The sequence below is a fragment of the Clostridium saccharobutylicum DSM 13864 genome (assembly GCF_000473995.1).
In the GTDB taxonomy this organism is placed as follows: domain Bacteria; phylum Bacillota; class Clostridia; order Clostridiales; family Clostridiaceae; genus Clostridium; species Clostridium saccharobutylicum.
The window spans coordinates 3,937,987-4,053,329 of the sequence record NC_022571.1 but is presented as its reverse complement, the minus strand read 5'-3'; the positions used below and the strand labels follow the sequence as shown (position 1 = coordinate 4,053,329).

Here is a 115,343-nt window from a genome sequence, read left to right as displayed (position 1 = left end):
AACTGATGAAAATAGTATTGTAGCAAGATTAGGTGGAGATGAATTTGTAATTGTAATTGAAGGAGATTTGAGTGAGGATGAAGTTGAAAAATTTGCTCAAAAGATAACTACAAGTTGCAATGAAAGTATTTATATAGAGAATTATGAGTTTAATATAACTATAAGCATAGGAATTGCATCATTTCCGACTGATGCAACATCTAGAAATGTTGTTATGAAAAATGCAGATATGGCAATGTATTATGCAAAATCAAAAGGACAAAATAAATATGAAATTTTTAATTCTAATATAAGTAATTTAATTTTAGAAAAAAATGAGATTGAATTATTGCTTAAAAATGCAGATTATAATAATGAATTTCAACTTTATTATCAACCACAAATTGATATAAATACTAATGAATTAGTTGGAATGGAAGCACTAATAAGATGGAACTCACCTATAAAAGGAAATATTTCACCTAATAAATTCATAAAGATTGCTGAAGAAACTGGAAGTATAGAAAAAATAAGTGATTGGGTTATGAATACTGCTGCAAAGCAAATAGGAATATGGAATAAAAAGTTTGGATTAAATATGAAAATGGGAATTAATATTTCACCTAATCAACTTGACAGCATAAAGTTTGCACATAAATTAGAAAAAATTTTAGAAGAGTATGATTTGAATTCAGATTGGATTGATATAGAGATTACAGAAAATATTGCAATGAAGGGTGAAGCGACTTTAGGGAAAATATTTTCAATGCTTAGCAGTATGGGAATATCAACTTCAATAGATGATTTTGGAACAGGATATTCTTCATTAAGTTATATTCAGCAGTTTTCTTTTGACCGTTTAAAAATTGCAAAAGAGTTAATTGATAATATAGTAACAGACTTAAGTAAGAGACATATTGTAAAGGCTATAGTAATGTTAGCTGAGGCATTAAATGTTTTAACAATCGCAGAAGGCATTGAAACAAAAGAGCAACTTGAAGTGATAAAAGAGATCGGATGCAATCAAGTTCAAGGTTATATATTTAGCAAGCCTCTTACAGCAGATATGTTTGAAGAAAACTTTTTGGCTGTTGAAAAAGTGGAAATTCAATGATTTTCATATAGATAAACAATTTTTAACTTAGAATTATGTGGTGATTAGCCGAAAGTAGGGGTACTCTGTTGTTCGATTGCTATAGAATATGGCTATGGATTTCTAACAGTAAGAGTTGCTCAATTCCTGCATGTTCCTCAGACAAGCTGGGTATAAGCAAGAATTGAACAACTTTACTGAAGAAAGACCTATAGCCATATTCTAAATGCAATGCTTACAAAAGAGTACCTTTACTTTCTGGTATGGAAACACATTCTAATTATAAGTCTTAAATAATATCTAGCCGAAATAGAGGTTGTGCATTTGTTTCGGTTACTGAAAATTTTGATAGATGTTTCTAAGACTGCAAGTTGTACCCGCAATGAGAATAGAGCATATGTGAATCGCAGCCGAAATTAGATACATATTTGTAATAAGGAAGTGTATAATTCAAGTCTTAGTAATATTTTGCAATATAATCCTAATAAAATATTTTATTTTTCCAATGTAAATTCTTCTAATACTTGCATAGCAAATCTTGCATTAGGGTAAGTTATAGAACCACCGCCAATAACTCCAATCTTTATTGCTTCCATAATTTCGTCTATGTTAGCTTTAGCATTTAAACAACCCTCTATATGATAACAAATACACTCATTACAACGGCTAACTACTGAAATGGCTAATCCCATAAGTTCTTTATGCTTTTTATCAATAGCGCCAGCAGAATATGTACTATCATCCAATGCTCCAAAGTCTTTAAAGAAATCATCAGTCTCTGTAAGTTTCAAATTATATTTCTTTCGATATTCTCGCATTTCTTTACTGTTCATAGTTATTCCCACTAGTATATTATTATTTTATTTCACAAAAATTTACAATTGTTTATGCAGTTAATTATATACTACATAACTATAAACATTCAAATATTTAACATAAATAATAAAGTTCTTTAATTTTGAAATAAGATTATAAAAAATTTGTGTTATAATGGAATATTAGTAAGTAATAAGCAAGAGAAAGTTTTTGAAAGAATAAAAAATTATTAAATAAAACAAATAGGGACAATGTATACTTTAAATGATAATTTGTGCTTTGGATGTTTAGAAATAAAACTTGATGAAAATCATAGAATCATAAAAATATGTGATTATAATAAAAATGTTAGTGAATTAATTAAAATCAATATATAGGTGCATTGATTGATTTATATAGTCGATTTAATACTAAATTTTCATGCTTGCCAGAGAGAACTATAGCAATAGAAGATAATAAATTTTAAATTTCAAGGTCAATAACACCAATTTCAAATAAATGAAACATAGATTGGTAATAATGGGAGGAAACTTATGTTAGAATTGAGAAATGTAAAAAAAAAATTTAAGAGTAAAATTGTTTTAGACGGTGTATCTTTTAAAGTTGATAACGGACAGTGTGTAGCACTTATGGGACCTAATGGTTCAGGTAAGACAACTACAATTCGAGCTATATTGGGTTTGATAAGTATTGATGAAGGAGAAATAAAGCGTGACTTCTCTGTAAAAAGAGAGGTAGGAGTAATGCATCAGAATGATTATTTTCCAGATAATTTAAGAGTGGCGGAAACTATAGAATTGCATAAAAGTTATTATAAATCAAAAGTAGATACAAATTATTTATTAAAGATTATTGATTTAGAAAATGAAAAAAAGGTCTTAGTTGCAAATTTATCAGGTGGTCAAAAAAGAAGATTATCATTTGCTATTTCAATAGCATCTGATCCTAAAATACTTTTTCTTGATGAGCCAACAGTAGGAATGGATGTGCAAGCATGCAAAGCTTTTTGGACAAATATAAAGAAGATTAAAGAAAAGCAGAAAACAGTTTTTGTAACACTACATCATTTAGATGAGCTAAATGATTATTGTAACAGATTTATATTTTTAAAGGATGGAAAAATTATAAAAGATGTTAATAAATCAGAACTTGTTAGTACAAAAATAATTATTATATCTGGTAATGAAGAAGAAGTTTCAAATGTTCAGCAGGTATTAGGTGGAAACATTGAAGATGATAAATTATATATATGTGATATGAAGAAGCGAGATTCTATAATTGATTATTTAAATAAGAATAATTATAGATTTGAGGAGAGATTCAAAAAAGTTAAAGATATATATCGTGAATTATATATGTAAAGAGGAGATGATGGTATGAGGAAAATTATAAGTTATGAGTTTTTGAAAATAATACGTAATAAGAGATTTATTTCTTTTTCATTAATTGTTCCATTGATTTTCTATGTTATATTAGTTACTATTACAAAGGCTGAAAGTGGAAATAATCAATTAATTACTATATTTGCAGTTTTATGTTCTGTTTTTGCTACTATAGGTGGTGGGATAAATACATTAAGTAGCCGTGTCGCTAGAGAGAAGATGTATATAGGCAATGTATTAGTTACAACACCGTATACGCCAGCAAAATTTATAATTACTACTACTTTAGTACAGACTTTATTAGGGTTTTTAATTGAAGTAGTAATTGTTCTATTTGGTGCGGTAATATACAGACTTAACTTAAACATACAGTTATTAAATCTTGAATTAATTGTTTTATGTTTGAGTATATTTTATGTTTTAATTGGTTTATGCCTTGGAATCTTATGTGATTCAGTTACATTACAAACTTTATCTTTCCCTATATATATATTAGCGATGGCAACCAATGCAAACAAGGTAATATGGCCTCAGGCGCCAGATCTTTTAATTACTTTAGAAAAGATATTGCCAGGATATTATGCAACTCAGGCAATTATAGATGTTTTTAATTATACATCATATATTAGTGATCTTTTAAAAGTATTTATTTATATTTTTATAATGATGATAGTTGCTATAGTTATATATAATATAAAGAAAGATAGCATTGTTGCAAGATAAATGAGGAAAGAATTTTTAAAATATAATATTCAAATTAAAGAGTATATTTGAATGTAATTTTAAATTATATGTTGTTGGAGATGTTGTGTCATATATTTCTTAATTAAAAAACATAAAATAATAAAAGTAAGATAGAAAATTAATTTATCTTACTTTTTTGTATTAAAAATAGTTAAAAGAATTATATTATCAAACAAATTCTAAAGTTATTAAAATTTAACATAGATTACTGCTAATATACGAAAATGTTTAGTGAATTTTAATTTGCTAAATATTATTAATTCAATATATTTAGTATTGCGTGGAATGAAATATTTATGTTTCTAGACTCTAAATCAATTAATTATATCAATTCAAAAGTCTTTAAAATTTTGTTTAATTACATCCGCCTATAGATATCCAATTTAAGAACTAAACTTATTTGTAGTTAATATCGTCACTAGAAATCATATATATATTTGTGAAAGAGGCATTTGAAATTGAGCTGTTGAAGATTCTTAATGGGAGCTTGTTACATTTACTGCTTGTCAAAATGAATATTTAGAACATGCAGAAATGGATACAAGCTCCCATTTAGAATCTTCCAGCGAAAATTTCATAAGTCCAATGGAACAAATATATATATGATTTCGGTGAGTTACCACATAAGTTTAGGTTATAAGTTATCTGTTTATAGCTATTCAATATAATTAACTTCTAAAGGATTTCTATCAACTATCTTCTTATATTTATATTTTGGATATCCAACCATGACCGCTCCTGTTATTACTTTATCTTTAGGAATATTGAATAGTTCTAATAGTGGTGAGTATCCTGAAAATGCACACATTTCAAATAATCCAGCAAAGCAGGAACCGAGTCCAATTGTAGGTGCGTATAATTCAAGATAAGAGAATGAAAATAGTGTATTTTCTCTTCCATTTCTAAAGTTCTTTGGAGCTGTGGCTAGAATAATATGTGGTGCACTACGCAAAATTGAATCTATTCCAGTATCTCTATAATTTTTGACATGTCTTGGAAAGGACCAATGGTAAGGCTTATCAAGCTGTTGTTCCATCCATTCAATTATAACTTCAGTTGCTTTCTTTAATATTTCTTTATTATCCACAATTACATAAGAAATTCCTTGGCTGTTGCTAGCAGTAGGAGCATAGTGTGCAATGTTTACTAATTCTAGTAGTTTTTCCTTAGGTACAGGGGTATCCTTATAGCAGCGTACTGAACGACGAGATCTAAGAAAATATTGTGCAGTTTTTGAATCCATAACTGGAAGGTTGTCCGAATTTGCTTGACTACTTGAAGGAGATTTGACATTATCAAGTGCTCCATTAGGACATGCAGCAACGCAATGACCACAACCAATGCAGTTACTTTCACTAGTTACTGCAGTAGGACCATTTTGGGTCATGGACAAAACTGCACATGGGCATACCTTTGAACAAATCCCGCATTTAATACATTTAGATTGATTTACATTTATTAATTCCATTAATATCACTCCTAATTATTTGGAAATTATAGATTATATTTGAAGTTGTTATGATAAAATATAATTTATACCATTATGCTATCAGTATCAAGTACGCACTTTTTAGGAACATGGTTACTTATTGTATACTTAAAGTAGAATGTGATAAAGTAAGTTTACATAAAAAAGGAGTTAAAATGATAGAATTTAAAGGAGTAAAATACAATTGTTCTATGGAATTAACATTAGATGTCATAGGGGGAAAGTGGAAGCCGATTATAATTTGGCACCTTGGTAAAAAAACTATGAGATTTAATGAACTTAAAAGGACTTTGTCAAGCATAACTCAAAAGATGCTTACACAGCAACTTAGATCATTAGAAGAAGGTGGATTAGTTAATAGAAAGGTTTATACGGAAATTCCTCTTAAAGTAGAATATTCTCTTACTGATCGTGGGAGAAGTCTGTTGCCAATATTATCAACGTTATGTGATTGGGCTATTGATTATGCTAAATTATATGAGAATGATAAGGCACGTGAAAATAAATAACAAGTCCAATTCATCATGGATATTTTTTATCAGGCAAGGAGGTGAATTGTCCTCATAGCGAGCCTATTAGGTCAATTTACTTACGCAGCATGATGGAAATATTAGATTATTTTTAGAATAAAAAGAGATAGCGTGGGTGATTGAAAAAACGCTATCTCTATTTCTATGTTTAGGTTATCATGCTTTCATCAACATTATTGACTATAATTTAAAACAATATACAATAATGGGGAAAAGTATTTAATTAAATTTTAAAATATATATATGATTTCGATGAGTTACCACATAAGTCTAAGTCTTGATTTGGATATCTATAATTTATCCAATAACACGTGTATATATTATTTCTGCTGTTTCTTTTGCAGAAATATTGCTTACGTCAATTTTTTGTGTATCCATTTCAAAATAATTTTTTAATCTTGGAACACTTCTTTCAATAACATCTTTATTTCTTATTTTTTGTTTAATATCTTTTGTAATTCGTGCAATTAATGATTGTTCTGAACATACGAGAGAAAATTTATATAATATACAATTATGTTTGTTTAATCTGGACAATACATCATCAAGAATACTTTGTTCATGCATTACCCAACAGAAAATAATATTTTTATATTCTGAACAAGAAATAAAATTATTTAGAATATAACTAATATTATCAATAACAATCTTTTTTGTTTCATCGGTCACAATAAAAGGGGACATATCCCAACACCAATCACCGTCAAGAAAAACACAATTAGGTAACATTTTTTGCAATTCTTTGCTTGTTGCTGTTTTTCCTACTCCCATAGTTCCATTTATGAAAACAAGATTTTTCATGATTTTATCTCCTAACATTTAAGTTAGGCACATGAAAGAAAATAACAAGTCCAAAATGCCATGATTATTTTGTGCCAGGCAAGGAAGTGGATTTGTCTAATAGCGGGCTATTAGAGGAATTCGCTGACGTAGCATGATGCAAAATAGGCTTGGCAGATGGACTTGCTATTTTTTTCATGTGCCTTAATCTTAGTTTATTTCAATATAACAAAATTTATTTTCATGATATTTAATAAACTTTTCAAAATCTATAGATGATATACCAATTGTTGCTGTATTAACATTTGGATGAAAGTTTAATAATTTTTCATTTTTTAAATCATTATCGATTAAAATTATTACTTCCTTGTTAATATCATTTATTATACCAAATGGAGTAACAGAGCCACGTGTAAGCTTTAGGTATTTATATAATCTATCTTCAGACGCAAATGATAAGCGTGTAGATCCTATTTGTTTAGCCAACAATTTTAAATCTATGCTTTTATTTTCATCTAAAATTACAAGGTAATGAATATCGCCTTTTCCATTTCTAAGAAAAAGATTCTTGCATTTTCCTCCAGGAATCAATATATCTAAATCTTTGGCTTCATCGATTGTATATATTGGTTTATGTTCATATCTAACATATTGAATTTCTAATAAATTTAAAATATCATATACATTTTGTTCGTTTCTCTCTATCATATTTATCTCAACTCCAGTTTGTGAAAATTTTATATAATTACTTGTTGTTTAAAAAATGGCTATGTTAATGAATAGTGTTAATAATCTAGTATATATTGAACGAACTTACATTTAGAGCCTAAACAGCTTATTTTCAAAGGCCTATTACACAAACATGTATCTAATTTCTATGTTTGTGATATATTAAATTCTCAATGAGTGGAACCATGTAATTCAAGCTTTATTAAAATTGTGTGTATTAATCATTAAATGAAATGATAAATGTTAAACCAAAAGCAATTGAAAATTCTCTAAATAAATCTATATTTGAATGTCTGAATGTATAATCGAAAACATAGTTTAGAATGCTAAATAAAATAAACAAAGCAATAAATTTAAACAGCCTTTCTTTTAGTTGAACCGATTTTAACTTTCTTAAATTCAAAATAGTAATTAATGGTATGCATGTAACCACTAAAAGCACTAAATAAAAATAGAACATCCCAAATGTTGAAATAATATTATTTTCTATATTGTTGTAGATAATAAAAAGCATAATTATAGTACATATAATAAATAACCATGCAAGAAATTTTGAGAAGGACAATAATATATTTCTATTCACTACATATTCCTCCTAAGTATAAATTTTACATTATTTTTACATAATAATTTACAATTATTCATTTAGTTAATTATATATTACATAACACAAGTATTGCAATGCTTGACATAACTATATAAAGTTCTTTAATTTTGTGTCAAAATGACATGCTAAAGTTGATACAACCAGATATTTAGAACATTTCAGCGATATTTTCATAGTCCTACGTAACCGAAACAAATGCATAACCTTTATTTCGGTAAGTTACTATATAAATTTAAATCTTGATTTGGATATCTATAATTCTATCCTATTGAGTAGTAACATCTTTATTTCAATATGTATTTATTGATAAACGATAAATATATATTGCTATTTAATAATTGAGATGGTATATTAATAATAGGAAATTTTACAAGGAGATGTTTATTTATGAAAAATCATTTAACAATAAATATTAGCAAAGTAATTCTTAATTTAATGTCGGTTGTATTATCATTTTTTTAGTTTGCTCTTTATTTGATATATTAAGTGGAAAATTTACACAAAATATATTGAGTACATTTATAATCTGCTTAATATATTTATTAATAATTTTAGATTTACGTAAAATTATATATAGCACAAATCTAACACCTTTTTGCTCTAGTAATGTTAAGCGATTTAAGAATATAGGATATAAAATATTTTTAATGGCTATTATAGATGGAGTTACAAATTTGCATGTTAAAAGCTACTTTACATTTTTGGAATCAGAAAATGCGTCTCTTAAAGCAAGTTTTTTTATGTATTTATTATTAGCGTGTGTAGCTTTTGTTCTGGCGGAAATATTTGAAAAAGCAGTTGAAATAAAAAATGAAAATGACCTTACTGTTTAAAGCTATATTAGTATATTATTGAAATTGGAGGTTGGCTATGAATGCTAAATTAAGAGAGAGTTTAAAAAGTATTAACACAAGATTAAGTTATTTATTAAAAGACAGTTTAAAAAGTATTAATACAAAATTAAGTTCTTTATTGAAAATCAACGATAAGAAATTAAATATTTTTCTAGAGGTTATTTATTATATAGGTTTGATTGGACTTATAGGTGCTATATTTGTGTACTTAATGTTTTATAATTTTGTTTCTATTAAACCATTAGTGTCTATGTTACTTTTCTCTATTGTTGCTTATTGTTGTGTTCTTGGAATATGTAGAGAACTAATTAAAATAAATAGTACTTTAATTAGTAAAGCTCCATTTGTGATAGAGAATGTAAAGAGGATGCAGAAGATATCAGTATATTTATTTATAATTTCAGCTTATGTTTTTACTAAAGATTGGTTAAAGTTTAAAGCACATATTTTTGCTTATAACTTTGATAAAACTGGTTTAAATACTGATGCAGAAGGATTGATTTTTGTTTTAGTTGGATTATTTGTATTAATTCTTGCGAAGATATTTGAAAATGCAATTAAAATTAAAGATGAGAATGATTTAACTATATGATGGAGGAGAATATGGGAATTATAGTGAACTTGGATGTAATGATGGCAAAAAGAAAAATTTCCCTTTCAGAGTTAGCAGAAAAGGTTGGAATTACAAATGCAAACTTATCTATCTTAAAAAACAATAAAGCGAAAGCAATAAGATTTTCTACACTTGAAGCTATTTGTCGCGAATTGCAGTGTCAACCTGGTGATATATTAGAATATGAGGAATGATATTAATTGGGGCTGTATTGTATAAACTATTATTCAATAATTAAAGGTATCATAACCATATTTAAAAGAATTAAAATTATTTTTATAAGAGTAAATAATAAGATCGAGTTAAAAAAAGAAAATAAAAACTTAATTTCGTTTCATAATTTAAATATAGATTTATATAAATATGAAGTTATTATACTTGAATTGCTAAAAGTAATTTGATTTAATTTTATTAGAATATGTGGTGCTTTACGTGTAAATCTGGTTTACATGCAAAGTACCACATGTTTTTTTATTCTTTATGAAATTATAATGCAATCAAATTTTTGGATAACTTTTAGAAGTAGACGAAACTCACAGTCTGCGAAGCAGATTATTTATCAAAGAAAATATTAACGTATTTAATATTTTGAAACAATGATTATATTTTAAAGGAGATAAAGTTAGTGGTTACGTATTTGAGAATAGTTCTAAAAAATTCTTTCCGGCAGATGAAAGATAACCAGTTTTAGACCATATTATAGTTATCTGAGTTGATAATTCTTCATTGTTAATTTCTTTATAAATTATATCTGAAGATCCTATTAATTTTATTGCGGATTTTGGAACTATAGCGATTCCAAGTCCTGAGTTTGCCCAAAGCAAAGAAGTTCGTGCATCATCATTTTTACAAAATACATTTGGATTAAAGTTTAAATCGTGGCAAGCTTTAAATATTAATCTTTCGAATCTTCTGTAAAATATTAATGGTTTATTTTCTAATTCTTTAATGTCAATAACTTTACTATCAGTCCAATTAAGATCTTTTACCATCGCTGCAGTCATAGGTTCTTTTTCTAAGAAAATTGAATTTATTCCAGAATTATTGAATGGAGTTCTAACAATAGCAATTTCAATTATGCCCTTATTTAATAATTCCAATAGTTCATACGTGTTTCCTTCATGAATTTCAAAATTTATAAATGGGTATTTATCGTGAAATATACTTAACCTGCTATCTAAAAGTGATGCTCCAGATGAAGAGACAGTACCTATAGATAAAGTTCCAGAGATTCCTTGTTTAAAGTCTTTTAATTCATCAACAGTAGATTTAGTTAGAGATAATATTTGTTTAGCACGTTTATAAAGTATAACTCCTGCATCAGTTAGTGTAATGCTGCGGCTTCCCCTTTCAACAAGTTTTACACCTAACTCATCTTCTAAATTTTTGAGTTGGTAACTTAAAGGTGGCTGGGCAATATGTAGCTTTTTAGCAGCACTTGTTATTTGCCCTTCTTCTGCAATTACATAGAAATATTTCAATTGTTTAATATCCATTATATTCACCTTTTGATATATAAAAAATATATGGCAAGCATATATATTATGTATTTTTTATATAGATTTCTTTTTGATATAATAATAAATGAAATTTTATAAATATACAATATAGATATCCAACAAATATTTTAGACTTATGTAATAGCTAACCGAAGTATAGAACAACTTCTGCTGTTAGAAATCCACTATCCTTTTCTCTAGTAACCATAGCAACAGAGCACCCTTTCTTTCGGTTAGTTACCACATAAGTCTAAATTACGGTTTGGATATCTATATTAAGATTGGAGGATAAACTTTGAATAATATATTAAAATTAGTAAAGCCCTATAAGAAACAAGTTATATTAGGGCCGATATTTAAATTGCTTGAGGCAATATTTGAAATATCAATACCTACAATAATGATTCTTATAACGGATAAAGGTATAGGAACTGGAAATATTAATTACATATTTGAGATAGGATTAATAATGCTTGTAATGGCAATTTTAGGGGTGTTATCATCTTTTACCTGTCAATATTTTTCTTCAATTGCTTCACAGGGATTTGGAACAGCCCTTAGAAATGAGATGTTTAAGAAGATAGGAACTTTTTCATATAATGAGATTGATGATTTTGGAACACCATCTCTTATTAATCGTGTAACAAATGATGTAAATCAACTTCAATTAGGCCTTGCAATGCTGATAAGACTTGCAATAAGAGTTCCTTTTCTATGCATTGGCGGAATTATAATGGCTATGTATCTTGATATTAAATTATCTTTAATAATGTACTTATCAATTCCATTTTTTGCTTTTGCAATATATCTTATTATGAATAAATCTCTTCCTCTTTATAAAGTAGTTCAGAAAAAACTTGATAAATTAGCACTTATATTAAGAGAAAATCTATCTGGAATAAGAGTTATAAGAGCATTTGCCAGAGTGGAAGGCGAAAAGGTAAGATTTAAAGAATCAAATGAAGAACTTGCAGGTACTGCAATTAAAGTAGGAAAAATATCTGCACTTATGAATCCTGTTACAAGTATAATAATGAATTTTGCACTTATGGCAGTAATTTGGTTTGGTGGAATAAGAGTAAACGTGGGTGCAATGACAACAGGAAAGGTTATAGCTTATATTAACTATATAAATATGGTTTTATCAGCTCTTATAGTACTTGCTAATCTTATAGTTACCTTTACTAAAGCAGCAGCTAGTGCAGCTCGTGTAAATGAAGTATTTAATACAGAACCAAGTATTAAGTATAGTGGAAATAGTGTATTTGGTAAAAATAGTGATAAAGATGTTCCAATACTTAAATTTGATAATGTATCTTTTTCTTATAAGGATTCCAAGGAAGATGCTATAAGTGATATATCTTTTGAAATAAAAAGGGGACAAATGGTTGGAATAATAGGTGGTACAGGTTCAGGAAAAACCACTTTAATTAATTTAATACCTAGATTATATGATACTACTAAAGGTGATATTTTAATAAATGGAACGAATGTAAGAGAGTATAGTAAAAAAGAACTTGATGATAATATAGGATTAGTTCCTCAAAAAGCTGTTTTATTCTCTGGTACTGTATCAGAAAATATAAGATGGGGAGCTCAAAATGCAACTATGAATGAAGTTAAAAAGGCAGCTGAAATTGGAATGGCAGCAGACTTTGTGGAAAGAATGCCTGAAAAGTATGATACATATATTTCTCAAGGTGGTGTTAATTTTTCAGGAGGTCAAAAGCAAAGACTTACCATAGCAAGAGCTTTAGTAAAAAAACCAGAAATATTAATTATGGATGATAGCTTAAGTGCACTTGATTATGCTACAGATGCAGCGCTTAGACAAGCTCTTAAAGAAAATTCAGAAGGCACAACTGTAATTATGGTTACTCAAAGAATAAGCACTATAAAAGATGCAGATTTAATAATTGTCTTAGATGATGGAAATCTAGCAGGAGTTGGAACTCATGAAGAATTGACTAAAGAATGCGGTGTTTATAAAGAGATATGTAGTTCTCAAATTACAAAGGAGGCTATGTAAATGAAAAAAAGTACATTTTCTAGATTAATAGGTTATGTTTCAAAATACAAAGGTTATATGTTTGCGTCTTTGATATTTGCACTAATAAGTAATGTGCTCATTGCATTTATGCCATTAATAGTCGGAAAGGCGATTGATAAAATAATTGCTGAGGGGAAAGTTGATTTTGATGGTTTAATTAAGACTATTATAATACTTGGAGTAATTTATGTAATAAGTGCCTTATTTACATGGCTCTTTACTGTAGTTGCTAATATTGTGGCTTATAATACAGTAAAGGATCTTAGAAATGAAGCATTAGATAAGATAAGTACTCTGCCTTTAAAGTATTTTGATATAAATCCTCATGGAGATATTATAAGCAGACTTACAAATGATATGGATAACATTTCTGATGGATTGTTTCAAGGTATAACACAATTTTACCCAGGTATTATTACTATATTAAGTTCACTTATTTTAATGGCAAGTTTAAGTTTTAAATTAACTGCTGTAATAGTGTTAATGACACCTTTATGTTTTCTGATTGCTTCTTTTATTACAAAAAGATCTAATAAGATGTTTAAAGAACAACAAAAAACTTTAGGAGAATTAAACGGATATATAGAAGAAATCATAGGAAATCAAAAAGTAGTAAGACTTTTTGGATATGAAAAAAGGGCTGAGGGAAGTTTTGGAGAAATTAATAAGAGACTTTATAAATGTGGACAACTTGCTCAGTTTTATTCATCACTTACAAATCCAGCAACAAGGCTTGTAAATAATGTTACATATATTTTAGTTGGCTTGGTTGGAGGAATCCTTTCAGTTATAAGTGGATTAAGTGTAGGTGTAATTTCAAGTTTTTTAACTTATTCAACTCAGTTTTCACAACCAATAAACAATATAACAAGTGTGGCTACTCAGCTTCAAGCAGCACTTGCATCTTGTGAAAGAATATTTTCTGTTATAGATGAAGAACCAGAAAAAGCAGATTCTAAAGATGCAGAAAATATAACTGGATGTGAAGGAAATGTTAAGTTTGAAAATGTATCTTTTGCTTATGATAAGAAAGTACCACTTATAGAAGACTTTAGCGTAGATATAAAAAAAGGAAGTACTATAGCTATTGTAGGACCAACAGGTGCTGGAAAAACAACAATGGTAAATCTGCTTATGAGATTCTATGACTTGGACAAAGGAAAGATTATTATAGATGGTAAAGAAATAAATCACCTTACTAGAGATAGTCTTAGAAATCAATTTGGTATGGTACTTCAAGATACATGGCTTTTTGAGGGAACTATAAGGGAAAATATATCTTATGGTAAACCAGATGCCACTTTAGAAGAAGTTAAGAATGCAGCTAAAGCAGCGTATATTCATAGCTTTATAAAAAGACTTCCTGATGGTTATGATACTATGATTACTGAATCTGGGGGAAATCTTTCAGAAGGTCAGAAGCAGCTTTTAACTATAGCCAGAGTAATGCTTATAGATCCACCAATGCTTATTTTAGATGAGGCAACAAGTAGCGTAGATACAAGAACTGAACTAAAAATACAAAATGCTTTTCTTTCAATGATGAAGGGACGAACAAGTTTTGTTATAGCTCATAGACTTTCAACAATACGCGATGCAGATATAATACTTGTTATGAAAAGTGGTAAAATAGTAGAAAGAGGAAATCATGACGAGCTTGTAACTAAAGGTGGAATTTATACAGATCTTTATAATAGTCAGTTTAAACATCAATTACAATAATAAAATTGATGAGGTAAAACCAATAGTTTATGAATATAATTAATATAGGTTCTGGTCTTAGCTATAGGGTTCCGCAATGAGAAACCCTATATAAATCAGCTAAATAGGTAGCAATTGTAGTATAAAACATAAATTAAATTCTTAAATATATAAGAGGTAGAAAAATGAAACGTAATTATGCTGACAATAAAAATAAGAGCAAAAACATTAAGAGAAAAAGAATTATTATATCTAGTATTATAGTTGGATTATTTGTAATTATAGGAGGAGCAGTTATTGCTCAAAAGTTCTCATCAAGCAAGCAAGCTGTACAAGCTGCTGATAATAATTCAGTGCAAAATCAAGATAAAGATTCTTCACAAAACAGCAATGATAATTCTGTAGATAAAGAAAGTGATAATAGTGTAGAAAATGTTGCATATTTAGAAAAGTATATTGATCAACAAATTAAAGGGCAAAAACCCGATGGAGTTGATGGTAAAAAAGTTGCATATTTGACTTTTGATGATGGTCCATCGGAAACTGTAACTCCACAAATTTTAGATATTCTTAAATCTAAAAATGTAAATGCAACTTTCTTTCTTATAGGAAAATACGTTGATAAAGATGAAGCAAGTAAGGATTTAGTAAAGAGAGAAATATCAGAAGGTAATGCAATAGGAATTCATTCTTATTCGCATGATTATAGCTACTTATTTCCAAATGGAAAGATAAACTTGGGAAATTGTATGTCTGATTTTGATAAGACAGATAAAGCTTTAAAAGGTGTTTTGGGACAAGACTTTTCAACACGTGCAATTAGATTTCCTGGAGGGCAAGAGACATGGAGTAAAAAGGACCCACAAGGAGCTGAAGCCGTGGACAAGGCTTTACATGAAAAAGACTGGCATCAAATTGATTGGAATGCATTATCAGGTGATGCAGAAAGTGGTCATAAAGATGCAGCACAGCTAACTCAGGAAGCTATTAAAACTATAGGTAATAGAGAAAAGGCATTAATATTAATGCATGATACTTATGGAAAAGAAGAAACAGCAAAGGCTTTACCAGGAATAATAGACTATTTAAAACAGCAAGGATATGAATTTAAAACTATAAAATAATTAAATGTTAAACTATAAATCATACTTATGTGGTGAATAACCGAAATTGAATACATTTTTGTTCCACAGGACCATGAAATTTTCACTGAAAGGTTCTAAGTACAAGGTAGTACCATTTTTGCATGTTCCTAATATAAAAGCTCACAGAGAAAGTTCGAATAACGAAATGTAAAATTTCGATTCTCACTTTTAGGACAAGCGAGAAATGGTACTACCTTGTACAAGAACCTTCACAGTTTAATTTCAATGGCTGTTTCACAAAAATGTATGCAATTTCTAGTATGGAAGCATATTCTAATTATAAGTTTAATTCTTAAATTGAGTATCTATATTTTGTAACATTGAGAGCAGAAATGCTCTCTTTTATTGTTTAAATATAGAATATAACTAAAGAAGATTATTTTGAAGATATGTTTTTAAGATTTCATATGGTATCTTAAAATTATCAATGATTTCTACAAGTTTAACATTAGATAGATAATAATTATATAGAAATTACTTAATCTTAAAGTGGTATAATAAATCAAGAACTTATATAATATAGTTTATAATAAACAAAAGCTAAATGAAATCAGTTTAAAGCACAACCAAAAAATAATAAGGTAATAGATTGTTTATTTTGGGGCATACTGCGTTATCAAGTTTAGAGTGTGACTACTATGAGCAAGACTTTGTTAATTAGTTAACACAAAATACACGTTGCCTCTTTTAGAACTATTATTTCTTCTTATGTGCTAACAGGTAATTAAATAAGGATAGAAGGAGAGTTTTTCATGACAATAGAAAAGAATACGATATTATATTTTTCAGGGACAGGCAACAGTTTTCAGGTGGCTAGAGATATAGATGCTGAAATAGGAGACTTTGATTTGTGTCAAATATCTTCACTTATAACAGAAGAAAAAATAAAAGTTGAATCAAAGATACTTGGAATAGTATTCCCTGTGTATTATGCACGTTTGCCGCTGATAGTAGAAAAACTTGTTAACAAACTTGAAATTAGTTCAGATACTTATATTTTTGCAGTAGCAACTCATGGGGGAGGACCTGCTAGTGTGTTGGTTAAGTTGAAGAAAATGCTACAAAATAATGGTGCAGTTCTTAATTCAGGTTTCTTAATTCATATGCCAGGAAATAATATTTGTGCATATGCTCCTAGTTCTATTGAGAAACAAAATAAGCTTTTTGAAAAAGAATCAGAGAAAGTTAAAAAGATAGCAGATATAATTAAAGAAAGAAAAGATTCTAAGTGTGAATGTAGTAAATTAATAGTCGATACAGTAATTGATAAACTTTTTATTAAGGTTACCGATAAGATAATGGACAATTTACATTCAAGAGATGAGAAGTTTTGGGTTAATGATAATTGTACTAGCTGTAAATTATGTGAGAAAATTTGCCCAGTTAATAATATAGAATTTAATTCAGACAAACCAACATGGAAACACAATTGTGAAATGTGCATGGCTTGTATTCAACATTGCCCTAAGGAAGCAATTCAATGGGGAGATAAAACCGAGGCAAGAAAGAGATATAGAAATCCTAATTTATCATCTAAGAAAATAGCAGAAAATTAATTTTTATATAGATAAGCAGCTTATAACTTAAATTTATGTGGTAATTCACCGAAATCATATATATATTTGTTCCATCGGACTTATGAAATTTTAGCTGGAAGATTCTAAATGGGAGCTTGTGCACATTTCTGCATGTTCCAAATATTCATTTTGACAAGCAGTAAATGTAACAAGCGCCAATTAAGAATATTCAACAGCTCAATTTCAAATGCTTCTTTCACAAATATATATATGATTTCTAGTGTAGATATTAACCACAAATAAGTTGAGTTCTTAAATTTATGTGGTAATTAACCGAAAGTAAGGATACTCTGTTGCTCGATTGCTATAGAATATGGCTATGGATTTCTAACAGTAAGATTTGCTCAATTCCCGCATGTTCCCCAGACAAGCTACACAAGCAATAATTGAACAACTTTTACTGAAGAAATACCTATAGACTAAGCACTTTTTTTCACGTGTCTAGTCTATAGGTATAATTTTAATTCATGGTACCTTTTAATCTATTTAACTGTTTCTTCAGCTTTACTTACCATATCTGAGAGTTGTTGAGTAGGTGGATTATATGGGTTAATCCAACCTTTATTTACTGTTAACTCAGTAAGTGCTGAATGACCACCAACCACCTGATTAAGACTAGATGAATAAAGTGCTCTTAATTCTGGTGTTGTACTTGTTATTGTTGCATTTAGATAAGCATCTGCAGCACTTTTACCAGATGCAAGCATATTTCCTGCTATAATTTCATCACTTATATCAGTAGTGTTTTGAACTATGTTGCTTAAAATAGTTGACATAGCATCTTACCTCCTTTATGATCTTGTAACGTTATTCTCATTAATAAATTGTTGTAGACCTTTTATTCTACCTTCGGCTGCCAATATACCTGATTCTGTTTGCTTTTTTAATTCATCATCTTTTATAAGGGCGTCCATTGTCCTTAAAACTGCTAAGCCATCGCTCTCAAACTTTAATAATCCTGTTAATGAAATTACTTCACCTTCAGCAAGTTTTCTCATATTCAACCCTCCATTCTATATTTATTGATTTCCGTATTAGTATATGTAATTTACATTATATTAAACTTGTGACTTATATTATGTGCAAGGAAAAACAAATAAAAAATTCCAATGCCATATTATAAGTGGAATTATAATATGGCATTGGAGTTTTTTGTCTTATTATTATTGATTGTCATTTGTCTCAATAGTACCTTCAATGGCATTCCCACCAGTAAACATGTTTCTATAAAAATATTTGGTTTGAGGAAGACGAATTGAAACTTGTGTATAGTCGAATATGTATTTTGTGCCTTCAATGGGATTTTTTCCAGAAATCATATTCATTCCAGTTAAATACAAAGCTTCTGCATAAGCCCTGGCGTCTTGATAAACTGAACCTAACATTTGTCCTTTTTGTATTAATTCTTTAGCTGGTGGAGTAGCATCAACTCCAACAACTGGAATTGTTTTTGAAATATCTCCATTATTATAACCGTATTCTTGTAAAGCTTTAATAGCACCAAGAGCCATTGTATCGTCATTTGCAATTATTACTTCAATTTGATCTTTATATCTTTCATATAGTTGCTTGGTAGCATTATAAGCTAAATCCTCACGCCAGTCAGCAATTAATGCTACTTGTTGTGCTGAAATTCCAGATTTATCAATAGTTGAAACAGCTGATTTTGTTCTTTGCAGTGCTTCTGAATTATCAGCTTCGCCTTGTAACATAACATATTGCATTATTTTATCGTTATTTTTATCAATATATTGACTGCTAGCATTCCATGCATCAATAACCATCTTTGCTTCAAGAGCGCCAGCTTGAGCTCCATCTGTACCTATATATATAGCCTTACCATAAGATTTTATAGGTACTGGTGAAACAGGTTCTCTATTGAATAATATTACTGGAACATTGTGTTCCTTGATTCTATTCATAACATTTTGAGCATTTGCTCTGTCAACTATATTTAATAATACAAGGTCAACACCTTCATCTAATGCTTTTTCAATTTGTGCATTTTGAACTGATTGATCTGATTTTCCATCATAAAAAGTATATTCAACTTTGCCAGAGTTTTCATTTTGAACAGCTTTTAAATTGTCAGCGATTTCTGCTATAAAATCATCATTAAAATCTAATAAAAATACAGCTACTTTAGCAGGCGCGGTCTCTGCTGATACAATTTTAATATTTTTTTTATTAAGGTTTATTAACAAGCCACTCATTAAAAATAAGATTGTAATAAACGATAATGCCCTCGTTAGTGTTTTCATTCTTACCTCCATTGTATAATACATTTGATAGAATAAGTGTATTTAATTAATTACTTGTATATATATCCCAAAATAGAGGGGGAGAAATAAACTATAATACTTATTAAATTAAAAAATATGAGTTTTTCAATTATTAGTTAGGATCTTCACTGGTACCTTCAATTGCATTCTCACCAGTAAACATATTTCTATAATAATACTTATTTTGAGGAAGACGAATTGAAACTCGTGTATCATCAAGTGTATATTTGGTATTTTCAACAGGGCTTTTTCCAGCAATCATGTTCATTCCGGTTGCATACAAAGCATCTGCGTAATCTTTTGGTAATTGATAAACTGAACCAAGCATCTCTCCCTTATCTATAAGCTCCTTAGCATCTGGAGTTACATCAACACCAACGATAGGTATTGTTTTTGAGAGGTCTCCTTTATTATAGCCATATTCCTGCAATGCTTTAACAGCACCTATAGCCATTGAATCATCATTTGCTATTATAATTTCAATTTGATCCTTATATTTTTCATATATTGTTTTCATAGCATTATAAGCTAAATCTTCACGCCAGTCAGCAATTGCAAGTGCAACTTGTTGTGTTTTAATACCAACTTTTTCAATTGTTGAAACAGAATATTTTGTTCTTTCTATTGCTTCAGTATTATCACTTTCACCTTCTAACATAACATATTGCATTATATTATCATTATTTTTATCAATATCTTTATTGCTTGCATTCCAAGCATCAATAAGCATTTTTCCTTGGAGAGCACCAGCTTGCTTTCCATCTGTTCCTATATAAAGTGCTTTGCCATAAGATTGTAAAGACACTGGTGTAAGTGGTTCTCTATTGAATAAAATTACAGGAAGGTTGAATTCTTTGATTCTATTTATAACTGTTGCGGCATTACCTCTATTAACTATATTTAATATTATAAGATCAAAGATACCTCCATTTAGAGCTTTTTCGATTTGTGCATTTTGCGTAGATTCATCTGATTTAGCATCATAAAAAGTATATTGAACTTCATCTGGATGTTGCTTTTGAATCTCTTCTAAGTTTTGACGAATCTCTGAAATAAGGTCATCTGTAAAATCTAACAAGAATACAGCTACTTTCGCAGGTTTTGTTTGTGCAAATACAGTTTGTATATTTCTTATATTAAGATTTATTGATAAATTACTTATGAAGAATACGATTGTAATAAGTGATAATATTCTTTTTAGTGCTTTCATCCCTGCCTCCGTAAATATTCATATAAAATGCTTTACAATTAATCTAATTATTAAAATATTTTTTAGATTGTTTTAATTGTAGTATGCGTGTAATTATTAAAAATATTCGAAAGTAAGATTTTGTTAATTATGTATTGGACGATTACTTTTTAATTTGAAGTAGTTATCTAAATATGTTACTATAGTAAATATATTGTAATAATTTGTATTAATGTTAATTATTTATGGCTAATGGAAAAAACTATATATAAATTTAATAGAGAAAGTTAAAGTATGGTATAAAGGAATAGTTTTAGTTTTAGTTGGAGTTTGAGTTGGGGGGAATCATATGAAAAACTATTTAGGGGTAGTTGTTTGTGAAAATTTTGTTAAAGAAATGAAGCTTATAATACAAAATAATAATATAGAAGATGTTATTGTTGTACCATTTGTATCTCAATGTAAGAGAAATAATAAGAACAGTAATGATTTAATTCAAGCTATTATAAAATGTGAAAAGAAATGTGGTAAAATAATTGTTTTAGGTGGTGCTTGCTGCAAAAACTTAGATAAGTTTTTTAAAACAGAGAGATATAAAATAAAAAGATTTAAACATTGTTTTGAAATGATTGTTAATAAAGATATTGTGGAATATTTTATTAACCAGAAATCATATGTTGTTTCATCTGGATGGCTTGAAAATTGGAGAAAAAATGTTGAACAAATGAGAGCGTATAAAGAAAGTGGAAAAATGCTTTTTTTGGATTCAGCGAGGAAAATAACACTTTTAGATACTGGGATATATGAAAATAGCATGGATAAACTTCAGGAATTTGGGGAGTTTGTAAATTTGCCTTATGATTATATTCCTGTTGGGATGGATTTTGCTAGTTCGCTTATATCAAACAATATTTTAGAATGGAAATTAGAAGCGGCTAAGAGGAAAAATATTGATTTATTAGCAAAAAATAATTCCAAGCTTGCAGATCAGGCTATAGTGTTTGAGCTTTTATGTGAGTTAACATATGCAGTGACAGAAAAAGAAGCTATTGAGAATGTAGTGAATTTATTTGATTTATTTTATGAATCAGAACGGTCTGTTTATATTCCATTTAATGATGATAATTCAATAGAATCAAGTAAAGAATTATATGATTTTGATGGAGAATGTGTATGGAATGATACAAAAAATGGATTCATATTGAAAATAGCGTATAAAAATAAAGTATTAGGAATAATGAAAATTTATGGAGTTGAGGACGTAAGCAAAAAAGAATATTATATGAATTTTGCAATGATTATTGGCAGAGTGTGTGGTCTTTCAATTTCAAATTCAAGAAGATATGATAGACAAAAAGAAGTAGAAAAGCTGCTTAATCAGGAAAACGAAAAAACATCATGTATTTTAAGCAGTATTAATGAATGTGTGAGTGTAGTTGATTCTGAATATAAATTTATATACAATAATTGTGCTTCACGTAAAATTTTAAATGTAGATAAAGCAGTAGATAGAAATATATTTGATTTTATTCATCCCAAGCACCATGAAAATGTGTTAAAAACACTAAAAAATTTATTATGCAATAAGGAAGAAGTATGTTTGCGTGAAATGGAGTTAACGCCTCATAATAAAGAAAGTATTTTGGTTGAAACATCGTCTAGAGCGATTAAATATGATGGAAATTGGTGCATACTTAATGTTAGTAGGGATATTACAGAGCGTAAAAGAGCTGAAGAACTTAGAGAGAAGCTTATAGAGCAAAGCAAATTATTAAATGAAACGCTAGAATATGATAGATTGAAAAATGAGTTTTTCGCAAACTTATCACATGAACTTAGAACGCCGTTAAATGTGCTATATAGCACACTGCAATTATTAAATATAACATCCACAGATGAGAATGAGGAAAGAGTTAAGAGATATTATAATATTATGAAGCAGAACTGTTTCAGATTATTAAGACTTATAAACAACCTAATTGATGCAACTAAAATAGATTCTGGTTTTTATAAGATTAATCTTAAAAATCAAGATATTATTTCAATAATAGAGGATATAGTATTATCTGTAGTGGAATATGTTAATAAAAATGAGATAGAAATTATTTTTGATACAGATCTAGAAGAAAGAATAATGGCTTGCGATGCTGATAAGATTGAAAGGATTATTCTTAATCTCTTATCTAATGCCATAAAATTCACTCCAAGTAATGGTAAGATTTTTTTGAATATTAAAAATACTGAAAAAACTATTTTAGTATCCGTAAAAGATACAGGAATTGGAATCCCAATTGAAATGCAAAAAAACATTTTTAATAGATTTGTACAGGTGGATAAATCACTTTCGAGGAATAGAGAGGGAAGTGGTATTGGTCTTTCGCTTGTTAAATCACTTATAGAATTACATGGTGGCTCAATTTGGGTTGAAAGCGAATGTAATATGGGTACTGAATTTATCTTTGAACTTCCAGTTCGAATTTTAGAAAATCAAGAATATGATATTAGAGATGTTAGTATTGCGAATGAAGATAAGATACAGAGAATAAGTATAGAGTTTTCGGATATATATGATTAAATGAAAAGAAGTTAGTATTTTGAAATGCTTGTTATTTTTGTAATTAAAAGTTGGGTTTTGGTTAATGAATGGTGAAACATATCACAAATAAATCCTAACTTTATTAAAATGGGATATATAATTATTAAAGTAACTTACCATATAAAAATCAATATGGTAAGTTTTTTATATTGTGTATATAATATAGTAATGTAAAAAAATTAATAGTAAAGTCAATTATATAGATAGAATAAATTGGAATTATTTTGAAATATAATAAAGTAAGTTTGTATTTACTGTATCAAGATAAATAAGTGAGAACTTAAGATTAAAGGAGAGTGTATTATGGATATAAAAGTTATAAAAGGAAATATGAATTATATAAATGACTGTGAAGATGCATTAGTAAATTCGGAATTAGGGAAAAGATATTTTTCAAAAGAGGGAAGTGCCAGAAAATCATTAGAAGAGGGGATTATTAAAGGCGAAATATATATTGCAATAGATAATAATAATAGCTGTAAAGGATTTATATGGATTATTCTAAATGGAGCATTCCACTCTTTTCCTTATATACATATGATTTTTGTGAAAAGCGAAAGTCGTGGCAATGGTATAGGTAAAAGACTCTTGAATTTTGCAGAGAGTTTTTGCTGTGAAAATTATTCAAAGCTATTTTTAGTAGTAGGTGACTTTAATTCGGATGCAAGGAGATTGTATGAAAGAATAGGATATTTTGAAATAGGTGACATACCTAATTTGTATAGAAATGGCATAACAGAATGTCTGATGATGAAGTCAATAGAGTAACGTAAAGTAATCCCCTTACTTTCTAGTATGGAATGCATTTTTTCAATGTAATCCTCCACAAAAGAGTACCATTTTCTTTTGGATTAGAATATGTTTTAAAAGAATAAATCACACTTATGCTTTAAATATATATCCAAAAGTAGAAACCAATATGTATCCAATTTCTTTGTTTGTCATATATTAAATTCTCAATGAGGAACCTTATAATAAAGGATAACAATAAATTGTTAGAAAAAGCACAACTATTCTTAGTAGGATTGAGTGCTTTTTCTTTTTTTTATTATCTATATTAATGTAAAGAATATTAATCATAATTTTTATAGATACCCAATTTAAGAATTAGACTTATAATTAGAATATGCTTCCATATTAGAAATTGCATACATTTTTGTGAAACAGGCATTGAAATTGAACTGTGAAGGTTCTTAGTGCAATGTTGTACCATTTTCTGCTTGTCCTAATTTTATATTAGGAGCATGCAAAAATGGGCACAACCTTGTACTTAGAACCTTTCAGTGAAAATTTCATGGTCCTGTGGAACAAAAAAGTATGCAATTTCGGTTATTCACCACATAAGTATGATTTATAGTTTGGATATCTATAAAGATATAAAGAAGTATGATTAAACTTCAATATCTACATATTATGACAAATTAAATCAAAATTACAATTTTACAGTATTGAATAAAAATTGAAATGTATTAAAATATAATTTAGAGATTTATATTTTATAAGCAAAGATTTAAAATAATCAGCGATAAATAGTATATAAGTATATATGAATTTAATTTGGGGTGTTCTATGATAAAGAATCTAAGAAAGAAAATAAATTCAAGGCAAGAGGTATTATCTCAGGTTTTGTATAAAACATTAATTTCAGTTAGCTTAGGTTTTATAGGCTTTATTGGAACATTTTTTGCATTAAGATTAAAAGTGGATCAATTTAATTTAGATTTTCTTTGGAGTTTGATTTTTCCTATGCTTGTCACCCAAGCATGGGGAGTAAAATATGGGATTTTAAGTTCAGTTATTGGATTAAGTGCATTTCATTCTTTTTATCTTTGGCAAAATGAAGGCTGGGGTTGTTTTGTTAGTTTTTTAATCATCATTGTTTGGTTTATATTACATGGATATGGAGCAGAGAAAAGAAAACAATCTAAAATGTATCTCTATAATATTTATTTTATTGAGATATTTTGTTTGTTAATAAACTTAATATTGTACTTTTTTTTATTTCCGCTGTCAATAAATTACAATCAGCATTCTTGGTATAATGAGGCTATTACTACTGTTAATATAGGTGACCTTTATATATTTTTTATAAAAAGAATAATTCAAGATTTTTTTATCCTTACTGGATGCGATACGTTACTATTATTACCAAATGTGAAAAGATTATTTTTATTTAATGTAGAAAGTAAATCAAGGTATAATGGGACTATTTTAGCAAGGACGTTGACTATCTGTATAATATTTTGTTTTCTTTCAGTATTTGTAGAATATTTATTATATTTGAGAGATAATCCATTTGAATTATGTCAAATTGTTGATGCAAGAGATGTAATACATTTTATTATTCTTATAATGTTTTGTATGGTTACAGGAAGCGCTACTATCCGTTACCTTGAGAAAAAACAGAAGGCAGAGGAACTTGCTAGACAAAGCGAGAGAAAATATAATGATATTTTTGAAAATATAGTGAACATTTATAGTGAGACGTTAATTAATGGAACAATAGTTGAAATGTCTCCTTCTGTGAAAAAAATTTTAGGATACGAGCAGCATGAAGTTATAGGGAAAAATATAGGAATAATCTATACAGAACTTAAGCTTAGAAAACAAATATTAAAGCGTTTGTTAGAAGAAACAAATATTGAAAACATAGAGCTTGAGGGGAGAAAGAAGGATGGTACGAAATGTATCTTACTAGTAAATTTTAGATTAGTTAATACAGACGATGGATTAAGAAAGATTATTAGTATTGGAAGAGATGTGACTGATTATGTAGAAGCTAAAAGAAAGGAAACTGAGATACAAGAAGAATATAAGATTATTTTCAATAAAATGCTTGAGGGAATGATAGTAAGTGAGTTTATATACGATGAAAATGGTGAACTTGTAGATGCAATAGCAACCAAAGCAAATCAAGCAATTGGGAAACATCTAGGTTTAAAGGTTTCTGATGTTATTGGTAATACATATATAAAATCCTTTGATGGAAATAAATCAACTCTGAAGAAGCTTCATAATATATTAAACACTGATATTCCATTGAAATATGAGGCTTTCACACAAAGATTTAATCGATATTTATTATTAAATGTTTTTAAACTTAATGACAAACAGATAGGTATAATGTTTCATGACATCTCTGATTTAAAGCAGTTAGAGGTAAATCAGAGAGAAATGGCAGAACGTCTAGAAGCAGTTTTTGAAAGTACTGATGATGGGATATATTCAGTAGATAGGAATTATCGCATTTTAAATTTTAATTCATCATTAAAAGAGTATATGAAACGAAGCTATGATGTTGAGATTGAGAAGGGGCAAAGCATATTGGAACTTATACCAGATGAAGTTGCACATGAATGGAAATCTTTTTATGACAATGCAATGAGTAGGGGAAGATATAGTTTCGAATATTATACTAATAATGATAATAGATATATTGAAGTATTCTTTAGTCCTATATATCACGATGGGCAAATCTGCGGAACGGCTGTATTTTCTAAGGATATTACTAAAAGAAAAAAAGCCGAACTGGAGATTATAAGGATTAACAAAGAACTGGAACAGCTTGTAGAAAAACGTACTATGGATCTTAGAAGTACTTTAAAAGAACTAGAAGCTTTCACTTATACAGTTTCACATGATTTGAAATCACCTTTAAGGGCAATTGAAGGATATAGTAGGATAATTCTTGAGGATTACGAAGAAACTCTTGAAAAAGAAGCTGTAAATATGATAACTAATATTGTTAATGTGAGCAGCGATATGATAAAACTCATAGACAGAGTGCTGCAATATTCAATTACTTCTAAAGAAAGTATTAAAAAGGAAAAAGTAGATATAAAGGAAATGTTAATAAATGTATTTAATGAATTAAAGACAATCTGTGTGGAAAGAAATATTAAATTTAGTATAGAAACAGCAATACCAACTGTAAATGCAGATCAAACTCTCATAAGGCAGGTAGTTTATAATATACTTAGCAATGCTGTAAAATTTACAAAAAACAAGGATATTGCAATTATTAGTGTAGGTTGTTTACAAAATTATAATGAACAAATTTTCTATATAGAAGATAATGGAACTGGCTTTGATATGAAATACTCTAAGAAGCTTTTTACTATGTTTCAAAGGCTTCATAATAAAGAAGAATATGATGGGAGTGGAATTGGATTAGCCATCGTACGTAAAATAATCCAAAAACATGGAGGAAGGACTTGGATAGAGAGCAAGTTAAATAAAGGTACTAAAGTTTATTTTACTCTACCTATTGAGGAATGTGATTAAATGTACAAGGTAATGATAGTTGATGATATGGAAATAGCAAGATTACAATTGAAGAGACTGAAAATATGGGGCGAAGTCTCAGGATTTGAAATTACAGATGAAGCTAGAAATGGATATGAGGCTATACAAAAGCTTCAAACTAATTCAGTTGACTTAATTATAACTGATATCCGTATGCCTATAGTAGACGGAGTAGAATTACTTGAGGAGGTAATGAAAAAAAAGCTGGCACTTTGTGTAGTCCTTTTTAGTGGCTATAGCGAATTTGAATATGCTAGAAAAGGATTGGTATTAGGTGCTTTTGATTATCTTATTAAACCAGTAAATGCAGATGATATTAACAAGTTACTTGAGAGAGCTAAATTATTCATCAGTGAAAAAAAGGAAGAGAAAAAACTAAAAGTATATAACCATTCATTAGATGTTACACAAATATTAGAATTGATTGAAAATGGCAGAACGGTAGAAAATTTGGCTTATTCTATTTTTGATAAACTAGTTTTGGGTGATTTTGATAAGATAAGAATGCATCATATAATTATAGAGTTTTTCGAAGAAGTATTGGAAGCGATAAATAATAATATGATTTGGTTTATAAAATTTGCTGATGCAAGTTACATTAAGAGTTTAAATCTGCATGATGTAGCTTCTTTAGAACAATTACGTGATATATACATTTCATGTATTAAAAATTTAGAAGCACAAATAATGTATTTATATTTAGGAAAAAGTTATGGTGTTTTAATAAATAAAGTAAGCATTTTTATTTTGAATAATGTAGAAAATGAAGTTACATTATCTACAATTGCAAGTTATATGGATATGAATAAGAATTATCTATGCGAAATTTTCAAGAAAAAGACGGGTATGTCACTTTTAGATTATATGACAAAAGTTAAAATGGAACGAGCTAAAAAGATGCTTAGAGAATCTGAAGATAGAAGTTATGAAATAGCAGATAAACTGGGTTACATGGATCCGGAGTATTTCAGCAGGCTATTTAAGAAGTATTCAGGTATGTCACCAACAGCGTATAGAAAATTAAAAAAATAAGGAAAAAGTGAAAGCGGTTATGAGATTAACTATAAATTTATAGATTAATTTATTCTTAAAATTGATTTTTTTCTTATAAATTAAATAAAAGCAATGTATATTTCAAGCAATACATTGCTTTTATTTTTTTAAAACTGAATTTTTTCTGGGTAAAATGTTGATTTTTTTCATTAAATTTTGAATTAAAGAAAGGTATAATAAATTTTGTCTTTTTATAATATATTGAGTAGCTGAAATTACTATACGGGAATTTTAACTAATGTCAAGAGGTTACCATTAACACAATTATATTAATAATGTTTGTAACGTTTCAATAAATAAAAAGAGCAAAAGTATTTAAAACTGCACAAGCTCTAATATATAACGGATTGCAGTCAATTTTGTTATGTGAAGTTTGAATGTTTTATAATATTGAAAAAATAATAAAAAGCGGAAACTGTGAAAAATTCTCTTTATCTGGGCACTTTGAGAATTTGGAGTTAGTAGTGCAACCGGCCAATAATTAGTTTATAAGCTAGCTATTGGTCTATATTTTTTTATAAAGAGAAGAGGAGAAGGGATTGGGAATATATGGGAAATTGTTATTTGCTGGTTTGAAAAAGGAATAAACGATATTTTTAATAAAAGTATAAATAACATAATTTATGGAAATTAGTGGAGGAAATATAATGAGAATTTTTAACAACTTAAAAATGTTATATAAGCTATTGATAGCTTTTATAATAATGGTAATATTTATTGGAAGTGTTGGTTTCGTAGGCATATCAAATATGAAAAAGATTAATTCAAATGTTTCAAACTTATATAATATGGATTTAATAGGCGTAAAGGATCTAAATATGATTAAAACAAATCTTATGACGGTTAGAGCAGATGTTTTGAATATTTTAGATCCTAAAAATAGCAGTAAAATTTCTAGTTATATTGATGATATTAACAAACTAGAAGAAGAAGATAAGAAGTTAGCTGAAGAGTATAAAACTACAATTACTACTACAATTGATGAGAAACAGTTTGCTCAGTTTGAAAAACTAATAGTTGATTACAGAACTTCTTATAATCAAATTATAGATAAAGTGAAAATTTCAGATTATGATGGGGCTAACTTTATTTTGCCTGAAGCTTCTAAAATTAGAGTGGATATGTTTGCTGTATTAAATAAAGAAATAGATTTAGCTACAAAAATGGCTGCTGATGATTATAATAGCAGCAATGCGATTTTTAAAAGTAGTACAATTATCTCTATTAGTATTATAGCAATAGCTATCATAGCAGCAATTATTTTGGGAACTGTTATATCTATTGTAATTTCAAAAAGATTAAAAGATATTTTAGAATTTTCGGAAGCTATGGGTGAGGGAAATCTTACAGCAACAATTAATATTGATTCAAAGGATGAAATAGGAAATGTTGCTAAAGCATTAAATAAATCTAAGGAAAATATTAAAATTTTAATAAGTGAAATAATGAATGGTGCTAGTGATATGAGTGCAACTAGTGAAGAATTGTCTGCAACTGTTGAAGAGGTTTCATCTAAAATGGAAGTAGTAAATCAATCAGTAGAACAAATATCTAAGGGAGTTCAAGATTTAAGTGCTACGACTGAGGAAGTAAGTGCATCAACGGAAGAAATAAGTGCTAGTACAAATGAACTTGCAAATAGAGCAAATGATTCGGAAGTATCTGTAAATGAGATAAAAGAGCGTGCTGTTGATATAAAAGTTAAAGCTTCAAAAAATATAGAAGAAGGTACAGTTATATATGACCAGAATCGCTCAAATATTTTAAAAGCAATTGAAAAAGTTAAAGTTGTAGAAGATGTTAAAATCATGGCAGATTCTATTGGTAGTATAGCACAGCAGACAAATTTATTAGCTTTAAATGCTGCAATAGAGGCAGCAAGAGCTGGTGAACAAGGAAGAGGATTTGCAGTAGTTGCAGATGAAGTAAGAAAGCTTTCTGAGCAAGCTTCACAAGCTGTTTTAGATATTCAAAGCATGGTTGGAGAGGTACAAGCAGCAGTTGGGCAGCTTTCACAAAGCGGACAAGATGTACTTAAGTTTATTGAGAATAATGTAAAACCAAGCTATGAATTTCTTCAGAGCACAGGCACTCAATATGAAAAAGATGCAGAATTTATGAATAACATTACAGAAGAGATTTCATCTTCGTCAAAACAAATGAATGGCGTTATTGAGCAAATAAGTGAGGCTATACAGAATGTATCTGCAACAGCAGAAGAATCAGCAACAAGCACTGAAGAAATAACAAATAGCGTTAATGAAGTAACTTTTGCCATTAATGATGTTGCAAAATCTGCACAAAGTCAGGCAGAACTTGCTCAAAAACTAACTGATATGGTACAGAATTTTAAATTGTAATTTCAGTTAGCTATTACATAAATTTAAGTCTGTTTATCTATAAGATTTAGGTGTTTTTCCAGTGAGTCTTAGAAAATTTCTATTAAAAGAACGTATGCTTGAGTAGCCACAGGTATAAGCTATATCTGTAATTGTAGCTTGACTATTTTTTAATAAATATAAAGCATAGTTTATTCTATTTTCATTAATAAAATTAACTAATGATGTACCTAAAATGTTATTTAGATATTTAGAAAGATAAGTATAGCTATAACCGAATTCGGAGGAAATACTTTTTAATGAGATGTTCTTAGTGAAATTTTCTTGGACATAGGTGAGGGTTTTATGTAATAATTCATAATCAGGTTTTATACTATCTAATAATTTAGTATGCTCAATAATTTCTGAGCATAAAAGATATAAGCAGCCTTTCATTTGAAGAAGATTTAAATTATCTTTGAAAATTTTGTCTAGAACTAAAGCTTCAGTATTTGAAGATAAATTAAATACTGGATTTTCTAAAGTTTTACCATCAATCATATTATGAAAGGTCTCTACATATTCAGGTGGAAATACACAAATATTTGCATCTGAATATTTTTTTGTTGTAATGGAATGGACTTCATAGGGTAATATTAATATACAGCTATTTTCGGGTATGTTAAAAGTTCTGTTATTAACAGAAACTTCAATATTGCCATTAGTAACATATATAAACTCAAAGCTACGATGCAAATGCTTTGGATAATTAAGATCATGAGGGTTATAGTAGGAAAAAAGATTATTTTTACCAAAGTGGTAAGACTCATATTTTAGCATGATATTCCTCCAGAAGGATAAATTTTGTCTACAATTATATAAGTAATTTCTTGTTAAGTCAACATAAAATTGGATATTATTAAATCAAGAGGAAAGACATAGATAAGGCACGTGAAAATAAATAACAAGTCTAATTTGAATGTGCCTAAATATAATTTTGGAGGTAGATATTGTGAAGAATAAGAGAATAACTCATGAATATGCATTAGAAAAAGCAAAAGAATTGGTTTCTAAAATGACACTTCAAGAAAGAGCAGAACAATTGACATATAAGGCTCCGGCCATAAAACATTTAAATATACAAAGATATAATTGGTGGAATGAAGGACTTCATGGCGTAGCAAGAGCAGGTACAGCAACCGTGTTTCCACAAGCTATTGGACTAGCTGCTATGTTTGATGATGAATTTTTAAAAGAAATTGCAGGAATTATAGCAACTGAAGGACGTGCAAAATATAATGAAAATTCTAAAAAAGAAGATAGAGATATATATAAAGGATTAACATATTGGTCACCGAATGTAAACATTTTTAGAGATCCTAGATGGGGAAGAGGCCATGAAACATATGGGGAGGATCCATACTTAACTTCTAAATTGGGAGTTGCCTTTGTTAATGGATTGCAAGGAGATGGAAAATATTTAAAGATAGCAGCATGTGCTAAGCATTTTGCAGTACACAGTGGGCCAGAAGCTTTAAGGCATGAATTTAATGCAGTTGTAAGCAAAAAGGATTTATATGAAACTTATTTGCCAGCTTTTGAAGCTTGTGTAAAAGAAGCTGATGTTGAAGCTGTAATGGGGGCTTATAATCGTACAAACGATGAACCTTGTTGTGGAAGTGAACTTTTATTAAAAGATATTTTAAGAGGAAAATGGAAATTTAAAGGTCATGTAGTATCTGATTGCTGGGCTATTGCAGATTTCCATTTACATCATAATGTTACAAGTACTGCTACTGAATCAGCTGCTCTTGCAATAAAAAATGGCTGTGATTTAAATTGTGGAAATGTATATCTTCAAATGTTGTTAGCATATAAGGAAGGGTTAGTAACAGATGATGATATAACAAGAGCAACAGAAAGATTGATGGCAACTAGAATTAGATTAGGCATGTTTGATGAAGAGTGCGAATATAACGAAATACCTTATGAAATGAATGATTGTAAGGAGCACAATGAAGCTTCTTTAATGGCTTCAAGAAAATCTATAGTAATGCTTAAGAATAATGGATTACTTCCATTGGATAAATCTAAATTAAAATCTATTGGAGTTATAGGACCTAATGCAAATAGTGAATTAATGTTAAAAGGAAATTATTTTGGTACAGCATCTAAATACATTACAATTTTAGACGGAATTCATGAAGCAGTAGATTCAGAGAATATAAGAGTATTTTATTCAGAAGGATGCCATTTATACAAAGATAGAGTATCAGATTTAGCACAAGCAGATGATAGAATGGCTGAAGCTGTAACTGTGGCAGAACACAGTGATATTGTTGTTCTTTGTTTAGGATTAGATTCTTCTATTGAAGGTGAACAAGGAGATGCAAGTAATAGTGAGGGTGCTGGAGATAAGTTAAACTTAAATTTACCAGGTAAACAACAAGAATTACTTGAAAATGTACTAGCAGTAGGTAAACCAGTTATAGTTGTCCTTGGAGCTGGAAGTGCATTGACATTACAAGGACAAGAAGAAAAATGTGATTCTATTTTAAATACATGGTATCCAGGCAGCTTTGGAGGTAGAGCAGTATCAGATTTATTATTTGGTAAATGTTCACCAAGTGGGAAATTGCCTGTGACTTTCTATAAAACTACTGAAGAGTTACCAGAATTCACTGATTACTCTATGAAAGGCAGAACTTATCGTTATATGAAAGGGGAAAGTTTATATCCATTTGGTTATGGTTTGACTTATTCAACAGTAAAATTATCAGATTTGACAACATCTAAGGTTTCAAAGGATTTTGAAAATGTTAATGTAAGCATCAAGATTACTAATACAGGAAATTATGATATAGAAGAAGTAGTTCAATGTTATGTAAAAGATCTTGAATCAAAATATGCAGTGGATAATTATAGCTTATCAGGATTTAAGCGTATTGAACTTAAAAAAGGTGAGACTAAGAATGTATTGATGACAATAGATAGAAAATCTTTTGAGGCTGTAAATGATGAAGGAGAAAGAATTCTTGACAGCAATAAATTTAAGTTGTTTGTTGGCATATCACAACCTGATAAAAGAAGTGTTGAGCTTACAGGAATATCTCCATTAGAAGCTAATATTGAATTGGCATAGATATCCGAATTAAGACTTAGACTTATGTGGTAACTCACCGAAACAAAAGCATGCCCCCTATTTCTACTTTTGGATATATATTCAAAGCATAAGTGTTATTTATAAAGAAGCTGCTGCAAAACTAACAGAGTTTAGTTTTGTAGCGACTCATTTTTTAGATATAAAAAAATGTGAATTCCGAAGAACTCACATTGATTGTATAATTAAATTATGCAACTAACTAAATCATACATTAAAAATTATAATGAGTTTAATGATAATTTTCAACTTATATTACCATTAAATTTAGAAAACTTAATACCAGAAGATGATTCTGTCCGTTTGCTAAGCCACGTATTGGAGGGATTAGATTACAGAAAGTTATATAAGGAGTACCCTTCAATTGGAAGAAAACCGGCAGTGGAACCTAAAATCATGTTCAAAATAATATTTTATGCTTATTCTCAAAATATTTATTTAAGCAGAAAAATAGAAAAAGCATGTAAAAGATGATCACATGAAAAATGGTCAATTAAAACCATCATATAATGTACAAATTGCAGTTGAAAGCGAATATGTGACAGGTGTCGGAATATTTGATTATTTTGCTTTATTTTGACTACAACATTAACAAATTACATTCTAAAATACAAAATGAAAGAATTCAGAAGCATCTTCATGAATTAAAGTCTACTGCTTAATTATGGAATAAAGTGACTAGGACTATTTAAGTGCGCTTAAAAGTCAGAAATCTTTAAGTAATTAATGTGGAATTCTAAATATTTGGAAATTCACTAGTTTAAACCGAAAAGGAGCATCGCTCCTGATTAAAGTTTAAAATGATACCTATAGACTGGACACATGAAAAAAAGTGTTTAGTGTGTAGGTATCATTTTATTAATAGATGGCTTTTTTCTTACAAAATTGAAAGATAAATGTAATGATTATCAATATAACATTATTCAAATATAGATTACAATATAAAGTGCAAATTTGATTTAGATTTAGTTGTATTTATTTAGGAGGTTAAAAATGAATGAATTTATATTGCGCACAGAAAAACTTACTAAAGCATTTAAAAAACAATATGCAGTAAGTAACATATCACTTTCTATACCATCAAATTCAATTTACGGTTTACTAGGTCCAAATGGTGCTGGAAAATCTACTTTGCTAAAAATGATATGCGGAATGCTCAAACCAACTTCCGGAAATATTGTATTTAATGATCATAAGTGGAGTAGACAAGATTTAAAATTAATAGGTTCTCTTATAGAATCTGCACCATTATATGAAAATTTAACTGCTAGAGATAATTTAAAAGTTAGAACAAAATTACTTGGACTCCCTGATTCTCGAATAGATGAAGTCTTGAATATAGTAGACCTTAAAGATACTGGCAAAAAACACGCTGGCCAATTTTCAATGGGAATGAAGCAACGTTTAGGAATTGCAATTGCACTTATTAATCATCCAAAATTATTAATTTTAGATGAACCTACAAATGGACTTGATCCATTTGGAATACAAGAACTTAGAAATCTGATAAAATCATTACCACAAAAAGGTATCACAGTTATAATATCAAGCCATATTCTAAGTGAAATAGAACAAATTGCTGATTACATAGGCATTATTTGTGGCGGAGTTTTAGGATATGAAGGCAAATTGAAAAAAGGAGAAGTCTTAGAAAATCTATTCATGGAAGTTGCAAGTAAATATAGAAGGGAGATATAGTAATGATTAAGTATTTTGTATCAGAAAACTTGAAAATAAAGAATACCTTTTTAAATAAATTTATATTTATTATGCCAATACTTACAATTATATTTACTCTTTTATTGGAGCCAACTGCATTGCAAAAAGGGTCTTACAATTTTTGGTATATTTTCATCTATCCTGGAACAGTAACTTTAATTTCTACGCTGTTAAGTAGAGTTGATGGTAAAATAAAAAATAAATCAGTACTATCACTACCTCTAGATCTAAGCAAAGTATGGATATCTAAAATTTTAATAGGTATAAAAAGTATTTTTATATCATGTCTAGTACTTTTCTTCGCAGTACAGATTATTCCAATTATTTATAGTAATTCATTCCAAAATGCTATTTCATTTTTAAATGGATTTATAGCTATTATAATACTTGTTATTACATTTTCTTGGCAAATTCCTTTGTGGATTTATTTAGGCAATAAAATTGGTCTATTTATTACAACAATTATTTCAATAATTGTAAACTTTTTATCATCAGTTATAGCAGTTAAAAATCTTTGGTGGATATGTCCATTCACTTATCCATCTAGACTTATGTGCCCTATCTTAAAAATTTTACCTAACGGATTGCCAGCTACACCAGGCAGTGTAACATTTACTCCTGAATTTCTTAACATTTTAAATATACCTTTAGGTATAGCACTATCTATTATTTTATTTTGTCTTGTAACCTATTTAACTGCTAATTGGTATAAATCACAGGAGGTTTAATGTATATGATACTTGCAATAATCAATAGTCTTAAGGCTGATCTATTAAGATGAAACATACAATTTTTTATTGGATTCATATTTGCATTCCAATTTTAGGAGTATTATTAGTTGTAATAGATTATTTTATCCATAATAGTGATGGAATAAGTAGCATTGGTACGCTCTTAGAAACTATTTCACTGATATTTCCTATTCTTATATCTGTAATATGTTCATTAGTAATAGAACAAGAAGAAAATGCAGGAAACTTCAAAGAAATTCTAGGTAATATTTATGGAAAGTATTTAGGTTTTTTCAGCAAAATATTAATATTGCTTTTTTTCGGGCTCGCTTCTACTATTTTGACTATCAGTGGATATTTTATAGTATCTAAATTTTTCTTACAGCAAGATGTATTTGATTTATCTTTTTATATAGAATTAATTTTTATAACATTCGGAAGTCAAATATTTTTATATTTGTTTCACACATTTTTAAGTTTTACACTAGGATCAGCTGGTTCAATTGGTATTTCTATATTTGAAAGTTTAATTACAGCTTTAATGGAAACAAGTCTTGGTGATGGTGTATGGTTCTTAATCCCCTGTGGATGGTGCATTCGTTTTACTAAGTATTTTATTGCACACCAATCATTAACTTCATTTTTTTACTATGTTTTAAGTATTAAATGTAGCATATTATTTACCATAATATTTTTTATATTTCTTATTATTTGGTTTCACTTCTACGAGGGTAAAAAAATTATTTAATCTTTTTACTGATTCAATGCTTTATTTAAGCCATTTATAAAATATCAAATTTAGAATTTTTGCTTAGTATTTATCTATATTTCTTATCCAGAATTTCGGCAAAAAGCATAAATTTTTATAAAAAATCTATGCTTTTTCTTCTGTAAAAGAGAAAAAATTGACTTTAAAACAACTTGCTGCTAAAGTAAGCTTTTTTTAATTTAATATCTTAAAAATTTATATTTAATCAAAATCACTCTAACCTCTTATAATTAGTGCGTTACAAGCTATTTTTCGAGTGTATCATTAGTAGGAACTGTTACCCTTAGTGAATGCCCCCTAAGTTATCTTATACTTATATTGTAATTCTTTAATAATTCTATAGGCTTGTACCCTTGATATTGGTTGGTTGTCTCCTTCTCTACTCTTAATTAAATATTCATCATTTGGCTTTCCTCACCAGTAAACTTCCAACTCTTTGTATAATTCTTTATGAATAGCAATACTTTTATACTTTTTAGTTTTATCTTCTTTTTTCTTAATTGATATTTTCCCCTTAACATTCTTTAACTCTTAATTCTAAATCATGTATAAATACCAATTAAAATCATTATTAAATTACGCTCCTGGCTACTGCTCTTTAAATCTTTTATTATTGATCTAATCTTTTGATTATCTTTTATTGGATTTACTCTCATTTTAATCAGGAGCGACACTCCCTTTTATTTTATTTGTTTTAGTTATATCATTAAAACAAATAAAGCAATAATTGAAATTATACATCCAATGGACTCTAACAAGTATAATTTATCTTTAATTTTTACATATTTATAGAAAGCCTTAGCAAGTTCACTAATAAAAAATATGCTAAAAAGTTTATATGATATCTGAGCACTCCTAACATATTCCACCACAATTAAAAGTAATATATATATTGTTACACTTGTGATGCTCATGCTATTAGCTACTGCATTAATTTTTTTTCTCTCTTCCGAAAGCAAATAGTTAGAATCTTCATTTAGTATTTTCTTTTTTTTCATAAAGCCTCCTAAAGGAAATTAAATTATAATTTATTTTTCAAAACTATATTTATAACCTATAATTTTATGCAAAACAGTTTTGTTTAATTCCATTAATTCCTGATATTTCAGCAGCTAGATTAACATTTGTATAAACAATAGTTCCTTTATCACCACGTTTTGCTTTTAATCCCTTTGATTCTTCTGGTAAATAAATATCAAAGCTTTTATCTTCATCATATGCTGATTTCAAAACAATTCCTTTAGATGCATTGTGAGGTATTTTAACAATCGAATTTGTTCCATTAGCGTTGCAATATATTCTTTAGTTTCAGTCAAATTGTAAAATTAATCTCGTAATTTACAATTATCATTATATTCAAATAAAGTAAATATTAATGTAATTAAACGCACAAAATAATGCATAAAAATACTTTTTTAAATATTTACTACTAATTAATCGTTTTATTCACCACAATATACTTTTTGTATTAATCGTATTGATTGTGATTATTGTTAATGATAATATCTGAGATTATATATATTTTTTGGAGTTTCTTTTATATATTTCTATGTTGCATTGCTTATTCATAAAAAAATCCCCTAGCGGAGACTGTGAGTTTTGTAACTTTAAAACGGAAAAGGTTCATCTTCACCAATCAAATATGAACCTCCTGCTGTTTTCTTTTCTTAAAAAATAATTAATGTGGAATTCTAAATATTTGAAAATTCACTAGTTTAAACCGAAAAGGACCATTGCTCCTGTGGAACAAAAATGTATGGGATTTCGGTTAACTACCACATAACTATGTTTATATTTTGAATATATACTATATCAGAAAGGATAGGTACTTTTTTGTGAAGTGTTACATTAGAGAATATGTTGCAGGCATTTCTTCATCTTATCCAATAACCGAAGGTAAGGAAGCTATTAAAATTCAAGATATTGTTATTAATCCATAGATTAGAAGGTAAAATTTATATTGTCTATAAATTGAACATACTGTATCTAGAAAAGAAAATTAATTAGTACTGCTGATTAGGCTAATAATACGAAGCTGGGATTGGGGACAGCAAATAAAAATTGTTTTTTAATAATAAATTAGATTATCGCACTATTCTAAGAGTGCGATATTTTTTTATTCAAAATATATGAATACTACAAAATTCAGGAAAGCTATTAAGAATATAAGTATAAATTTTCAAAGATTAATGTAGATAAACATATAAAACATTTCTTTATATTCCTAAAATTGTTCGTTTTATACCAATAAAGTTTAAATTTTAGCGGATAATGTATATAATTGTATGTAAAAATGTAAAAAATTATATATTTTGATAAATATAGTTATGGATAGTGATTATAGTATTTTATTAAAAGAGAAATATGGAGGATGAATGTTTTGGAAAATAACTATGATGGAGAAAAAACTGAACCTATAGATTACAGAGAAATAAAAATATCTACTTTTGATTTAGAAGCGATAAAAAGCTTTAGGATAGAATCTAGTATTAATAATCATAGTACTTTAGAGTTGGTTGGAATATTACCAGAGGACAGAAAGGATCATGACATTAGTACAAGTTATAATACTCCAATTGAAGTATATTGTGAAAATGATCAAGGACATAAAACAATTTATATTGGAATAATAACTGAAATAAAAGTTAAAAATTGTGCAGAGTATTATGAATTACATATTAAGGCTAAAAGTTATACTTATTTAATGGATATTAAAAAGAAAAGTCGTTCTTTTCAAAATACAGATATGAAGATTATTAATCTTATATCTGCAATTACAAGACCATATTATAAAGCTGTTTTTAATTATTATATTGATAATGCTCCAACAAATAGACTATGGGTTCAGTACAACGAAACAGATTGGGAATTCATAAAACGTGTAGCATCTTATTATAATGCGGGACTTTTTCCGAATAATACTTTGGAAGGAGTTCATTATTTTGTGGATACACCAGAATTAGAAAGCAAAAACTTAGAAATAAATGAATATGTAGCGTCTAAATCATTTGAAGATTATGAGGACATGAAGGAAAATGATACACCAGATTTAAGTGAAATAGATTATATAACCTATAGAGTTAAGAGTTATGAACTTTTAGAATTAGGCGACAATATCACATTTAAAGAACAAGTTTTTTATGTATCAAAACTTATTTATGAAATTATAGAGAATAACAGTATATTAGAGAATACGTATATTCTGCAACCTAAAGGTGGACAAAAACAAAAGCGATTATATGGAGATAATTTATCAGGAATATCATTAAAAGGAAGCGTTCTTGAAGTTACAGGCGATAAAATAAAAGTTAAATTGGATATAGATAAGGATCAGGATGCTAGTGAAGCTTATTGGTTTACTTATTCAACATTATCTGCTTCAACTGATGGAAGCGGTTGGTATTTTATGCCTGAAGTTAATGATAGAGTGAGAATATATTTCCCAACTAATGATGAAGATGATGCTTTTGCTATAAGTTGTATACAACAAATAAAGGGTGATCCAGCTGTAAAATATATATCAACTATTTATGGTAATAAAGTTGTATTTGGCAGTGACAGCGTAACAATAACAGCTGATAATAATGCAACAATTGTTCTTGGAAAAAACGGAGGTATTAGTATTAATGGAGGAAGTATAAGCTTAAATGCAAGTGAAGCTATTAATATTAGAGCTGAAGATAGTGTCGTCATATCTGGGAAAAGTAATGTAGAAATAAGCTGTGATAAAGGTGGGAAAACAATATTAGATGGTGGCGGAAATATAGAGCTTAAAGGCACAAAAGTGAGGATTAACTAGGAGGGATAGATTATGGCAATGACATATGTAGTGGATGGAGCAAAAATAAAATGTTCTAAAGCAATAGGGGAAAGTACATTAAAAAAGTCTGATGAATGGAATTTAGAACTTCATGATAAAAAAATGCTTACTGTTGCAGATAATAAACCTGATGAAAATGTTGTACCGTTTAAGATGTGCACAAGCTCAAAAAATCCAAAGGTGAAAGAATCAGGGAATAATCAAGCACCATGTAAACCAGTTATATTAAAAAAATGGGCAAAAGGAAAAACAGATGTTTATTTAAAGGGTGAGTTAGCATTAAACAGTGAATGTATTTTAAGCTGCATGTATGGCGGAATAATAAAAATTATAGATGATGGGCAGAGTGAATAGTAATGGAGGTAGTAAAAAAGTGGTTATTAATTATGAAAATGTACAAATAGAACTACCTTATGAAGTCTTAAATATTGAAAAGCTGCATTTAATTGCGCAAGTAAATGAACATCATACTTTAAGCTTAGAAGCACTTATAAATGAAGAAAATGCAGAAGAATATTTAGAAGAAAGTTTGGAAAGTAAAGATGTAAGACTAACTATAAATGGAAAGGTAATTTATGTTGGTAAAATCATAAAATTAGAAATTCATTATAAGGGACAAGTTGCAAAGTTAAAACTTAATTCCATTTCTTATTCTTATGATTTAGATATAAAAAAGCATAAACAAGCTTTTTATAATTTACAGAGTACCTATGAAGATGTAGTTGCTAAAGTTTTAAGCAAATATTCAAATACAGATTTCAAAGATAATATAACTTATAGAAGTTATATAAAGGATTTGCTTGTGCAATATGAAGAAACAGATTTTGAATTTATAAAACGTTTAGCAAGTTATTTTGAAACAGTAATAGTGGTGGATGCAACTTCTAATAGGAGTAGATTCAATTTTGGAATAGAAATTATTGATAGTCAAGTTGAATTAGAAAAGGACTTTAAGGAATCTAATATTAAGTTTGATGATTTTACTAAAATATTAAGCGTTTCAAAGGATAATTTAATTGAGCAGAACTTTATAGGCTGGAAAGTAGAAGGTAAGGAATATATTTCTTTAGGAAATCAACTTGCATATGAAGGACAAAAGGTTATAGTCTCTAAAGTTGAAATGAAGCAAAAAAAAGGTGAATTCATTTATGTATATGAATTAAAGTTTTTAAATGGAATAAAGAAAATTCATCAATTGAATTCAAAACTTAAAGGAGTGAGCCTTGAAGGGATAGTAAAAAATCGTAGAAACAATGAGATTCAAGTACATTTTTCTATTAATGATGAGTATGAAGATGTAGAAGGAAATAAGTGGTTCTCCTATGGGAGAGAAGTTTCAAATTTTTATTGTATGCCTTTAATTGGAGATAAGGTTCACATAACTTTTTTAAGTAGTGATGAAAAAGATACTATTGTGACAAATGTAGTAAGAAATGGAGATTCAAGTTCATTAGTTCCAAGTAATAAATCATATTCAACAGAAAATGGACAGGAATTATTAATTGCACCAGAAATGCTTCAGATTTCAGCAGATGAAGGAAAAAGCATTCAAATATCATTAAATAATAATGGAAGTGTGAGTATTACTGGAGATAGCATAAACTTGAAATCTAGCTCAAACGTAGAAATTGGAAATAATATATCATCAAATTCTAATAAAAATGTATCTAAGCCAGATAGTATTAACATTTCAGCTAAAAATAAAGTAACAATTACAAGGGCAAGTAAAGGAATAAATACAGCACAGAGCATTCAGCTTGCAGAAGAAAATCATTTAAGAGGAATTATTAAGATGTCTTAATGATTATGTATTTATTTGAATGTACCTTATAAGCTGGATAAACATAAGTGAGAATAAAGGGAGAGAAAAATGAAGTATTTTGAGATACTGAAGGATTCAAGAATTTTTTATAAATATGAAATACAAGAAGTAGAATGGCAGGAAATAGAAGGGCAAAACATTGGGACAGGATATTTTAAAGGAAAAGAAAATGATATGCCTGATTTTATAAACTATAAGAAAGAATTTTTAGTTTCGCTAGAATTAAAAAATGTTCTAGAAATGTATACATATGATGTAAAGTTTAATTTAATAACTTTTAACAATATGGAAGCTAAAATTCAAAAGGAATATTACAGTGTCGAAGCACCACTAGTTGAAGGACTTGGAGAAAGTACAATTTATAATAAGGACAATACAGTAAAAGAAAGAGTATTAAGTCATAAAAAATTACAGAATTATAGTGTATTTAGATTAAAAGAACTTGAGCCTACACAGTTTTCAAGACCACACATTTTTGTGCATCTGGATATTGTAGAAAGTGCATTAAGAAGGGGAGTGTGGGGAATGAACTTTGATGAAATGGTGGTGGAAGATTAACTATGATGTTTTTAGATGAAAAGATTGCCAAGCTTCAAAAGAAGGCTCATATGGCAAAAAAATATAAGGGCGCTGAGAAAACAATGAAAGAGGAAGAAAGTGAAAAAATAAAACTAGAGGGTTTAGATGAATTAACTCAAGAGGAAGTAACCGAAGCAATTAAAAGTGGCTCACTTAAGCAAAATGAAAAAAAATTAGATTTTGAAAATAAAACATTTTTTGAAGAAAAAATAACTATACCAATATTTAAAGACTTTTTTGATGAATATGCAGAAAATGAATCTGCATATTGTTGGAGTAAGAAATATGAATTTAGTGTTTTACTATATAAATCTGAATTTAAAGATGAAATTAGTAATGCTAATGAGTTATTAGAGAAATTTAAAACATTTTTTAAAGAAAATGATGCATACATTGAATTTTTAAGCTTAAATGAAGAAAAAAATGATGACTATAGCAAATATATTATTAATTCAAGAATGCCAACAGCTATAGATTATATATATCAATATATGGTGTGTATTAAATACAAAGATGAAATTATCAGTTTAATATTTACCTGTTTAGAAAAAGAAAAAAATCAATGGGAAAAGATTATGGTTGGAATTTCAGAACTAATGGAAATCAATATAGGAGCTGTGGAAGATAATGAATGAATATGAAGAAAAGTTTTTAAAAGAAATTGCAGAGCCTATTTTTAATGAGTATAAGAAAGCTGTCATGGCAAAGATTTTAAGCAATGAAGAAAGATTAAAAAAGCAAATATCGAAGACTTTAGAAAGTATAGCGGAGAAAGCAAAGGAAATAAAAGATTATAAAGTTAAATATATTGATTTTTCATTACTTCAAATTGAATTCTTAAGGGAAACTTATGAAGTAAGTGCTATAGCTTATGATGAAAATTGGTACGTTGAAGAAGGAATATTTGAAGTTTTTAGTATAGATTACATCTTTGATGAATTTAAAGATATTAAAGATAAATTATATAAAGATATAAAAAAGTATGTTGGAAAAATAAGAGCTTCTTCGATTGAACAATATATTTTAAAGCAATTGCCCATATATAATACTTATTTTTCTTATTTTTTAATAAAATGGTTAAAACAATGGGGTGAAGAAATGAGTTTTAAAGAAATGCCCAAAGATGAAACTTTGCAGGTAATATGGGGAGAATATAAAAATTATTCTCAAAAGGTATTTTATTATGATGCATCTGTAAAAACTGAAGAAATGTTTAAGGAAGAGGTAAAAAAATGCAAAAAAGAAGAAATGGTATTTTCAATGTGGACAGGCTTAAAAGTAAATAAGCTTACAATTGAAAATAAAGATATAAGCTGCATGAACTTAAAAGAAAGTAAGCTTAAAAATGTATTTTTTTCATCTTCTATGGCAGTAGGATTAAATTTTAAAAAAGCAGACTTAAGAAAATGTTATTTTAAAAACTGTGATCTAGGAGCAAGTGATTTTTCTGAAAGCTATTTAGAAGAGGTGGTTTTCGAAAATTGTATTTTAAGAAATATGAATTTTAAGAACTCACAGATTAATAAAGTATATTTAATTAATGGTAAAAAAGTAAAAATAGTACTTAATGAAGAGGATTTTAAATATCAAATATGATAATATAGAGGGGAGATGAGATACAATGCCACCAATAGCACTTGTAATTGGAGCAGCAGTAGCAATTGCCACAATAGGAACAGCCATATTACATATCAGCTCTTCTGAATCTAATAGTAGCAGCACAACAGATATTCCAGAAAAAAGTAATGATACGCTCAAGGATAAAGTAGAGTTTTTTTTGCTTAAGAAGTTATTAAATGGAATTGTAACGATAGAATCTAAAATTTCCAGCAGTGAAGCTAATGAAAAGCAAGAGCAGCAAGAGAGGATAGAATCTATATCTAGTACTTTAGGAAGCAAAGCAACTTCTATAGCAATGAATGCAGCACAAGATATTATAGCGCAATTAAATAATGCAAATACTTTTGATTCGGTAGCTGAAACAATTGCATCTGGAGTTAATGATGTAACAGCAGATTATTCAACTCATGAAGATGCAACGGCAAGTTTTCAAGCAGAACAACAGAATGGAACCTGGATAGAAACTGTACCAGCTTATGAACAAGAACCATGGACAGAGACATATCCAGCTCCAGAAAATACAGAACCACAGATAGAGTCATTCCCAGCAATACAAGATGAAGCTCCTACAATAACAGTATTTCCACATGCAAAACCAGAAATACCAAGTATAGAAACAATTCCAGCGGAAACACCTAAGGAGTTGGGGGATAATATACTTTGGAATAGTGGTAATAAGGGGGTAGCTGATGCTAAATATACAACTAAAATAAAATGGGGAATTAATGATATAGAAGCAAGACCATTTGGTAAGGGATTTTGGGGAAAAAGAATACCTCAGAAAAATACAAGAGTAGATGATTTTGAATTAAAAATAAACCCTAATGATGAAAGTTTTTATTTGCCACATCCTAATGGTGGATATGTGCAATTTGAAAATTTAGCTGGGGATATAGTACAAGACGGCAAGTTAATAATTAAACAGAAATCTTTTTACCATGTAGAAGATTTACCTAAATTTGCACAGAATAAGGTTATTCAAGAAGCAATGAGACAAATTGATTCAGCTAAAGCAGCAGGGTATAAAGTGGAGTGGTTAGTCTCAGAAGAAAAAGCTGTGAATCAATTAACTAGATTGTTTGAAAGAGAGAATATTGATATAACAGTAAAGTATTACCCTGAATAGAGGAGGAGAACAAGGTGAAAGTAATTAAAGAACTTGAATTAGAAAAAATGATTGCATTATCAAAATATCATACAGTTAGAACAATTGATATTAATGATGAAACACTTAAGAAAGTTTTAGTTTATTATGATTTTATAAGTAACAATATTGAAGATTTGATGCTAAAAGAAGATAAAAGTAAAATAATGTATAGTAAATATTATTGGTATACAAAATATAAACAAAGGTATTTTGAAGTGATTGGATATGATGCTGGTATAGAGCAAGAAGGATTTAAGTTATTAGAGGAGATTGAAAATGAGTTAGAATATGGAGTTGATTGGAGTATAATACAGGAAATTGAAGAAGGCGAAAAATAAAGTTGGATGTATGATTATAATTCTGTAGTGAGCAAATGAATTAATATTAAATCAGTGTTAAGATGGTAGTAACAGTAAAATTGATATGCTCCCTTTATAGTAGACAGTTAAAATAATAAAACTGTTTTTATAAAGGGGGTGTTTTTTATGGGCAGAAAAGAAAAAGTTTCTATTGAAGAAAAGCTAAGAGCTATTAAATCTTACCTATCAGGTGAAAAAAGTGCTGCACAAATATGTTCTGATTTTAACATCCATAATCAATCATTTAGGAATTGGATTCGTAAGTATAATATGAATGGTGAAAACGGATTAGTTGTTACTCATAAAAATAAAATTTATTCAGAAGAAATCAAATATATGGCAATTCATGATTATCTTGATGGCAACGGTTCATTGGAAAATATATGCACTAAATATGAAATTCCATCAATTTATAGTCTCCAATATAAATGATAAGATAAGAATGCAAGTAAATGATCATATAAGAATGTACAAATTAGTTTGAATAAACTATAATTACTCAAGATTTATTGGGGGTAATTATGATTATAAAAACTAATATTTATTCAGAACTTAAAATTAATACTTTAGAAGATCTTCATAAATTAAAACCGATTATGGAGGTAAACAATTTGAAGGTAAATAAAAGCCAAATAGCTAGAGAACTTGGGGTTGATCCTCGAACCGTAGGCAAATATTTAAATGGATATGTGAAACCTATCACTAGAAACTGCAAATCTAAGATAGAAGCTTTTGATCCTATTATAAAAGAGCTTCTGGGTAAAGATTCAATTCAAGTATTTTATTATAAGCACATTTTATAGCAATATCTTAAGTAGAATCTATATCCAGTACTTTAGAAGGTACGATAGCATCAGAAACAATTAATATTGCACAAGATATTGTAGAACAATTAAATGATGCAAATATTTTTGATTCGGCAGCTGAAACAATTGCATCAGGAGTTAATGATGTAACAGCAGATTATTCAATTCATGAAGATGCAGCAGCAAGTTTTCAAGTAGAACAACAGAATGGAACCTGGATAGAAACTGTACCAGCTTATGAACAAGAACCATGGACAGAGACATATCCAGCTCCAGAAAATACAGAACCACAGATAGAGTCATTCCCAGCAATACAAGATGAAGTACCTACAATAACGGTATTTCCACATGCAAAACCAGAAATACCAAGTATAGAAACAATTCCAGCGGAAAGACCTAAGGAATTGGGGGATAATATACTTTGGAATAGTGGTAATAAGACCAGCTATGTGAAGTCAATATCAGATTTAAAAAATACTGATAAATTTAGGTCAGGTGCTTTAGAACATATACTTGAAGGTGAGTTAAATGCCAGAAGTAAAGCTGTAGGATTTCATTATGAAGGAATGCCAACAGCAAAAGGTAATATAATACCAGGAACAGAGTCAGTACCTAATAAGTTTGGAGTTTATACTGCAAAGGTTGAAGTTAATGGTGTTCCTAAAACTGCTAATGGTGGGATTTCATCATTTTATCCTAAGACATGGAATGCACAAGATATGGTAGATGAAATAAACCAGGCATATAATAATAGAGCTTTCAAATCAGGAAATGAATTTTATGGATATGCATCAACAGGGTTGAAAATTAAGATGTATATAGATTCAAATACAAACAAGATAATTAGTGCTTTTCCAGATTATTAAAATAAGAGGAGAATAAAAATGAAAATAAAATATAATATTAGAGAAATATATTATCAAGGTGAAAAAGATGATATTGTATTTGACTTTGAGAATGAATATGAATTATTAGCAACATTTTTATCAGCAGATGTTCAGCCATTTAGTAAATATGTGATAGAAGCATTAGATAAGGTTCTAACTGGAGAAAGTGAATATGAAGAATTAAATGGGAACATATGTGGCATAGAAATTCATAAAGATAAAACTCAAGTATATGATAACTTAGCTGATGATGGGATGGGAAATTGGTGTGAAATTGAAACTAAAGAGCTTAGAGAACTAGTAGATATTTGGTGCAATGAGCTTAAAAGGTTTAAAGAGCATACTAAATAAGCTATTAAAGATATAAAATTTTTTAATAGCATCATAAAGAAATATTTAAGCAAGGACTATGACATAGGCTCATAGTCCTTATTGTCTCTCATAATAGCAAAAACAATATGTGTAAGTTTATGAGCAACCGCTCCAACGGCAGTGAGATGATGCTTACCTTCACTTCGTTTTTTGTTATAATAATCATTAAGAGGACTTTCGTGTAAAGTACAAGTCGAGGCAGCTAGGAATAAGGCACGTCGTAGGTATGGAGAGCCACGCTTAGACATCTTATTATTATTGGATAAGAACTGACCAGATTGCTTTACTGTAGGGTCAATACCAGCGTAAGCAACAAGGCTTGATGCATTCTTAAAGCGAGTTACATCACCAATTTCACTAAGAATAATAGCAGCAGTTACAGCTCCGATACCAGGAATTGAAGTTAAGTGGCAATCAAATTGATTATAATAAAATTCAATTTCCTTATCCAAACTCTTAATTTGATTTTCTATAAATAATACTTGATCAATTAATTGTTTAAGTTGAAATTTAAAGGCATTTTGAGCAATTTTAATTCCAAAGGTATTTTGTGCTGCATCTTTAATTTTTTCCGCTTTGACATAGCCAAGTTGGCCGCGACTATGTTCTTTTAAGAAGTCTGCTAATTCAGATGTATCTATTTCCAATATATCTTCAGGTGTTTGATATTTTTCAAGTAGCTTTTTAGAACTAATACCCCAAGTATCAGAAAAGAGTTTTTCATATTCAGGAAAAACTTGATCTAGAACAGTGATAATTCTGCATTTAAGCTCAGAAACACTATCAACTAAAGATAGCCTATATCTGCAAAGCTGTCTTAGGGAAAGTAATTTATCGTTAGCAAGCTGAGTAGTTGTAAATCTGCCGAATCTTATGACTTCAGCAATGATAAATGAATCTACAGTGTCATTTTTAGTTTGGCGAATATATAGGTTTCTAAAGCTGTCAGATTGAATAGGATTTATAACATTAATCGAATAACCTTTTTCAAGCAAGAATGAATATAATGAAAGCCAATAATGTCCAGTAGCTTCCAAGCCAAAGATAACTTCGGAAGAACCAATATTTTTAGATATGTATGTAATTAATTTATTTGCACCGCTATGAGAGTTTGTAAATTTAAGTGATTTACCGATGATAGTGCCAGTATTATCAATAATAGTAGCTTCATGATTATTTTTGCCAATATCAATACCTACAATATACATAAAAACATCTCCTTATTGTTTTAGATAGAATCCTCAGTTCAATGCAAGTTACATCCTGGTTCGATATACGAAGAATTATAATAATATAACCAACATCCAGCTTATACGCAACATCTCGCAGAGATGAGGTGACAGTCTTAGTCACGAGGTCAAAGAAGCCTCAAGGGGGCGAACGTACAATGTCGTCAACTTAGTAAAATAGTAATGAAAAAATTACTACAAATTTCGAATAGCGTATGCTATATTTCTTAAAAAATGGTATAATTAATAAACCTACTGGCAAAAGTAGAATTTTGGAAATATTTAGTTTTTACAAACTTATATGCAAGATTTCCTTTGAGAATGATGCTTTTTCCTTGGGTGCTTGTTTTTTCGCTCACAATTACGGTTTGGACGTATTTGTGAGCGTATTTTTTTAGCTTTTTCTAATATATGTTCTAATATTCTTTTTCCTGAAATAGGCTTTACCATCATAACTATTATCTTCTTCAAAACGTCACATAATATAAAATTTCTATTTGCTTGATATTCTGATTTTAAATTTTTATCTTTATTTTTATTTGCTATTGCAGCGTCGGCATCTTTCTTTATAAGTGCTGCAACCATAGATATATAAATAGATGCATAAAAATCTTGTTCAATTGCAATTGGCTTAGTTCCAGAAAATTCTTCTATTTCAATACTACTTTTAAGTTCTTTATATTTGCATTCAACTCCCCATCTAAGAAAATACAATTCTTTAAATTGATTAGGAGTAATAATTTCATCAAATATATTAGTTACTAATATTTCTGTGGTGTCAGCAGAAAGTTTTATTTTTATAACTCTTACTTTTTTCAATTCTCCTTTTGATTTATATTCAAAAATACAATCTTCAGAAGAAATAGATTGTATTATCTTAAATGAAGATGATATTCTCATTAAGAAAAATAAATTTCTATCGTTTAAATAATCAAACATATCATAAGAAGGATAGCCCCTATCAAAAATTACAATGCTATTATTGAGTAATTTTTCATTATTAAGTGTATTTATATGTTGTTTGGCCATTTCTCTTTCGCTAGTTCTAAATTTAGTTACAGACGCATCAATTATTATATCATTTAATACATCATATAAGGCTGACGCCGACGCAATAGCAGTTTGTACTTTATTTTGATTTTTACTTAATCCAAAATATTCACCACATTCAATTGTATCAGGAACTTGCAAAGAGGTTCCATCGACAGCAAGAACATTAAATCCATTCCACTTTTTTAAATTGTTTGTTGAGCTATAAAAAGAATCAACAAATAATCTGCATAATTCTTTAAATGCTTCAGGGGAAATATTTTGTCTTGCTTTAGAAAATGCTTGTTTTGATATACAAGGAAAATCTAAATATGTATGCTCTTCAATGAAATTACTTATTTCTGTAGCCATAGATTTTCGTAATGCGGAGCAAATAAAATGTACTGCATTAGAAAAAGATAATTTTCTTTTTCTTGAAAATGAATTACCTAAGCTATACGCTTCTTTAAACTCATTGGAAATAATTAATTTATTTGTTTTCTTTAAAATTTGGGATAATAATTTAATATTTTTCATAAAATCAAACCTCGCTATAAATTTAATATCTATAACGAGGCTTCATTTTTTCTAATTATTGTCAAGTGTTTTTTTTATTAATTTTATATATTTCTTTAAGTTGACGACATTGGGCGAACGTAAACCTCTATCTACACGAGAATATTGTCTCAAAATTAGAGTTATTAAACAACAGTTATTTCAAGTAACTTTAGAGTTATAGAAGAAATTATAATTAAAGTTTAGGTAGGAACTGCTGATTAATCTTTACAAGCTTATCATACCAGGGGGTAGGAGAAGCTGATTTAGATGGCGTTAGAATAATCAATAAAGCATATGCAGGACAAACGTACCAATTAAGTGGGGACTTAGCTGAAAAGTATCCAAATGGAGTTGAGTTCACAGAAGAAGGGTTCCCAGATTTCAGTCCATATAGTACTAAGACAGTAACAGTTGACAACCTTGTAGGTGATGCTTACTATGATTTTATCAAAGCAAATGAAGCAGCAGGATATGATTCGACACCAGAAGGATACACATGGCATCATGTTGAAGATGGTAAAACAATGGAATTAGTCCCATCTGATTTGCATGGTGCAGTAAAACATACAGGAGGAGCAGCTCTAATCAGAAAAGGTATAAGGCCATAAAATGAGGAGGATGAATATTAATGTTAATACCAAATATTGAATTAAAAAATGGAATGTGGAATGGAAAGATACATCTAGAATATTGGAATAACTTTTTTCAAAATAAAGAAGATATTGAGTTGAATATTGGTGGTGATTCAAAGACGGAGAAATTGGAAGAAAGTCATAAAAATGGTTATGAATATATATCTTCTAATCAAGAGGAATTACTTAATCTAATTTTAAAAGAATTATTAAAACAATATCCAATTTTGCAAGAAGAATATGGCTATGAAGAAGAAGAACTTGAAGAAATCATGCCTAATGTTGAACAAATCTTAGACTTTAGAAAATTAATCAAACCTAAAAGAATTTATATCTTAAATATTGAAAATGATGGTATTCCATATATAGGGGTTCATTTTCTGTGTTCATGGGATGAGGAACAGGATTTTGGGGTTATGTTGAATAAAGATAGAATTATTAAAATGGGTGGTGCAGATACTGCTTTTCTATCATGGATAGCTAAGAACGATAAAAAAGCTTTGAATTAAGATAGATAGAGTTTAATAATAGTTATTATAAGTAATAGTAACTGCAAGAAGTTAATTGTATTCAAACATACTGCATAATAAGCAATAAAGTAACTACAAAAAAATAATAGTAGCAAGGATATAATGAAATTAATAAAAAGTGTAAAGTAATTGAATGCATAATTCTAATTCTGTAGTAAGTTTGCAGTTTGCTGTGTGAAAAATATACTCTAAAAACAACAAACAGCCATCAAAAAGAAGTTTCAATGCCAGTTACTATAGAAACATAGGGCATTCTGTAAAAACTTCTTTTGATGTCTGATTCAAGCTAATAACAAAATTCCAATGGATGCTGTAAAGGTATCTGTTGGAATTTTTCTTTCTAATGTCTAACTTTGGATACAATAGGACATAGATTGGTACACGGTAATTAAGGATGCCTTGAAACCTTTCAGGGTATACGAATAATAAATAAAATGCCAATAAAAAATATTCTATATATAGCTTCAGCCCCAAGACCAGCGTAGAATCTATATCCAGTACTTTAGGAAGCACAGCAACTTCCATAGCAATGAATACAGCACAAGATATTATAGAGCAATTAAATGATGCAAATACTTTTGATTCGGTAGCTGAAACAATTGCATCAGGAGTTAATGATGTAACAGCAGATTATTCAACTCATGAAGATGCAGCGGCAAGTTTTCAAGCAGAACAACAGAATGGAACCTGGATAGAAACTGTACCAGCTTATGAACAAGAACCATGGGTAGAGACATATCCAGCTCCAGAAAATACAGAACCACAGATAGAATCATTCCCAGCAATACAAGATGAAGCTCCTACAATAACAGTATTTCCACATGCAAAATCACAAATACCAAGTATAGAAACTTTCCCTACCAATAAACCTAAGAGTATTGATGATTTTATATTAAATATTATTAGTAACTATAAACCAGTTAATTATACTGGCACAACTAAAGTTAATGGTAAAGTGATTGATATTAGTCGCAGAGTATACCAGTATGATGATATTGATTGGAATCGTGTTGATATAGAAAGTGGATTGAATAATAAGCAATTGGCACAAAAGGGATTTGCACCATATGCCAATGATGGAACTAAGATAGAATTACATCATCTGCTGCAAATGGAACCTGGAACTATGGTGGAAATTTCAGCAAGTTTGCATGATGAGTACAACAAGATACTACATCAATGGGTAAAGTCTGGAGAAAGTTTTAGAAATGATACAACAAAAGATAAACAATATAATAATTTTAAGAGAAAATATTGGAGATGGAGAGCAAAAAATTTATAGTAATATGAGGAGGATGTAATATATGCACAAAAAAGATATAGAGAAATTTATTAATGAAAATGAAGAAGACGCATTTTTTACTGGTGGAATTGATTATATAAAAATAAATGATATAGAAAAACAGTTATGTATTAATTTTCCGGAAAGTTACAAGTGGTTTCTTGGTAAATATGGATTTGGGGGAATTTTTGGAGTTGAAATATTAGGGTGTGGTAAAGGGGGAGTACCATCAGTAATAAGAGAAACAGAAAGATACAGGAAATTGGGATTGCCTTTAGATTATGTAGTAATAAGTAGTAGCGATGAATGGGTATATTGTTTAGATTTAAAAAATGGAGATAAGCATGATTGTAAAATAATAAGTTGGGATAGGAATATAGGATTTAGAAAAATAGAAGCAGAAAGTTTCTTTCAATTTATTTTAGAAGAATTTAAAGATGGAAAAGATTCATGGGATTAAGAACTCTAAAAAAAATATAAAGAGGTATCTATTATGTATAATATTAGTCACTTTGGATTATTAGATCAAGAAAGTCAATTGGAAATCTTAGAATGTTTTATAAAGAATGATGAAGATTTATTATTTCAACATAATGGAAGAGATCCAATAAAAGAAGAAGATATAACATACGAGTATATAATATCTGAAAGAGATGATTATTTTGAGTATTTTTGCCAAGACGTATGGTTTTATTATGATGACGCATTGAAGGAAGAAATAGAAAATAAAGTGAAGAAAATATTATTTGAAAGTATATATGGTAAAAATAATATTTACGATTTAGAGAAACGAAATGAAATAGAAGAAAGACTCTTTAAAGATTTAAAAGATGATGATTTAGATATAGAGGATGAAGTATTAGAAAAAATTAAAAATATAATATATATAGAAAGTTATAATAATAACTATGATAAAGTGGAAGAAGAATTTGTATCTCAAAGGGAATTATTTATCAACAATTCATATATAGATGAAGAAGGAAAAAAAAGTATTGAAGGAACAATGAAATGGTATAAACCACAAAACAAAGAAGAATATTTACATGCAATGAAACAGGAAGTTTTCTATGTATGTATAGCATTAAAAAGAGGTTCAAGTTTTGAAGAATATTCATATGCTTTAGCTTATTATGAGACATCAGAGGATTATGATTTAGTGATTTTTGAAAATAATGAGGATGATTTTCAAAATGGAGTGCTTAATAAAATAAAATCTAAGAATCCGGAAATAGCAAATAATATCCATAAAGTAGAGTCATAAAAACGATATATGTAATTTGTACAGTAATTAATAAATATTTTTGGTAAGCAATTATGTGTATAATAAAATTATACTTCTTAGAAGTTCAACATATTAATTGAGATTCTAAGGAGCATTTTTCTAATAAATTGTTTTTATATTAAGGTAGTAATAGATATGAAAGTGGCATTTGAAGACGAACAATTTGAGAATGATGTAAGAAAAAGTATAAATAAATTAGAGGGGGATATCACTAAAGAAGATTTAATTAATCTTACTGAACTAAGTATTGAACATTATAGTGATGAGCCATGCATTAGAAGTATAGAAGGGATACAATACTGTGAGAACTTGAAAAAACTAGAGCTGATAGAAATTTACATAAGTGATATTTCACTATTAAAAAATCTCAAGAACTTAGAGTATCTTGACTTAAGAAGTAATTGTATAAAAGATATTGATGATATTAGCAATCTTAAATCAATAGAATATTTAAATTTAACTCATAACCCTATTGAAACAGTGGATGCAGTTGAAAAGCTACCAAATTTAAAATATTTAGAGTTACCTAGAATACCTGCAAAATTTCCTGAATTGATGTATCCGATGAAATTATTGTCTATAGGGATTCCCGATAATTGTATTGATTTAGAATTTTTGAGTGAGTATGAAAATATTAGGGAGATTTTTTTCCCTAAGTGGGTAGAAGATTTTAATATTGTTAAAAGGTTCATTAAGAGACTTGATACAATAGAGAAAATACATTTATATAATAGTAAAATAAAAACTTTAAATTCTTTAGAAGGGTTTGCCAATTTAAAGACATTAGATTTATATGCAAATAGTATTAAGGACATCACAGGACTAAAATATTTAACAAATTTAGTTGAACTTGATTTAAGTATAAATCAAATTAGTGATATTTCGTATATTAGTCAACTGAAAAAACTTGAAAAATTATCATTAGATTCAAATTTAATTCAAGATATTAGTGTTTTAGAAAATCTTAAAAATTTAAAAGAATTAAGCCTAATGGAATGTGGAATAAAAGATATATCACCACTGAAATATCTAGTGAATTTGGAGAAATTATATTTAGACTATAATAAAATTACTGATATAAGTAGTATTGAAAATTTATCTAAATTGAAAGTATTATGGATGGACGGGAATGAAATAAACAATAAAGAGATTCTTAAAAAACTAAATATAGAAGATGTTATTTACTAAAAATATGTGTAGCTTTATGTTAAATTGTATATATAATTAATTAACCGAATTTAGTATTAATTTAAGATTAATATTATAGTAGATTTGAATCAATTTATATTTAGTATTATAAATTGATTCTTTTTATATAGTAATTTTAGAATTATATGAATCATTGGTTTTGTGATTTTTGAAAATAATGAGGATGATTAAAAAAATAGAGTGTTTAAAAAAATAAAAAGTTAAGAATCCGAAAATAGCAAATAATATCCACCAGAAACAGGCCAATCCAACAAAAAAATAATGTAGATTAATAGATTTAATGGAAAAATATTTATATATAATAAATAATTGATTTTGAGGTAAGTTTAGATGAAAAAACAAATAAAAGAATTTATAAAGAATGATATATATTTTATGGAAGTTTTATCAGATAAAATAATTATCAATGATAACTATAATGGTATATTAGTATTTGACAAGAATCTTGAATTGATAAAGAAATTAGAAATATTTGAGGATATAACAATATATTATTCTTTTGTTAATAATATTGGTGGAGAAATCCTATTATTTTGCCCAAATAATGAGTGTATAGTGTATATTAACATTGAAACTTATGAATATGAAGTAATTTATCTTAAGAATGGATTAGAGAATTTAATTTTTTCGAATTTATATGAATGGAATGATAATGGGTTAATTTTGTCAACATACAATGGTGAATTCTATAGTGTTTGTATAGATGAAAAATTAATACAAAAAATTGATTATAAAGAAGTTGAAAGATTATATCCTAAGTTAAATAGGTTTTATCGAGAATCGACTAATCAAAAAATTATAAAAGTGTTGCCAGATGAATATACTGCGATTGTTGAGGCGGAAAAGAATAATATAAATGCAATTAATTATGAAAAGGAAACTAAACAAACACTTAATAATGTTTCGTTTAATTTTATTGATATTGAATTTAGAGAAGGAATATTTATTTTATTTGATGAAAATAGAATAGAAGTGATTGAAGTTCATGGTAAAGAGGTACTGAACCTGGAGGACGATTATATATTTTTGAAGGCAAAGTTTGTTAATAAAATGGACGGTATTTATCTTTTAATATTAAGTAGTAGTAATTCAAATAGTGATTGTTCTAGAATTGATATTATTCAGATATCTACCTTGTAATTTGATAAAGTGCAATTTTAACTTTTAAAGTTTAAATATAGAGGAAGACTTTTATAATACGACAACTATTTATATTATGATTGAATGAATGGTTGTATATTAATAAAACTGGTAAAAAAAGTAAAGATTTCGAATGTAGAAGTAAAGATATTACATATAATTAGTTCAGCCAGTATTGTAAAATAGTTCTTGTAAACGATTAGCAAAGAAGAAAGCTGAGGTGGGTAGGACTTGAGTAATGTATTTTTAGAAATGAAGAACATACATAAGAGATTTCCAGGAGTGTATGCACTTAAAGGAGCACAACTGGAAATAAGAAAAGGTGAAGTACATGCTTTATTAGGAGAAAACGGTGCTGGAAAATCAACTTTAATGAAAATACTTGGAGGAGTCCATAAACAGGATGAAGGTCAAATATTTGTTGAAGGAGTTGATTGTGGAGTTATTAATCCAACTAAGGCTGCAGAATTAGGTATTGGATTTGTTCATCAAGAATTAAATTTAGCAGAAACATTGACGGTTGCAGAAAACGTTTATATGGGAAGGCTTCCATATAAAAATGAAACCTTAGGTATTGTTGACTATAAAAAATTATATGAAGATACAGAGGCTATAATTGAAAGATTAGGAATAGATATAAAAGCTACTGACTTGGTTATGCAGCTGCCAACTGCAAAAAGGCAAATGGTAGAAATAGCGAAAGCTATAAGCTTAAATGCAAAGATTATTATTTTCGATGAACCAACAACATCGTTATCTCAGAAGGATGTTGAAAACCTTTTTGAAGTTATAAAAACTTTAAAGAGAGATGAAGTTGCAGTTATATATATATCACATAGATTAAAGGAAGTTTTTGATATTTGTGATAGAGCTACTGTTTTAAGAGATGGTACTTATATTGAAAGCTGTGATGTTAAAGAGATAACTCAGGAAAGACTTATAAATATGATGGTAGGAAGAGATTTGACAGAGTTATTTCCTAAGGAGGTTTTCGAGCCTAAAGAATATGTTTTAGAAGTAGAAGGTCTTAGTGATTATGCTGGGAGAGTTAAGAATGTCAGCTTAAAAGCAAGAAAAGGCGAAATTTTAGGAATAGCTGGTTTGGTTGGTGCAGGAAGAACGGAACTTATGAGACTTATATTTGGTGCTGATAGAATTAGTGAAGGTAAGATAATAGTAAAGGGAAAAGAAGTTAAGATTAATTCACCTATGGATGCAATAAGTAACGGTATTTGCCTTTTAACAGAGGATAGAAAAAATCAAGGCTTATCATTAGTAATGAGTGTTCTTGATAATATAACTATGACTAACTTGAAAGACTTTGTTTTAAATCATAAGAAGTTAAGAGAAGCAGGAGAAAAATTTAAAGAGGCACTTGAGATTAAAACCGCAAATCTTGATGTTAAGGCAGGAACATTATCAGGTGGAAATCAGCAGAAATTAATATTAGCTAAGTGGCTAAATACAGATTCAGAAATATTTATTTTTGATGAACCAACTAAAGGAATAGATGTTGGTACAAAAGCTGAGATATATCATATAATGAATGATTTGGTTAGAAAAGGTAAAGTAGTTATTATGGTTTCTTCTGAATTGCCAGAGTTATTAGGAATGTCAGATAGATTATATGTTATGTGTGAAGGAAAAATGACAGGAGAACTTAGCAGAGAAGAAGCGACACAAGAAAAGATTATGAAATTAGCTACGCTTGGAGGGATTAATAAAAATGATTAATAGTAAAGTTGCTCAAAAGGGACGTATTAAGGTTAAAATGGAAGGGTTTGATATTAAAAGCTTATTTCTAAAATATTCAATTTACCTAGTGCTTGCAATTCTTGTTTTGGCATTTTCAATTGCAAGTCCTGATTTTTTAGGAGCAGCAAATTTGTCAAATTTCTTAAGACAAATTCCTACAGTGGGAATTTTGACTGTTGCAATTACTATGGTAATAGTAACTGGAGGAGTTGACCTTTCAATAGGTGCAATAGCTGCATTCTCAGGATGTACAGTAACTTATTTGGCGGTAAAGGGAATTAGTATGCCAGTTTGTTTACTTGCTGGATTATTGATAGGTTCACTTTGGGGATTGTTTAATGGAATATTAATTACAAAATTTAAATTAGAATCTTTTATACTTACAATGGGTACATGCTACCTAATAAGAGGGTTGATATTATTCTTTACAAATGGAATTTATATCAAAGGAGTTCCAGATTGGTTTTACGATATTTCTAATACAGAAATAGGTATATCAATAATACACACTAACACAATAGTATTTGTCGTGATAGTTTTAGTTATAGCGTATTTGATGAAAAATACAAGATTCGGAAGATACTGCTATGTGGTTGGATCAAACAAAGAAGCAGGAAGATTATCAGGAATAAATGTAAACAAACATGTTATAAAAGTGTATGTAATAGAAGGATTTTTAGCTGCAATAGCTGGTATTTTATTAATGTCAAGTATAAATGTTGGTGCTCCAAGTGAAATAAATGGTCCAGATTTATTTGCAATGGCAGGTGCAATTATGGGTGGAGTCCAATTTGGTGGAGGAGTAGGAACAATAGGAGGAGCTATGGTTGGAATATTTACAATACAAGTATTCCAAAGTGGACTAGCTATCTTAGGAATTAACTCATTCTTACAACAGGCTGTTACAGGAGCTATTATTGTACTTGCTATAGTTGTGGATTTCTACAGAAAAGGAACTTTATTTAAGAAAAAGGGCTAATTAGTAGGGGGTAATTGAGTTTGGTTTAGTAGATTTTAGGTAATTAATCACATTCAAATAAATAACTTAATAATTTACTGAACAAAGCTTTTTAAAAATATAACAAAATATTTAGAAAAAATCGAGATTACGGAAGGGGAAAATTTTATGAAGAGGAAAATTATTGCTTTATTATCAACAGTATTTATTGTTGGTAGCCTAGTTGGGTGTGGATCAAAAACACAATCACAAGGAACAACAAGTGGAAATGAAAAAAAGGTTATTTACTTTATTCCAATAGTTGATACAGGAGCTTACTGGTCACCTATGAAGAAAGCAGCTGAGGATGAGGCTAAGGCATTAGGATATGAGTTAGTAGTTAAAACTTCACCTCCAAATGAAACACAAAAAAATGAAAAGCATATAGGTTTCCTTGATGAAGCTGTAAAAAATAAAGCAGCAGGAATAGCAATTGCACCAATGGATCCAGATATGTTTGATAAGAAAGTTAAAAAAGCAAACGAGAAAGGCATTCCAGTAGTAACTTTTGATGCAGATATAAAGACAAAAGAAAATAGAACAGCTTATATAGGAACAGATAATAAGCTCGCAGGAGAACAGCTTGGAGAAAATGGTGCTAAAACTTTAAAAGAAAAAGGTATCACAAAAGGCAAAATTGGAATGGCAGCAGTAAACTTAACTCAAACAACTATGACATATAGAGAAGATGGGGTAAAAGCTGGTTTTGAAAAAGTTATGGGAGATGATGCTAAGAACTTCGAATGGTTAGAGCCAATTCAAGATAATGACCAATCAGCAGAATCTAAAAGACAATTAGAAGGTCAAATAACTTCAAATCCAGACATGGCAGCTGTATTCTCATTAGGATCAGAAGGTCCAGATACAGGTGTAATGGAAGCTATAAAATCTCAAGGTAAGGCAGGAAGTATATATCATTTTGGCTTTGACTATACTCCAACTTGGGAAAATGGTGTAAGCAACAATTTAATATCAGGAATTGTTGACCAAGATTCTTATCAAATAGGTAAAACAATAATAGATACTTTAGATAAGAAAATAAAAGGTGAAGATGTTGATGATGTTTACCCAGTTTCAGTTAAATGGGTGACTGCAGATAAAATTGTTGAATATGGAAAAGAAAAGCAAACACAATTTGCAGAAGAAACTAAATAATAATTATATATATAAGTTCTAAAAAATATTGTTCATCAACCCCCAATTGCTACTTTTATAAATATTAAATTAGTATAGATATCCAAATAAAGACTTAGACTTATGTAATAACTAACCGAAATAAGGGGAATTCTTTAGCTCGGTTGCTAGATAATTTGGCTGTGGATTTCTAACAGTAGAAGTTGCCCCATTCCTGCATGCTCCTCAAACAAGTTAAGGACAAGCAAGAATAGAACAACTTCTGCTGAAGAAATTCTACAACTAAATTATCAACGCAACGCTACGCTACGCAAAAGAATTCCCCTTATTTCTAGTATGGAAATACATTTTAATTATAAGTCTAAGTCTTAAATTGGATATCTATAAGATTACTAATTATGAATTTTATTAATTAGAACTTATATAGATAAAATTTAGGCTATATTAAAAATAATGTTGATAATATATCATATAAAAATGGAACCCTTTTCAAGGGTTCCATTTTTATATGTTTTCTGAATATCGTTTTTTATCTTCATTAATTTTATTACGTAAAAATAAGATAATAGCAATTATAAAAACTGCTCCTTGTATAAACATAGTAACTGTACGTGTATTAGAGATTAAATATTTTTCCAAGAAAAGTTCTCTTAATAATTCAAATGCAAAAAAAACGCAAAATAGTAAATTATAAATCTTTCTTTTTTTATAAAATGAGTGAAGATTCCACCCTGATAGTACACAATGACACACCATACTAAGAATAATATTGAGCATAAAATCACTTCCTATTCCCCAAATTAATATCAATAATAACAGTACTCCATAATTATCCATTTGAATAATTATATACTATATAACTATAAATATTCAAATGTTCAGAATAACTATATAAATTGCTTCTCTAAATCTAAAATCCTATAGTTTTGTGTGAGAATGACATGTATGAGATTGTATTAATTAAATTTTTACTTTTGACAGTATCTTTCTGTTCTTATAATATATTAAATTCCAAATGAGAAACCCTCTACCCCAAAATTAAAGATGATATATTAAGGAGGAAAATGGTTACATAAATAGAATATTTAAGTGAACGTATAAATAACTTTGTAATATAAGGCACATTCAAATAAATAACAAATCCATTTGCCAGCCTATTTTTGATTATATGTGAGTACATAACTGTAAGTACTCTCGGGGAGGGATAATTATAAAAAAAATATTTTTATTGCCCATAATGTTAATATTCTTAGTCAATTTAAGTAGCTGCTCTTTAGAAGATAAAAATAATACAGAGAATGAAGAAAAAATAACGCTAACTATGTGGCATATATGGCCACAAACTACAAGTGATGCTAATGGAAAGATTGTGCAGGATACTGTGGAGGAATGGAATAAGGCTAATCCCAATGTTCAAATTAAAGTAGAGGCTGTAGAAAATGAAAGATATAAAGCAAAAATAAAGACAGCTTTCGCTACAAATGAATTACCAGACATATTTTACTCTTGGGGTGGAGGTTTCAGTAAGCCTTTTATAGAATCAGAAAAGGTATTAAATCTAAATGAATACCTAGATAAAGATACAAAGGATAAGATTAATAAAGGAATGCTTAATAATATAACTTATGATAATAATATATATGGTTTACCGATGACATTATCGGTTGGAACCTTTTATTACAATAAAAAGCTTTTTTCAGAAGCCAATATAAAAATACCAGATAATTATGATGAATTTATAGATGCGGTAAAGGAATTTAAGAATAAAGGAATAACACCATTATTAGTGGGAGAAAAGGATAATTGGACAGGAAATCTTTATTATGATATGTTGGCACTGCGAGAAGGGGGAGTTGGTGGAGTTAGTGATCCTAATACTGGCACCAAAAAAAAAGATACTATATTAAAGGCTGCATATAGATTAAAAGAATTAGTGGATCTTAAAGCTTTTAATGAATCAAGCTGGGAACTCACAAGAGATGAGTCTGAAGCTATATTTAAACGTGGAGAAATTCCTATGTATTATACAGGCAACTGGTTTATAGGAGAATTAAGAAATGCAGAACCTTCTGTAAGAGATAACGTAATTATTAAAACGTTTCCTATAATGAGAGAAGGCAAAGGAAATAGTAAAGAATTTTTAGGTGGAGCAGTAGATCATTTAATGATAAGTAACAATTCAAAATATAAAAAAGAGGCTGTTGCTGCTGCGACATTTATAGCTGAAGGAGTATCAAAAAAATATTATGAATCTGGTTCTGGTCTTCCAGCATGGAAGTATACCGATGATACGAGTAACATAAATACGATATCTAAAGAATTAGAGGGGGTAACAGAGAATGCATCATATAGCTTATATGGAGATATTTACTTGGGTGAAGAGAAAGGAAATAAGCAAAAGGAATTAGTGCATAAGTTATTTGAAGGTAAAATAAGTCCTGAAGACTTTACTAAAGAAATGGAGAAATTAGAATTATAAGGATTGATTAAATGTATAATAAGTTTTTCATATTAAGGAATTTAAAAGATAAATATTTGAATTCAAAAATAAGCATAAAGATTATTATATATTTTTCAATAATTTTTGTGCTTTCAACGATTATACTCACGTTTACATATAGGAAATTAAATTCTATATATAATTTGGAAAAGATGAAACAAAGTTCCGTAGAGGTTTTAGAAAGTGCGGAAGCTAACACTAGTATGATAATAGATAATGCAGACAATGTATCAAAGATGATTATATCAAGTGATAATGTTCAAGGTACATTAAAAAAAGTTAATAAACAAGATAAAGAAGGAACTGATTATGATAATATTAGCAAGTATCTAATACAATTCACTAATTTTAATTCTAATATATCTTCTATATATATATTAGATGATTATGGGAATAAGTATTATTCTGAAAATGTTTTTTATAAGGATTTTCAAATTGAAAAGATTAAGGATTCTGAATGGTATAATGAGTTATTAGAGGGTGAAGGCAAGTATATATTGAAGCTGAATGGTGGAGGATTTTTTGATAACAATGGTAATAATTATGTATCTCTTATAAGAGTAATTAATGATATTAATACTGGTAAAAAAATTGGTATATTAATTATAAATATGGACGAGAATGTTTTTCATAATTTAAGTTTGAAGTTAAGTAATCAGTATGGTACAAAAGTAGTTATACAAAATGAGAAGAATGAATTAGTAACAGGTGAAGATGTTGATCACGAAATGTTAAACGCAATAGAAAAAGTTGATTATACTGATTCTAAAATGGGATTTTTAGAAGAAAGGATACATGGAAAAGATTATATTGTATCAAATCTTAAAGCCTCAGATTATAATTGGAAACTAACGACAATAGCTCTGTACAGTGAATCTTTGCAGCAAACTAAGTTTACTAATTATTTTCTTATATGTTTCAGTATTATAAATTTCTTATTAATTATTATTGGCTCTATGATAATATCTAAATTTATTACAAGACCTTTAAAAAAATTAAGTCAGTCCATGAAGGAGATTGAAGGTGGAGAATTTAATATTGTTAATATAAAAACTTATAATGATGAAGTAGGAGAGTTAAAAAAAGGGTATAATATCGCGATTTCTCAAATTAATTTACTTTTAAATAAAATACATGAAGAGGAAAAAATTAAAAGGCAAACTGAATTAAATTTGTTAATGTCACAAATAAAGCCACATTTTCTATACAATACTTTTGATACTATTAATTCTTTAGCACTACTCGGGGAAAATAAAATAATATATAAAATGATAAAAGCTTTAGGTAAATTCTACAGAACAAGTTTGAATAATGGAAAGGATATTATTACTGTAAAAGAAGAACTAAACACAGTAAAAAGCTATCTAATAATTCAGAATATAAGATATCAGGATATGATTGAGACTGAATATGATTTGGATCCACGATGTGATGACTTTAGAATAATAAAGTTAGTATTGCAGCCATTAGTTGAAAATGCTATTTACCATGGTATTAGAAATAGTAAAAATAAAGGAAAGATAAAAATATCAACTTTCCAAGAAGAAGAAAAAGTTTTATTGACTTTAGAAGATAATGGAGCAGGCATGGATGAATCACAAGTTAGAAATATCACCGAAAATAGGACTACTGGTATTGGAGTGAGAGCTACAAAGGAAAGATTAAGAGTATTTTATGGTAATGAACATGAGTTTATTGTTGAAAGTAAAAAAAATGTTGGTACTAAAATAACAATTAAGATTCCTAGAATCAAGAAGTAGACTAAGCTATCTAACGAATATTCTAAAGGGAAGTGAATTAATTTATGGATAACATTATAAAGGTTATGATAATTGATGACGAGTATCTTATAAGAAATCTAATAAAAAATTGCATTGATTGGAATGAACTTGGAATGGATATAATTGCAGAAGCTTCTAATGCAGTTGAGGGTTTAAACTTAATAAATAAAGAGAAACCAGATATTATTTTGACAGACATTAATATGCCTATAACCGATGGATTAGATATGAGTAAATGCATCTTGGAAAGGTATCCAGATATTAAAGTAATGGTAATTACAGGTTACAATGAGTTTGAATATGCTAAAAGAGGTATAAAGATTGGAATAAGTGATTTTATACTTAAACCTATAGATGAAGAGGAGCTGACAAATTCGCTTTTAAAGTTAAAACGTGAAATTCAAGATGAGCATTTGAGGGAAAAAGAATATATAAATATTAAAGAAAAGATGGTTGCGTTTAATAATATAATAGATTTAAATGATGCTAACGAGTGTGATGATAAAAATTTAAATATAGAACAAATCAAAAAATTCATAGTGAAAAACATATCCAATAGGCACTTATCCTTAAAGTTGGTAGCTGAATATTTTTATGTTAATCCAAGTTACCTAAGTAGAATATTTAAAGAGAAAACTGATAAAACTTTTTCAGAATATATTGTGAATACTAAAATAAAAATAGCTACTGAAATGCTGAAAAATCCGAATGCAAAAGCTTATGAAATCTCAAAAAAAATTGGAATAGATGATCCCAATTATTTTAGTAATTGGTTTAAAAAATATACTGGTGTATCAATACGGGAATATAAAAAAATAAATAGTTAACTGAAATAATATAGATATCCAAAATATAAATCATAATTATGTGGTGAATAACCGAAATTGCATACATTTTTGTTCTACAGGACCATGAAATTTTCACTGAAAGGTTCTAAGTACAAGGTTGTGCCCATTTTTGCATGTTCCTAATGTAAAATCAGGACAAGCAGAAAATGGTACAACATTGTACTAAGAACCTTCACAGTTCAATTTCAATGCCTGTTTCACAAAAATGTATACAATTTCTAGTGGGGATATTAACTACAAATAAGTTGAGTTCTTAGATTGGGCATCTATATGGATAGAAACTTAAGATTTAGACTTATGCTATAAATTATCGAAGGTGGGGGAAGTATTTTACTCCGTTGCCAAATTACCAGCGTAACACTACGTAAAGTAATCCCCCTTACTTTCTAGTATGGAATGCATTTTTTCTAATAATAGAACGCCTTTTTTAGAGTTCCATTAATTCATGATTTAAGAAGAATGCGTACTAATAATTATACTTATTAACTTTAGTAATTGCATCTTGACCTCCAAGTAGTTCCAAAGATTAATGGATTCTTCTTTTGGCACCATAGCTGATTATCGGAGTATTATAATCATAAACAATGAGATACTCTTGATTCCTTGGAGGGGTGTCGCTGATATTGCCAACAAAACCCACGCTAAAGTAAAAGGTGGTGAAAAGTAGCTATCTTACCCACTTAAAGCCTTTTTATTGAATTGAGTTCATCAACTCAAAGAAATATTTTGACTCTTGGGTTTTATAAAGATTGTACCAGGAATCTAGGGTTTGCGGTAAGAATACATCTAGAATTTTCAATACATGCAAAGCAAATTCAAGAGGAGCTATTCCGGAGGCAGTAATCAAACTTTCATCAGTTACTACACATTCCTGCTTATAATATTTCTCTCCATCATAACTAGGACAGACCATTTTAAGATACCCCAGGTCATTGCTTGTATGGTCTCGTTGATCCAATACTCCCCCCATAGCAAGTCCTATTGTAGCACCACAAATTGCCCCTACAACAATACCGTTCTCTAAATATTTTTCAGCCATTCTTATAATAGGAGCATGAATTGTTTCTGTCCATGTATTCCCACCAGGTAGAATCAAAGCAGCAGCATCTTTAACACTACACTCCTTAAGTTCAATTTCTGGCAATATTTTCAGACCTCCCATTGTAGTAATAGGGGTCTTGGTAATTCCTACAGTTACTACTTTTAGCGGCATTAATCCCTTTTTGTAGTACCTTCCTGAATTGATTTCAGTGATTAAATAACCTATTTCCCAGTCTGCCATTGTATCAAATACATAAAGATATACTGTATTCTTCATTTTCTATTCCTCCACATTCATTTTATTGTTGCTATTTGTTACAGTATGGACTCAAACTCCATCTCGATCTATTATATATTATCTTCACTGACAAATTCAGTCAGTGAAGATAATGCGTCATCAAATCTCTAAGAATTGTTGCCATAGCATCTTTAAAACTATTTGGTTCAAGCACCTTTATTGATTTACCATATTGAAGTAGAATATGAGGAACATAAGTATGGATTGAGTTTTCATCCATTAAAAAATTAGCTCTGCATTCAGTTCGTTCTATCAGATGATATCCTAAAAACCAATGTGAACAAAGGTCATTCAATGCTTCTGACTTGCCCTCAATTACTAAAGTGCAAAGTCCTACTTTGCTTTCCACATTCGATAATAAGTTTTTTGCAAAAAACTCACGTGCCGAAAAAGCTTCAGGACGCTTAAACGTATTTTTAGTGCTTATAATATTTACTACTCTATCTACCCTAAAGCTGCGGATTTCATTCCTAAGATGGCAAAATGCAATAGCATACCATTTATTGTTCCAGTAAAGCATCCCATAGGGGTCAACAATCCTATGCTGGGGATGACCGTCATAAGCTGCACAGTATTCAATTTTCAAAGAGCATTCATTAGCAACAGCTTGTTCAATCTCCCTTAATATAGGTTTTACAGCTGGATCGCAAATACGACTCACTACTTCAAATCCGACTAAATGACGATTAAGAACCTTTTCTTGTTCTTGATTCGAGAACATCTTTAACTTTGATGTTGCACTATTTAGTGCTTCCATAAAAGGATATCCTGCTTCCATTGCAAAAATGGCAGCATGTAAAAGTGATTTTTTCTCTTCAAGGTCAAAAAACAGGGGTGTTCGGATAAAATTGTTAAGCAAACTATATCCACCGTTATGACCAGGCTCGGATATTATTGGTACGCCACTAACACACAATGCATCCATATAACGATAAACTGACCTTATGTTTATTTCTAACCTTTCGGATATTTGCTTTGCAGTTATTTTTGTACCTGAATTCAGCATCCATAAAATTGCTAGCATATTATCATTTTTTGGCATAATGCGCCTCACTTCCATAGATTTTTAATAGTATCACTTATAAACAAATGTAATGAACCTCATTGCCAAGACATATTTTTCTTATATTTAAGTTAGTATCTTCGACACCCTTTGTTTGTTAAAGGGAATCAATAGGGATAGTTCTTTTTCTTCATAATATATAAACTAATAATAACTATAGTTAAGTCGTCATAACTTACGATTGACTATTTGTTCAATTATATACTACATAGCCACAAATATTCAAATATTTAGCATAAATATATATAAATTGCTTCTCTAAATCTAAAGTCCTTTAATTTTGTGCCGGGATGATACGTGTGAGATTGTATTAATTGTTTGTGATATATTAAATTCTCAATGAGGATCTATATAGGAGGAGGTGATTAAACAAAATTTTATAACAAGCAAATAGTTATAAATTCATATGTGAAGTAGCTATTTTTCATATGAGTCCACAGATATCCAATTTAGGAATTATGATTATTTAGGGTTAATATCTACACTAGAAATGAGAAATATTTTTGTGTAGTAGGTCTTTAAAAATGAGCTGCTTAAGGTTCTTAAGTAGTGAACGTAAATCTATAGATTTGGTGTGAATCACTTACTCAGCGAACGAATATGAGTCGAGTTTCCTTTTTAGTTATCAACTTTAGTTTGTCACACTAAACAGTGTTGATAATATAGCATATAATAATGGAACTCCTTTTTAAGAGTTCCATTAATTCATGATTTCTGAACATTCTGTAGAAAACTTTAATAAGTTTAATTAATAAGCATAGAACTATTTAAACAGTTATTTTATCCTTATACCTGCTAACTTAATTAAATGTATAGCATTTCTAGTAGTTGATACTCCTTCTCGAATTTTGTAGTCAAATTTCAATTTATTATTTAAATAATACTCTTTAAAGTGATAATTTTTAATCTTAGAATAATTGTACTGTAAATCGCACAATTCTAAGTCATGTGTAGAAATAAGTCCTGATGCCCCTTCATCTCCTAATTGCCTTATTAATGCTATAGCCCCATCATGTCTATCAATGGAATTTGTTCCCTTAAATAATTCATCTAAGAGGAAAAATACTTTCTTATTCTCCTGTATCTCTTCAACTATCATTTTTATTCTTAATATTTCAGCGTAAAAAGAGGATATGTTATTTTCTAAGTTATCACTTGTTCTCATACAAGTAAAAACCTGCATTAATGAACATTCAAATTTTTTTGCACAGACAGGTGCTCCAATATAACTCAATATTAAATTTATACCTATAGTTCTTAAAAATGTACTTTTACCAGACATATTCGAACCTGTTATAAGTAAAATGTTTTTTGTTTTATCAATTGCAATATTGTTACACACCATTTTTTCACCTAAAAGTGGATGACCTAAAGTTTCAGCTTTTATTATATAATTATTATCTGAAATCGAAGGCATAACCCACTTTGGATTATCATAAATAATATTTGAAATACTATTTAGTGCTTCAAATTCGCCTATAACATCAAACCACTTTTTTAAGTTTTTGCCTGATTTAATTCTCCATTTTTCAAATAGTATTATGCATTGATAATCCCATAACAGCAATACATTAACTATCATAAAGATTGCATTATTTCTTTCACATATTTTATCATATATATTAGCTAATTTTTCTATTGCCTTTACTGCATCATCTTTTTTAGAAATCACTAAATTATTTTTTAGCTCTTTTAAATAATCACTTTTGAAATCCTTTTCTATAATTAAATTTAACAGTTTATAATATATATTTATACTATTTTTATATCTATAAATAGCATTAAACGTTGCGCTTCTTTTTTTTAAACCAATAAATAAAATTGCTAATTGGGCAAATGACATAAAGCATAGTAATTTGAAGTTTACTAAGGAAGTAAAATAGGCCAATATAATTAATATTAACGTTATACATGGTAATAATCTAACTAATAAAATAAGCCAAGTCTTAGTATATAATTCATTTCTATCTTTTGACCATTTATATAATTCTTCTGGATTAATGCATTCATTAGAACTAATCATGCCTTCTGCCTCAAACATTTGTCTCCATTCTAACTCCGTTGCTAACTCCTGCAAAGATTGCTGTATTTTAGTAATATCCAAAGAAGTTTTTAATGGATTTGTAAGCCTACTTTTTAAATTTTGCCTTCCCATAAATGTTTTACTACTATTAATCCACTGAAACAATGAACCTTTTCCAAATATATCTAAATCATTAGAATAACTATGCTCTTCATTTTTAAATTCACTCCCATCATCCTCAAAGCTTTTCCATTGTCCATCTAGTTTCTTTATGGCTTTTTCATTTATATCTTTTAATGCTATAGAATATTTTCTTTTTTTAATTTCCTTATCATGCTTAATGATTAAATAAATAAAAATAAGTAATTGAAAAATAAAAACTTCTATGCTTATGTAATAACTTTTAATTATAAAAGTATACAATGTAACACTTAATCCAATAATTAAGGTAAGAAGTCTTAAATATGCTATAACCTTTATTGATTTATTTTGGTCATTAATTAAGTTGTTATAAGTTTTTAATCGGTTAACATAATCATTGTATACACTAGTCACTGCTTTTCTCCAATCACATTTTGTTCTATATATATTTAAAGTATAAAATAATTCTTAAACAAACAACCTCAACATGATTTACTCACCGTAAACCACATATATAATAGTGGATAAATATCACATTATTCATATTTATTAATTGTTGCGTCAAAAATTACGATTGCCTATTTGTTCAATTATATACTATATAGCTACAGATATTCAAATATTTAACATGATTATATATAAATCGCTTTTCTAAATCTAAAGTTCTTTTAAATCTACTAATCCTGATAATTAAATTTCAAATAAAATGGGTAATGAAGATAATATAATACCTAAAGAACTTGGAATTAAAGAAAGTGATATTGGAAAAATTAGTGCTTCGGATGCATTAGGATTATTATTTGATGAAGTATATAGAAATGCAGAAGATGATTATAATTAATAAAATTATATTGATCAAAAGACATAGCTATAAATGATATGTCTTTTTTATATTTAAAAAATGTTAAATATGTGATGTAAAGTGGAATACAGTGACTTGTTCACTATGTAAAGAAAGAGAGTAATATGTAAAATGATTATAGAGATAGATAGGGGATAGCCATTTAATTGTGGTGCTTTGGGGATAATGGGTGAAACTGATGGAAATATAGCAGTAGGGAAGTTATTAATACAGAAATTAGAATCGTTGGGACATACTGTTATAAATTGTAAATGTGATACTAATGTGTGCTACTTAACACTCTTAATAATTACTGGCTCAAATCTATATTTCTGTATAACATTAGGATATTTCACTTTATCTACTTCACTTAGAAACATATTAATAGGTCGTGCATATATCCCACACTCTCCATATAACGCTTTGTATATAACCATTTTTTCTCCTGTTTCTGTATGCTCTGCTATATCTATAAACAAATATAAGTCACCCTTAAAATGTCTAAATATTTTTCCTTTTAATTCGGTCAAATTTATATCTTGCACTTAATCACTCCTTTGTTAAAATAGAAAAATGTATGGTATAAATACATCATAAATTACTATTGTCTATTTGTTTAATTATAAACTACATAACCACAAATATTCAAATATTTAGCATAACTATATATAAATCTAAAGTCCTTTAATTTTGTGTCGGAATGACATGTATGACATTGTATTAATTGTTTGTGATATATTAAATTCTCAATGAGAATCATATATAGGAGGGTGTGATTAAACAAAATTTTACAACAAGCAAATCGTTATAAATTCATATGTGAAGTAGCTATTTTTCACATACTTCTATAGATATCCAATTTAAGAATTACACTTATTTATGGTTAATATCTCTACTAGAAATGGGAAAAATTTTTATGTAGTAGGCCTTTAAAAATGAGCTGCTTAAGAATGAATATGAGTCGAGTTTCCTTTTTAGTTATCCACTTTAGCCTATCACACTGAACAGTGTTGATAATATAGCATATAATAATAGAATTCCTTTTTTAGAGTTACATTAATTTATGATTTAAGAATATTGCTAAGCATTAAAGTTTTGCCAAACATATATGTGTAGAATAGGCTTGGCAGATGGACTTGTTATTTTTTTGAATGTGCCTAAGTATTATATTTAATTGAAATGAAAGAGAGTATATAAGATTTTATTAATAATCTTATTACTCTCTTTTTTGTTTACAATCCCAAGAAATCTAATGACTTCTTTCTTTTCTAATCTCATTTACTTTTTCATCAGTCAATCCTGTAAGCTTAATTATAACTTCATTATCCATTCCCATTTCTATAGCATTTATAGCTATTTCTTTTGTCCTGCTTTCTATACCTTTTTCTACGCCTTTTTTCTCTATATTATCTAAGGTTTTTTCTAAATTATGAACCATACTATCTACCTCCATTTGATTAGATTTATCAAGCACTTCGTCAATTTCTCCTTGCCATTCCTCCGTTAATCTAGGTTTTACTATTTTCTTCAACCATTGCTTAAAAACACTAAACTGTTCTGGCGAAATTTTCTTTAGAATATATATTAATTTTCGTAGTCTTCTTATTAATTCTTTCTCATCCATTTCTTGATCTAATAAAAACACTGCTGATACCAAATTAGATATGCTGTATAATTCTTCATCAGAATATCTATTTATATCAAATAGCATATAATTAAAGTTTAATATATTATCTTCAAATAATTCATATCCACTTAATATTTCTTTAAAACTTGTTTTTGCCGTCCATTTCTTTTTTCCGTTATATAACACTATAGGAATAACTGCTGGAAGTTTAAAGGATTTTCTTTTCATTTCATTTTTATCTGTATTTTTAAGAACATCTCGCCAAACTTCTGTCATATAAAATAACAATCTTATAGGCATCTGGAAATCTACTTTAGACTGAAATTCTAAAAGCACATAAAATATTACTTCTTCTCCATTTATATTTACTTTATAAAGAATATCAGATTCTTCTTCCTCAAAATCTGAAAGTATATAAGATTTATCAACTAAAATTAAGTCTTCTTCTTTTATTAAATTAGCCCATTCTTTTTTAGCAAAGCTTCTTAAGAGTTCTAAAAAGGTTCCTTTATGAGAAAATATGTGTTTATATCCAACATCATGCTCATGATGCACATTATTATTTTTCAAATTATCACTCCTCACTTTGCTTATACTCTTTTTTATATTATAACATAAAAGCTCTCATGCATAACACATGGAAGCTTTTGTAACAATCTATATCTATGTTTTGTAATGAATATACATACTCGGGGTATAGCTAAAAATGAACCACATGCTTGATATTGGTTCCAGTACGTAGCTTTAGCTGTTGCACAATAAAAGAAAATTGCGAAGCAATTTAGGTTGACCACAGAAAGTATCTGATAAATTGGAATTTATGACACTTATTTATGAGATGACGCAATACGAACTGCCGCAGCCATCCCACCATCACCATACGATGGATGCTCTATAAAATCATCTGATACTTTGCTTAGAGTATGTTTTATATTTATCGTATGGAGAATTTCACTTTCCCATCCGTAAAGCCTTGATATAGATGTGGATTCAATACCCAGTATCGCTTCAGTTACATGCTCACGGTACGCATTGATATGTTTTTCAATAATAAAGTGCATGAGATTAAGTCGCTTCGACATGCTTTTTACATTTGACGAGGCAGGCGCAGTACGATAGTTTATTAACCGTCTTTCGACAATTCCAATATGTGTATCTGGCATAGTTTCCAACATACTTAAAAAGAAATCCCAGTCCTCAAAACCGCAGCGCATGGATTCATCATAGCCACCACACTGTTTCCATACTTCACGCCGAAGGATATGTGTTGCCGGGCAACAATTACGTGCTAGAAATGCAGCTATGTTACCTCCGCACGGACAAACTGTTGCATCAAGAACTCCGAAAGTATGCATCCAAGATGAGGCTGCAATCATAGATGGATTATCGCGCAATATGTGGCTAACCTGCTCAATATACGAGGGTTCAAGTCTATCATCTCCATCAAGTACCAACACCATTGGTGTTTGTGCCCTACGAATGCCAGTATTTCTTGCAGCAGATACTCCGCCGTTTGGCTGTTGCAGTACTGTTACTGGAACGGGTATGTTGGAATCCAATTTGATATTATTCAATATATTGATGGAGTTCTTATCAGTTGATCCATCATCCACTATGATAATTCTTGCTGGTAGTGTTGTTTGATTGCACAAAGAACGAACTGCTTCAAGAATCATAGAACCCTGATTAAAACTAGTAATAACTGCTTCGATATCTTTGCTAATATAATGCTTATCATTGTTTATGTCCACTATAATATCCTCCCTAAATTACTATTTGTTGGCTTGTTTTCAATCTTTAATATGTCGCACTGATTTACGATTGTCTATTTGTTTAATTATATACTGCATAACTACAAATATTCAAGTATTTAGGATAACTGTATATAAATAACTTTTCCAAATCTAAAGTCCTTTAATTTTATGTCGGAATGACATGTATGAGATTGTATTATGGATGCTAGTATTGCTAATGAATATAAGATACAAAGAATAAGTATAGAGTTTTCGGATATATATGATTAGATGAAAAGAAGTTGGAATTTTGAAATGCTTGTTATGTTTATAATTAGAATGTGATTTAGGAAAATAAATGGGAATGAGCTTATTTAACTTGAGGAAAAGTTAGATGACATTAAATTATAATCAGTAAATAGAGTGATTAATTTTGCAACTATTTTACAATTTCTCTAAAAGTTTTGTTATATAATGGATATATAAATTTTAATTAAGAATTTACTGAAAAATATCAGGTTATTATGCAAGGAGGATTATATTTGAAAATAAATATTTTAATAGTAGAAGATGATGAAGCTATTTCTAATTTAATAAAAATAAACTTGAGTATGGTTGGTTATGAAAGCAATCAGGTATTCGATGGATTAGATGCTTTTAATTTGTTAAAAGAAGAAACTTTTGACCTAATACTTATGGATATTATGCTGCCAGGAATGGATGGTTTTGAATTGATGAAAAAAATAAAAGATTTAAATATTCCTGTAATATTTTTAACAGCAAAAAATGGACTAGCTGATAAGGTAACGGGTTTAACATCAGGTGCAGAGGATTATATTGTAAAACCATTTGAGACAGTTGAACTTTTGGCAAGAATTGAAATAGTTTTAAGGAGATATTCGAAAAATAGTAATTGTATAGAATTTAAGAATCTGAAAATATACGAAGATGAAAGAATTATAAAAAAAGATAGCAAGACAATAGATTTAACTTTAAAGGAATTTGAACTTATACTTATGCTTGTGAAAAATAAAAATATGGCATTATCTAGAGAATATTTATTAGAAAAGATATGGGGATATGAATATATGGGGGAAACTAGGACAATAGATACCCATATTCAAAAGATAAGAAAGAAACTTGAGCTTACACATAACATAAAAACTGTATATAAAATTGGATATAGGTTAGAGGAGTAATAGATATGAAGTTATGGCTGAAAATATATCTTTTTTCTTTAATTTTACTAGTACTTACCTTAAATTTAGCTGGATTTATATTAATACAAAAGCTCCATAATAATTTGCTGGAAAAGGAAGTGGATAAATGTCTTTCAGAACAAAAATCTGTTGCTTCACAACTAAGAATTAATTCCCTATACATGCAAAAAATTTATTCAGATACTAATTATGATATAAATTTATTACTTGGTACTTTAATGGACGAGTATAACAACTCCACTAATCGTGAACCTGGGCAGCATGGAGATACAGAAATTTTAGATTCTAAGGATAACATACTGTTCTCAGATATGAAATTTCCTGTTTCAAATGAAAAGGAGGAATTAGAAAATCTTTCAGTAGGGAAAATTAACTATATTATTCGAACTGTGGATTATAAACAGTATTTATATGTAAGCAGTTTGGTCAATGTGTATAATTCTCAAGTAAAGGTGCATTATGCTAAGGATATTTCAAGTATATATGTTGAAAGAATGAATCAATATACGCTTTTCATGAAATTAGATGTTTTAATTTGTTCTCTTTTTGCTGTTTTTATGTTTTTTATAAGCAGATTAATAACAAAACCAATAAATACCTTAATAGCTTCTACTCAGAAAATATCTCAAGGTCAGTATTCTGAAAGGGTAAAAATTAAATCAAAGGATGAATTTAATATGCTTTCAAACAATTTCAACGTGATGGCACAGACAATAGAAGATAAGATAAATGAGCTGGAAATGTCTAATATTGAGAAGGAAACCTTCATAAATAATCTTACTCATGAGCTTAAAACGCCTTTGACCTCAATAATTGGATACGCTAATCTAATAAGAACCTCAAAATATAATGAAGAATTATTTTTTGAAGCTTCAGATTATATTTATAAAGAAGGAAAAAGACTTGAACAAATAGCTTTTAAAATGATGGATTTAATTTATGCAAAAACACAGGAAATAAAATTAATACCTGAAAGAATAATGCCAATAGTATTGGAAGTTAAAAAGTCTGTATCTGTTAAGCTTAAGGACAAAGATATAGATTTAATTATTGAAGGAGAAGACTGCATATTAAATATGGACAAGGATTTAATTAAAATGGCCTTGTGTAATTTAATAGAAAATGCTATAAAAGCCTCTGAAAATAATTCTAAAATTAACTTAAAAGTATCTAATCTAAATGATAAAACTATTATATTTGTAAGGGATTCAGGTTCAGGCATATCAAAAGAACATTTAGATAAGATCTGGCAGCCATTCTATGTTGTTGATAAAGCAAGGAGCAGAAAAAGCAATGGAGCAGGCATTGGACTTTCTATTTGCAAAAAAATAGCAGAAGTTCATAAGGCAGATATTAAAATAAATAGTGAACTTGGCAAAGGAACTGAAGTTAACATAACTTTCACTAATTAGAATTGTAACTTGAGTGCAGTATCATTTTATAAATAAGTTACATACTGTGCGGAGTATTTTATTTAGAATGCAGATTTTAACTTATTTTAGATAGAAATACAATTGAGTTAAGGTTTACAACTATTTTACATTTGGAATAAACTTCTGGGACATCTTAATTTTATACTTAAATAGTGGTAAGTACTTACGCACAACTAAGATTGAATCAAAATAAAAATAAATATATTACTAAAAATTAATAAAATAAGAATATTGGAGGAATTATTATGTTATCAAAAAAAATAACAGCAGCATTAGTAGCCGTAGGAGTAATAGCATCTACTTCTGCTATACTTGACCAAGTTAATATAAAAGGAGCTTTCGCAGATACAGTAAAGCAAAATGTTGTGTATTCCAAGGATGATACCAAGACAGATTCTCAGGATGATACTAGGATAACTGGAGCTGAAGAGGAAGCTTATAAACAGAAGTCTTTGGATATTTTAAAAAATTATTTTAACATATCAGAAGTTAAGGAAAGTAAAACCAATCAGTTTACCGCAGGTATATTAAATGAAAAAACTTTGGATGAATTAAAGCCAAAAGAACAAAAATTAACTCAAGAGGAATATGATAAGGGGGAAATTTCCAAAGAAAAGTATGATAAACAAATGGCTTACATTGAAGAAAATAATAGCGGACTTAAAGATAGAGTACAAAAATTAAAACATGGAATGGTTCAAACTGGATGGACTGATATAGAGGGGCATAATTGTTATCTTTTTGATTTTAATGAAAATACAAAAGAATTAGATATGGCAATGGTTCATGGGGAGCTTGATAAAGGGACTAAATTAGTACTTAATGACGAACAACTAAAAAATACAGCAGAGGACTTCATTAAAGAGCATAAACTAGGAGATATAGAAAAGCCTAAACTTATCCTTTTAAAAGGACATCGCCTTTTCTATGAAGACGAAAATGATACTTCTAAAAAGGTAGGAGTATCAATTAGCCCATTTACAGGTAAAGTATGGGGCTTTTCAGTAAAGGCGTATGAAGAGTTAGAATATAATATGGCAATTAGTGAAAAATAAATAAAGCTAGGAAGAGCGAAGAAATAGAGGAGAACCAAGTAAGATATACAACTTTTCAGAGGTATTAAGGCATTTTAATGTTAGAGATAAAAGGGAACTATTACACTTAAAAGAACTACAGAATATTAATGGAAACTATAATTTATTATTGGCGGATTTAGAGAGAAAAGGTAGCTAGGGAATAATTAACGGAAGAGCTGTTATTATTGATTATGGTTTTACAAGAGAAGTTGTGAAAGATATTATTATCATTAATTTTAAACACCATATTATTTAGAGTTTGTAAATAATATGGTGTTTTTGATGTACAACATTAGAATATTGAATAGTCTGTATTTATAGAATATGGAAAAATTGATTCAATATAGAAAAATATAACTTTACACAATCATCTTATGTATTATGTGGAATATAGAAAAATGCAAATGTAAAAAATGGATATTCATATTCCCACCACAGAAGTATAAGTTAAAAGTTGCTTATCTATATTACCAGATATTTAATAGATGCTGTACAAAAAGACTAACAAATGCAATGCTTATCCAGCAACAAAGGCCCATAATAATTGGTTTTCCACCAGTTTTGATTAATTTTATAATATTAGTGTTTAGTCCAATTGCGCACATTGCCATTGTAATGAAGAATTTACCTGCTTCAGTTAATGGCTTTGTAGCACTGCTGCCCATGTTAAATACTGTACTTATAATAGCAGCTAGCAAGAAAAATAAAATAAACCATGGAAATATTTTTGATAATTTAACTGCAGTAGTTGAATTTTTTTTAGAACGATATAAAGCAAGTGATAATGTAATTGGAATTATGGCAAGAGTTCTTGTAAGTTTAACAATTGTAGCATAATTTAGAGCTATATCATTTCCATGAGCACTTGTCCATGTTTGCCCTGCACCAACTACAGAAGAAGTATCATTTATAGCAGTTCCAGCCCACATTCCGAAGCCGATATCATTAAAGCCTAATATATTTCCCAAGATTGGAAACAAAAATGCAGCAATTACATTAAATAAGAAGATAACAGAAATTGATTTTGCAATAGCCTCATCATTCGCATCGATAACTGGAGCAGTAGCGGCAATTGCTGATCCACCACATATGGATGATCCTACACCTACTAAAATAGACACATCTGAAGGGATTTTCATTAATTTACTTACTAAATATGAAACAATTAGTGCAGTTGAAATTGTTGAGATTATAATTAATAATGATTGACTGCCTACCTTAAATATCTGAAAAAGATTCATTCCAAATCCAAGTAAGACAATTGCATATTGTAGTATTTTTTTAGATGTAAACTTAATTCCATCTTCAAAAGAGCTTTTACGTGGAAAAAGTGCAATTATCAAACCTAATAAAATACCAAATACCGGCCCTCCTATAATTGAAAATTTTTTTCCAAGAAACCAAGCAATAAAGCCAATTAACAAACAAAGTAATAAACCTTTATAATTCTTTTTTATAAAATTCATAATAATTCCTCTTTTCCTAATATTTGCTTCAAAGGTATCTTATCATAGGTCAATTATAATTAAAAATTATTTATTTTTATATAACGATAAGAATATGTTATGATTAGTTGAGGAGATGATACATATGTTGGATTTTAGAATAAACACATTTTTGACTGTATGTGAATATATGAATTTTACTAAAGCATCAGAAGTATTATGTATTACACAGCCAGCGGTATCACAGCATATTAAATATTTAGAAAAGAGTTATGATACTAAATTTTTTGAATATGAAGGTAAAAAGATAAGACTTACTAAGTCAGGGAAGATATTTTATGAAACAGCTACTACAATGAAACATGATGAACAATATCTAAAAGAAAAAATTACTGAGGAAAAATTGGGCGTGACAAGTCTCAAATTTGGTGCAACTCTTACAATTGGAGAATTTATATTACCACAAAAACTCAGTGATTATTTAAATAGAAATAATAATATGAAGATGACTATGATTTCAGCAAATACCGAAGAACTTCTTCATAAATTAGAGCATGGTGAAATTGATTTTGCATTGGTAGAGGGGTATTTTACAAAAAGTGAATATGATTTTGTTGTATATTCAAGTGAAAATTACATTTGTGTTTCGGGAAAAGATTACTCATTTAAGAAACAACCACATGTATTAGAAGATTTACTTCAAGAGACATTGATCGTAAGAGAAAAAGGATCAGGCACACGAGATATTTTTGAGAAGAACTTAGAAAGACAAAATCTTACTTTAAATGATTTTAGTAAAGTTATAGAAATAGGAAATATTAATGCAATAAAACATTTAGTTAAAAATAATAATGGAATTACATCTTTATATGAAGTTGCAGTAAAAGATGAACTTGAAAATGGAACTTTAAAAAAAATAGAAATTGAAGATTTGCAGAAAACTCATGATTTTTATTTTATATGGAGAAAAAATAGTGCCTTTAAAAGTTTATATCAAAAATTAGTTGAGGAATTTTAAAATGAAAGGGGCAAGAACGCAGAAATTATTCCAGAAATAGTAGTTCAAGGTCAATCGCTTCAGGTGCTACTGATAGCAGCAAAGTTATTTTAAAGGCTATAGAAAATGCATTAGAAAGTGGAGAAAGTAACTGATGAAGGAATTATATTAGTACCAATTCTTGAACTTATGAGTAGATGGGGCAATGAACATATTAAAAAATAGAGTTATGTTTATTTGTGATATGGTGAACTGTATCACAAGTAAAGGCGAATGTCACTAAAATTGAAAAAATAAAAGTTGAAATAACTTACATTATATTTAGTTATGTAAGTTATTTTTTAGTAAATATATAGTAATTAAGGGAGCTATGATATAATTATATAAAAAAAGGAGTTAAGTTATGGAGTATTTAAGAAATATACAAACTATTGTAGCAATTATATCAGGAGTATTAAGCATAGTAATGTTCATTTTATCAAGAAATGAAAAAAAGAAATGTGATGAAATAAGAAATACTATAGAACAAAAAATTGAGATTTTTAATAAGGAATCAAGCATAAAAAGTAATGATCAGTTTAATATTGAAAAAGTGAAAACATTTGATAATAGAAAATCAATAAATTAGGAGTAGTATTTATGGGAGATGAATTTCATATTGATAATATAGAAGAATTTAATTGCGATATACTACCAGTAGAGATATCTGATGTAAGCAAAATAATAAAAGAAATGATTAGTATCAAGAATACTGGAAGGAGCATTTCAGGGAAGAAAAAAAAGTCATATGATATAAATGATAAAATTAAGTTAAATAATATATCAAGTAATATAGCTTCAAAAATTAGAAAATATCATTTAGAATCATATGATATAATTGATGATGCAATTAATTGTCTACAAGAACAAGAATTTTCTATAAGAGAAGATTTATATGATTATTATTGGGACGTATATATAGATATTTTAATAGAATATGATATAGATAATGAGGATGTAGAAAGAGTAAAAGAAACATCTAATAAGATTTATTCAGCTTTGTTAAAGAAAATAAAGAGTGAACTATTTAATGGTAAGAAATCTGATATACCAACAAATAAAGTTGTTACATATATAGGAGCAATAACAGCTTATGTATTCTATAAGTGTAAATTTTTAATACCAATAGAAAATGTTAGTTGTTAAAATTTGAGGAATGGAGATGATGAGGAATGATTGTAGATTTTGATGATGATCCTCGTAATTCAATTCTATATTCTTCTAGTATTATATTAGAGTATTTAAAGCATAATGAAAATTCAAAGAGATTGGATAGTGTATTTAAATATTGTTTAAACAAAAAAATGGAGTATTCAGTATTTTTTTTATCAGTCGATTGGCTATTTTTATTGGGAGTGATAAAGGAGATTAATGATAGAAATGAGTTGGTTTTATGCGATTAGTTAATTTAGTTGTAAAGGAAGGTTTATCAAATCAAATAATTAGAAATATACCATTTAATAAGTCAGGACTTTCTTTAATAGTAGATGAGACTAATAGTAAAGAAAGTGGAAGTAATATTGGAAAAACTACAGCTGTAAAAGTTATAGACTTATGTCTAGGAGCACAATCTGCATCAAGTTTATATAAAGAAAAAGATACAGGAGAAAATCATATAGTAAAAGATTTCCTGGAAAAAAATAAAGTATTTGCTGAATTAACAAGCGTTATAGATGATAAAAAATATACGTTTAAAAGATGCTTATATAAGAATGGTAAAAGTTCTATAAATGGAGAAGAAGTAAAAAATATTACAGAGTATAGGGAAAAACTAAATAATATAATATTTAAAAATGCAAATAATAAGCCTACATTTAGGCAATTAATCGCAAAATTCATTAGATTGGAGAACTCTAATGAAAGTTCATTACTTAAATATTTGGGAACTTATTGTAAGAATTATCAGTACCAAGCTATTTATTCATATCTATATGGAATTGATACTTCTAAGTCTAAAAATGTTGATATTTTATCGTTAAATGAAGCAATAGATAAAGATATTGAAGCTATATTTAGAAAAAATGGAGTAGGTTCATTAAGTGAATTTGAAGCAAAAATAAACTTAATGAAAGAAGAAGTCAATAAGTTTAAAAAGGCTTACTCAGAAGTAACAGTAATAGAAGAATATAAAGATAAGACACAAGAAATAGATGATATTTTAACAAAAATCAATAAGTTAGAAGGAATCTATGCTAAAGGTAAATTAAAGGTTGATCTAATGAAAGAAAAAATAAAGAGGGAACAAGAGAAGATATTTTCAGTAGATCATAAGCTATTAAAAAAGTTATATAATGAAACTAAAATATATATAGATAAACCTTTGATGGATTTCAAGGAATTAGAACAATTTCATAATGGAATGGTAAATAAAAGGATTGGAATGCTTAAAGAATCATTAAAAGAATTAAGTGATGATTTAAAAAAAGTAGAAGGGGAACTAAATAATTTACGCATAGAATATGAAGCAAATTATGTTGAGTTTAATATAGAAATCAAAGATAAATTTGAAGAAAAGTATAATGAATTTTCAATAAACAAAATAAAGTTGGAAAATTTTATGAATGACTATAATTATATAGAACTTAAACAAAAAGAAAAGAAAGATAATTTAAGCAAAAAAGTAGAAGAAAATAGTGATGATGAGGAAAAAGAAGATATCAAGAAAATCTTAAATAAGTACTTTAAAGTATTAACTGATGAGATAATAGGAGAACCATTTGCTATTCTATTAAATGAAAATGATGATGAATTCCCTATAAAAATAATAGGTATGAATGGAAAGCCAGGAACTGGAATAAAGAAAGCGATGATTACTTGTTTTGATTTAGCTCATATAAATTTAATTATAAATAAAGGATATCATATGCCTGTTTTTGAAATACATGATAAGCTAGAGAATATAGACTTAAAAGAATTAAATAATATAATTAGAGAAACTCGTAAGTTTACAGGGCAGTATATCTTTCCTATACTAAATGATAGAATTGATCAATTAGGGATAAAGGATGAAGAAATAGTATTAAGACTCTCAACAACAGATAAGTTTTTTAGAATTTAGAATTAAATAAAGAATTTAAATATATATTATAATAGTAAGGAATATTTGAAGCTGTAAAAGTTTTGAGTATTCCTTTTTCTTTAGTATAAATATAACAACAGAAGGGAGAGAAAGGTGGTAAGCGTAAAAAAATTAACGGATATATAAATGTAAACCTCTAGTGTTAAAATTAGTATAGATTTTAACAATGGAGGTTTATTAGTGTGAAAAATATATCTCAACGTTAAAAAAGCTGCTTAAATTATCTAAAAAAGATCGACCTTAACTAAGGATTTTAGAGAGTAAAGAAAATTATTATTTAGACTCTTGAATAGAAATGTCAGAAGCTTTTATTACATTTGGAGAAATGTAATAAAAATATACTTTTACATATTAGCTTGTTCAACAAATCGTACGCCCATATTAAATGCATTTTGACAGTCCTTAGGAAATTGTTCTTCTTTAACTTTTCTCTTTTTCTTTTCATCAAATAATGATGAAACATATTTTGAATAATCATTAAATTGATATGTGTCATTAACAGCTAAGGATTCAAAAGAACCAAAAGTTTTTTCTATATATACTTGCAGAGATTTAAGATCATTTTCATATTCAGATTTAAATTGTTCATTAGTTACATTCATTGTATAAATGAATCCTGCTGGTATTTTTCTCTGGAATAGGCTTGAATGATCTTTATCATAAACTAAATATTGAAATATAAGTCTTTCTAAAAAAGATCTCATAGCTCCAGTAACTGAGTGCAAATATATTGGAGAACCGAAAATAATTGCATCAGCATTTGAAACTTTTTCAAGAATAGGTGTTAAATCATCTTTTAAAGCACATTTTCCATAACTTTTACCATCTTTTAATTTACAAGCAAAACAACTTACACACCCCTTATAGTTTTGATCATAAAGATGAATAAGCTCTGTTTCAGCACCACGTGAAGCTGCTCCTTCAAGTGCTTTATTGAGAATAGTAACAGTATTTTTATTTTTTCTTGGACTTCCGTTAATTGCTATTACTTTCATTAATTTTACCTCCATTTACATGTATAATTGACTTTAGGGATATTAAAAAAATAACAAGTCTATCTGCCAGTAGATTTTCTTTCTTTGGACTTGTTATTTTCTTTTATGTGGCTTATGCTATGAATTATATATCATAATAAAAAAATAAATAAGTATGCACTTATTTGTTATATACTAACCACAAGGTAAGTAAAGGAGTAGATTTATGAATAGTTTTGAAGATAAATATGGAGCATGTGGTATGCGATATACAATGTCTGTAGTCGAGGGAAAATGGAAGTGGATTATACTATGGAAAATATATAAAGCCAAGGTAATAAGATATAATAAATTGAGATATAGTTTAGAACCTATTTCTCATAAGACATTAAGTGCACAACTAAAGGAACTAGAGATCAGCAATCTGATTCATAGAGAACAATATAATGAAGTTCCACCTAGAGTTGAGTATTCTTTAACTGAAGAAGGAATTACATTAGTACCAATTCTTGAACTTATGAGTAAATGGGGTAATGAACATATTAAAAAATAGATTTATGTTTATTTATGATACGATGAATTGTATCGTAAATAAATTCAAATTTTACTAAAAGTGGATAATTAATTAGAACAAAATAGCTTACCATATAAAAATTAATATGATAAGCTACTTTGTTCTAATTTTATTGTTGCTAGTATTGCGAATACTCAATCTTATTAGTCTACTATATTACTTTTTAAGTTTATACGAAAGCTTTAATAGGTTCTATTATTTTTTGTATAATTCCATTTAAAATCATATTCTTTCAATTATTTTTGAGAGATGCATTTTTCAGGACAAGCAAGTTCACAAGCTCCACAGTCAACACAAGCAGATTCATTGATTGTTCTTTTTCTAGCTTTCTCTTCTGTGATACATCCAATAATACATACCCGCTGACAAGTTCCACAACCCACACAATCTGATTTAATGATTCTTCTAGGCATAATTTCCTCCTTATATCTAGAAAATTATAATGTTTGTTTGCAAGAGGTAACTGTAACTTCTAATGTTCTTGTAAGGAATGGACACTTTTCTTTCATCATCTTAAAGTTATCTCCATCTTTTAGAAATTTAGCGGTTCCTTCAAGTAAAAATCCGGTTCCTGGATATTGGTAACCCATTACTTCCTTACTACCAAGAGTCAATTTAACTTTAGGGTTAACATTAATATTTTCTTCTGTTTTGATCATAGCGGCAGCAGGAATTAAGATTTTATTTCCTTCTACAATAATTAAATAGCTGTTCCATGTATTAACTACATGAGCTTCATTATTTGAGCAAGTTACGATAGAAACTACTCCTTCATGATTTAGTATTTCAAAAAATTTTTCTGTAAACATTATATATTCCTTCTTTCTTTTAATTATAGATTTAAGCTATCGTCGATAGATATTGTCTACAATAAGATTATGATTTTTTTTATCTTTTGTCAATGGAAATATTTTATAAAAGATTATATATTTAATGCTGTATTATTATCTTGAATGAGAATAAATAATAGATTATTATTAATAAAAGAACGATAATATATCAAAGGAGTAAAAAAATGAAATTTTCAGTAGGAGTGGAGTATGCAATACATTGCTTATTATATATGGTAAGCCTAGAAGAAGGTAAATCTGTGGGAATAAGAGATTTAGCCACATTTCAAGGTGTCTCGGAAACTTATTTGTCAAAAGTATATGCAAAGTTAAGTAAGTTAGGAATTATAAAATCCGTACCTGGTGCAAAAGGCGGTTATGCATTAGCTCGTGATGCAGAAAAAATATCATTTTGGGATATTGTTGAAGCAGTAGAAGGAAGTGAATCATTTTTTCAATGTGCAGAAATTAGACAGAACAATATATTATTAGATAAAGATAATTTACCAGATTCGCATACTAAATGCCCATGTCTTATAAAAGTTGTAATGTTAGAGGCAGAAAATGAAATGAGAAAATACTTAAGTAATAAGACATTAGCATGGTTATATGATGAGGTATATAATAAAAAGCTTCCAAAGGATGCTGAAAAAACGATGATTGAATGGTTTAATAATAGTAAAAAATAATTAAGTTCAAAGGAAGTTAAAATTACTATCGGAACTGCTAATATATCTATTCCAGTTAGTGAAACTACTTTAATATATTCAATAATTAAGGAGTTAGCTGAAAAATGTTAAATATAGATAAAGAGCTTAGAGAATCTTATGCCTTGGTCGAATAAAATTCCTGAAAATATGAAAATTAAAGATCAGAAATAAAATTAATCCTAGTAAAGCTCATTCGTGCCTTACTAGGATATTTTACCTGGTACAGCTTCTCCGGAAATCCGTACATATCATAAACCTGTTTCAGTTCCTCGGCTGTCTGGATGAATGTTCCGTGTGTGTACCAGTGTGCAGAGATGGCAAGAATCGCTTTCGGTTTTCCAAACTATTCAATAATTCTGTGTCCTGTCTCTGCCATACCTTCTGTAATTTCATTGTTATCTAATGCCACCATCGAGCTCCCATGTCCGGCATAATTTTATCGTTCATCTTTAGCCTCTCGTATTAATCTCGTATAAATGCAAATCTCATGCAAAACAAGAATTTACAGATATTTTTTACCATCACTCCAAGCCGTTCCAACTTTCTCGCCTAATGCAATATAACTGTTGCTAAACGCATCAAAGAACAACATGCCTGTTTTCTGGGAATCGATTCTGCCTCTGTTATCTAACACTGACTCATCTGCAGCTATATTGACAATTCTTGCAAGTACAGTAGTGAAATTATTTTTATATATTACCTCTATAAGTTCACATTCTATGACAAGCGGACTTCCTTCGATGATTGGAGCGTTGATGAATTGACTCTTCTTTGCTTTTAAACCTGTTCTCGCAAATTTATCTGGATTTGTATACCCAGTTACTGTTCCAAAATAGTCAACTTCTTTTATCAAATTCTGATTCACGAGTGCAATAGTAAATGCACGTTTCTTTTCAACATTCTCATGTGTTTTACTACGTGGACCGATAAAACAAGCGAGATGACCAGCATTCGTCCTTGCACATTCATGCAAATTCATCACATTCACTGTTCCATCATCATTATAAGTTCCAACCATTAAAACTGGTGCAGGATAACCATATCCGAATGCGTTTGGTCCTAAATTTTTCATCATAATAATCTACCTCTTTCATCTATCTAAATTTAATATTTTCAAACAAGAAATTACACATATTTCCTGCCTTCTTTCCAAGCCTCACCAGCTTTCTCACCTAAAGTAACATAGTTGTTGCTGAATGAGTCGAATAATACCATTTCTGTTTTCTTAGCATCAAGTCTACCGTTTTTATCTAAAACAGATTCATCTGCCACTACATTGATAATCTTACCAATAACCGCATGAAAATGACCTGTTTTTACAATCTCCGAAAGCTCACATTCATATACCAAAGGACTGCCTTCAATAATTGGTGCATTAATATGTGCACTCTTTACCGCATTTAAACCAGTTCTTGCAAACTTGTCCGGCACCCTATATCCACTCATAATTCCAAAGTAATCCGCTTCCTTCATAAGTGATGGATTAACTAATGCAACTGTAAAAGCACCCATTTTTTTTATATTCTCATGCGTCTTTTTGCTTTCACCAAGGCATAATGTCAAATGACCGCCCTCGCTCATCGTACACCAATGCAGATTCATTACATCAACTGTTCCATTCTTATCATAAGTTCCAACCATCAAAACCGGCATTGGATGTCCATAATTTGCACCACTTGGACCTAAATCTTTCATCATAATAAACAACCTCCTCTTAATTCTTCTCTCTCATTCGTGATTCCGCCACATACTGCTAACATGGCGGTCGGCTTTTCAGCCTCATCATAAGATGAAATCATCAAAACCGGCATCGGTGTGATGTATGGCTTTGCTCCTATATTTTTTCTAGACATATTTATTCTCCTTAAATTATGTGATAAATCACAGTTATCTTATGCATTATGCTCTTAACGATAGGATTTCTTATAGATTTCAAGATAATCTTCATCCGTAAGCGGTAACGGGTCTGCGGTGATGTCGCCACCGAGCACCTCGTGTATTCTCTTCGGATACTTTGCGAGCTCTTCTTCCTTGATTCCTGAATCACTCATGCGGAGATCTTTACATCCGACTGCTTCGATCAGTTCATCCAATGCTCTGATAAAATCTTTTCCGGATGTCGGGTTCTCCACTCCCATTGCTTTTGCCATTTTGATCATCTGTTCTTCTGCAGCCTTACGTTCTGCAAAGAAATCATAATAATCATGAGAAATCATAATCAAACCAGCACCGTGGATCAGATTTTCATGGTAGGATCCCATGGTATGTTCCATTGTATGTGCTGATGTGATGAGCATGTAGTAGCCCGCAAGTGAATTAGCCAGTGCCATATTTGCTCTTGCTTCCTGATTGCTTCCATCACGATATACAACTGGGAGATTGGCGGCAATCAGTTCAATAGCTTTCAGAGCAAACATTTCTCCCATCGGATGCTCATTCTTATTAATCACAGATTCAGCTGCATGGAAAAAAGCATCCATTCCCTGAAAAGCTGTAAATTTAGGCGGTACACTCATCATCAGATTGGAATCAACAACAGACAGCACCGGGAACATTGATGGAACTAAAAAACCGGATTTTTCACTTACTTCGTCGTTGCTGAGCACCGCGCAACAATCCACTTCACTTCCCGTTCCTGCTGAAGTGGTAATAGCGACAATTGGAGCGGCATCTTTTTCCGGATTCTTTTTTCCTCCGTTTACCGAATAACTGTAATCCCAGATATCACCCGTATTGGTCATCATGAGTGCGATACATTTGCTGGAGTCCATGACGGATCCTCCCCCAAGTGCAACGACAAACTCACAGCCTGTCTTCTTTGCTTTCATTGCACCATCCATAATATTACGGTTTGTCGGATTTGGACGGATTTCATCAAAAATCTCATAGGTAACTCCCGCAAGATCCAGTTCTTTCTCAAGCGCGTCCAGATATCCGAACTTCTTCGTAGATGAACCGTTGGATGTCACGATCAGGGCTTTCTTTCCCGGAAGCACTTCTGTATGCAGCTCCTGAAGTTTTCCTGCTCCAAATAATACTTTTGTCGGCATATAAAAATCAAAATTATACATATGTTCTATTCCTTTCAATTTGAACTTTCTTGTTACTAAATCCATCATATAGATTTTCACCTTGCAAATCAGCGCTAAATATTAACTTGAATTATGGCGTATTTTAACCTTATAATTAGATATAAGCATGTTTGGTTTACCAAAAACGTTGCAATGCTTGAAAGAATTGCTCAGAAATTTGAAGAAAGGAACGTTGTTATGTCTTGGAATTGCGATACCGAAATCGATCACGCATTAGAAAAGCTCGGTCAGGACTTTCCGCACCTCAATTGGGACTTTAGCCCGGATCCGTCCTCAGGAAATAACGAACTGATTTCGCATTGGTTGGGAGAGAAATCCGAGGAAGTTATGGTGTGTGCATTTAAAGGGAAAAAAATTGAGGAGCGTTTTCACCGCCAGGATTTTTTTTTCATTCATTTTGCTTATCACGGAGATTATGATGCATTAAGCGCCAACTATAACAATCGGATCACGGTAAAAGAAGGAGACTGCTATATCGGTCAGCCCTACAGCGGCTATGCTGTTAAGCGGGATTCTGATCACGAATGTATTATTCTCGGAGTACTGATTCGTAAAGAAACCTTTTTCCGGGAATACCTAAGTGCGCTCTCAGCAGATAGCTCCATGCTTAATTTTTTTCTGGAACCACAGAAAAACAAATATGCAGAAGAGTTTGTTCATCTGGAAATTCCAGCTTCTTCGCCAATCTGGCAGCTACTGAATGTCATGATTCTTGAATATGCTCATAAAACAGAGGACTCACAGAAAATTTTAAAACCTATGGTCATGTCCCTTGCAATGTATCTTTCCTATGAGTACAAGCGTCAGCATCTACCTACTGGCACGACATTAATTGACCGGATTCTTGAATATATCGAATCACACTCTGATTCTGTAACATTGAATGACATTGCATCCCATTTCGGATATCACCCCGTCTATATTTCCCGTGTTTTGCCGGAAAAGACAGGGAAGACCTTTTCTGCTCTGCTAGCTGAATCACGTATGCGAAGAGCCAAGCTATTATTGGATCATACCGATCTTTCCATTGAAAAAATTGCTGATATGCTCGGATACAGCAATAGCAGCAATTTCTATAAGGCCTTTAAACAGTATTATGGTACTTCTCCTCGTCAGCTTTAATGGTCAATGTTACGGTTTCAACGTGAAATGTATCAATAACGTTATTAAACCATTTTTCAACCGTAACACTGATTAGTTCATCATGTAAGATCTCACCTTTATTAAATTTAGTACAGGCATCAAGAAACTGGCTGCTTCTGCTCGTTACCTGCTTTGGTGCAGTCTTCAGATGCTCACAAAGATGGCGAGAATAAGGATCAGCCAGTTCTTCAAAGCTTATCTCTGTTTTTTCGGTCGGAGCGGGTTCTAAAAGAGATTCAGCTAATGCAAATTTATACGATGCCACATTCATTCCAAACAGAATAAAGTTTTATCACTTGCTACTGATATGGCTGACCCTATCATAAATAAATGCGAAATTTACTAAAATTGGTCATATAATTAATACGAAATGACTTACAATATAAGAAGAAATATGATAAGTTTTGTTTTGTAGTTATAATAATTTTATGATATTTGAAACAATGCTTTAAATATGCTTTAAAATAAACACAAAAAAATGAAACACTGATGCACGGTGTTCCATAATTGTTTTAAAGGAGAGGTTATATGTTATTAATAAATAAGATGGAAAATGCAAATTTAACAACGGTTGAAAAAGATATTGCTAAGTATATTATTGATCATCAAGAAGAGCTAGAAAAATTATCAACACGTGCTATCGCAAAAGCGACATACACATCATCAGCTGCTGTTATTCGTTTAGCACATAAATTAGGCTTTGAAGGATATAATGATTTAAAAAAGCAATATCTTGAAGAAAAAGTCTATTTAAATTCTCATTTTGAAAATATAGATGCCAATATTCCTTTTAGTCAAGATAATAATATTATGAGCGTTGCTGGTGCAATTAAGGAAGTTATGATTGAATCAGCAAATGACACATTATCACTTATTCATCATGAGTCATTGCAACAGGCTATAAAAATATTACATAAGTCAAACCATATTTATGTATTTGGATTTGGTGCATATGTACCTCTTGCTACGATATTTCAAATGAAAATGTCGCGTATTAAAAAGCATGTTGTTGTTCAAAGTTTTGTAGGAGAAGAATCATATCAAGCTGATATGTTAAATCAAGATGATTGTGCGATTATCATTTCTTATTCAGGAGAAAATTCTAGTTTAATCAATGTTGCTTCTCTACTTAAAGAAAATAATATTCCTATCATTGTTATAACAAGTATAGGAGAAAATAGTTTGAGTTCATATTCAATGTGTTTACTTTACATGTCAACACGTGAAAAACTCTTTTCAAAAATTGCGAATTATACATCAGAATATTCAGTTGCTTTAATACTAGACATCCTATATTCCTGCTATTTTAGATTAAATTATCAAAAGAATTTAGATTATAAAATTAAACATTCTAAAAAAGTAGAAGTTACACATTTTTCAGAAAATGAAATTATTAAGGAGTAAATTAGAATCACAATGATATATAGTGAAATATTAGAAAAAGAAGAATAATAAAGTTCTTCTTTTTGTTTTATTAAAATTATATATATGTTGCAAAATGATTTATTCATGGATTTAGTGAGATAGTACTTAGTTTTAATGTAGATTTCAATTTTCAATATATATATTGAAAACAAAAATAGCAAAAATAAAGAAAATATGAAACGCTGCTTTAATAATACTTTATAAATAGAATGAAAAAATAAAACAGCGATACAAAAATTTATAAAGATATTATCAATTCATTAATAATATGATAAAAATGAATTATAAAGAAAAAGCGGGAGGAAGAAAAATGGGATTTCCAAAGAATTTCTTATGGGGTGGTGCACTTGCATCTAATCAATGTGAAGGCGCATATGATGAAGATGGAAAAGGTTTATCAGTCCCAGATTTAGTATTAGGTGGAGATGTTAATACACCAAGAACTATTTGTTCATATATTTTAGAAGATAGATTCTATCCAAGCCATCAAGCAGTTGATTTTTATCATCGTTATAAGGAAGATATTCAATTATTTGCTCAAATGGGATTTAAAGCACTACGTTTATCTATTAATTGGGGAAGAATTTTTCCTAAGGGGGATGATGATAAGCCAAATGAAAAAGGATTAGCATTTTATGATAAGGTTTTTGATGAATGCTTGAAATATAATATTGAGCCAATTGTAACTTTATGTCATTATGAAATGCCATGGAATTTAGTGAAGAAATATCAAGGATTCTACTCAAGACAAACAATTGATTTTTATGTTAAGTATGTTACAACATGTTTTGAAAGATATAAAGATAAAGTAAAATACTGGTTAACATTTAATGAAATTAATGCAGGAACAATGGGTGAACCACTTGCTTCATTATATGGTTTAGGTTATATGTCTCAAGAAGATTTACAAAGAACAAAACCTTGTACCTTTGATGAATTAAAAGATAACCCAGAGCATCGTTACATTGCATTACATAATGAGTTTGTTGCTAGTGCATTAGCAGTTATCAAAGGGCATGAAATTAATCTTAATTTCATGATAGGAAATATGAGTAGTCATCTAACTTGGTATCCTCATACTTGTAATCCCAAAGATATATTAGCTTGTCAGGAAAAAGATACAATGTTCAATGATTTTTGTGCTGATGTTCAAGTCAGAGGGGAATATCCAGAATATGCACTTGCTTATTTTAGAAAGAATAATATTGATTATTCATTTATTACCGAGGAAGATAAGAAAATTTTAAAAGAAGGAATCATTGATATGTATACCTTTTCTTATTATATTTCAAATTGTGTTAGTGTGGATCCAAAGGTTGAAAAGATTGGTGGTAATCTTGTTGGAGGTGCTAAGAATCCATATTTAAAAGCAAGTGAATGGGGATGGCAAATTGATCCAGATGGACTTGGATTTACATTAAATAAACTTTCTAGCCGCTATCCAAATCTTCCTTTAATGGTTGTAGAAAATGGTTTTGGAGCAGTTGATAAAGTAGAAGAAGATGGATCAATTCATGATGATTATCGTATTGATTATTTTAGATCACATATTCAAGCAATGAAAGAAGCTTGTGATGACGGTGTAAATTTAATTGGATATACATCTTGGGGACCAATTGATATTGTTTCTGCAGGAACAGGACAACTTTATAAACGTTATGGTTTTATTTATGTAGATAGACATGATGATGGAACAGGTGACTTTTCAAGAAGTAAAAAGGACTCATTTTATTGGTATAAAAAATGTATTGAATCTAATGGAGAAATTATTTAGGAGGATGTAAATTATGGCAAGTGTATTTTTTCCTAGCTGTAAAGCAAGAGCAGCTTATAAAGAAACTAGTCAAAAACTTGCGCAATATATTAAAAATAAATTTGATATTGAGCCAATAGGGTGTTGTAAAATTAATAATCCTAAACTCACTCAGGATGATACGGCTATAATTCTTTGTTTAAATTGTGCCAGAGTCATTGAAGCTAATGCAAATTACAAAAACATAGAATTTGTTTGGGAAATCATTGATAAAGATAAAGATTTTGTTTTTCCAGATTATAATGGACAAAAAATGATAATACAAGATTGTCATGTGGGAAAAGGCAGAAAAAATGTCCAAGATGCAGTACGTTCTTTAATGAAAAAGATGAATATTGAAATTGTAGAATTAGAAAAAAACTATGATGATGCAGAACATTGTGCATCATATGAAATCATAGGATATCATAGAGATAGACCAATGACGAAAGAAGAACAAAAAGAATATTTTACGAAACGTTATAAAGATATCACAACTGATATCGTAGTTTCATATTGTAAATACTGTAATGATGGTGTTAATATGTCAGATAAAAAAGGATTGCATATATTAGAGTTATTGTTTCCAAATGATTAAATAAATTGAAATTTGTTGATTAGTTAAGAAGTAAGAGTCATGTATGAAAGTCATAAAAAGCATTTTTAAAAAGATATTTTGGAAATTCACTAAGAAAGGAATAGCCCTTTGAGGCTATATCATAACTATATTAGGGGGAGAAATAATGATAGGCGCAATAGCTGCTTAGGATATTTGCATGAGAAAAATGGGGAGTATAAGAAAAAATACTCCTCATTTCTGTTATAGAAATATTAATATTAGTGTATTTGCATTAAGTAAAAAAATATTGTTGCACATGCAACAATATTATACTATACTTATATTGTTGCGCGTGCAACAAAAAACTAATTGTACTTGTTGAAAGGAAGTGAACAAAAAATATATGTCGTATTCAGAATTATTACTATCTCAATTTACAGAACTTTTTGAAAAAAGGGATGCATTAGATAAATTAAACTCTAGAGAAATTTTACATAACTATGGATTTTCGGAAATGCATTGCATTCACCTAATAGGTAAATTGGAAGAGCCAAATGTTACAAAAATATCATTAAAATTAGCAATGGCTAAAAGTTCTATTAGTAGAATAGTAAAAAAATTATTACATAATGGAGATATTGAAAGTTACCAAGTAGAATGTAATAAAAAAGAAATTTATTACAAATTGACCCCAAAAGGTCAAGAATTATTTGATGAACATTTAAAAATACATTGTTCTGGGAGAGAAAGAGATAAAAAGTTTTTTGAAGAATTTGATGATAATGATTCCCACATTATAAGTGAGTTTCTAAGTAAATATAACAAATACTTAGAAGTTCAAATAGAGAAATTAAAATAAGGAGTGATAAATTTTGTTAATAGATTTAAGTGTAAAGGTCACTAAAGAATCCAATAAAAATGTTTTAAATAATGATGAGGCAAAACTGGCTTCATTCGGTCATTTAGGAACTCATTTCGATGTAATGGACAAAGAGTTTCCGCTAGAATATACAAAGAGGGATGCTATAGTATTTGATGTTAGTCAGATATTAGATAGAGACATTGATGTATCAGATATAGATATCAATTTAGTCAATGAAAATATGTTTGTTGCTTTTTATACAGGATATATAGAAAAAGAGGGATATGGTACAAAAACTTATTTCACATCCCATCCACAATTATCTGATGAATTAATTAATCAGTTGGTTAATCGTAAAATTTCAATTATTGGTATAGACTTTGCAGGAGTAAGGCGCGGTAAAGAACATACGCCTAAGGATCAATATTGTGCAGATAGAAATGTGTTTGTTATTGAAAATTTATGCGATTTAGATAAAGTTTTAAATGAAAGAAAATCAATTGAATTCACAGCTAATACATATCCAATTAATTTTGCGGATATGACAGGATTACCTTGTAGGGTAGTAGCTGAGATGGAATAAATAATATAATTGAATTTTTCATTCACAACACTAATGTATTATGGTGAATGATTGTGCATAAACAAAGTCAGGGATTATATTTAACCCATGATTTTATTTTAAATAGAAAGATATGTGTGTTTATTGGACTTAAAAATTAATGCCACCATCAATAGCAGTACGATAATCTAGGATACAAGTATATATAAAGTAATACAATATTAATATTAATTTCATAATAACCTCAAACTTTCCTCACATTTAGTATCTATAATTTACAATATAAATAAACATATAGGAGGAAAAATTATGTTAAGTAAGAATATACAAAGATTATTAAGTGCTGCGGTAATAGGTATGAGTATATATTCATTACCAATGTTTTCTTTGACAGCATCTGCGGCAACAAATGAATCATCAAATGTAGGAACAGCAGATGCATCTAATTCTGGTAGTAAAAGTGTTTCACCATATGAACAACTTATGGATAAAACGCCAATAGAGCCAACTAAAGTTTTCGATAATTTATATTTCATAGGATCTAATGGAGTAGGATCATGGCTGGTAAATACCTCTGATGGGTTAATATTAATTGATGCAATGAGAACTATTGAAGATGCAGAAGATATCATCATTCCTGGTATTAAAAAATTAGGATTTGATCCAGCTAATATTAAGTATATATTAGTAACACATGGACATGGAGACCATTATGGTGCTGCTCAATATATACATAATAATTATGGTGCACCAATACTTATGAGTGCAGATGATTGGAACTATATGAATACCCATTCTACTGAGGCAAATGGACCAGAGTTTCCTAAGCCAACAACTCATACAGATATTACAGATGGTGAGAAACTTACATTAGGAGACACATCTATTACAATTGTTTCTACACCTGGTCATACTCCTGGAGGTGTGTCTTTAATTATTCCAGTAACTGATAATGGTACAAAACATATGGTAGGTATGTGGGGAGGTACTGGTCTTCCACAGTTGCTTGAGGATAATGAAAAATACTTAAATTCTCTTGATTACTTTGCTAAGTTTACTGATGCAGCTCAAGTAGATGCTGAAATTACTGCGCATCCATTTACAGATAATAGCATTGAAAGACTGGAAACTCTTCGTAACCGTAAATCTGGTGATCCAAACCCTTATGTTATTGGTCAGGATGGATACAAAGCTTATATGGACAAGATGAAAATAAGAGTCACTGATAATATTAAGAAACTAGAAGAAGAAAAATAATAAGATCAAAATAACCTCCAAATTTAACATTTAAAATTTGGAGGTTATTACATGTGCAGGTGGATTGACTTGTTATTATTTTGATAATACTTTAATCAAATGTTAACTATGTTATTCAGTTATGTCAAACCATACCTGCGTGCCTATACCTACCTGACTTTCAATTCCATATGTGTAATTGTGCAATTTCAAAATTTCTTTAACTATTGCCATACCAAGTCCTGCACCACTTTTTTCACTCTTTCTAGACTTATCAACCTTGTAAAAACGATCCCAAATATAAGGCAGCTTATCTTTAGGAATTCCATCTCCATTATCAATAATACAAATATGGAGATTAGAGTCTATATTTGTTAATTTAATTTCAACGATACCATTTAAATTAGAGTGCCTGATAGCATTTTGCAGTATATTACAGAACACTGAATGTATTTTATCTTTGTCTGCAGTGATGAGAAGTGTATCATTAAAGGTTTCTAGAGTAATTTGCACATTTTTTTCTGCGGCAAGAGCATTAATATCATTTAGAACATCCTCGATTAATGCAATAAGACAAAATGAAGATGATTCAAGAATGTAGTTTCCTGATTGGATTTCTGATAATTCAAGAATGTCTTCTACCATGTTATTTAGTTTTTTAGAATTCATTATAATAATTTCAGCATATTTATCTTTTTCATTGTTGTCTACAATGTCACAATCGAGTAATAACTCTCCATATGCACGAATGGAGCTGAGTGGAGTTTTTAGTTCATGAGATATATTGGCTATAAACTGCTTTTTTATATTATCTTTTTGTTTTAATTGCTTAGACATGTGATTAATAGTTTGAGCAAGTATAGCTACTTCATCTTTTGATTTAACAGAAACTACTGTATCAAAATCACCTTCTGCAATGCGTTTGGAAGCTTCATTGATTTCTAAAATAGGTTTAGAAAACTTATTTGCTAATATAAAGGCAATACAACTTCCAATAAGTAAAGAAAATAAACATACTATCATTAACTGTTTCTTTAAAACAGATGTTGTTTCATTAATTGGTTCCATAAAAGATTGAATAATTACATATCCTTTTTGAGCATCATTTACTGAGTTACCCATTACAATTGATGTGAATCTTGTACCTTGTGTTTTAAATGATTTTACTGTTTTTTGTGTTTGAGGTTGTATTTGAGTTTTTATGTACTTAACATTTTCTAGGATAATTGGATTATTATTTTTTATTTGTGTAGCTGAGGTGTAATTTATATTAAAATTTTCATCTGTTACAATCACTAAGCAATTTGATGCAGAACCAAAGTCAATAATTTCATTTAATATATCGTCTGATGAAATACTGTTTTGAATCATTAATGAAACTTCATTAAGTTCCTCTTGCATTATTTTAGTTCGTTGATAAACATAATATTTCTCAAAAAAAACAACTTGAAAAATCCAAGAAATTGCAAATATAATGATAATATTTAAAATAATGAATCCCCATAGCTTTCCAATTAATTTATTCATTTTTTGTCACCTTCAGCCTATAACCAACTCCCCATACCGTCTGAATACAGCCTTTTTCACAACCAAGTTTTTCTCTTAATTGTTTTATATGTGTATCCACAGTCCTAAAATCATTGATGTCCTTATTGTTCCAAATTTTTTCGAGCAACTTTTCTCTTGAAAAAGTTATATTGTGATTATTTACAAAAGTAAATAAAAGGTCAAATTCTTTTTTAGTAAGTAGAATTTCGGTATTATCTAAAAAAACTTCCCTAGTAACAGAATTTATTCTAATTTTTCCTATATTTATATATGCCGTTTGTGGTACGTTTGATTTTTTGACTCTATTAAGAACAGCCTGAATTCTAGCTATTACTTCCTTAAAACTAAAGGGCTTTGTAATATAATCATCTGCTCCAAGATCGAATCCCTTGAGCTTGTCATATTCTTTAGAAAAGGCTGTCAGCATAATAATAGGTACATCTGATACTGTTCTCACTTGTTTAAGTACTTGCATTCCATCAATTTCGGGAAGTGAAATATCCAGTAAAATCAAATCTACCATTTTTGAGGTGAATTTATCCAGAGCCTCTTTTCCATCATAAGCTTGAATTGCATTATATCCTTTCTTAAGCAAATGGATTTTAAGTGCATCATTAATTTGTTCATCATCTTCAACAATTAAAATAGTGAATTTATTTTCAACCATATAAACCATCCTTATTCCATAATTACGTGTTTTATCTTTGCATTGCATATCCAATAAATAACAAGCATTTTATTATTAAATTATAATAGATAATAAATTAATAATAAAGATAAGCTATTGAAGAAGGAATTGAAAAACAAGCAACAGATACAGCAATAAAAGCAATTAGCAGGCAATAGCAATAATGAGAAGTAGGGTATCTGAAAGGGGGAGGCTAGTTTTAATTTAAAAGAGTTATCATTTGCTATTGATACAATGAAACATATTATAGCTAAACGAGTTTTTACTAGATTTAAACTTTGAAATATATGTCAACTAGAAAGAAGCTGTATTCTTTTTCCAAATGTTGCATTATAATTTTGCTGTAATCATTTCTTAAGTAGAAGTTGTTTCGCTCTTGCTTGTCCTCAACTTGTTTGAGGAGTATGCAGGAATGGGGTAGTTTCTACTAGTAGAAATCCATAGCAAAATTATATAGCAGCATAGAAAAAGAATACAGCTTCTTTAGGTAAATCATCACATAACTCTAAATTGCAAGTTACTTATATATGTATTTCAAAGTTTAAATCTAATTTATAAATTGTTTATCTATAGATAAACAATTTAAGAATTAAACTTATAATTAGAATGTATTTTCATACTAGAAATGAGGGGAATTCTTTTGCGTAGCGTTGCGTTGATAATTTAGTTGTAGGATTTCTTCAGCAGAAGTTGTTCTATTCTCGCTTGTCCTTAACTTGTTTAAGGAGCATGCAGGAATGGGGCAACTTCTGCTGTTAGAAATCCACAGCCAAATTATCTAGCAACCGAGCTAAAGAATTCCCCTTATTTCGGTGAGTTACCACATAAGTCTAAGTCTTGATTTGGATATCTATATTAGTTAACACTTATAGAAGTATTAACATCTATGGTAACTGTAATTAATTGTCCACTTTTTTTACTATTTATATATATATAATCTTTGTCAAAAGATAAGCTTCCTTGGCATGGTTTTGAATTATGTGCTGCGTCATATGCAGCTTGAACAGAACTATTTATACTATCCATATTTATGTCTGGATTATATATTTTTAGAATGTTGGTTACTGTTGAATCCACATCTATACCTGCATTTCTTAGTGAACTCACTTTTTACTTATTAAACATTGTAAATATATAATGTTTAAATTGAAGTTATGGGATATAATAAAGGTATAAGAGATGATAGGAGTGTGAATATTGGCTAAGTATAGTGATATAAAACACGAAGATTTAATAATGAAAAAGGCAATGGATGTATTTGCAGAAGAAGGATTAAAGTTTTTTGGAATAGATAAGAAAGTAAAAGATTCAAGTTCAACAGAAATAGTTGTATTAGAAGCAAAAAATCTTCATATGGATTATACATTTCTAATGGAAGACGATACATATATTCATGTGGAATTCCAAACCACTGATAAAGGAAAAGAGGATTTAAGAAGATTTAGAGCTTATGAATCATTGCTAAGCTTTCAAACAAGCAACGATGTAGTAACCTATGTCGTATATTCCAATGGAATTCATAATACAAAGTCTATATTACAGACCGGAATAAATGAATATAATATAAAGGCAATATCAATGTATGATAAAGATGGTGATATTGTAATTAAAGAAATTGAAGAGAAATTAAATAATAATATTAAAGTAACAAAACAGGATTTAGTTGCATTAACATTTACACCTATAATGAGTAGTAAATTAACTAAACTGGATAGAATAATAAAATCAATAAAAATCGTAAAGAAGATAACGAATGAATATAGATATGATGTTGAATCAATGCTATATGCATTTGCAGATAAATTTTTGGACGGAAAAGATTTGGAAAAGGTAAAGGAGGAGATAAGTATGACAAAGCTAGGGGAAATGCTGGTTCAAGATGGAATAAAAAAGGGCGAAGAAAAAAAGGCAATAGAAATAGCTAAAACAGCAATAAAAGAAGGCATGTCAGATGAATTAATAGCAAAGCTAACAGGACTTACAGAGTCACAAGTTAGTATAATTAGGCAATCAATAAGTAATTAGATAAATCTTAAAGGATATCGTAAAAGGTATCCTTTTTTAGTACAAAAAAGTGGTATCACTTACTACTGATACGGTGAACCGTATCATAAATAAATGATTAATAAATTGATATTAAAAGGCTTAGTAGTATTTAAACCTTTTTTTATTTTCAGAAGAATATTAATGGTGAATTATGTAAAAATAAAATATGCGTTTAGAAATATAGTGTGTTAAAATGCAATAAATGTATATATTTGATTTTATGGAAAGAGAATTATAGTTTTTGGTAGAACCATTAAATATAATTAGCATAGATGATAAGGTAGAGATTATAGATTTGAGTATCAATTAGAAAATAAGTTATATAAGTAGGATTTTGGTGATGTACAGAAAAAATTATGAGACAGGAATAAAGGAGGAATGTGTTATGAGAAAAATGAATTATGAAGTGACTATAGAGGCGGATAGTGAGGGGGATATTCCTTTTGAATGTCCTTCTTGTGGAGGAGAATTTAAATTAAAAATTGATAAAGTTCAAAATGAAGATAATAAATTAACACAGTTACAGTGTCCATATTGTAGAGTGGTTAATGAAGTTAATAAATTTTATATAAAAGAAGTAATGGAGCCAATAGGGGCGATAGTTCAAAAGTGCGTTACAGATGAAATGGATAGAATATTTGGCAAAATATCACCAAACATAAATTCTAATGATTCTATAAAAGTTGAATATAAAATGTTGGAGGATGTAGACGCTAATGATGATGAGAATGGTTATATTACTAGAAATGGATATAGGACAGGCTCATATAGTAACGAATGCAAAATAGATTCATGTGTTACAGAAATCAACTCCTTAACTAAAGGTGAGTCTTGGATAGTTGCTGGTCAATGGGAGTTTACAATTAATTCGGTAAAAGAGACAAAGGAAAGAAGTGAAGATTCAAATGAAAATCCAGAGCAAGTTGTATACATAGATTATTCATATAAGAATTTAGGATATACTGATTCTTATTCTGATTTATGGTTTACTGAAATAAATTTTACTGTAATAGATGAAGAGGGGGAAGTTGCAAATAAGTACTCTATTTTTGATGAAAATCATCTACCCATAGAAATACCGGTAGGTGCAAAATGTTCAAATGCTAAAGTAGCTTTTGCATTAAAAAATAAAAGTTCCCAAATAACTATTCAAGTGAAAGAGTATAGAAGTAATAGCGATTTGTACCAAGAAAAAGTGAATTTTGATATTCAAGTAGAAGGATAGAGAATAATAATTTATTAGCTTTTTTCAATGCAAAAATTATATTTCTTGTTGCTGATATGGTACAAAAACTTATTTTACATCGAATCCACAATTATCAAATGAATTAATTAATCAGTTGGTTAATCGTAAAATTTCAATTATTGGTATAGACTTTACAGGAGTAAGGCGTGGTAAAGAACATACGCCTGTGCAGATAGAAATGTGTTTGTTATTGAAAATTTATGCGATTTAGATAAAGTTTTAAATGAAAGAAAATCAATTGAATTCACAGCTAATACATATCCAATTAATTTTGCGGATATGACAGGATTACCTTGTAGGGTAGTAGCTGAGATGGAATAAATAATATAATTTAATATTTTTTGATAAAAAGTGGTTATCACTTGCTATTGATACAGTGAAACATATCATAGCTAAACGAGTTTTTACTAGATTTAAACTTTAGAATATATCTCAACCAGAAAGAAGCTGTATTCTTTTTTGGAGTATTGCATTATAATTTTGCTGTAATCATTTCTTCAGTAGAAGTTGTTTTGTTCTCGTTTGTCCTTAATTTGTTTGAGGAGTATACAGGAATTGGGCGGCTTCTGCTAGTAGAAATCCATAGCAAAATTATATAGCAACCGAGAAAAAGAATACAGCTTCTTTAGATAAATCATCAAATAACTCTAAATTGCAAGTTACTTATATATATACTTCAAAGTTTAAATCTAATTTATAATTTGTTTATCTATAGATATCCAATTTAAGAATTGAACTTATTTGTAGTTAATATCCCCACTAGAAATTGCATACATTTTTGTGAAACAGGCATTGAAATTGAACTGTGAAGGTTCTTAGTACAATGTTGTACCATTTTCTGCTTGTCCTGATTTTACATTAGGAGCATGCAAAAATGGGCACAACCTTGTACTTAGAACCTTTCAGTGAAAATTTCATGGTCCTGTGGAACAAAAATGTATGCAATTTCGGTTATTCACCACATAAATAATTAGTTAACACTTATAGAAGTATTAACATCTATGGTAACTGTAATTAATTGTCCACTTTTTTTACTATTTATATATATATAATCTTTGTCAAAAGATAAGCTTCCTTGGTATGGTTTTGAATTATGTGCTGCGTCATATGCAGCTTGAACAGAACTATTTATACTATCCATATTTATGTCTGGATTATATATTTTTAGAATGTTGGTTACTGTTGAATCCACATCTATACCTGCATTACCTTTTGCTTCTTGTAGATTTAATGTAAGGGTGCTGGTTCCATATTTCTGATCCTTAGATTCATATTCATATGAAGTAGTAACATTTATAACAGGAGATAAATTTGTACTTATTGCATCCCATTTTTTGCCTACAGTTATATAATCATCATCAGTTGGCGCTTCATTATTATTCATGGTCCATCCATCCTTAAGTAATTCCTCAATTTTTTGGTCTCTTGAATCTTCAGCATCAAGTTGTCTTTGAGTAAATGATGTTGGTTTAACCTTGGCATTTTCAGGTGTAATTACTTTAAAGTTATCGGAGCTGCTATATTGTGAATTGCTATCATGGAAATCTCTATCATGGGAATGTGATAACTTTCCTATTAAAAATAGAATCACAATTATGAAGCCAAAGGCAAGGCCAATTTTTTTTCCCAGGCTTAATTTCTTTTTTTGCTTACCTAGAGAAGATGAACTTACAGTTTTGGCTTTTGTCATTGAAACATTTTCTGAAGGATTAGCTATACTAAAATCTGCAGTTTCATATCCAGATATTCTGCCTTCAATTTTTGATTTAGAACCTTTACCTCTACCGTTAGCGTTGTCTCTACCTCGACTCATACACTTTCAACCTCACTATCTTCAAATGCTTTTATAGCAAAATTAAAATCATCTATAGATTTAATTTCACCAAATGTATCACCACTAACTTCAGGATAATAATAAGCAATATATTTTTTTTTATTTGAATTTAAAACTATAAAATATTCATTATATTTTATATCTTGAATTATAGCTAGTACTTGATAAGTTTCTATGTTTTTCAATTTGTTGCTTTTTAGTTTAAATGACTTATGATTGAAATGATATACTGTTATTATATCATTGTCACACAGAGCTACATGACCACCTGCACCTGGTTCACACCTATTGCAGCCATCAGTAATGCATTCTTTATTGCAGTTAAAGCACTTACATTTTTGACAATTAACTAATTGTTTTAATATTTCTGCATTTTTAGCACATTTTATTTTATTTTTATCCTCAGAGCATTCCTTAATTGTATCTAAAAAATGAATATATTTTCTCCTATTTAACGTGCTCTTGCTTACAAGACCATCTAATGATTCTATTATATATATTACATCGGAATATAGTTTTTTTACATCAAAATTATACATATAGCTCCCCACATTCTGTTGGATTATATTTATTTAACATTATTCATGAAGAAAATATTTTGCAAAAAATTATTTTTAAATAAATGGTTCTATATTTATAACAAGACATATCGCTTGCTATAAATGTGAAAATATCAGTATCATTTATTTTCGCGTCTCTTATAAGTTTGAATTTCAATGAGAATAAAGCTTATATGAATCCCAGCCGAAATTAGATACATATTTGTTTGTGATATATTAAATTCTCAATGAAAAACCGTATATTTATCAAGATAATTTGCAAATATTTATACTATATTATAATAACATTTCGATAAATAAATTACCATATATGGTTAAAACTTGATATTGATGAGTGACTTGAAATTTAAATTTATGTAATAATTCGCAAAATTAGCTAGAACTTTTTATGAAATATATGTATTATATGGTATTATTAGTTTGACATTTGAAAAATTATTGTAGAATGTTAACTTAAATGTAATATATAAAATTGCTATTGTTTTAGGAGTAACAATAATAACTAGTTTTGCTGTAAGTAGAGTGATTTTAAAGATTAAATTTTTTAGAAAAATATTATGATATTGGAGAGTTGGTTTTATGAAAAAATTAAAAGTACTTTTCTTATTTACAGATATAGGATTTATTATTTATTGGCTAATAACAGCATTACATCTAATTCCAATAAATCTAGCGTTTAAAGATTATAATAATCCTATTCTTGTTGATTGGAATTGGTCGTTTTTCCCTTTAGATATGTTTATATCTTTAACAGGATTCTTAGCTTTGTACTTTTTGAGTAAAAAATCAGAAAAGTGGAAGATGTTTTGCTTATGTTCTTTAATTCTTACTTTTTGTTCTGGATTACAGGCAGTAGCCTTTTGGGCATTAAGAAATGATTTTGATTTGACTTGGTGGGTGTTTAATTTATATCTATTAATATATCCACTTCCGTTTATATATAAATTAATTAATGGGAGGCTTGCATAATGATTTCTAAATATATATATTTAGCTCTTGCTATAATATTTGAGGTGCTTGGAACTACGTCGATGAAATTTTCTGATGGAATGAAAAGTATAGGATTTGTTATAATAATGTTAATTTTTTATATATTAAGTCTTTCAATGCTTTCTATGGCTCTAAAAAATTGGGAAGTTGGAGTAGCATATGCAATTTGGTCTGGATTTGGAATAACATTAATAACAACGATTGGAATAATGTTTTTTAATGAGTCTATTTCTATAAGTAAAGTATTTTTTATTCTACTAATAATAATTGGAGCAATAGGTTTAAATTTAGTTACAACTTCACATTAAGACATAATAAATTAAAGGATGGATTGATTGTAATTCTATTTTACTATGCGATATATACATGTAATTAGAGTTTTAGTGAATACCAAGGCAGCGACTATTTCAATTGGGATGCATGAAGATTTAAATAAAAGATTATAAATGGACCAGATATTATCATCAAATTTTAAAATATTTGACAAATTTATACTAAAATGATATTTTAAAAATATAAGTTATACGACTGACGGAAGTGGAATAAACCACATGAAGTATGACAAATTAATAAGCCGACCGTCTGGGCAAAAGTCCAGATAGTGGGCTTTTTGTTGTTTAAAAAGGAGTGTAACAATTATTATGAAGGAATTAAAATTAAAGTATGGCTGTAATCCAAATCAAAAACCATCTAGGATTTTTGCACAGGAGGGGGAACTTCCTATAAAAATAATTAACGGAAATCCTGGCTATATTAATTTATTGGATGCATTTAATAGCTGGCAGCTTGTCAAGGAATTAAAAGAAGCTACTGGATTAGCAGCTGCAGCTTCATTTAAACATGTTAGTCCAGCTGGAGTGGCTGTAGGAGTTCAATTAACTGAGGGATTAAAAAAAGTATATTTTGCTCCAGATACAGAATTATCTGATATTGCTACTGCGTATATAAGAGCAAGAGGTGCAGATAGAATGTCATCTTATGGAGATTTTGTGGCCTTATCTGATGAATGTGATGAGCAGACAGCAAAATTTTTATCATGTGAAGTTTCAGATGGAATAATAGCACCATCATATTCTAAAAGTGCACTAGAGATATTAAAAAATAAGCGTAGAGGCAATTATTTGATAATAGAAATTGATATAAATTATATTCCTAAGGAGATAGAAACAAGACAGATTTATGGGATAACTTTTGAACAAAAACGAAATGATGTTAAAATATCAGAAGATATATTAACCAATTTGCCAACGAAAAATAAAACATTACCTGATAATGCTAAAAGAGATTTGATTATATCTTTAATCACATTAAAATATACCCAATCTAATTCTGTATGTTACGTGAAAGATGGACAAGTAATTGGTATTGGGGCAGGACAGCAATCTAGAATTCATTGTACAAAGCTTGCAGGAAATAAAGCTGATACATGGTTTTTAAGACAAAATCCCAAGGTTATAAACCTTCCTTTTAAACAAGAAATAAGAAGAGTTGATAGAGATAATGCAATAGATGTATATATATCAGATGACTATATTGATATATTATCTGATGGATTATGGGAAGATATTTTTACTGAAAAACCAGTTCCATTAAGTAGGGAAGAAAAGAAAGAATGGTTGAAAAACTTGAATAATGTATCTTTAGGATCAGATGCATTTTTCCCATTTGGTGATAATATAGAACGAGCAAAAAAAAGTGGAGTAGCTTATATAGCCCAAACAGGAGGGTCAATAAGAGACGATAATGTTATAGAAACATGTAATAAATATAATATAGCTATGGTATTTACAAAAACACGTCTATTTCATCATTAAAATAATAATGAAAAGCAAAATTAACAGGTCTTACTGAATCTCAAGTTAATATTATCAGAAAATCAATAATTAACTAGGTAAGAGTTAAGGGATATCGTAAAAGGTATCCTTTTTCGATAAAAAAGGGTTATATATTTTTCTATAATTATTATAGAATGCAATAAATAATTTTAAGAAATAGTATCTTTATCAATTAAGGAGATGAAGATACTATTTTTCTGTAATTATTTGAATTTATTTATTTAAGAACATGCTAATATATTCAATTTAGCAGATTCTACAACATGTCCATCAATAGCTTTTAGAAAATCATTCATAAAATAACCTTCACTTAAATCTAATTTTTGGTCAAGACCATATACTTTTAATGTATATTCATGATCTTTATCTGGAGGAGTTGGTCCAATATATCTAGTTGTTATATTAGGATTTGTTTCACCTACGAAAGAAGAAGCAAAACTGTTTTGACCTTGTACAATATTTAAACTATTATCGCTGCTTATATTTTCTGGAATAATATCAATTGTAGAAGGAATGTTGCAAGCTAACCAGTGTATCCAAGTAAATCCGCATACTGGAATGGCATCATGATCTAAAAAAGTAATGGCTATAGACTTAACTTCACTTGATACATCATATAATTCAATAGGAAAAGATACGCAAGGATTACCTTTATATTGGTATTCAACTTGAGCAAGTTTTGAGTATTTAGTTGGTAAATAACCAAATTCTGTTTTTACATTAATTTTCATAAGATTTACAATCCTCTCTTTATAGATATTTTATGCAATGCATATTTCTTGTGAGACAAGGGGATAAATTCTCCTAATAAGTGAGTCTATTAGCTTAAGAATTAGATTTATTTCTGATTTCGGTAGGTTACTGCATGAGAGTATTATACAGTTGTGATTTTAATTTTAAAATTAGTAATTTGTTGATATAATGTTAAGAAAAAAGTAATGATTAATTAAAGCACATTAAAAAATAACAAGTCTATATGCCAAGATTATTTTTCATCATGACATTTTGGAATTGTTATTTTCTTTCATGTGATTTATGGGAGATAAAATGAATTTAGAATGGTATTACACGTTTATAGTTGTTGCAAAGTATGAAAATTATAGAAAAGCGGCAGATGAATTATTTATTACACAAACTTCGGTATTCAATCATATTAAAAATTTAGAGAATCTATTAAAAGTAAAACTTTTTGAACCAAAAGGAAGAAATATCACATTAACAGATGATGGAAAGTTATTTTATTCAATTGCAGCGGAGACGATAAGCACATATGAAAAAGGAATATATGAAATGAGAAATTCTAAAAAGAAGTATTCTTTTAGACTTAATGTGGTAGTTACACCTTATATTGCTTCATATTTAATGGTTAAATTTTTGCCAATATTTTTTGAAGCTGCTCCTAATATTGATATATCAATATCTGTTATGAATGAACATATTCCTCAAGCAATAGAAGAAAATAGATATGCAATAGGAATAGATAGAAGACTACCTAATACGGATAAAATAAATTATTTAAATGTCTGTGAAGGAAAAATAAAATTAGTAGTGCCTAATATTGAAGAAAATAAATATTTAGATAATGAACTTGATTTTTTTAAAAAATATCGCGTACTTGCAGGTAATCATCCTTCTTACTGGGAAAAATTATTTGAAGAAATATATAAATTATATCCAGAAGCTGATATTACTAATATATCATCTGTACATACTACTGAATGTTTAATAAAAGCAAATCAAGGAATTTCATATTTACCTGTATATATTTTTGAAGAGCAAAATAGCAAAGATATTAGAATAATTGACTCTAAATATATAGAAGATCCAATCTCATTTACATATGTTATGTGGAAAAAAGAGAGTCCAGAAATAAAATTATTTTTAGATTTGTTCGGTAAATTTATCAAGGATGAGCAGAAAATATAAGTAACAGTACAAAACTGTGACTTATCTGATGGAACTTAAACGTAGTTAAAGTGTTAGCTGGCTTGGCGAAAATAATCTTTATTCTTTTATTGTAGAGGTTGATAAATTTAATCTGTAAGTGCCATATTCCATAATGTTATCAAGTAATAAATTAATTTCATCCATGTTAGAGCAGTTGACTTTTAATAAATAGCAGCCATCTCCACTAATTCTATGTGCTTCAGTTATAATTGAATTTGTTTTTATAAATTTTGTTAATTTATCATGCATGGTTGTCTTCATAAAAATAGTAATATATGCAGTAATATTTTTGCCTAATAAATAATTATTAGTGCAAATAGTATACTGTGTTATAATACCAGAATCTTGAAGGCGTATAACTCTATTGGATACTCCTTGTGGAGTTAAGTGTACCGCTTCACCAATTTCTTTAAGTGATATTTTTGAATTAATTTTTAGCATATCTAAAATTCTTAAATCTATTTCATCAAACATAAAGTGCAAAATCCTTTCATTTTTAAAGGAAAACGAATGAATTCCTTTCACATTTCAACCTTAATTTAAGCTAACATTAGTATAGCAAATGTAATAAGGCATATTCAAATAAATAACAAGTTCATTTGCCAGACTATTTTCCAATCATACTGCATATACAACTTGACCTAATAGCCATGATATGAGGGGGATTCGCCTCTTTTCCATATGAAAAATACCTATGGCAACTTTGCAGTTATTTATTTTCATGTGCCTTAAATGATTAAATATAAAGGTGGAGTAAAAATGAAAAAAGCATTATTGGTAATTGATGTACAAAATGAATATTTTACAGGTAAACTAAAAGTAACTTATCCTAATAACAGTCTTGATAATATACTAAAGGTAATGGATTATGCAAAAAACAATAACATGATTATTATACTTATTAAGCATACAGCTATTTATGGAGATACATTTATTAAGAACTCAAATGAATGGGAGATACATTCAAAGATTCTTGAAAAATCTTATGATTATCTTATTGAAAAAACTAAGCCAAGCAGTTTCCACGAAACTAATTTAGAAGAAATATTGAAAAAAGAGAATATAACAGGAGTTGTTATTTCAGGATACATGACTCAAATGTGTTGTGACACAACAGCAAGGGAAGCATTTCATAAAGGCTACTATGTTGAATTTCTGTCAGATGCTACAGGAACTATAGATGTAAGTAATAAAATTGGTACCATAAGTAGCAAAGATCTTCATGAAGCTACTTTAATTACTCAAAGTTTAAGATTTAGTAATGTAATAAGCAGCGTGGAATTGATGAAATCTAATAAACTTTAATTTATAGGAGATCATGATTAAACAAATATATATATATGATTTCGGTTAGTTACTACATAAGTTTAAGTCTTAATTTGGATATATATCGATAATTCTAACTTATAATGTACTAATAATATGCTATTATGAATATAATTTGTTAATTTGGAATGTATTGCAATATTTTTGGCGATAGTGTATTATGATGTAGTGAATGATGAGGAATAAGGGAAAAGAGGGTAATTAAATATTTTAAAATTAAAATTTTATTTAAGTAGAATTATATAAATGTATGTAATTTCAAAATTATATATATTTATAGATTATGTAGAGGACTTAGAAGTATTTTAAAGTACAACTAAGTTAAAAGGGGATAATAATCAATGAAGAAAAAAATTAAAGATAAAAATCAAATCAAAAAAGAATTTGGAGTTCTTTCAAAAAAGGTAATGATGGCTGCTTTAGTAACATCAATGGTAATGACACCAACGATTACTGCTAGTGCGTTAAGCTATAATAAAAATTTAATATCGTCACAAGGGACAAGCAGCGTGGAATCTAAAGTATCCATATTAAAAAGTGAAGGATGGTTAGAATCAGCAAGTGTTGAGTGGAGTGCAGTTAAAGGCGCAACTGGATATAATGTTTATTATAAATCAGCAAGTGATTCAGATTTAGAATATAAGCAATTAGACAACCAATTGATCAGACAATATAAATCATATTTTAGAGCTGATGCAATAGGCCTTGGAGAAGGAAATTATGTGTTTAAAGTAGTGCCTATTATAAATGGTAAAGAAGTTGAAGAACAAGATGCAATCACACAAAATCTTGAAGTAAAAGCAAATGTAAGAGAGGGTTTTGCATTTTCTTCACAATCGCCAATGAAGACAGGTTCTGGCGGATATAATGATGATGGTACAGTACCAAGTAATGCTCAAGTGATATATATTACAGCAGATACTGTAAATACTGTAACTGCAAAGGTTGTCACTAACAATAAAGGAACTAAAACTACTTGCAAAGGTCTTGCTGATATTTTAGCAAAACGTCAAAAAGGTTATGATAAAACTCCACTTATTATCCGTATGGTAGGAGAAATTAAAGCATCTGATGTATCTGGCCTTAATGAAAAAGGATATTTACAATTAAAGGGATGCTATAATCTTACATTTGAAGGTGTAGGAGAAGATGCTACAGTATATGGATGGGGAATTCTTGTTAGAAATTCTCATAATGTAGAAATTAGAAATCTTGGCGTAATGTTATTCCCTGATGATGCAATTTCGCTTGATACTGATAATGAGAATATTTGGGTTCATAATAATGACATTTTCTATGGTGCAGCTGGGCATGATGCTGACCAAGTAAAAGGTGATGGATCTTGTGACGTAAAACAACATTCAACTTATGTTACTGTTTCATATAACCATTTCCATGATTCAGGTAAATGCTCGCTTTGTGGTATGAGTGATACAGAGAACTTTTATGTTACATACCATCATAATTGGTTTGATCACTCAGATTCAAGACATCCACGTATTAGAGTTGGAACTGTTCATGTATACAATAATTATTTTGATGGTAATTCAAAATATGGAGTTGGTGCGACAAAAGGATGTTCAGCTTATGTAGAAGCTAACTATTTTAGAAATTGTAAAGATCCAATGTTAATCTCTTTACAAGGCACAGATGTTTATAACGGAAGTGTAGGCGGATTTTCACGTGAAGCTGGAGGTATGATTAAAGCATACAATAATAAAATAGAAGGAGCATCAAGATTAGTTTATGCTAATGAAAATGCTACTCAATTTGATGCGTATTTAGCTAAATCAAGAGATGAAGTAGTTCCAAGTTCATATAAAACAGTAAGTGGAGGATACACTTATAATAATTTTGATACAAGTTCAACAATGTATAGCTATAACCCAGATTCACCAGAGGATGTAAAAGATAAAGTTACTACTTATGCAGGAAGAATAAATGGTGGAGATCTTATATGGAATTTCACAAATTCTGATGATGCAAGTCATACTATAGATACTGCATTGAAGGATAAAATAACTAATTATCAATCTGACTTAGTCTCTGTTGGAGGAAATTCAATAACTTCAACAAATAAAGATTCATAGAGTGATGTAATAACTACATCAATACAAATGCATAAACTTTAACTTTAGTATTGATTCTAATTTTGATAAAAACATAATTATTAATAAAAAATATAAGGTTTAAAATTAGATTTCAGAAATGAAGTTAGAGAATGGAAATTATGTAATTAAAAAATCTAATATATATTATATGTCATTAGAAACGTAGGCTAATTATTTAAAAAAGTTACTCGATTATTAATGTGCTTTGTTTTCGATAAGAAAATTTGAAGAGTTGATAGTTTTGTGTAAAAACAAAACTATCAACTTTTTTAATTTCTAGTTAGCATCTGTCATTACATATGCTTCTATACCTTGACTTTGTATCAAATTATAGCTAATCCATCCGTATCCATTAATACCCCAATTTGT

The 115,343-nt window shown here is 28.8% G+C and carries 111 protein-coding genes, 3 pseudogenes and 2 riboswitches (2 of these 116 only partly in view); of the genes and pseudogenes, 75 read left to right on the top strand and 39 right to left on the bottom strand.

Features of this window, described 5'->3' with window-relative positions:
* Positions 1–1,093, top strand: the end of a protein-coding gene (locus CLSA_RS17780; RefSeq protein ID WP_022748400.1) for a putative bifunctional diguanylate cyclase/phosphodiesterase. It extends 1,238 nt beyond the left edge of the window; 1,093 of the gene's 2,331 nt are visible here — the last part of the coding sequence; the start codon falls outside the window, past its left edge; its stop codon occupies positions 1,091–1,093.
* Positions 1,094–1,566: 473 nt separating this feature from the next.
* Here the strand turns inward: CLSA_RS17780 and CLSA_RS17775 are convergent, their stop codons facing one another.
* Positions 1,567–1,905, bottom strand: coding sequence for a carboxymuconolactone decarboxylase family protein (locus tag CLSA_RS17775; RefSeq protein ID WP_022748398.1), 339 nt, complete (start codon positions 1,903–1,905; stop codon positions 1,567–1,569).
* Positions 1,906–2,139: 234 nt separating this feature from the next.
* Here CLSA_RS17775 and CLSA_RS24420 point away from each other — a divergent pair, with 234 nt between their 5' ends.
* From CLSA_RS24420 to CLSA_RS17765, 3 genes are all read left to right on the top strand, one after another.
* Entirely contained in the window at positions 2,140–2,265 is a 126-nt protein-coding gene (locus tag CLSA_RS24420) for a hypothetical protein (RefSeq protein ID WP_022748394.1), read from the top strand.
* 156 nt (positions 2,266–2,421) lie between these two features.
* Positions 2,422–3,249 carry an ABC transporter ATP-binding protein gene (locus CLSA_RS17770; RefSeq protein WP_022748390.1) on the top strand — a complete coding sequence of 276 codons (828 nt, stop codon included), beginning with the start codon at positions 2,422–2,424 and terminating at the stop codon, positions 3,247–3,249.
* A 15-nt stretch (positions 3,250–3,264) separates the two neighbouring features.
* Positions 3,265–3,993 (top strand): ABC transporter permease, encoded by a 729-nt coding sequence (locus CLSA_RS17765; protein WP_022748386.1) that lies wholly within the window; start codon positions 3,265–3,267, stop codon positions 3,991–3,993.
* Between the two features lie 676 nt (positions 3,994–4,669).
* On the opposite strand, the gene CLSA_RS17760 is transcribed toward CLSA_RS17765, so the two are convergent.
* Positions 4,670–5,482, bottom strand: coding sequence for a nitroreductase family protein (locus CLSA_RS17760; RefSeq protein ID WP_022748382.1), 813 nt, complete (start codon positions 5,480–5,482; stop codon positions 4,670–4,672).
* A 176-nt stretch (positions 5,483–5,658) separates the two neighbouring features.
* On the opposite strand from CLSA_RS17760, the gene CLSA_RS17755 reads away from it, so the two are divergent.
* Entirely contained in the window at positions 5,659–6,012 is a 354-nt protein-coding gene (locus tag CLSA_RS17755; protein ID WP_041716333.1) for a winged helix-turn-helix transcriptional regulator, read from the top strand.
* A gap of 318 nt (positions 6,013–6,330) precedes the next feature.
* Here CLSA_RS17755 and CLSA_RS17750 read toward each other — a convergent pair whose 3' ends face one another.
* The 3 genes from CLSA_RS17750 to CLSA_RS17740 all read right to left on the bottom strand — a co-directional run bounded on the left by CLSA_RS17750 (position 6,331) and on the right by CLSA_RS17740 (position 8,125).
* The gene (locus CLSA_RS17750; protein WP_022748374.1) at positions 6,331–6,834 is read right to left on the bottom strand and encodes an AAA family ATPase; all 504 of its coding nucleotides are present in this window, start codon (positions 6,832–6,834) and stop codon (positions 6,331–6,333) included.
* Between the two features lie 189 nt (positions 6,835–7,023).
* On the bottom strand, positions 7,024–7,521 hold the full coding sequence (locus CLSA_RS17745; protein WP_022748371.1) for a prolyl-tRNA synthetase associated domain-containing protein: 498 nt from the start codon (positions 7,519–7,521) through the stop codon (positions 7,024–7,026).
* A 238-nt stretch (positions 7,522–7,759) separates the two neighbouring features.
* Positions 7,760–8,125, bottom strand: a complete 366-nt coding sequence (locus CLSA_RS17740) for a hypothetical protein (protein ID WP_041716332.1) — start codon at positions 8,123–8,125, stop codon at positions 7,760–7,762.
* 533 nt (positions 8,126–8,658) lie between these two features.
* Between CLSA_RS17740 and CLSA_RS22670 the strand changes: the two genes are divergently transcribed.
* Genes CLSA_RS22670 through CLSA_RS17725 form a run of 3 tightly spaced genes read left to right on the top strand, consistent with a single transcriptional unit; the run spans position 8,659 to position 9,810 of the window.
* A complete protein-coding gene (locus CLSA_RS22670; protein ID WP_158380596.1) occupies positions 8,659–8,982 on the top strand; it encodes a DUF2975 domain-containing protein in 324 nt (107 codons plus the stop codon).
* 37 nt (positions 8,983–9,019) lie between these two features.
* Positions 9,020–9,595, top strand: a complete 576-nt coding sequence (locus CLSA_RS17730) for a DUF2975 domain-containing protein (RefSeq protein ID WP_022748363.1) — start codon at positions 9,020–9,022, stop codon at positions 9,593–9,595.
* Positions 9,596–9,606: 11 nt separating this feature from the next.
* Positions 9,607–9,810: a helix-turn-helix domain-containing protein gene (locus CLSA_RS17725; protein WP_022748360.1), complete on the top strand. Its 204-nt coding sequence runs from the start codon at positions 9,607–9,609 to the stop codon at positions 9,808–9,810.
* A gap of 435 nt (positions 9,811–10,245) precedes the next feature.
* Here the strand turns inward: CLSA_RS17725 and CLSA_RS17715 are convergent, their stop codons facing one another.
* Entirely contained in the window at positions 10,246–11,112 is an 867-nt protein-coding gene (locus CLSA_RS17715) for a LysR family transcriptional regulator (protein WP_022748357.1), read from the bottom strand.
* A 298-nt stretch (positions 11,113–11,410) separates the two neighbouring features.
* Between CLSA_RS17715 and CLSA_RS17710 the strand changes: the two genes are divergently transcribed.
* The 4 genes from CLSA_RS17710 (at position 11,411) to CLSA_RS17695 (ending at position 17,567) form a co-directional block, all read left to right on the top strand.
* Positions 11,411–13,144, top strand: coding sequence for an ABC transporter ATP-binding protein (locus tag CLSA_RS17710; protein ID WP_022748353.1), 1,734 nt, complete (start codon positions 11,411–11,413; stop codon positions 13,142–13,144).
* Entirely contained in the window at positions 13,145–14,887 is a 1,743-nt protein-coding gene (locus CLSA_RS17705) for an ABC transporter ATP-binding protein (RefSeq protein ID WP_022748350.1), read from the top strand.
* A 164-nt stretch (positions 14,888–15,051) separates the two neighbouring features.
* The gene (locus tag CLSA_RS17700; RefSeq protein ID WP_022748347.1) at positions 15,052–15,990 is read left to right on the top strand and encodes a polysaccharide deacetylase family protein; all 939 of its coding nucleotides are present in this window, start codon (positions 15,052–15,054) and stop codon (positions 15,988–15,990) included.
* 773 nt (positions 15,991–16,763) lie between these two features.
* The gene (locus CLSA_RS17695; RefSeq protein ID WP_022748343.1) at positions 16,764–17,567 is read left to right on the top strand and encodes an EFR1 family ferrodoxin; all 804 of its coding nucleotides are present in this window, start codon (positions 16,764–16,766) and stop codon (positions 17,565–17,567) included.
* Between the two features lie 503 nt (positions 17,568–18,070).
* Here CLSA_RS17695 and CLSA_RS17690 read toward each other — a convergent pair.
* The 4 genes from CLSA_RS17690 to CLSA_RS17675 all read right to left on the bottom strand — a co-directional run bounded on the left by CLSA_RS17690 (position 18,071) and on the right by CLSA_RS17675 (position 21,080).
* On the bottom strand, positions 18,071–18,364 hold the full coding sequence (locus CLSA_RS17690; protein ID WP_022748340.1) for a spore coat protein: 294 nt from the start codon (positions 18,362–18,364) through the stop codon (positions 18,071–18,073).
* A 15-nt stretch (positions 18,365–18,379) separates the two neighbouring features.
* The gene (locus tag CLSA_RS17685) at positions 18,380–18,586 is read right to left on the bottom strand and encodes a YvdQ family spore coat protein (RefSeq protein ID WP_022748336.1); all 207 of its coding nucleotides are present in this window, start codon (positions 18,584–18,586) and stop codon (positions 18,380–18,382) included.
* A 165-nt stretch (positions 18,587–18,751) separates the two neighbouring features.
* Entirely contained in the window at positions 18,752–19,849 is a 1,098-nt protein-coding gene (locus CLSA_RS17680; protein ID WP_022748333.1) for a galactose ABC transporter substrate-binding protein, read from the bottom strand.
* Positions 19,850–19,982: 133 nt separating this feature from the next.
* A complete protein-coding gene (locus CLSA_RS17675; protein ID WP_022748329.1) occupies positions 19,983–21,080 on the bottom strand; it encodes a galactose ABC transporter substrate-binding protein in 1,098 nt (365 codons plus the stop codon).
* Positions 21,081–21,408: 328 nt separating this feature from the next.
* Between CLSA_RS17675 and CLSA_RS22255 the strand changes: the two genes are divergently transcribed.
* From CLSA_RS22255 to CLSA_RS17650, 5 genes are all read left to right on the top strand, one after another.
* Positions 21,409–23,634, top strand: coding sequence for a PAS domain-containing sensor histidine kinase (locus tag CLSA_RS22255; protein ID WP_022748326.1), 2,226 nt, complete (start codon positions 21,409–21,411; stop codon positions 23,632–23,634).
* Between the two features lie 324 nt (positions 23,635–23,958).
* Positions 23,959–24,423, top strand: a complete 465-nt coding sequence (locus CLSA_RS17665; protein WP_022748323.1) for a GNAT family N-acetyltransferase — start codon at positions 23,959–23,961, stop codon at positions 24,421–24,423.
* A gap of 801 nt (positions 24,424–25,224) precedes the next feature.
* Positions 25,225–27,939, top strand: coding sequence for a PAS domain-containing sensor histidine kinase (locus CLSA_RS22250; RefSeq protein WP_022748320.1), 2,715 nt, complete (start codon positions 25,225–25,227; stop codon positions 27,937–27,939).
* Positions 27,940–28,992, top strand: a complete 1,053-nt coding sequence (locus tag CLSA_RS17655; RefSeq protein ID WP_022748316.1) for a response regulator transcription factor — start codon at positions 27,940–27,942, stop codon at positions 28,990–28,992.
* A 422-nt stretch (positions 28,993–29,414) separates the two neighbouring features.
* Positions 29,415–29,498: riboswitch (cyclic di-GMP riboswitch) on the top strand.
* 162 nt (positions 29,499–29,660) lie between these two features.
* Complete coding sequence (locus CLSA_RS17650; RefSeq protein ID WP_022748313.1) at positions 29,661–31,373, top strand: methyl-accepting chemotaxis protein; 1,713 nt, start codon at positions 29,661–29,663, stop codon at positions 31,371–31,373.
* Positions 31,374–31,406: 33 nt separating this feature from the next.
* Here CLSA_RS17650 and CLSA_RS17645 read toward each other — a convergent pair whose 3' ends face one another.
* Positions 31,407–32,171 carry an AraC family transcriptional regulator gene (locus CLSA_RS17645; RefSeq protein WP_022748310.1) on the bottom strand — a complete coding sequence of 255 codons (765 nt, stop codon included), beginning with the start codon at positions 32,169–32,171 and terminating at the stop codon, positions 31,407–31,409.
* 139 nt (positions 32,172–32,310) lie between these two features.
* Between CLSA_RS17645 and CLSA_RS17640 the strand changes: the two genes are divergently transcribed.
* The 5 genes and pseudogenes from CLSA_RS17640 to CLSA_RS17615 all read left to right on the top strand — a co-directional run bounded on the left by CLSA_RS17640 (position 32,311) and on the right by CLSA_RS17615 (position 37,689).
* A complete protein-coding gene (locus CLSA_RS17640) occupies positions 32,311–34,473 on the top strand; it encodes a glycoside hydrolase family 3 C-terminal domain-containing protein (protein WP_052334815.1) in 2,163 nt (720 codons plus the stop codon).
* A 210-nt stretch (positions 34,474–34,683) separates the two neighbouring features.
* Positions 34,684–34,962, top strand: a pseudogene (locus tag CLSA_RS17635) (transposase); the annotation flags it as partial.
* A 522-nt stretch (positions 34,963–35,484) separates the two neighbouring features.
* Complete coding sequence (locus CLSA_RS17625) at positions 35,485–36,189, top strand: lantibiotic protection ABC transporter ATP-binding protein (protein WP_022748301.1); 705 nt, start codon at positions 35,485–35,487, stop codon at positions 36,187–36,189.
* A gap of 2 nt (positions 36,190–36,191) precedes the next feature.
* Complete coding sequence (locus CLSA_RS17620) at positions 36,192–36,938, top strand: lantibiotic immunity ABC transporter MutE/EpiE family permease subunit (protein WP_022748297.1); 747 nt, start codon at positions 36,192–36,194, stop codon at positions 36,936–36,938.
* Between the two features lie 49 nt (positions 36,939–36,987).
* Complete coding sequence (locus tag CLSA_RS17615; RefSeq protein WP_022748293.1) at positions 36,988–37,689, top strand: lantibiotic immunity ABC transporter MutG family permease subunit; 702 nt, start codon at positions 36,988–36,990, stop codon at positions 37,687–37,689.
* Between the two features lie 410 nt (positions 37,690–38,099).
* On the opposite strand, the gene CLSA_RS24415 is transcribed toward CLSA_RS17615, so the two are convergent.
* The 3 genes from CLSA_RS24415 to CLSA_RS23205 form a co-directional block, all read right to left on the bottom strand.
* Positions 38,100–38,231, bottom strand: a complete 132-nt coding sequence (locus CLSA_RS24415) for a hypothetical protein (RefSeq protein ID WP_022748289.1) — start codon at positions 38,229–38,231, stop codon at positions 38,100–38,102.
* Positions 38,232–38,408: 177 nt separating this feature from the next.
* Positions 38,409–38,708, bottom strand: a complete 300-nt coding sequence (locus tag CLSA_RS17610; protein WP_022748282.1) for a DUF6442 family protein — start codon at positions 38,706–38,708, stop codon at positions 38,409–38,411.
* Between the two features lie 64 nt (positions 38,709–38,772).
* A complete protein-coding gene (locus CLSA_RS23205; RefSeq protein ID WP_022748280.1) occupies positions 38,773–38,940 on the bottom strand; it encodes a hypothetical protein in 168 nt (55 codons plus the stop codon).
* 1,150 nt (positions 38,941–40,090) lie between these two features.
* Between CLSA_RS23205 and CLSA_RS17605 the strand changes: the two genes are divergently transcribed.
* The 12 genes and pseudogenes from CLSA_RS17605 (at position 40,091) to CLSA_RS17550 (ending at position 49,101) form a co-directional block, all read left to right on the top strand.
* Positions 40,091–41,509, top strand: a complete 1,419-nt coding sequence (locus CLSA_RS17605; protein ID WP_022748279.1) for a contractile injection system protein, VgrG/Pvc8 family — start codon at positions 40,091–40,093, stop codon at positions 41,507–41,509.
* Positions 41,510–41,521: 12 nt separating this feature from the next.
* Complete coding sequence (locus CLSA_RS17600) at positions 41,522–41,884, top strand: DUF4280 domain-containing protein (protein ID WP_022748275.1); 363 nt, start codon at positions 41,522–41,524, stop codon at positions 41,882–41,884.
* Between the two features lie 19 nt (positions 41,885–41,903).
* Entirely contained in the window at positions 41,904–43,331 is a 1,428-nt protein-coding gene (locus CLSA_RS17595) for a type VI secretion system Vgr family protein (protein WP_041716329.1), read from the top strand.
* A 69-nt stretch (positions 43,332–43,400) separates the two neighbouring features.
* On the top strand, positions 43,401–43,910 hold the full coding sequence (locus CLSA_RS17590; protein WP_022748266.1) for a hypothetical protein: 510 nt from the start codon (positions 43,401–43,403) through the stop codon (positions 43,908–43,910).
* Positions 43,911–43,912: 2 nt separating this feature from the next.
* A complete protein-coding gene (locus CLSA_RS17585; protein ID WP_022748262.1) occupies positions 43,913–44,566 on the top strand; it encodes a hypothetical protein in 654 nt (217 codons plus the stop codon).
* A complete protein-coding gene (locus CLSA_RS17580) occupies positions 44,559–45,527 on the top strand; it encodes a pentapeptide repeat-containing protein (protein WP_022748259.1) in 969 nt (322 codons plus the stop codon). Before CLSA_RS17585 ends, CLSA_RS17580 begins: the two co-directional genes overlap by 8 nt.
* A 25-nt stretch (positions 45,528–45,552) precedes the next feature.
* Positions 45,553–46,677 (top strand): hypothetical protein, encoded by a 1,125-nt coding sequence (locus tag CLSA_RS17575; protein WP_022748255.1) that lies wholly within the window; start codon positions 45,553–45,555, stop codon positions 46,675–46,677.
* A 14-nt stretch (positions 46,678–46,691) separates the two neighbouring features.
* Positions 46,692–47,036 carry a hypothetical protein gene (locus CLSA_RS17570; RefSeq protein WP_022748253.1) on the top strand — a complete coding sequence of 115 codons (345 nt, stop codon included), beginning with the start codon at positions 46,692–46,694 and terminating at the stop codon, positions 47,034–47,036.
* A gap of 147 nt (positions 47,037–47,183) precedes the next feature.
* Positions 47,184–47,489, top strand: coding sequence for a transposase (locus tag CLSA_RS17565; protein WP_022748250.1), 306 nt, complete (start codon positions 47,184–47,186; stop codon positions 47,487–47,489).
* Between the two features lie 89 nt (positions 47,490–47,578).
* A pseudogene (locus tag CLSA_RS17560) lies at positions 47,579–47,857 on the top strand (IS21 family transposase); the annotation flags it as partial.
* A gap of 455 nt (positions 47,858–48,312) precedes the next feature.
* The gene (locus CLSA_RS23200) at positions 48,313–48,729 is read left to right on the top strand and encodes an EndoU domain-containing protein (protein ID WP_022748246.1); all 417 of its coding nucleotides are present in this window, start codon (positions 48,313–48,315) and stop codon (positions 48,727–48,729) included.
* Positions 48,730–48,747: 18 nt separating this feature from the next.
* Positions 48,748–49,101 (top strand): hypothetical protein, encoded by a 354-nt coding sequence (locus CLSA_RS17550; RefSeq protein ID WP_022748244.1) that lies wholly within the window; start codon positions 48,748–48,750, stop codon positions 49,099–49,101.
* A 56-nt stretch (positions 49,102–49,157) separates the two neighbouring features.
* Here the strand turns inward: CLSA_RS17550 and CLSA_RS17545 are convergent, their stop codons facing one another.
* Positions 49,158–50,330, bottom strand: coding sequence for an IS110 family RNA-guided transposase (locus CLSA_RS17545; protein WP_022748240.1), 1,173 nt, complete (start codon positions 50,328–50,330; stop codon positions 49,158–49,160).
* 318 nt (positions 50,331–50,648) lie between these two features.
* On the bottom strand, positions 50,649–51,917 hold the full coding sequence (locus tag CLSA_RS17540; RefSeq protein ID WP_022744203.1) for an IS4 family transposase: 1,269 nt from the start codon (positions 51,915–51,917) through the stop codon (positions 50,649–50,651).
* Between the two features lie 242 nt (positions 51,918–52,159).
* Here CLSA_RS17540 and CLSA_RS24495 point away from each other — a divergent pair, with 242 nt between their 5' ends.
* From CLSA_RS24495 to CLSA_RS17495, 10 genes are all read left to right on the top strand, one after another.
* Positions 52,160–52,546, top strand: coding sequence for an HNH endonuclease (locus tag CLSA_RS24495; RefSeq protein ID WP_077393814.1), 387 nt, complete (start codon positions 52,160–52,162; stop codon positions 52,544–52,546).
* A gap of 20 nt (positions 52,547–52,566) precedes the next feature.
* Positions 52,567–53,079 (top strand): DUF6985 domain-containing protein, encoded by a 513-nt coding sequence (locus tag CLSA_RS17535; protein ID WP_022748230.1) that lies wholly within the window; start codon positions 52,567–52,569, stop codon positions 53,077–53,079.
* Positions 53,080–53,629: 550 nt separating this feature from the next.
* Positions 53,630–54,382, top strand: coding sequence for an HNH/ENDO VII family nuclease (locus CLSA_RS22655; protein ID WP_022748226.1), 753 nt, complete (start codon positions 53,630–53,632; stop codon positions 54,380–54,382).
* A gap of 22 nt (positions 54,383–54,404) precedes the next feature.
* A complete protein-coding gene (locus tag CLSA_RS17525) occupies positions 54,405–54,842 on the top strand; it encodes an SMI1/KNR4 family protein (protein WP_022748223.1) in 438 nt (145 codons plus the stop codon).
* 33 nt (positions 54,843–54,875) lie between these two features.
* Positions 54,876–55,643, top strand: coding sequence for a hypothetical protein (locus tag CLSA_RS17520; protein ID WP_022748220.1), 768 nt, complete (start codon positions 54,876–54,878; stop codon positions 55,641–55,643).
* A gap of 156 nt (positions 55,644–55,799) precedes the next feature.
* The gene (locus CLSA_RS17515) at positions 55,800–56,852 is read left to right on the top strand and encodes a leucine-rich repeat domain-containing protein (RefSeq protein WP_022748217.1); all 1,053 of its coding nucleotides are present in this window, start codon (positions 55,800–55,802) and stop codon (positions 56,850–56,852) included.
* A gap of 351 nt (positions 56,853–57,203) precedes the next feature.
* The gene (locus tag CLSA_RS17510) at positions 57,204–58,013 is read left to right on the top strand and encodes a hypothetical protein (protein WP_022748214.1); all 810 of its coding nucleotides are present in this window, start codon (positions 57,204–57,206) and stop codon (positions 58,011–58,013) included.
* Positions 58,014–58,244: 231 nt separating this feature from the next.
* Positions 58,245–59,747: a sugar ABC transporter ATP-binding protein gene (locus tag CLSA_RS17505; RefSeq protein WP_022748211.1), complete on the top strand. Its 1,503-nt coding sequence runs from the start codon at positions 58,245–58,247 to the stop codon at positions 59,745–59,747.
* Entirely contained in the window at positions 59,740–60,747 is a 1,008-nt protein-coding gene (locus tag CLSA_RS17500) for an ABC transporter permease (RefSeq protein ID WP_022748207.1), read from the top strand. Before CLSA_RS17505 ends, CLSA_RS17500 begins: the two co-directional genes overlap by 8 nt.
* A gap of 147 nt (positions 60,748–60,894) precedes the next feature.
* Positions 60,895–61,920, top strand: a complete 1,026-nt coding sequence (locus tag CLSA_RS17495; protein ID WP_022748203.1) for a sugar ABC transporter substrate-binding protein — start codon at positions 60,895–60,897, stop codon at positions 61,918–61,920.
* A 483-nt stretch (positions 61,921–62,403) separates the two neighbouring features.
* Here CLSA_RS17495 and CLSA_RS17490 read toward each other — a convergent pair whose 3' ends face one another.
* Positions 62,404–62,709, bottom strand: a complete 306-nt coding sequence (locus tag CLSA_RS17490; protein ID WP_144079380.1) for a hypothetical protein — start codon at positions 62,707–62,709, stop codon at positions 62,404–62,406.
* A gap of 427 nt (positions 62,710–63,136) precedes the next feature.
* On the opposite strand from CLSA_RS17490, the gene CLSA_RS17485 reads away from it, so the two are divergent.
* From CLSA_RS17485 to CLSA_RS17475, 3 genes are read left to right on the top strand one after another with little or no spacing between them, the layout of a single operon-like run.
* Positions 63,137–64,378, top strand: a complete 1,242-nt coding sequence (locus CLSA_RS17485) for an extracellular solute-binding protein (RefSeq protein ID WP_022748197.1) — start codon at positions 63,137–63,139, stop codon at positions 64,376–64,378.
* Positions 64,379–64,389: 11 nt separating this feature from the next.
* The gene (locus CLSA_RS17480; protein WP_022748194.1) at positions 64,390–66,159 is read left to right on the top strand and encodes a sensor histidine kinase; all 1,770 of its coding nucleotides are present in this window, start codon (positions 64,390–64,392) and stop codon (positions 66,157–66,159) included.
* A 44-nt stretch (positions 66,160–66,203) separates the two neighbouring features.
* On the top strand, positions 66,204–67,007 hold the full coding sequence (locus CLSA_RS17475; protein ID WP_022748191.1) for a response regulator transcription factor: 804 nt from the start codon (positions 66,204–66,206) through the stop codon (positions 67,005–67,007).
* Positions 67,008–67,719: 712 nt separating this feature from the next.
* On the opposite strand, the gene CLSA_RS17470 is transcribed toward CLSA_RS17475, so the two are convergent.
* The 3 genes from CLSA_RS17470 to CLSA_RS17460 all read right to left on the bottom strand — a co-directional run bounded on the left by CLSA_RS17470 (position 67,720) and on the right by CLSA_RS17460 (position 72,008).
* Positions 67,720–68,346 (bottom strand): type 1 glutamine amidotransferase family protein, encoded by a 627-nt coding sequence (locus tag CLSA_RS17470; protein WP_022748188.1) that lies wholly within the window; start codon positions 68,344–68,346, stop codon positions 67,720–67,722.
* Positions 68,347–68,446: 100 nt separating this feature from the next.
* Entirely contained in the window at positions 68,447–69,409 is a 963-nt protein-coding gene (locus CLSA_RS17465) for a helix-turn-helix transcriptional regulator (protein WP_022748184.1), read from the bottom strand.
* A gap of 796 nt (positions 69,410–70,205) precedes the next feature.
* Positions 70,206–72,008: a MutS family DNA mismatch repair protein gene (locus CLSA_RS17460; protein WP_022748181.1), complete on the bottom strand. Its 1,803-nt coding sequence runs from the start codon at positions 72,006–72,008 to the stop codon at positions 70,206–70,208.
* Positions 72,009–72,300: 292 nt separating this feature from the next.
* Here CLSA_RS17460 and CLSA_RS24410 point away from each other — a divergent pair, with 292 nt between their 5' ends.
* Positions 72,301–72,435: a hypothetical protein gene (locus CLSA_RS24410; RefSeq protein ID WP_022748177.1), complete on the top strand. Its 135-nt coding sequence runs from the start codon at positions 72,301–72,303 to the stop codon at positions 72,433–72,435.
* Between the two features lie 290 nt (positions 72,436–72,725).
* Here the strand turns inward: CLSA_RS24410 and CLSA_RS17455 are convergent, their stop codons facing one another.
* From CLSA_RS17455 to CLSA_RS17445, 3 genes are all read right to left on the bottom strand, one after another.
* The gene (locus CLSA_RS17455; RefSeq protein ID WP_022748173.1) at positions 72,726–72,980 is read right to left on the bottom strand and encodes a DUF1653 domain-containing protein; all 255 of its coding nucleotides are present in this window, start codon (positions 72,978–72,980) and stop codon (positions 72,726–72,728) included.
* 704 nt (positions 72,981–73,684) lie between these two features.
* Positions 73,685–74,632 (bottom strand): Rpn family recombination-promoting nuclease/putative transposase, encoded by a 948-nt coding sequence (locus tag CLSA_RS17450; RefSeq protein ID WP_022748170.1) that lies wholly within the window; start codon positions 74,630–74,632, stop codon positions 73,685–73,687.
* A gap of 257 nt (positions 74,633–74,889) precedes the next feature.
* Positions 74,890–75,813 (bottom strand): glycosyltransferase family 2 protein, encoded by a 924-nt coding sequence (locus CLSA_RS17445; protein ID WP_022748166.1) that lies wholly within the window; start codon positions 75,811–75,813, stop codon positions 74,890–74,892.
* 524 nt (positions 75,814–76,337) lie between these two features.
* Here CLSA_RS17445 and CLSA_RS17440 point away from each other — a divergent pair.
* The 3 genes from CLSA_RS17440 to CLSA_RS17430 all read left to right on the top strand — a co-directional run bounded on the left by CLSA_RS17440 (position 76,338) and on the right by CLSA_RS17430 (position 79,503).
* Entirely contained in the window at positions 76,338–76,994 is a 657-nt protein-coding gene (locus CLSA_RS17440) for a response regulator transcription factor (RefSeq protein ID WP_041716325.1), read from the top strand.
* Between the two features lie 5 nt (positions 76,995–76,999).
* The gene (locus tag CLSA_RS17435) at positions 77,000–78,427 is read left to right on the top strand and encodes a sensor histidine kinase (RefSeq protein ID WP_022748160.1); all 1,428 of its coding nucleotides are present in this window, start codon (positions 77,000–77,002) and stop codon (positions 78,425–78,427) included.
* Between the two features lie 266 nt (positions 78,428–78,693).
* Positions 78,694–79,503: a hypothetical protein gene (locus CLSA_RS17430; protein ID WP_022748156.1), complete on the top strand. Its 810-nt coding sequence runs from the start codon at positions 78,694–78,696 to the stop codon at positions 79,501–79,503.
* A 488-nt stretch (positions 79,504–79,991) separates the two neighbouring features.
* On the opposite strand, the gene CLSA_RS17425 is transcribed toward CLSA_RS17430, so the two are convergent.
* Positions 79,992–80,990, bottom strand: coding sequence for a YeiH family protein (locus CLSA_RS17425; protein WP_022748152.1), 999 nt, complete (start codon positions 80,988–80,990; stop codon positions 79,992–79,994).
* Positions 80,991–81,114: 124 nt separating this feature from the next.
* On the opposite strand from CLSA_RS17425, the gene CLSA_RS17420 reads away from it, so the two are divergent.
* From CLSA_RS17420 to CLSA_RS17400, 6 genes and pseudogenes are all read left to right on the top strand, one after another.
* Positions 81,115–81,987 carry a LysR family transcriptional regulator gene (locus tag CLSA_RS17420; RefSeq protein ID WP_022748149.1) on the top strand — a complete coding sequence of 291 codons (873 nt, stop codon included), beginning with the start codon at positions 81,115–81,117 and terminating at the stop codon, positions 81,985–81,987.
* Positions 81,988–82,121 (top strand): annotated as a pseudogene (locus tag CLSA_RS24135) (FMN-binding protein); the annotation flags it as partial. It abuts the gene before it with no gap.
* A 248-nt stretch (positions 82,122–82,369) separates the two neighbouring features.
* On the top strand, positions 82,370–82,594 hold the full coding sequence (locus CLSA_RS17415; protein ID WP_022748145.1) for a hypothetical protein: 225 nt from the start codon (positions 82,370–82,372) through the stop codon (positions 82,592–82,594).
* An 11-nt stretch (positions 82,595–82,605) separates the two neighbouring features.
* Positions 82,606–83,151 carry a hypothetical protein gene (locus tag CLSA_RS17410; protein ID WP_022748142.1) on the top strand — a complete coding sequence of 182 codons (546 nt, stop codon included), beginning with the start codon at positions 82,606–82,608 and terminating at the stop codon, positions 83,149–83,151.
* A 26-nt stretch (positions 83,152–83,177) separates the two neighbouring features.
* Positions 83,178–83,408, top strand: coding sequence for an ABC-three component system middle component 6 (locus CLSA_RS17405; protein ID WP_022748138.1), 231 nt, complete (start codon positions 83,178–83,180; stop codon positions 83,406–83,408).
* A complete protein-coding gene (locus CLSA_RS17400; RefSeq protein WP_022748135.1) occupies positions 83,399–85,063 on the top strand; it encodes a DUF2326 domain-containing protein in 1,665 nt (554 codons plus the stop codon). Before CLSA_RS17405 ends, CLSA_RS17400 begins: the two co-directional genes overlap by 10 nt.
* A 365-nt stretch (positions 85,064–85,428) precedes the next feature.
* On the opposite strand, the gene CLSA_RS17395 is transcribed toward CLSA_RS17400, so the two are convergent.
* A complete protein-coding gene (locus CLSA_RS17395) occupies positions 85,429–86,079 on the bottom strand; it encodes a flavodoxin family protein (protein ID WP_022748133.1) in 651 nt (216 codons plus the stop codon).
* A 205-nt stretch (positions 86,080–86,284) separates the two neighbouring features.
* Between CLSA_RS17395 and CLSA_RS17390 the strand changes: the two genes are divergently transcribed.
* A complete protein-coding gene (locus tag CLSA_RS17390; protein ID WP_022748132.1) occupies positions 86,285–86,611 on the top strand; it encodes a winged helix-turn-helix transcriptional regulator in 327 nt (108 codons plus the stop codon).
* Positions 86,612–86,868: 257 nt separating this feature from the next.
* Here CLSA_RS17390 and CLSA_RS17385 read toward each other — a convergent pair whose 3' ends face one another.
* Positions 86,869–87,045, bottom strand: a complete 177-nt coding sequence (locus CLSA_RS17385) for a 4Fe-4S binding protein (protein ID WP_022748129.1) — start codon at positions 87,043–87,045, stop codon at positions 86,869–86,871.
* A 24-nt stretch (positions 87,046–87,069) separates the two neighbouring features.
* Positions 87,070–87,441 carry a pyridoxamine 5'-phosphate oxidase family protein gene (locus CLSA_RS17380; protein ID WP_022748126.1) on the bottom strand — a complete coding sequence of 124 codons (372 nt, stop codon included), beginning with the start codon at positions 87,439–87,441 and terminating at the stop codon, positions 87,070–87,072.
* 206 nt (positions 87,442–87,647) lie between these two features.
* On the opposite strand from CLSA_RS17380, the gene CLSA_RS17375 reads away from it, so the two are divergent.
* Positions 87,648–88,151, top strand: a complete 504-nt coding sequence (locus tag CLSA_RS17375) for an Rrf2 family transcriptional regulator (RefSeq protein ID WP_022748122.1) — start codon at positions 87,648–87,650, stop codon at positions 88,149–88,151.
* Positions 88,152–88,674: 523 nt separating this feature from the next.
* Here CLSA_RS17375 and CLSA_RS17370 read toward each other — a convergent pair.
* From CLSA_RS17370 to CLSA_RS17360, 3 genes are all read right to left on the bottom strand, one after another.
* Positions 88,675–89,247, bottom strand: coding sequence for a flavin reductase family protein (locus CLSA_RS17370; protein WP_022748119.1), 573 nt, complete (start codon positions 89,245–89,247; stop codon positions 88,675–88,677).
* Between the two features lie 50 nt (positions 89,248–89,297).
* Positions 89,298–89,870, bottom strand: coding sequence for a flavin reductase family protein (locus CLSA_RS17365; protein WP_022748115.1), 573 nt, complete (start codon positions 89,868–89,870; stop codon positions 89,298–89,300).
* A gap of 209 nt (positions 89,871–90,079) precedes the next feature.
* Positions 90,080–91,291 (bottom strand): iron-containing alcohol dehydrogenase, encoded by a 1,212-nt coding sequence (locus CLSA_RS17360; protein WP_022748108.1) that lies wholly within the window; start codon positions 91,289–91,291, stop codon positions 90,080–90,082.
* A 105-nt stretch (positions 91,292–91,396) separates the two neighbouring features.
* On the opposite strand from CLSA_RS17360, the gene CLSA_RS17355 reads away from it, so the two are divergent.
* A complete protein-coding gene (locus CLSA_RS17355; RefSeq protein ID WP_236903269.1) occupies positions 91,397–92,386 on the top strand; it encodes a helix-turn-helix transcriptional regulator in 990 nt (329 codons plus the stop codon).
* Here CLSA_RS17355 and CLSA_RS17350 read toward each other — a convergent pair.
* Complete coding sequence (locus CLSA_RS17350; RefSeq protein ID WP_155738306.1) at positions 92,349–92,678, bottom strand: hypothetical protein; 330 nt, start codon at positions 92,676–92,678, stop codon at positions 92,349–92,351. The genes CLSA_RS17355 and CLSA_RS17350 overlap by 38 nt on opposite strands.
* Positions 92,679–92,935: 257 nt before the next feature.
* Between CLSA_RS17350 and CLSA_RS17345 the strand changes: the two genes are divergently transcribed.
* From CLSA_RS17345 to CLSA_RS17320, 6 genes are all read left to right on the top strand, one after another.
* Positions 92,936–93,811: a MurR/RpiR family transcriptional regulator gene (locus CLSA_RS17345; protein WP_022748102.1), complete on the top strand. Its 876-nt coding sequence runs from the start codon at positions 92,936–92,938 to the stop codon at positions 93,809–93,811.
* A gap of 331 nt (positions 93,812–94,142) precedes the next feature.
* Positions 94,143–95,606: a glycoside hydrolase family 1 protein gene (locus CLSA_RS17340; protein ID WP_022748099.1), complete on the top strand. Its 1,464-nt coding sequence runs from the start codon at positions 94,143–94,145 to the stop codon at positions 95,604–95,606.
* A gap of 13 nt (positions 95,607–95,619) precedes the next feature.
* Entirely contained in the window at positions 95,620–96,222 is a 603-nt protein-coding gene (locus CLSA_RS17335; protein WP_022748095.1) for a (Fe-S)-binding protein, read from the top strand.
* A gap of 349 nt (positions 96,223–96,571) precedes the next feature.
* Positions 96,572–97,042, top strand: a complete 471-nt coding sequence (locus tag CLSA_RS17330; protein ID WP_155738308.1) for a MarR family transcriptional regulator — start codon at positions 96,572–96,574, stop codon at positions 97,040–97,042.
* A gap of 13 nt (positions 97,043–97,055) precedes the next feature.
* Complete coding sequence (locus CLSA_RS17325) at positions 97,056–97,628, top strand: cyclase family protein (protein ID WP_022748088.1); 573 nt, start codon at positions 97,056–97,058, stop codon at positions 97,626–97,628.
* 288 nt (positions 97,629–97,916) lie between these two features.
* Positions 97,917–98,864 carry an MBL fold metallo-hydrolase gene (locus CLSA_RS17320; RefSeq protein ID WP_022748085.1) on the top strand — a complete coding sequence of 316 codons (948 nt, stop codon included), beginning with the start codon at positions 97,917–97,919 and terminating at the stop codon, positions 98,862–98,864.
* A gap of 111 nt (positions 98,865–98,975) precedes the next feature.
* Here CLSA_RS17320 and CLSA_RS17315 read toward each other — a convergent pair whose 3' ends face one another.
* The 3 genes from CLSA_RS17315 to CLSA_RS17305 form a co-directional block, all read right to left on the bottom strand.
* The gene (locus tag CLSA_RS17315; protein ID WP_022748082.1) at positions 98,976–100,370 is read right to left on the bottom strand and encodes a sensor histidine kinase; all 1,395 of its coding nucleotides are present in this window, start codon (positions 100,368–100,370) and stop codon (positions 98,976–98,978) included.
* Positions 100,363–101,058, bottom strand: a complete 696-nt coding sequence (locus CLSA_RS17310; protein WP_041716322.1) for a response regulator transcription factor — start codon at positions 101,056–101,058, stop codon at positions 100,363–100,365. Before CLSA_RS17310 ends, CLSA_RS17315 begins: the two co-directional genes overlap by 8 nt.
* An 876-nt stretch (positions 101,059–101,934) precedes the next feature.
* A complete protein-coding gene (locus CLSA_RS17305; protein WP_041716321.1) occupies positions 101,935–102,156 on the bottom strand; it encodes a hypothetical protein in 222 nt (73 codons plus the stop codon).
* A gap of 159 nt (positions 102,157–102,315) precedes the next feature.
* Here CLSA_RS17305 and CLSA_RS17300 point away from each other — a divergent pair, with 159 nt between their 5' ends.
* The 3 genes from CLSA_RS17300 to CLSA_RS24130 all read left to right on the top strand — a co-directional run bounded on the left by CLSA_RS17300 (position 102,316) and on the right by CLSA_RS24130 (position 104,692).
* A complete protein-coding gene (locus CLSA_RS17300) occupies positions 102,316–103,104 on the top strand; it encodes a hypothetical protein (RefSeq protein ID WP_041716767.1) in 789 nt (262 codons plus the stop codon).
* Positions 103,105–103,510: 406 nt separating this feature from the next.
* Positions 103,511–104,350 (top strand): TFIIB-type zinc ribbon-containing protein, encoded by an 840-nt coding sequence (locus CLSA_RS22245; RefSeq protein ID WP_052334814.1) that lies wholly within the window; start codon positions 103,511–103,513, stop codon positions 104,348–104,350.
* Positions 104,351–104,551: 201 nt separating this feature from the next.
* Positions 104,552–104,692 carry a hypothetical protein gene (locus CLSA_RS24130; RefSeq protein ID WP_022748066.1) on the top strand — a complete coding sequence of 47 codons (141 nt, stop codon included), beginning with the start codon at positions 104,552–104,554 and terminating at the stop codon, positions 104,690–104,692.
* A 649-nt stretch (positions 104,693–105,341) separates the two neighbouring features.
* On the opposite strand, the gene CLSA_RS17285 is transcribed toward CLSA_RS24130, so the two are convergent.
* Positions 105,342–106,184 (bottom strand): hypothetical protein, encoded by an 843-nt coding sequence (locus tag CLSA_RS17285; protein WP_022748063.1) that lies wholly within the window; start codon positions 106,182–106,184, stop codon positions 105,342–105,344.
* Positions 106,181–106,744, bottom strand: coding sequence for a hypothetical protein (locus tag CLSA_RS17280; protein WP_022748059.1), 564 nt, complete (start codon positions 106,742–106,744; stop codon positions 106,181–106,183). Before CLSA_RS17280 ends, CLSA_RS17285 begins: the two co-directional genes overlap by 4 nt.
* A gap of 600 nt (positions 106,745–107,344) precedes the next feature.
* Here CLSA_RS17280 and CLSA_RS17275 point away from each other — a divergent pair.
* The 3 genes from CLSA_RS17275 (at position 107,345) to CLSA_RS17265 (ending at position 109,569) form a co-directional block, all read left to right on the top strand.
* On the top strand, positions 107,345–107,734 hold the full coding sequence (locus CLSA_RS17275; RefSeq protein WP_022748056.1) for a DUF5360 family protein: 390 nt from the start codon (positions 107,345–107,347) through the stop codon (positions 107,732–107,734).
* On the top strand, positions 107,734–108,063 hold the full coding sequence (locus tag CLSA_RS17270) for a DMT family transporter (RefSeq protein WP_022748052.1): 330 nt from the start codon (positions 107,734–107,736) through the stop codon (positions 108,061–108,063). Before CLSA_RS17275 ends, CLSA_RS17270 begins: the two co-directional genes overlap by 1 nt.
* Before the next feature lie 206 nt (positions 108,064–108,269).
* A riboswitch (ZMP/ZTP riboswitch) is annotated at positions 108,270–108,350 on the top strand.
* 46 nt (positions 108,351–108,396) lie between these two features.
* Positions 108,397–109,569 (top strand): phosphoribosylaminoimidazolecarboxamide formyltransferase, encoded by a 1,173-nt coding sequence (locus CLSA_RS17265; protein ID WP_022748049.1) that lies wholly within the window; start codon positions 108,397–108,399, stop codon positions 109,567–109,569.
* A 242-nt stretch (positions 109,570–109,811) separates the two neighbouring features.
* On the opposite strand, the gene CLSA_RS17260 is transcribed toward CLSA_RS17265, so the two are convergent.
* Entirely contained in the window at positions 109,812–110,321 is a 510-nt protein-coding gene (locus tag CLSA_RS17260) for a YbhB/YbcL family Raf kinase inhibitor-like protein (RefSeq protein ID WP_022748046.1), read from the bottom strand.
* 304 nt (positions 110,322–110,625) lie between these two features.
* Between CLSA_RS17260 and CLSA_RS17255 the strand changes: the two genes are divergently transcribed.
* The gene (locus CLSA_RS17255; protein WP_077393813.1) at positions 110,626–111,516 is read left to right on the top strand and encodes a LysR family transcriptional regulator; all 891 of its coding nucleotides are present in this window, start codon (positions 110,626–110,628) and stop codon (positions 111,514–111,516) included.
* A gap of 78 nt (positions 111,517–111,594) precedes the next feature.
* On the opposite strand, the gene CLSA_RS17250 is transcribed toward CLSA_RS17255, so the two are convergent.
* Complete coding sequence (locus CLSA_RS17250) at positions 111,595–112,011, bottom strand: Lrp/AsnC family transcriptional regulator (RefSeq protein ID WP_022748039.1); 417 nt, start codon at positions 112,009–112,011, stop codon at positions 111,595–111,597.
* 285 nt (positions 112,012–112,296) lie between these two features.
* Here CLSA_RS17250 and CLSA_RS17245 point away from each other — a divergent pair, with 285 nt between their 5' ends.
* Positions 112,297–112,842, top strand: a complete 546-nt coding sequence (locus CLSA_RS17245) for a cysteine hydrolase family protein (protein WP_041716319.1) — start codon at positions 112,297–112,299, stop codon at positions 112,840–112,842.
* A gap of 362 nt (positions 112,843–113,204) precedes the next feature.
* Positions 113,205–114,953 carry a pectate lyase family protein gene (locus tag CLSA_RS17240; protein WP_022748032.1) on the top strand — a complete coding sequence of 583 codons (1,749 nt, stop codon included), beginning with the start codon at positions 113,205–113,207 and terminating at the stop codon, positions 114,951–114,953.
* 297 nt (positions 114,954–115,250) lie between these two features.
* Here CLSA_RS17240 and CLSA_RS17235 read toward each other — a convergent pair whose 3' ends face one another.
* Positions 115,251–115,343 carry the end of a C1 family peptidase gene (locus CLSA_RS17235; RefSeq protein WP_022748028.1) on the bottom strand. The gene runs 756 nt beyond the window's last position, so only the last 93 of its 849 coding nucleotides appear in the window; its start codon lies beyond the right edge, outside the window; the stop codon is at positions 115,251–115,253.

Excerpts from the sequence above, each read along its gene's own strand:
- CLSA_RS17390 (WP_022748132.1), top strand. The coding sequence starts at position 86,285 with ATGAATAGTTTTGAAGATAAATATGGAGCATGTGGTATGCGATATACA.
- CLSA_RS17685 (WP_022748336.1), bottom strand. The coding sequence starts at position 18,586 with ATGAGAAAACTTGCTGAAGGTGAAGTAATTTCATTAACAGGATTATTA.
- CLSA_RS17415 (WP_022748145.1), top strand. The coding sequence starts at position 82,370 with ATGGAGTATTTAAGAAATATACAAACTATTGTAGCAATTATATCAGGA.
- CLSA_RS17525 (WP_022748223.1), top strand. The coding sequence starts at position 54,405 with ATGCACAAAAAAGATATAGAGAAATTTATTAATGAAAATGAAGAAGAC.
- CLSA_RS17545 (WP_022748240.1), bottom strand. The coding sequence starts at position 50,330 with ATGTATATTGTAGGTATTGATATTGGCAAAAATAATCATGAAGCTACT.
- CLSA_RS17270 (WP_022748052.1), top strand. The coding sequence starts at position 107,734 with ATGATTTCTAAATATATATATTTAGCTCTTGCTATAATATTTGAGGTG.
- CLSA_RS17520 (WP_022748220.1), top strand. The coding sequence starts at position 54,876 with ATGTATAATATTAGTCACTTTGGATTATTAGATCAAGAAAGTCAATTG.
- CLSA_RS24420 (WP_022748394.1), top strand. The coding sequence starts at position 2,140 with ATGTATACTTTAAATGATAATTTGTGCTTTGGATGTTTAGAAATAAAA.
- CLSA_RS17755 (WP_041716333.1), top strand. The coding sequence starts at position 5,659 with ATGATAGAATTTAAAGGAGTAAAATACAATTGTTCTATGGAATTAACA.
- CLSA_RS17705 (WP_022748350.1), top strand. The coding sequence starts at position 13,145 with ATGAAAAAAAGTACATTTTCTAGATTAATAGGTTATGTTTCAAAATAC.
- CLSA_RS17650 (WP_022748313.1), top strand. The coding sequence starts at position 29,661 with ATGAGAATTTTTAACAACTTAAAAATGTTATATAAGCTATTGATAGCT.
- CLSA_RS17585 (WP_022748262.1), top strand. The coding sequence starts at position 43,913 with ATGATGTTTTTAGATGAAAAGATTGCCAAGCTTCAAAAGAAGGCTCAT.
- CLSA_RS17625 (WP_022748301.1), top strand. The coding sequence starts at position 35,485 with ATGAATGAATTTATATTGCGCACAGAAAAACTTACTAAAGCATTTAAA.
- CLSA_RS17565 (WP_022748250.1), top strand. The coding sequence starts at position 47,184 with ATGGGCAGAAAAGAAAAAGTTTCTATTGAAGAAAAGCTAAGAGCTATT.
- CLSA_RS17240 (WP_022748032.1), top strand. The coding sequence starts at position 113,205 with ATGAAGAAAAAAATTAAAGATAAAAATCAAATCAAAAAAGAATTTGGA.
- CLSA_RS17255 (WP_077393813.1), top strand. The coding sequence starts at position 110,626 with ATGGGAGATAAAATGAATTTAGAATGGTATTACACGTTTATAGTTGTT.
- CLSA_RS17430 (WP_022748156.1), top strand. The coding sequence starts at position 78,694 with ATGTTATCAAAAAAAATAACAGCAGCATTAGTAGCCGTAGGAGTAATA.
- CLSA_RS17700 (WP_022748347.1), top strand. The coding sequence starts at position 15,052 with ATGAAACGTAATTATGCTGACAATAAAAATAAGAGCAAAAACATTAAG.
- CLSA_RS17615 (WP_022748293.1), top strand. The coding sequence starts at position 36,988 with ATGAAACATACAATTTTTTATTGGATTCATATTTGCATTCCAATTTTA.
- CLSA_RS17770 (WP_022748390.1), top strand. The coding sequence starts at position 2,422 with ATGTTAGAATTGAGAAATGTAAAAAAAAAATTTAAGAGTAAAATTGTT.
- CLSA_RS17510 (WP_022748214.1), top strand. The coding sequence starts at position 57,204 with ATGAAAAAACAAATAAAAGAATTTATAAAGAATGATATATATTTTATG.
- CLSA_RS22250 (WP_022748320.1), top strand. The coding sequence starts at position 25,225 with ATGATAAAGAATCTAAGAAAGAAAATAAATTCAAGGCAAGAGGTATTA.
- CLSA_RS17360 (WP_022748108.1), bottom strand. The coding sequence starts at position 91,291 with ATGATGGATTTAGTAACAAGAAAGTTCAAATTGAAAGGAATAGAACAT.
- CLSA_RS17775 (WP_022748398.1), bottom strand. The coding sequence starts at position 1,905 with ATGAACAGTAAAGAAATGCGAGAATATCGAAAGAAATATAATTTGAAA.
- CLSA_RS17385 (WP_022748129.1), bottom strand. The coding sequence starts at position 87,045 with ATGCCTAGAAGAATCATTAAATCAGATTGTGTGGGTTGTGGAACTTGT.
- CLSA_RS17675 (WP_022748329.1), bottom strand. The coding sequence starts at position 21,080 with ATGAAAGCACTAAAAAGAATATTATCACTTATTACAATCGTATTCTTC.
- CLSA_RS17435 (WP_022748160.1), top strand. The coding sequence starts at position 77,000 with ATGAAGTTATGGCTGAAAATATATCTTTTTTCTTTAATTTTACTAGTA.
- CLSA_RS17515 (WP_022748217.1), top strand. The coding sequence starts at position 55,800 with ATGAAAGTGGCATTTGAAGACGAACAATTTGAGAATGATGTAAGAAAA.
- CLSA_RS17680 (WP_022748333.1), bottom strand. The coding sequence starts at position 19,849 with ATGAAAACACTAACGAGGGCATTATCGTTTATTACAATCTTATTTTTA.
- CLSA_RS17725 (WP_022748360.1), top strand. The coding sequence starts at position 9,607 with ATGGGAATTATAGTGAACTTGGATGTAATGATGGCAAAAAGAAAAATT.
- CLSA_RS22255 (WP_022748326.1), top strand. The coding sequence starts at position 21,409 with ATGAAAAACTATTTAGGGGTAGTTGTTTGTGAAAATTTTGTTAAAGAA.
- CLSA_RS17690 (WP_022748340.1), bottom strand. The coding sequence starts at position 18,364 with ATGTCAACTATTTTAAGCAACATAGTTCAAAACACTACTGATATAAGT.
- CLSA_RS22655 (WP_022748226.1), top strand. The coding sequence starts at position 53,630 with ATGAATACAGCACAAGATATTATAGAGCAATTAAATGATGCAAATACT.
- CLSA_RS17340 (WP_022748099.1), top strand. The coding sequence starts at position 94,143 with ATGGGATTTCCAAAGAATTTCTTATGGGGTGGTGCACTTGCATCTAAT.
- CLSA_RS17310 (WP_041716322.1), bottom strand. The coding sequence starts at position 101,058 with ATGGTTGAAAATAAATTCACTATTTTAATTGTTGAAGATGATGAACAA.
- CLSA_RS22245 (WP_052334814.1), top strand. The coding sequence starts at position 103,511 with ATGAGAAAAATGAATTATGAAGTGACTATAGAGGCGGATAGTGAGGGG.
- CLSA_RS17745 (WP_022748371.1), bottom strand. The coding sequence starts at position 7,521 with ATGATAGAGAGAAACGAACAAAATGTATATGATATTTTAAATTTATTA.
- CLSA_RS17350 (WP_155738306.1), bottom strand. The coding sequence starts at position 92,678 with ATGAATGTGGCATCGTATAAATTTGCATTAGCTGAATCTCTTTTAGAA.
- CLSA_RS17550 (WP_022748244.1), top strand. The coding sequence starts at position 48,748 with ATGAAAATAAAATATAATATTAGAGAAATATATTATCAAGGTGAAAAA.
- CLSA_RS17285 (WP_022748063.1), bottom strand. The coding sequence starts at position 106,184 with ATGAGTCGAGGTAGAGACAACGCTAACGGTAGAGGTAAAGGTTCTAAA.
- CLSA_RS17410 (WP_022748142.1), top strand. The coding sequence starts at position 82,606 with ATGGGAGATGAATTTCATATTGATAATATAGAAGAATTTAATTGCGAT.
- CLSA_RS17645 (WP_022748310.1), bottom strand. The coding sequence starts at position 32,171 with ATGCTAAAATATGAGTCTTACCACTTTGGTAAAAATAATCTTTTTTCC.
- CLSA_RS17265 (WP_022748049.1), top strand. The coding sequence starts at position 108,397 with ATGAAGGAATTAAAATTAAAGTATGGCTGTAATCCAAATCAAAAACCA.
- CLSA_RS17590 (WP_022748266.1), top strand. The coding sequence starts at position 43,401 with ATGAAGTATTTTGAGATACTGAAGGATTCAAGAATTTTTTATAAATAT.
- CLSA_RS17600 (WP_022748275.1), top strand. The coding sequence starts at position 41,522 with ATGGCAATGACATATGTAGTGGATGGAGCAAAAATAAAATGTTCTAAA.
- CLSA_RS17355 (WP_236903269.1), top strand. The coding sequence starts at position 91,397 with ATGCTTGAAAGAATTGCTCAGAAATTTGAAGAAAGGAACGTTGTTATG.
- CLSA_RS17540 (WP_022744203.1), bottom strand. The coding sequence starts at position 51,917 with ATGAAAAATATTAAATTATTATCCCAAATTTTAAAGAAAACAAATAAA.
- CLSA_RS17375 (WP_022748122.1), top strand. The coding sequence starts at position 87,648 with ATGAAATTTTCAGTAGGAGTGGAGTATGCAATACATTGCTTATTATAT.
- CLSA_RS17610 (WP_022748282.1), bottom strand. The coding sequence starts at position 38,708 with ATGAAAAAAAAGAAAATACTAAATGAAGATTCTAACTATTTGCTTTCG.
- CLSA_RS17495 (WP_022748203.1), top strand. The coding sequence starts at position 60,895 with ATGAAGAGGAAAATTATTGCTTTATTATCAACAGTATTTATTGTTGGT.
- CLSA_RS17475 (WP_022748191.1), top strand. The coding sequence starts at position 66,204 with ATGGATAACATTATAAAGGTTATGATAATTGATGACGAGTATCTTATA.
- CLSA_RS17765 (WP_022748386.1), top strand. The coding sequence starts at position 3,265 with ATGAGGAAAATTATAAGTTATGAGTTTTTGAAAATAATACGTAATAAG.
- CLSA_RS17695 (WP_022748343.1), top strand. The coding sequence starts at position 16,764 with ATGACAATAGAAAAGAATACGATATTATATTTTTCAGGGACAGGCAAC.
- CLSA_RS17750 (WP_022748374.1), bottom strand. The coding sequence starts at position 6,834 with ATGAAAAATCTTGTTTTCATAAATGGAACTATGGGAGTAGGAAAAACA.
- CLSA_RS17620 (WP_022748297.1), top strand. The coding sequence starts at position 36,192 with ATGATTAAGTATTTTGTATCAGAAAACTTGAAAATAAAGAATACCTTT.
- CLSA_RS17300 (WP_041716767.1), top strand. The coding sequence starts at position 102,316 with ATGAAAAAGGCAATGGATGTATTTGCAGAAGAAGGATTAAAGTTTTTT.
- CLSA_RS17345 (WP_022748102.1), top strand. The coding sequence starts at position 92,936 with ATGTTATTAATAAATAAGATGGAAAATGCAAATTTAACAACGGTTGAA.
- CLSA_RS17370 (WP_022748119.1), bottom strand. The coding sequence starts at position 89,247 with ATGATGAAAAATTTAGGACCAAACGCATTCGGATATGGTTATCCTGCA.
- CLSA_RS17715 (WP_022748357.1), bottom strand. The coding sequence starts at position 11,112 with ATGGATATTAAACAATTGAAATATTTCTATGTAATTGCAGAAGAAGGG.
- CLSA_RS17335 (WP_022748095.1), top strand. The coding sequence starts at position 95,620 with ATGGCAAGTGTATTTTTTCCTAGCTGTAAAGCAAGAGCAGCTTATAAA.
- CLSA_RS17640 (WP_052334815.1), top strand. The coding sequence starts at position 32,311 with ATGTGCCTAAATATAATTTTGGAGGTAGATATTGTGAAGAATAAGAGA.
- CLSA_RS17250 (WP_022748039.1), bottom strand. The coding sequence starts at position 112,011 with ATGTTTGATGAAATAGATTTAAGAATTTTAGATATGCTAAAAATTAAT.
- CLSA_RS17275 (WP_022748056.1), top strand. The coding sequence starts at position 107,345 with ATGAAAAAATTAAAAGTACTTTTCTTATTTACAGATATAGGATTTATT.
- CLSA_RS17575 (WP_022748255.1), top strand. The coding sequence starts at position 45,553 with ATGCCACCAATAGCACTTGTAATTGGAGCAGCAGTAGCAATTGCCACA.
- CLSA_RS17470 (WP_022748188.1), bottom strand. The coding sequence starts at position 68,346 with ATGAAGAATACAGTATATCTTTATGTATTTGATACAATGGCAGACTGG.
- CLSA_RS17500 (WP_022748207.1), top strand. The coding sequence starts at position 59,740 with ATGATTAATAGTAAAGTTGCTCAAAAGGGACGTATTAAGGTTAAAATG.
- CLSA_RS17535 (WP_022748230.1), top strand. The coding sequence starts at position 52,567 with ATGTTAATACCAAATATTGAATTAAAAAATGGAATGTGGAATGGAAAG.
- CLSA_RS17365 (WP_022748115.1), bottom strand. The coding sequence starts at position 89,870 with ATGATGAAAGATTTAGGTCCAAGTGGTGCAAATTATGGACATCCAATG.
- CLSA_RS24410 (WP_022748177.1), top strand. The coding sequence starts at position 72,301 with ATGGGTAATGAAGATAATATAATACCTAAAGAACTTGGAATTAAAGAA.
- CLSA_RS17245 (WP_041716319.1), top strand. The coding sequence starts at position 112,297 with ATGAAAAAAGCATTATTGGTAATTGATGTACAAAATGAATATTTTACA.
- CLSA_RS17380 (WP_022748126.1), bottom strand. The coding sequence starts at position 87,441 with ATGTTTACAGAAAAATTTTTTGAAATACTAAATCATGAAGGAGTAGTT.
- CLSA_RS17315 (WP_022748082.1), bottom strand. The coding sequence starts at position 100,370 with ATGAATAAATTAATTGGAAAGCTATGGGGATTCATTATTTTAAATATT.
- CLSA_RS24415 (WP_022748289.1), bottom strand. The coding sequence starts at position 38,231 with ATGTTAAGGGGAAAATATCAATTAAGAAAAAAGAAGATAAAACTAAAA.
- CLSA_RS17260 (WP_022748046.1), bottom strand. The coding sequence starts at position 110,321 with ATGAAAATTAATGTAAAAACAGAATTTGGTTATTTACCAACTAAATAC.
- CLSA_RS17405 (WP_022748138.1), top strand. The coding sequence starts at position 83,178 with ATGATTGTAGATTTTGATGATGATCCTCGTAATTCAATTCTATATTCT.
- CLSA_RS17465 (WP_022748184.1), bottom strand. The coding sequence starts at position 69,409 with ATGCCAAAAAATGATAATATGCTAGCAATTTTATGGATGCTGAATTCA.
- CLSA_RS17280 (WP_022748059.1), bottom strand. The coding sequence starts at position 106,744 with ATGTATAATTTTGATGTAAAAAAACTATATTCCGATGTAATATATATA.
- CLSA_RS17655 (WP_022748316.1), top strand. The coding sequence starts at position 27,940 with ATGTACAAGGTAATGATAGTTGATGATATGGAAATAGCAAGATTACAA.
- CLSA_RS17425 (WP_022748152.1), bottom strand. The coding sequence starts at position 80,990 with ATGAATTTTATAAAAAAGAATTATAAAGGTTTATTACTTTGTTTGTTA.
- CLSA_RS17480 (WP_022748194.1), top strand. The coding sequence starts at position 64,390 with ATGTATAATAAGTTTTTCATATTAAGGAATTTAAAAGATAAATATTTG.
- CLSA_RS17665 (WP_022748323.1), top strand. The coding sequence starts at position 23,959 with ATGGATATAAAAGTTATAAAAGGAAATATGAATTATATAAATGACTGT.
- CLSA_RS17580 (WP_022748259.1), top strand. The coding sequence starts at position 44,559 with ATGAATGAATATGAAGAAAAGTTTTTAAAAGAAATTGCAGAGCCTATT.
- CLSA_RS17730 (WP_022748363.1), top strand. The coding sequence starts at position 9,020 with ATGAATGCTAAATTAAGAGAGAGTTTAAAAAGTATTAACACAAGATTA.
- CLSA_RS17395 (WP_022748133.1), bottom strand. The coding sequence starts at position 86,079 with ATGAAAGTAATAGCAATTAACGGAAGTCCAAGAAAAAATAAAAATACT.
- CLSA_RS17320 (WP_022748085.1), top strand. The coding sequence starts at position 97,917 with ATGTTAAGTAAGAATATACAAAGATTATTAAGTGCTGCGGTAATAGGT.
- CLSA_RS17760 (WP_022748382.1), bottom strand. The coding sequence starts at position 5,482 with ATGGAATTAATAAATGTAAATCAATCTAAATGTATTAAATGCGGGATT.
- CLSA_RS17420 (WP_022748149.1), top strand. The coding sequence starts at position 81,115 with ATGTTGGATTTTAGAATAAACACATTTTTGACTGTATGTGAATATATG.
- CLSA_RS17400 (WP_022748135.1), top strand. The coding sequence starts at position 83,399 with ATGCGATTAGTTAATTTAGTTGTAAAGGAAGGTTTATCAAATCAAATA.
- CLSA_RS17485 (WP_022748197.1), top strand. The coding sequence starts at position 63,137 with ATGTTAATATTCTTAGTCAATTTAAGTAGCTGCTCTTTAGAAGATAAA.